Annotated in this window: 83 protein-coding genes and 1 riboswitch (2 of these 84 only partly in view); of the genes, 54 read left to right on the top strand and 29 right to left on the bottom strand. The window is 69.1% G+C overall.

Translation table 11 applies throughout. From position 1 onward, the window contains the following. The 3 genes from AC1D29_RS21115 to AC1D29_RS21105 all read right to left on the bottom strand — a co-directional run. Positions 1-39,332: the 5' portion of an Ig-like domain-containing protein gene (locus tag AC1D29_RS21115; RefSeq protein ID WP_477901066.1), read on the bottom strand. Its footprint begins 3,427 nt before the window's first position; the window shows 39,332 of its 42,759 coding nt (coding positions 1-39,332); its start codon is at positions 39,330-39,332; its stop codon lies beyond the left edge, outside the window. A 363-nt stretch (positions 39,333-39,695) separates the two neighbouring features. Beyond that, positions 39,696-40,634 carry a substrate binding domain-containing protein gene (locus tag AC1D29_RS21110; RefSeq protein WP_477901064.1) on the bottom strand — a complete coding sequence of 313 codons (939 nt, stop codon included), beginning with the start codon at positions 40,632-40,634 and terminating at the stop codon, positions 39,696-39,698. A 211-nt stretch (positions 40,635-40,845) separates the two neighbouring features. Beyond that, positions 40,846-41,721, bottom strand: a complete 876-nt coding sequence (locus AC1D29_RS21105; RefSeq protein WP_477901062.1) for an NAD(P)-dependent oxidoreductase — start codon at positions 41,719-41,721, stop codon at positions 40,846-40,848. A 138-nt stretch (positions 41,722-41,859) separates the two neighbouring features. Between AC1D29_RS21105 and AC1D29_RS21100 the strand changes: the two genes are divergently transcribed. The 6 genes from AC1D29_RS21100 (at position 41,860) to xth (ending at position 46,451) form a co-directional block, all read left to right on the top strand. Beyond that, on the top strand, positions 41,860-42,654 hold the full coding sequence (locus AC1D29_RS21100; RefSeq protein WP_477901060.1) for a helix-turn-helix domain-containing protein: 795 nt from the start codon (positions 41,860-41,862) through the stop codon (positions 42,652-42,654). Positions 42,655-42,824: 170 nt separating this feature from the next. Beyond that, positions 42,825-43,562 carry an SDR family NAD(P)-dependent oxidoreductase gene (locus tag AC1D29_RS21095; protein ID WP_477901058.1) on the top strand — a complete coding sequence of 246 codons (738 nt, stop codon included), beginning with the start codon at positions 42,825-42,827 and terminating at the stop codon, positions 43,560-43,562. 5 nt (positions 43,563-43,567) lie between these two features. After that, positions 43,568-43,933: a nuclear transport factor 2 family protein gene (locus AC1D29_RS21090; RefSeq protein WP_477901056.1), complete on the top strand. Its 366-nt coding sequence runs from the start codon at positions 43,568-43,570 to the stop codon at positions 43,931-43,933. Between the two features lie 10 nt (positions 43,934-43,943). After that, positions 43,944-44,156 carry a tautomerase family protein gene (locus AC1D29_RS21085; RefSeq protein ID WP_477901054.1) on the top strand — a complete coding sequence of 71 codons (213 nt, stop codon included), beginning with the start codon at positions 43,944-43,946 and terminating at the stop codon, positions 44,154-44,156. A gap of 90 nt (positions 44,157-44,246) precedes the next feature. Continuing rightward, positions 44,247-45,662, top strand: a complete 1,416-nt coding sequence (locus AC1D29_RS21080) for a dihydrolipoyl dehydrogenase (RefSeq protein WP_477901052.1) — start codon at positions 44,247-44,249, stop codon at positions 45,660-45,662. 18 nt (positions 45,663-45,680) lie between these two features. Beyond that, the gene (gene xth / locus AC1D29_RS21075) at positions 45,681-46,451 is read left to right on the top strand and encodes an exodeoxyribonuclease III (protein WP_477901050.1); all 771 of its coding nucleotides are present in this window, start codon (positions 45,681-45,683) and stop codon (positions 46,449-46,451) included. A 19-nt stretch (positions 46,452-46,470) separates the two neighbouring features. Here the strand turns inward: xth and AC1D29_RS21070 are convergent, their stop codons facing one another. Next, positions 46,471-46,680, bottom strand: coding sequence for a DUF4287 domain-containing protein (locus tag AC1D29_RS21070; RefSeq protein WP_477901049.1), 210 nt, complete (start codon positions 46,678-46,680; stop codon positions 46,471-46,473). Between the two features lie 82 nt (positions 46,681-46,762). Next, positions 46,763-47,296, bottom strand: a complete 534-nt coding sequence (locus tag AC1D29_RS21065) for a CGNR zinc finger domain-containing protein (protein ID WP_477901047.1) — start codon at positions 47,294-47,296, stop codon at positions 46,763-46,765. Between the two features lie 144 nt (positions 47,297-47,440). Between AC1D29_RS21065 and AC1D29_RS21060 the strand changes: the two genes are divergently transcribed. Both AC1D29_RS21060 and AC1D29_RS21055 read left to right on the top strand, forming a co-directional pair. Continuing rightward, a complete protein-coding gene (locus AC1D29_RS21060) occupies positions 47,441-47,818 on the top strand; it encodes a GNAT family N-acetyltransferase (RefSeq protein WP_477901045.1) in 378 nt (125 codons plus the stop codon). A 29-nt stretch (positions 47,819-47,847) separates the two neighbouring features. Beyond that, positions 47,848-48,753 (top strand): SDR family oxidoreductase, encoded by a 906-nt coding sequence (locus AC1D29_RS21055; RefSeq protein WP_477901043.1) that lies wholly within the window; start codon positions 47,848-47,850, stop codon positions 48,751-48,753. On the opposite strand, the gene AC1D29_RS21050 is transcribed toward AC1D29_RS21055, so the two are convergent. The 3 genes from AC1D29_RS21050 to AC1D29_RS21040 form a co-directional block, all read right to left on the bottom strand. Beyond that, positions 48,750-49,397, bottom strand: coding sequence for a CatA-like O-acetyltransferase (locus AC1D29_RS21050; protein ID WP_477901041.1), 648 nt, complete (start codon positions 49,395-49,397; stop codon positions 48,750-48,752). The genes AC1D29_RS21055 and AC1D29_RS21050 overlap by 4 nt on opposite strands. A 184-nt stretch (positions 49,398-49,581) precedes the next feature. After that, entirely contained in the window at positions 49,582-49,899 is a 318-nt protein-coding gene (locus AC1D29_RS21045) for a hypothetical protein (RefSeq protein WP_477901039.1), read from the bottom strand. A gap of 231 nt (positions 49,900-50,130) precedes the next feature. Next, on the bottom strand, positions 50,131-50,859 hold the full coding sequence (locus tag AC1D29_RS21040) for a helix-turn-helix transcriptional regulator (protein ID WP_477901037.1): 729 nt from the start codon (positions 50,857-50,859) through the stop codon (positions 50,131-50,133). 87 nt (positions 50,860-50,946) lie between these two features. On the opposite strand from AC1D29_RS21040, the gene AC1D29_RS21035 reads away from it, so the two are divergent. Together AC1D29_RS21035 and AC1D29_RS21030 are read left to right on the top strand one after the other, a co-directional pair. Continuing rightward, positions 50,947-51,363: a hypothetical protein gene (locus AC1D29_RS21035; protein ID WP_477901035.1), complete on the top strand. Its 417-nt coding sequence runs from the start codon at positions 50,947-50,949 to the stop codon at positions 51,361-51,363. A gap of 67 nt (positions 51,364-51,430) precedes the next feature. After that, positions 51,431-51,973: a PaaI family thioesterase gene (locus tag AC1D29_RS21030; protein WP_477901033.1), complete on the top strand. Its 543-nt coding sequence runs from the start codon at positions 51,431-51,433 to the stop codon at positions 51,971-51,973. Here the strand turns inward: AC1D29_RS21030 and AC1D29_RS21025 are convergent. The 3 genes from AC1D29_RS21025 to edd are packed head-to-tail and all read right to left on the bottom strand — an operon-like array spanning position 51,970 to position 54,975. Beyond that, positions 51,970-52,515 carry an MOSC domain-containing protein gene (locus AC1D29_RS21025; protein ID WP_477901031.1) on the bottom strand — a complete coding sequence of 182 codons (546 nt, stop codon included), beginning with the start codon at positions 52,513-52,515 and terminating at the stop codon, positions 51,970-51,972. The genes AC1D29_RS21030 and AC1D29_RS21025 overlap by 4 nt on opposite strands. Continuing rightward, positions 52,512-53,135, bottom strand: a complete 624-nt coding sequence (gene eda / locus AC1D29_RS21020) for a bifunctional 4-hydroxy-2-oxoglutarate aldolase/2-dehydro-3-deoxy-phosphogluconate aldolase (RefSeq protein ID WP_477901029.1) — start codon at positions 53,133-53,135, stop codon at positions 52,512-52,514. The genes AC1D29_RS21025 and eda overlap by 4 nt, the downstream gene beginning before the upstream one ends. 10 nt (positions 53,136-53,145) lie before the next feature. Further along, a complete protein-coding gene (gene edd / locus AC1D29_RS21015; protein WP_477901027.1) occupies positions 53,146-54,975 on the bottom strand; it encodes a phosphogluconate dehydratase in 1,830 nt (609 codons plus the stop codon). Positions 54,976-55,094: 119 nt separating this feature from the next. On the opposite strand from edd, the gene AC1D29_RS21010 reads away from it, so the two are divergent. Next, the gene (locus tag AC1D29_RS21010; RefSeq protein WP_477901025.1) at positions 55,095-55,718 is read left to right on the top strand and encodes a gamma-glutamylcyclotransferase; all 624 of its coding nucleotides are present in this window, start codon (positions 55,095-55,097) and stop codon (positions 55,716-55,718) included. Between the two features lie 10 nt (positions 55,719-55,728). Here AC1D29_RS21010 and AC1D29_RS21005 read toward each other — a convergent pair whose 3' ends face one another. After that, positions 55,729-56,337 (bottom strand): nucleotidyltransferase family protein, encoded by a 609-nt coding sequence (locus AC1D29_RS21005; RefSeq protein WP_477901023.1) that lies wholly within the window; start codon positions 56,335-56,337, stop codon positions 55,729-55,731. A 106-nt stretch (positions 56,338-56,443) separates the two neighbouring features. On the opposite strand from AC1D29_RS21005, the gene pdxH reads away from it, so the two are divergent. Continuing rightward, the gene (gene pdxH / locus AC1D29_RS21000; protein WP_477901021.1) at positions 56,444-57,079 is read left to right on the top strand and encodes a pyridoxamine 5'-phosphate oxidase; all 636 of its coding nucleotides are present in this window, start codon (positions 56,444-56,446) and stop codon (positions 57,077-57,079) included. Here the strand turns inward: pdxH and AC1D29_RS20995 are convergent. Then, positions 57,076-57,558, bottom strand: a complete 483-nt coding sequence (locus tag AC1D29_RS20995; protein ID WP_477901019.1) for a DUF3299 domain-containing protein — start codon at positions 57,556-57,558, stop codon at positions 57,076-57,078. The genes pdxH and AC1D29_RS20995 overlap by 4 nt on opposite strands. Before the next feature lie 296 nt (positions 57,559-57,854). On the opposite strand from AC1D29_RS20995, the gene AC1D29_RS20990 reads away from it, so the two are divergent. Together AC1D29_RS20990 and AC1D29_RS20985 are read left to right on the top strand one after the other, a co-directional pair. Further along, positions 57,855-59,525: a GH39 family glycosyl hydrolase gene (locus AC1D29_RS20990; protein ID WP_477901017.1), complete on the top strand. Its 1,671-nt coding sequence runs from the start codon at positions 57,855-57,857 to the stop codon at positions 59,523-59,525. Next, the gene (locus AC1D29_RS20985) at positions 59,525-60,970 is read left to right on the top strand and encodes a c-type cytochrome (RefSeq protein WP_477901015.1); all 1,446 of its coding nucleotides are present in this window, start codon (positions 59,525-59,527) and stop codon (positions 60,968-60,970) included. The genes AC1D29_RS20990 and AC1D29_RS20985 overlap by 1 nt, the downstream gene beginning before the upstream one ends. A gap of 40 nt (positions 60,971-61,010) precedes the next feature. Here AC1D29_RS20985 and AC1D29_RS20980 read toward each other — a convergent pair whose 3' ends face one another. From AC1D29_RS20980 to AC1D29_RS20965, 4 genes are read right to left on the bottom strand one after another with little or no spacing between them, the layout of a single operon-like run. After that, complete coding sequence (locus AC1D29_RS20980) at positions 61,011-62,198, bottom strand: FtsX-like permease family protein (RefSeq protein WP_477901013.1); 1,188 nt, start codon at positions 62,196-62,198, stop codon at positions 61,011-61,013. After that, entirely contained in the window at positions 62,195-62,836 is a 642-nt protein-coding gene (locus AC1D29_RS20975) for an ATP-binding cassette domain-containing protein (protein ID WP_477901011.1), read from the bottom strand. Before AC1D29_RS20975 ends, AC1D29_RS20980 begins: the two co-directional genes overlap by 4 nt. Beyond that, the gene (msrA, locus tag AC1D29_RS20970) at positions 62,836-63,372 is read right to left on the bottom strand and encodes a peptide-methionine (S)-S-oxide reductase MsrA (protein ID WP_477901009.1); all 537 of its coding nucleotides are present in this window, start codon (positions 63,370-63,372) and stop codon (positions 62,836-62,838) included. The genes AC1D29_RS20975 and msrA overlap by 1 nt, the downstream gene beginning before the upstream one ends. A gap of 10 nt (positions 63,373-63,382) precedes the next feature. Next, on the bottom strand, positions 63,383-66,877 hold the full coding sequence (locus tag AC1D29_RS20965) for a DUF748 domain-containing protein (protein ID WP_477901007.1): 3,495 nt from the start codon (positions 66,875-66,877) through the stop codon (positions 63,383-63,385). Positions 66,878-66,916: 39 nt separating this feature from the next. Between AC1D29_RS20965 and AC1D29_RS20960 the strand changes: the two genes are divergently transcribed. After that, the gene (locus tag AC1D29_RS20960; protein WP_477901005.1) at positions 66,917-67,708 is read left to right on the top strand and encodes a YdcF family protein; all 792 of its coding nucleotides are present in this window, start codon (positions 66,917-66,919) and stop codon (positions 67,706-67,708) included. 152 nt (positions 67,709-67,860) lie between these two features. Here the strand turns inward: AC1D29_RS20960 and ubiD are convergent, their stop codons facing one another. Next, complete coding sequence (gene ubiD / locus AC1D29_RS20955; protein ID WP_477901003.1) at positions 67,861-69,399, bottom strand: 4-hydroxy-3-polyprenylbenzoate decarboxylase; 1,539 nt, start codon at positions 69,397-69,399, stop codon at positions 67,861-67,863. A gap of 220 nt (positions 69,400-69,619) precedes the next feature. Between ubiD and AC1D29_RS20950 the strand changes: the two genes are divergently transcribed. The 18 genes from AC1D29_RS20950 (at position 69,620) to tolA (ending at position 84,345) form a co-directional block, all read left to right on the top strand. Further along, positions 69,620-70,465, top strand: a complete 846-nt coding sequence (locus tag AC1D29_RS20950) for a lytic transglycosylase domain-containing protein (RefSeq protein WP_477901001.1) — start codon at positions 69,620-69,622, stop codon at positions 70,463-70,465. Positions 70,466-70,473: 8 nt separating this feature from the next. Beyond that, positions 70,474-70,586: riboswitch (ZMP/ZTP riboswitch) on the top strand. A 59-nt stretch (positions 70,587-70,645) separates the two neighbouring features. Next, the gene (glyA, locus tag AC1D29_RS20945; RefSeq protein ID WP_477900999.1) at positions 70,646-71,899 is read left to right on the top strand and encodes a serine hydroxymethyltransferase; all 1,254 of its coding nucleotides are present in this window, start codon (positions 70,646-70,648) and stop codon (positions 71,897-71,899) included. Positions 71,900-71,908: 9 nt separating this feature from the next. Continuing rightward, positions 71,909-72,352 carry a transcriptional regulator NrdR gene (gene nrdR, locus AC1D29_RS20940; protein ID WP_477900997.1) on the top strand — a complete coding sequence of 148 codons (444 nt, stop codon included), beginning with the start codon at positions 71,909-71,911 and terminating at the stop codon, positions 72,350-72,352. Between the two features lie 146 nt (positions 72,353-72,498). Further along, positions 72,499-73,047, top strand: a complete 549-nt coding sequence (locus AC1D29_RS20935) for a GspH/FimT family pseudopilin (protein ID WP_477900995.1) — start codon at positions 72,499-72,501, stop codon at positions 73,045-73,047. A gap of 98 nt (positions 73,048-73,145) precedes the next feature. After that, positions 73,146-73,601, top strand: a complete 456-nt coding sequence (locus tag AC1D29_RS20930) for a type IV pilin protein (RefSeq protein ID WP_477900993.1) — start codon at positions 73,146-73,148, stop codon at positions 73,599-73,601. A gap of 2 nt (positions 73,602-73,603) precedes the next feature. Then, positions 73,604-74,224 carry a pilus assembly FimT family protein gene (locus tag AC1D29_RS20925; RefSeq protein WP_477900991.1) on the top strand — a complete coding sequence of 207 codons (621 nt, stop codon included), beginning with the start codon at positions 73,604-73,606 and terminating at the stop codon, positions 74,222-74,224. Then, positions 74,221-74,943: a PilW family protein gene (locus AC1D29_RS20920; RefSeq protein ID WP_477900989.1), complete on the top strand. Its 723-nt coding sequence runs from the start codon at positions 74,221-74,223 to the stop codon at positions 74,941-74,943. Before AC1D29_RS20925 ends, AC1D29_RS20920 begins: the two co-directional genes overlap by 4 nt. After that, on the top strand, positions 74,940-76,214 hold the full coding sequence (locus AC1D29_RS20915) for a pilus assembly PilX family protein (RefSeq protein WP_477900987.1): 1,275 nt from the start codon (positions 74,940-74,942) through the stop codon (positions 76,212-76,214). The genes AC1D29_RS20920 and AC1D29_RS20915 overlap by 4 nt, the downstream gene beginning before the upstream one ends. Positions 76,215-76,221: 7 nt before the next feature. Further along, positions 76,222-77,541, top strand: a complete 1,320-nt coding sequence (locus AC1D29_RS20910; RefSeq protein WP_477900985.1) for a prepilin-type N-terminal cleavage/methylation domain-containing protein — start codon at positions 76,222-76,224, stop codon at positions 77,539-77,541. 20 nt (positions 77,542-77,561) lie between these two features. Continuing rightward, on the top strand, positions 77,562-78,593 hold the full coding sequence (gene ribD, locus AC1D29_RS20905; RefSeq protein ID WP_477900983.1) for a bifunctional diaminohydroxyphosphoribosylaminopyrimidine deaminase/5-amino-6-(5-phosphoribosylamino)uracil reductase RibD: 1,032 nt from the start codon (positions 77,562-77,564) through the stop codon (positions 78,591-78,593). A gap of 24 nt (positions 78,594-78,617) precedes the next feature. Next, positions 78,618-79,715: a bifunctional 3,4-dihydroxy-2-butanone-4-phosphate synthase/GTP cyclohydrolase II gene (gene ribBA, locus AC1D29_RS20900; protein ID WP_477900981.1), complete on the top strand. Its 1,098-nt coding sequence runs from the start codon at positions 78,618-78,620 to the stop codon at positions 79,713-79,715. 15 nt (positions 79,716-79,730) lie between these two features. Next, positions 79,731-80,204, top strand: a complete 474-nt coding sequence (gene ribH, locus AC1D29_RS20895) for a 6,7-dimethyl-8-ribityllumazine synthase (RefSeq protein WP_477900979.1) — start codon at positions 79,731-79,733, stop codon at positions 80,202-80,204. Continuing rightward, entirely contained in the window at positions 80,201-80,701 is a 501-nt protein-coding gene (nusB, locus tag AC1D29_RS20890) for a transcription antitermination factor NusB (protein ID WP_477900977.1), read from the top strand. The genes ribH and nusB overlap by 4 nt, the downstream gene beginning before the upstream one ends. 7 nt (positions 80,702-80,708) lie before the next feature. Next, the gene (locus tag AC1D29_RS20885; RefSeq protein WP_477900975.1) at positions 80,709-81,887 is read left to right on the top strand and encodes a pyridoxal phosphate-dependent aminotransferase; all 1,179 of its coding nucleotides are present in this window, start codon (positions 80,709-80,711) and stop codon (positions 81,885-81,887) included. Continuing rightward, positions 81,884-82,360 carry a tol-pal system-associated acyl-CoA thioesterase gene (ybgC, locus tag AC1D29_RS20880; RefSeq protein WP_477900973.1) on the top strand — a complete coding sequence of 159 codons (477 nt, stop codon included), beginning with the start codon at positions 81,884-81,886 and terminating at the stop codon, positions 82,358-82,360. The genes AC1D29_RS20885 and ybgC overlap by 4 nt, the downstream gene beginning before the upstream one ends. Continuing rightward, positions 82,357-83,031, top strand: coding sequence for a protein TolQ (gene tolQ, locus AC1D29_RS20875; RefSeq protein ID WP_477900971.1), 675 nt, complete (start codon positions 82,357-82,359; stop codon positions 83,029-83,031). Before ybgC ends, tolQ begins: the two co-directional genes overlap by 4 nt. Further along, on the top strand, positions 83,031-83,465 hold the full coding sequence (tolR, locus tag AC1D29_RS20870) for a protein TolR (protein WP_477900969.1): 435 nt from the start codon (positions 83,031-83,033) through the stop codon (positions 83,463-83,465). The genes tolQ and tolR overlap by 1 nt, the downstream gene beginning before the upstream one ends. A 10-nt stretch (positions 83,466-83,475) precedes the next feature. Next, positions 83,476-84,345 carry a cell envelope integrity protein TolA gene (gene tolA, locus AC1D29_RS20865; RefSeq protein ID WP_477900967.1) on the top strand — a complete coding sequence of 290 codons (870 nt, stop codon included), beginning with the start codon at positions 83,476-83,478 and terminating at the stop codon, positions 84,343-84,345. Here the strand turns inward: tolA and AC1D29_RS20860 are convergent. From AC1D29_RS20860 to AC1D29_RS20845, 4 genes are read right to left on the bottom strand one after another with little or no spacing between them, the layout of a single operon-like run. Next, entirely contained in the window at positions 84,323-84,811 is a 489-nt protein-coding gene (locus tag AC1D29_RS20860) for a DoxX family protein (protein WP_477900965.1), read from the bottom strand. The genes tolA and AC1D29_RS20860 overlap by 23 nt on opposite strands. Next, complete coding sequence (locus AC1D29_RS20855) at positions 84,808-85,506, bottom strand: HvfC/BufC family peptide modification chaperone (protein WP_477900963.1); 699 nt, start codon at positions 85,504-85,506, stop codon at positions 84,808-84,810. Before AC1D29_RS20855 ends, AC1D29_RS20860 begins: the two co-directional genes overlap by 4 nt. After that, on the bottom strand, positions 85,503-86,354 hold the full coding sequence (gene bufB, locus AC1D29_RS20850; protein WP_477900961.1) for an MNIO family bufferin maturase: 852 nt from the start codon (positions 86,352-86,354) through the stop codon (positions 85,503-85,505). Before bufB ends, AC1D29_RS20855 begins: the two co-directional genes overlap by 4 nt. Positions 86,355-86,357: 3 nt before the next feature. Further along, complete coding sequence (locus AC1D29_RS20845; protein ID WP_477900959.1) at positions 86,358-86,636, bottom strand: BufA1 family periplasmic bufferin-type metallophore; 279 nt, start codon at positions 86,634-86,636, stop codon at positions 86,358-86,360. 100 nt (positions 86,637-86,736) lie between these two features. Here AC1D29_RS20845 and AC1D29_RS20840 point away from each other — a divergent pair, with 100 nt between their 5' ends. After that, on the top strand, positions 86,737-87,327 hold the full coding sequence (locus AC1D29_RS20840; protein ID WP_477900957.1) for a sigma-70 family RNA polymerase sigma factor: 591 nt from the start codon (positions 86,737-86,739) through the stop codon (positions 87,325-87,327). Continuing rightward, positions 87,324-87,518 (top strand): anti-sigma factor family protein, encoded by a 195-nt coding sequence (locus AC1D29_RS20835; protein WP_477900955.1) that lies wholly within the window; start codon positions 87,324-87,326, stop codon positions 87,516-87,518. Before AC1D29_RS20840 ends, AC1D29_RS20835 begins: the two co-directional genes overlap by 4 nt. On the opposite strand, the gene pcp is transcribed toward AC1D29_RS20835, so the two are convergent. Next, positions 87,519-88,172: a pyroglutamyl-peptidase I gene (gene pcp, locus AC1D29_RS20830; RefSeq protein ID WP_477900953.1), complete on the bottom strand. Its 654-nt coding sequence runs from the start codon at positions 88,170-88,172 to the stop codon at positions 87,519-87,521. A gap of 154 nt (positions 88,173-88,326) precedes the next feature. Between pcp and AC1D29_RS20825 the strand changes: the two genes are divergently transcribed. The 15 genes from AC1D29_RS20825 to AC1D29_RS20755 all read left to right on the top strand — a co-directional run bounded on the left by AC1D29_RS20825 (position 88,327) and on the right by AC1D29_RS20755 (position 105,216). Continuing rightward, on the top strand, positions 88,327-90,861 hold the full coding sequence (locus tag AC1D29_RS20825; protein WP_477900952.1) for a GspE/PulE family protein: 2,535 nt from the start codon (positions 88,327-88,329) through the stop codon (positions 90,859-90,861). Further along, positions 90,858-92,588 carry a GspE/PulE family protein gene (locus AC1D29_RS20820; RefSeq protein WP_477900951.1) on the top strand — a complete coding sequence of 577 codons (1,731 nt, stop codon included), beginning with the start codon at positions 90,858-90,860 and terminating at the stop codon, positions 92,586-92,588. The genes AC1D29_RS20825 and AC1D29_RS20820 overlap by 4 nt, the downstream gene beginning before the upstream one ends. Further along, on the top strand, positions 92,585-93,817 hold the full coding sequence (locus tag AC1D29_RS20815; RefSeq protein ID WP_477900949.1) for a type II secretion system F family protein: 1,233 nt from the start codon (positions 92,585-92,587) through the stop codon (positions 93,815-93,817). The genes AC1D29_RS20820 and AC1D29_RS20815 overlap by 4 nt, the downstream gene beginning before the upstream one ends. A gap of 157 nt (positions 93,818-93,974) precedes the next feature. Next, positions 93,975-94,382, top strand: coding sequence for a prepilin-type N-terminal cleavage/methylation domain-containing protein (locus AC1D29_RS20810; RefSeq protein ID WP_477900947.1), 408 nt, complete (start codon positions 93,975-93,977; stop codon positions 94,380-94,382). A gap of 4 nt (positions 94,383-94,386) precedes the next feature. Next, a complete protein-coding gene (locus AC1D29_RS20805; RefSeq protein WP_477900945.1) occupies positions 94,387-94,833 on the top strand; it encodes a pilus assembly FimT family protein in 447 nt (148 codons plus the stop codon). A gap of 37 nt (positions 94,834-94,870) precedes the next feature. After that, on the top strand, positions 94,871-95,443 hold the full coding sequence (locus tag AC1D29_RS20800; protein ID WP_477900943.1) for a type IV pilus modification PilV family protein: 573 nt from the start codon (positions 94,871-94,873) through the stop codon (positions 95,441-95,443). Between the two features lies 1 nt (position 95,444). Next, positions 95,445-96,248 carry a prepilin-type N-terminal cleavage/methylation domain-containing protein gene (locus tag AC1D29_RS20795; RefSeq protein WP_477900941.1) on the top strand — a complete coding sequence of 268 codons (804 nt, stop codon included), beginning with the start codon at positions 95,445-95,447 and terminating at the stop codon, positions 96,246-96,248. Next, positions 96,245-96,697, top strand: a complete 453-nt coding sequence (locus AC1D29_RS20790; protein WP_477900939.1) for an agglutinin biogenesis protein MshP — start codon at positions 96,245-96,247, stop codon at positions 96,695-96,697. The genes AC1D29_RS20795 and AC1D29_RS20790 overlap by 4 nt, the downstream gene beginning before the upstream one ends. Next, the gene (locus AC1D29_RS20785) at positions 96,694-100,260 is read left to right on the top strand and encodes a DUF6701 domain-containing protein (RefSeq protein ID WP_477900937.1); all 3,567 of its coding nucleotides are present in this window, start codon (positions 96,694-96,696) and stop codon (positions 100,258-100,260) included. Before AC1D29_RS20790 ends, AC1D29_RS20785 begins: the two co-directional genes overlap by 4 nt. Then, positions 100,260-101,243 carry a hypothetical protein gene (locus AC1D29_RS20780; RefSeq protein ID WP_477900935.1) on the top strand — a complete coding sequence of 328 codons (984 nt, stop codon included), beginning with the start codon at positions 100,260-100,262 and terminating at the stop codon, positions 101,241-101,243. Before AC1D29_RS20785 ends, AC1D29_RS20780 begins: the two co-directional genes overlap by 1 nt. Further along, entirely contained in the window at positions 101,243-101,932 is a 690-nt protein-coding gene (locus tag AC1D29_RS20775; protein ID WP_477900932.1) for a PilN domain-containing protein, read from the top strand. The genes AC1D29_RS20780 and AC1D29_RS20775 overlap by 1 nt, the downstream gene beginning before the upstream one ends. After that, positions 101,929-102,639, top strand: coding sequence for a hypothetical protein (locus tag AC1D29_RS20770; protein WP_477900923.1), 711 nt, complete (start codon positions 101,929-101,931; stop codon positions 102,637-102,639). The genes AC1D29_RS20775 and AC1D29_RS20770 overlap by 4 nt, the downstream gene beginning before the upstream one ends. Beyond that, positions 102,636-103,040, top strand: a complete 405-nt coding sequence (locus AC1D29_RS20765) for a hypothetical protein (RefSeq protein ID WP_477900922.1) — start codon at positions 102,636-102,638, stop codon at positions 103,038-103,040. Before AC1D29_RS20770 ends, AC1D29_RS20765 begins: the two co-directional genes overlap by 4 nt. Beyond that, positions 103,037-104,830, top strand: coding sequence for a secretin N-terminal domain-containing protein (locus AC1D29_RS20760; protein WP_477900921.1), 1,794 nt, complete (start codon positions 103,037-103,039; stop codon positions 104,828-104,830). Before AC1D29_RS20765 ends, AC1D29_RS20760 begins: the two co-directional genes overlap by 4 nt. 68 nt (positions 104,831-104,898) lie before the next feature. Continuing rightward, positions 104,899-105,216 carry a hypothetical protein gene (locus AC1D29_RS20755; RefSeq protein WP_477900920.1) on the top strand — a complete coding sequence of 106 codons (318 nt, stop codon included), beginning with the start codon at positions 104,899-104,901 and terminating at the stop codon, positions 105,214-105,216. A 15-nt stretch (positions 105,217-105,231) separates the two neighbouring features. On the opposite strand, the gene selD is transcribed toward AC1D29_RS20755, so the two are convergent. Both selD and senB read right to left on the bottom strand, forming a co-directional pair. Then, positions 105,232-106,305, bottom strand: coding sequence for a selenide, water dikinase SelD (gene selD, locus AC1D29_RS20750; protein WP_477900919.1), 1,074 nt, complete (start codon positions 106,303-106,305; stop codon positions 105,232-105,234). Beyond that, on the bottom strand, positions 106,302-107,273 hold the full coding sequence (senB, locus tag AC1D29_RS20745) for a selenoneine biosynthesis selenosugar synthase SenB (RefSeq protein WP_477900918.1): 972 nt from the start codon (positions 107,271-107,273) through the stop codon (positions 106,302-106,304). Before senB ends, selD begins: the two co-directional genes overlap by 4 nt. Here senB and senA point away from each other — a divergent pair. The 4 genes from senA to phnE are packed head-to-tail and all read left to right on the top strand — an operon-like array spanning position 107,268 to position 110,888. Continuing rightward, entirely contained in the window at positions 107,268-108,425 is a 1,158-nt protein-coding gene (gene senA / locus AC1D29_RS20740) for a selenoneine synthase SenA (RefSeq protein WP_477900917.1), read from the top strand. The genes senB and senA overlap by 6 nt on opposite strands. 10 nt (positions 108,426-108,435) lie before the next feature. Continuing rightward, a complete protein-coding gene (locus tag AC1D29_RS20735; RefSeq protein ID WP_477900916.1) occupies positions 108,436-109,263 on the top strand; it encodes a phosphonate ABC transporter ATP-binding protein in 828 nt (275 codons plus the stop codon). Further along, the gene (locus AC1D29_RS20730) at positions 109,254-110,081 is read left to right on the top strand and encodes a PhnE/PtxC family ABC transporter permease (protein WP_477900915.1); all 828 of its coding nucleotides are present in this window, start codon (positions 109,254-109,256) and stop codon (positions 110,079-110,081) included. Before AC1D29_RS20735 ends, AC1D29_RS20730 begins: the two co-directional genes overlap by 10 nt. A 3-nt stretch (positions 110,082-110,084) precedes the next feature. Next, complete coding sequence (phnE, locus tag AC1D29_RS20725; RefSeq protein WP_477900914.1) at positions 110,085-110,888, top strand: phosphonate ABC transporter, permease protein PhnE; 804 nt, start codon at positions 110,085-110,087, stop codon at positions 110,886-110,888. On the opposite strand, the gene AC1D29_RS20720 is transcribed toward phnE, so the two are convergent. The 4 genes from AC1D29_RS20720 to AC1D29_RS20705 form a co-directional block, all read right to left on the bottom strand. After that, entirely contained in the window at positions 110,885-112,729 is a 1,845-nt protein-coding gene (locus AC1D29_RS20720; RefSeq protein ID WP_477900913.1) for a right-handed parallel beta-helix repeat-containing protein, read from the bottom strand. The two genes, phnE and AC1D29_RS20720, sit on opposite strands and share 4 nt — an antisense overlap. A 101-nt stretch (positions 112,730-112,830) precedes the next feature. Then, entirely contained in the window at positions 112,831-113,712 is an 882-nt protein-coding gene (locus tag AC1D29_RS20715) for a DMT family transporter (RefSeq protein ID WP_477900912.1), read from the bottom strand. Further along, the gene (locus AC1D29_RS20710; protein ID WP_477900911.1) at positions 113,709-114,200 is read right to left on the bottom strand and encodes a methylated-DNA--[protein]-cysteine S-methyltransferase; all 492 of its coding nucleotides are present in this window, start codon (positions 114,198-114,200) and stop codon (positions 113,709-113,711) included. The genes AC1D29_RS20715 and AC1D29_RS20710 overlap by 4 nt, the downstream gene beginning before the upstream one ends. Continuing rightward, a protein-coding gene (locus AC1D29_RS20705) for a DNA-3-methyladenine glycosylase 2 family protein (protein ID WP_477900910.1) crosses the window boundary here: on the bottom strand, positions 114,197-115,343 show its 3' portion. It continues 308 nt past the right edge of the window; 1,147 of the gene's 1,455 nt are visible here — the last part of the coding sequence; its start codon lies beyond the right edge, outside the window — the gene reads right to left on this strand; the stop codon is at positions 114,197-114,199. Before AC1D29_RS20705 ends, AC1D29_RS20710 begins: the two co-directional genes overlap by 4 nt.

Below are 115,343 nucleotides of genomic sequence, written 5' to 3'. Positions count from 1 at the left end.
AGCAGCGACTGGTGCGTGGTCGGGTTGATCAGCGCCACCTCGAAGGCGTCCTGCGGGCCGCCGGCGGGGCTGTCGAAGGCGGCCTGCACGACGGTGAAGGTCAGCACCGTCGCACCGGTCGGCACCACAGTGAGGGTCTGCGTGAAGCGCGACGCGATGGTGGACGTCTCGGCGAGCACACCCTGGCCGTTCTGCACCGAGGCGGCGCCGCTGGCGGTCCAGCCGAAGCCGGCCGAGCCGGCGACGGCGTTGCCGAAGTCGCCGTTGGGCAGCAGGCCGGCCGCGCCGAGGTCGTGGGCCGAGCCGAGGTTGACCGACACCAGGGCACCCGACCCGGTGGCGGCGGCGCGCGCGGCCGTGATGATCTGCGCGTCCAGCGCTGACGGCAGGCGACGCTGGCCCAGGTTCAGGTGGCTGGCCATCAGGTCGCCGGCCGTGGCCGCGCCTTCCAGATGGGCGCCGTCCGAGGACAGCGTCACCGCGAAGTTGCCGGCGCTGAAGCGGTGGCTGCCGTCGGCCAGGCGGGTCAGGTTGCGGTCGAAGCCGGTGAAGCCGCTCATGAAGCCCAGCGCGTGGCCGACCTCGTGGCCCAGCACGGTCAGCAGGTCGTAGCGACCGACGGCTGCGCCGCCACTGCCGAACTCGGCGGCGTCCAACGGGGTCGTGTCGAAGAACCAGCCGTGGCCGTCCGCGTCCAGGTCCAGCACGATCCGGCCTTCGATGGGCACGCCGTTGGCGTCCAGCTGCGTGATGTAGGCCTCGCCCAGTTCACCGGCGGGCAGGTCGGCCAAGCTGATGCGCAGCTGCAGCGGCGTGGTCAGGCCCAGCTGAGCCTGCCACAGCGCCTGCACGTGGTCCAGCATGGCCAGGGCCGATGACAGGTCTAGCGTGGCGGCCGGCGCGGTGGCGCCGGTCGTTGCACCCAGCAGCGGCGTGCCGGGGCGGATCATGTCGGACGTGACCACACCACGCTGCTGCATCTCCTGCATCAGTGCGCGGACCTGGTCGTCCGTGCGCGGGCCCATCGTCAGCGCCGGCGCGAGCAGGTCCGGCCGGTTCGCGCCGATCAGCGGGAATTGCTGCTGCACCCAGGTCGGGTTGTAGTAGTGGTTGCCGGTGCGGGACAGCATGGCGCTGGGCATGCCGGTCGCCACCTCGTTGGCCATGCTGCGCAGGAAGATGCCCTTCTGCATGCGGTCGGCGTTGGCCAGGACCTGGTCGATCTCCGCCAGGCGCGTGGCCGTCAGCGGGTTCTCGACGACGTTGCGCACGGGCAGGGCCGTCTGGTGGCCGGCGTTGCTGGCGGAGATGTCCGTCCATTTCAGCGCCTGGTTGCGCGCATCCGCATAGCCCTGGGCGTTCTTCCAGTTGGCATCCCACAGGCTCGCGCCCTTCGTGCCCTGGACGACGTTCTGGTACTGCGCCGCGTTGCGTTCGCGCAGCAGCAGCTGGCCGGTGCCGTAGTCCATGCGGAACTGCGTGACGGTGCCTGGGCCGCCGATGAACTTGATCGTGTCCGCGTCCACGTAGCCGCCATGGGTCGGGTCCATGGTGGTGTGGGCGCCGTGCAGGAAGGAGGGCGTGTGGCCCTGCTGCGCCAGCGTCAGGTTCATGCGGTCGCCCATGGCCAGGATCTCGCTGTTGTTCAGCGAATAGGTCATGAGGCGGCCATCCTTGCCCGTGTAGGTCAGCGTGGCGCGGGCGATGTCCTGGTCGCCGCGGTAGAAGTTGCTGCGCATCCAGTTCTGGACCTTCTCGCCGACGCTGGCGCCGTCGTTGCCCATGACGGACTTGAAGAAGGACTTGATGTAGCCGCCTTCCGCGGCGATCTTGTCCTTCATCGGCACGATGCCGAAATAGGACTTCACGGTCTTCAGGTTCTCGGGCTTGGCCTCCAGGCCGAGCCTGGAGCCGATGCGGTTGCCCACGGCCGTCAGGTAGTCGGCCGAGCGCACGTCCACACGCAGCTTGCCCTGCACCGCGCCCACTTCGCTGGCGATGCTCATGCCCTCGCGGGCGGCGCGCTGGATCTCGGTCGCGACGGAGATCTTCTCGGCCTCCGACATCGCGCTGGTGGAGCCGATCTTCTTCAGGTTGTCCTTGACGAACTTGACGGACTTGTCCACCCAGGTGTCGGACATCTCCAGGGCTTTGGGCTCCTTCATGCCCAGCGCCTTGCGCACGGCCTTGGCCTCGCGATCGGACTGGTCGACGATGCGGGTCTCGGCCAGCTTGTCGATGAGCTGGCGGGCGCGGCCCTGGTTGGCTTCCAGGGCCTTGGCCGCGTCCTGGGCGGCGCGCGTCGCGTTGTCCGCCTTGCCCATGGCGGTGGTCGCGGCCGACTGGGCACGGGCCAGGTTGGCCTCGGCCTCGGTCTGGCGCACCAGGCCACGGCTGAGCTTCTCCATCTCGCTCATGCTCTGGCCCGAGGCCTCGGCCTTGCGGATGGCGGCCAGCTCGGCCTCGTTGGCCAGGCGGTTGAACTGGCCGGCTTCGCGCTGCAGACGCAGTTCGGCCATCTCGGCGCGGCTCGCCGACCCCAGCTTCTCCATGCTGCCGCCCAGCGTGCCCAGGCCCTTGGCCTTGCTCAGCACGCCCTGGGCGGCCATCGGGTCCAGGAAGATGCTGGCGATGTCGGTCGCGGTGCGCGCGGACTTGGCCGCGTTGCGGTAACCGGGCGACCACTGGTCGAACACGCCGTCTTCCCACTCGTTGAGCCGGGTGGTCAGGCCCTTGGACGGGGAGATCAGGCTGGGCAGGCTGACGATGGACTGCAGGAAGTCACCGCAGGGGCGGGTGAACTTGTCGACGATGGGGCCGACGGCCGCGTTGTAGAGCGCGTCGCCATCGCGCTGCATCTGCTGGTCGCCGATGAGGCGGCCGAAGTCGGATTGCAGCTTGCCGGCCAGGGCGGTGGCGCCCACGCCCAGCGCGTCGCCGGCGAACCAGGCCACGTCGGCCAGGCCGGTGCCGAAGGACACGAAGAAGTGCCCCACCGCGACGCCGCCGCCGACGATGCCCTGACCGATGGTGTCGGGGTTGACCATGTCCTTGGCGGTCTCGATGGCCGGGTTCAGGTACTCGTCCCAGAAGCTGGCGGACAGGCCGGTCGGGTCGAAGCGCGTGACGGGGTCGTTGGCGGCGTAGCGGTACAGGTTGGCGTCGCCACCGGCAAAGCCGGACGGGTCTTCGCTGATGAAGCGGCCGCCTTGCGGGTCGTACCAGCGGGCGCGCATGTCGTACAGGCCCAGCGCGGCGTTGAACTCGCGGCCGGTGTAGCTGTAGCGCGGCGCCGCGCCGGCGTTGCTCTGGCTGGTGATGGCGCCGAAGGCGTTGTAGCGCAGGTGGTCGACCAGGTTGCCGTTCGCGTCGGTGACGTCGCGCACCGTGCCCAGGTGGTCGGCCAGCGACCAGGTGAAGGTCGCGCCGTGGCGCTCCATCAGCACCTGGTCCATGGCGTCGCCCACCATGAAGGACTGCAGCACCGTGCCGGCGCCGTCCAGCACCAGGGCGACCTGGTTGCCGTCGTTGACCAGGTGCTGGGTGACGCCAGCGCCGGCGCTGTCGCCGTCGGCGTCAACCACATGCGCGATGCGACGGTCGAAGGCGTCGTAGCGGAAGCCCTCGCTGCGGACGACCGCGCCCTGCGCGGTGCTGATGATGGCGCTGACCAGGCGGTTGCGCTGGTCCCAGGTGTAGCGGGTGACCAGGCCGGTGCTGGTCTCGGTGCGCGTCAGGCGGTTGCCCTCGGCGTCGTAGGTGTAGCTGTAGCGGTCGTCACTGAGGACGCGGTTGGACGTGCCGATGGTGGCGCCGCCGCTGGTGGGGTTGCCGTTGGCGTCATAGCCGAAGGACTCGTCGGGCTGGAAGCTGAAGTCCGCGCCGGTGAGCTGGCCGCGGGCGTCATAGGCGTATTGCGTGCTGCCGTCGCTGCTGGTGGTGGCGACCAGGCGGCCGGCCACGTCCCAGCTGTGGACGATGTCGTTGATCGTGCCACCGGCATTGGCGTGCTTGATCTCCAGCACGCGGCCGGCGTCGTCCCAGGTGTAGCGCGTCGTCACGGCGGCGCTGGTGCTGGCGCCGACGAAGCGGTCCACGGCCAGCGTCTGGCCGATGGCGTCATAGCCCATGGTGACGCGCGCACCGGCGCCGGCGGCGCTGCCGGACTGGCTGACCTGGGTCAGGCGGCCCAGCGCGTCGTAGACGCGGCTGGTGCTGAGCACGGACTGGCCGTTGACCTGCTGGACCACGCTGGTCTGGCGGCCGGCGTCGTCGTAGCCGTACACCATGACTTCGTGCGGCTGGCCGCTGCTGCCGGCGTTGTCCTGGCTGAGCAGGCGGCCGGCGAGGTCGTAGCTGTAGGTGTAGGTCGCATCGGGGTCGCTGACGCTGGTCAGCTGGCTGGCGGCGTCATAGCTGCGCGTCGCGGTGCGCGCGACCTGGCCCTGGGCGTCCAGCCACTGCTCGCCGGTGCGGCGGTTCAGTGCGTCATAGCTGAACTGGGTCACCCGGTTGAGACGGTCCTTCTGCGTGACCAGGTTGCCCACGGCGTCATAGACGTGGCTGGTGACGGCGCCGAAGGCGTCCATCTCGACGACGCGGCGGTTCAGCGCGTCGTAGGCGTAGTCGGTGCGGTAGTTGTTGGCGTCGGTGAAGGACGCCAGGTTGCCGCGGCTGTCGTAGCTGTAGTGGGTGACGCCGTTGAGCGGGTCGGTCTGCGTCAGCAGGCGGTTCAGCGCGTCGTAGCTGCGCGTGGTCACCTGGTTCAGCGGATCGGTGCTGGTCAGCAGGTTGCCGGCCGCATCAAAGCTCCAGCGGGTCACGGCCGCAGCCTGGCCGTTGGCGCCGTCCGGATCGGGCTCGGTGTGCGCGATGCGGCGGTTCAGGTCGTCGTAGGCGTCGGTGCGCACATGGCCCAGCGCGTCAGTCGTCTTGACCAGGTTGCCCACCGCGTCATAGGCCATGCGGGTCACGCCATTGAGCGCGTCCGTGACCGTGACGGTGCGGTTCAGCGCGTCGTACGCGTAGTGCGTGACCTGGTTCAGCGGGTCGGTCGTCGCGATGACGTTGCCGACTGCGTCGTAGTCGCTGCGGGTGACGTGGTTCAGCGGGTCGGTGGTGCTGACGAGGCGGTCGAGGTTGTCGTAGGCGAACTTTGTCGTGCGGTTGAGCGCATCCGTGGCCGACGTGACGTTGCCGACGGCGTCGCGCTGGAAGCTGGTGACGCCGTTCAGTGCGTCGGTCAGGCTCTTGACGCGATTCAGCGCGTCGTAGGCGGTGGTCGTCGTGTGGTTCAGCGCATCGGTGACGCTGGTGCGGTTGCCATTGGCGTCGTAGCCGAAGCGGGTGACGGGCGCCGCCTGCGCGCCGGTGCTGCCGTCCGGGTCGGGCTGGGTGACGCTGACGACGCGGTAGAGCGCGTCGTAGCCATAGGTGGTGACCTGGCCGGCCTGGTCGATGCTGGCGACCAGGTTGCCGGCCTTGTCGTAGACGCTGCGCGTGACCTGGTTCAGCGCATCGGTCACGCTGGTGTTGCGGTCCAGCGCGTCGTAGCCGTACAGCGTGGTGTGGTTCAGCGGGTCGGTGACGCTGGTGACGTTGCCGACAGCGTCGTAGGTGACGACGCTGGCCGGCGCGGTCAGCGGGCCGTTTCCGTCCGGGTCCGGCTGCAGCACGCCGACGCGGCGGTTCATGCCGTCGTAGGCGTAGTGGGTCTTGCGACCCAGCGCGTCGGTCAGGGTGACCAGGTTGCCGACGGCGTCATAGGCCAGCGAGGTCACGCCGTTCAGCGCGTCCTTGACGCTCACGGTGCGGCCCAGCTTGTCGTACTCGGTGAAGCTGCTGCGGTTCAGCGCATCGATGCGCTCGATCTCGCGGCCGTTGGCGTCGTAGCGGTACTGCATCACCGGCGAGTCCAGCGGGCCGTTGGCGCCGTCCGGGTCGGGCGCCGTCATGCTGACCAGGCGGTCCAGCGCGTCGTAGCTGCGCAGCGTCACGCGGCCGGCAGCGTCGGTGCTGCGCGTCATGTTGCCGACGGCGTCGTAGGCGACGCTGCTGCTCTGGTTCAGCGCGTCCGTCGTCGTCAGGCGGCGGTTCAGCTCGTCGTAGCTGAAGGACGTGATGCCGTTCAGCGCGTCGGTGACCGACAGGATGTTGCCCACCGCGTCATAGCCGTAGCGGGTCACCGGCGCGGTCTGGCTGCCGCTGCCGTCCGGGTCGGGGCGCGTGGTGGTGAGCAGGCGGCCCAGCCTGTCGTAGGCGTAATGCGTCGCGTTGCGCAGCACGTCGGTGCTGACGGTCAGGCGGCCCACCTCGTCGTAGGCCAGCGTGGCGGTCTGGCCGGCCGCGTCGATGACCTCGATGCGGCGGTTCAGCGCGTCGTAGCCGTACTGCGTGGCATGGTCCAGCGCGTCGGTGCGGCGCACCAGGTTGCCGGCGGCGTCGTAGGCGAAGCGGGTCACCGAGGGGACCTGGCTGCCGCTGCCGTCCGGGTCGGGGGCGGTGACGCCGATGACGCGACCCAGGCGGTCGTAGGCCGTGGTCGTCACGCGGCCCAGCGCGTCGGTCACGGACGTCACGCGGCCCGCGGCGTCGTAGCCGGTCAGCATGACGCCGTTCAGCGCGTCGGTCATCTTCACGGCGCGGTTGCGCTCGTCATAGGCGTAGCGCGTGACGGCGCCGATGGCGTCGGTCATGGACAGCAGGTTGCCGACGTCGTCGTAGGTCAGGTAGCTGACCGGTGCAGCGAGGCTGCCGCCGCCGTCCGGGTCGGGCTGGTGCACCTCGATGGCGCGGTCCAGCGCGTCGTAGACGCTGATGGTCTGGCGGCCCAGCGCGTCGGTGGAGGCGACGATGTTGCCGACCTTGTCGTAGGCCAGCGTCCACTCGCCGTTGCGGGCGTCCGTCGTCTTGACCTCGCGGCCCAGCTTGTCGTACTCGTGCTTGGTGACGTGGTTGAGCGCGTCCGTGACGGTGAGCACGTTGCCCATCGCGTCGTAGGTGTAGGTCGTGACCGGCGCAGCCTGCTGGCCGCTCACGCCGTCGGGGTCGTCGTCGGTGATCTTCAGCACGCGGCCCTGGGCATCGACGGTGAACTTGGTGCTGCGCCCGGTCTCGTCGATGCTTTCGATGACGTTGCCGGCCGCGTCGTAATGCAGCGTGGACGTCTGGTTCAGCGCATCGATGCGGTTGGCGCGGCGGTTCAACGCGTCGTAGGTGAAGTGCGTCGTGTTGTTGCGCGGGTCGGTGGTGCTGAGCAGGTTGCCTTCGGCGTCGTAGGCCAGGCGCGTGATCGGCGCGGTCAGCGGGCCGCCGCCGTCCGGGTCGGCTTCGGTCAGCGTGACCAGGCGGCCCAGCAGGTCGTAGGCGCGCGTCGTCACGGCACCGGTCTCGTTGGTGCTGGTCAGCACGTGGCCCACGGCGTCGTAGGTCCTGGCAATGCTGCTGCCGTCGGCGAAGTGGGTGGCGGTCTGGCGGTTCAGCGCGTCGTGCTCGTACTCGGTGGTGTGGTCGAGTGCGTCGGTGACGGCGACCAGGTTGCCGGCCGCGTCGTAGCCGTAGGTCGTGACGGGGCCTGCGCCGCTGCCCCCAGCCGGGTTCGGCTGGGTGACCTGGATGCGGCGGTCCTGGTTGTCGTAGGCGTAGCTGGTCTTGCGGCCTTCCTCGTCCGTGGAGGCGACCAGGTTGCCCACCTTGTCGTAGGCCATGGTGGCCACGCCGTTCAGCGCGTCCTTGCGCGTGATCTGGCGGTTCAGGTCGTCATAGCTGTAGGCCGTGGCGTAGCCGCGCGCATCGACGATGGCGACGATGTTGCCGACCGCGTCGTAGACCGTCTCGGTCTTGGAGGCCGGCGAGCCGCCGGAGCCCGGCAGGTTTTCGCTGACGCGGCGGTTCAGCGCGTCGTACAGATAGGCGGTCTTGTGGCCCAGCGGGTCGGTGAGCGACTTCAGGTTGCCGACGTTGTCGTATTCCCAGCGCGTTTCGCCGTTCAGCGCGTCCGTCATCAGCACGCGGCGGCCCACGTTGTCGTAGCCGTAGGTGGTCTCGTGGTTCAGCGCGTCGGTCACCTTGACCAGGTTGCCGACCTTGTCGTAGCCGTACTTGCGGACCGGCGTGGCCTGCTGGCCATCGGTGCCGTCGGGGTCGGGCAGCGTCGTCTGGATGAGGCGGTTGAGCTTGTCGTAGACGTTGACCGTGGTCGCGCCCACGGCGTCGACCAGCTTCACGACATTGCCGTTCTCGTCGTAGCTGCGCGTGGTCGTGCCGTTCAGCGCGTCGATGGTCTTGACCAGCCGGCCCATCGCGTCGTACGCGTAGGTCGTCTTGTGGTTCAGCGCGTCGGTGGTGGAGACCAGCCGGCCGGCCGCGTCGTAGGCCATCGTCGTCACCGAGGGCAGCAGCGGGCCGTTGCCGTCGGGGTCGGGCAGCGTGATGCTGATGCGGCGGTTCAGGTTGTCGTGGCCGTACAGCGTCTCCCGGTTCAGCGCGTCGCTGGACTTGATCAGGTTGCCGGCCGCGTCGTAGGCCCAGGTCTTCACGCCGCCCAGGGCGTCGGTCTGGCGCACCGGGCGGTCACGCAGGTCGAAGTCGGTGACGGTCTTGTGGTGCAGCGCGTCGAAGCTCGCGATCAGGTTGCCGACCGGGTCGTAGACCGCCGCCGTGATGCCATGCAGCGCGTCTTCGGTCTCGAAGAGGCGGTTCATCGCGTCGTAGCGGTACTGGGTGACCTGGTTGTTCGCGTCGGTGCTGCTGGTGCGGTTGTTGGCCGCGTCGTAGGTGTAGGTGGTCTTCTTGTCGTTGGCGTCGGTCTCGATCAGCAGGCGGCCGCGGTCGTCGTAGGTGTAGCGGCTGGTGTGGCCTTCCTCGTCGGTGACGGCGCTGACCAGGTTGGCGCGCTGGTACTCGTAGGTCTTCTCACCCTGCAGCGCATCGGTCTGCTTGACGAGGCGGTTGCGCAAGTCGTAGCTGTACTCGGTCGTGTTGTGACGACCGTCGGTCAGCTTCTTCAGGTTGCCGCTGGCGTCGTATTCGCGGGTGGTGGTGTGGCCCTCACGGTCCACGGTGCTGGTCAGGCGGCCCAGCTGGTCGTAGGTCATCGTCGTGACTTGGTCCAGCTCGTCCGTCTGCGTGAGCATGTTGCCCGCCGCGTCGTAGGTGCTGCTGCGTGTGCTCGGCGTCAGCGGGCCGCCGCCGTCCGGGTCGGCCGTGCGCGTGGCCACCACGCGGTTCATCGCGTCGTAGCTGTACTCGGTGCGGTGGCTGTTCTCATCCACCATGGCCGAGATGTTGCCGGCCAGGTCGTACTCGTAGGTCTTGAAGCTGGTGTCCGGGTAGCGGACCTTGGCCAGCCGGCCCTGGGCGTCGTAGAAGTACGCGGTCTGGCGGCCCATCGCATCGGTCTGCGTGGCCAGCATGCCCTGGGGCAGGTAGGCGTACAGCGTCTGCGTGCCGTCGGCCCAGGTCGTGCCCAGGTTGTTGCCCTTGGCGTCGATCTGGTAGTGGGTCGTGTGGCCCGCGGCGTCGGTCGTGCTGGTCAGCCGGTTGAACTTGCCGTCGTAGGTGAACGTGGTCGTGCCGTAGGCATCGGTCAGCGTCAGGCGGTTGCCGCGGCTGTCGTAGGTGGACTCGGTGAAGCCGCCGCCGATGTTGCCGGTCTTGATGACGTTGCCGGCCGCGTCGCGCGTGTGGTTCAGGTACTCGCCCAGCGAGTCTTGCGCTCGCAGCGTGCGGCCCTGCTCGTCCATCGTCTCGATGCGGACGTTGCCGTTGGCGGACTTCATCGTCGCTGTGAAGGTGTCGATCTTCTTCGCCGACGCCTGGGCCGGGCTGGCCTTGTCGATGGTCAGCGCCGGGTCGGTCAGGCCATTGAGCTGCCAGGGCGTGACCTCGGTAGTCGAGCCGTCGGCGCGCTCTACCTTGATCAGGCGGCCGCTGACCTCGTCGTAGATGTGCAGGTCGGTGGCGCCCAGCTTGCTGGTGGACGTCGTCAGGTGGCCCTGCGCGTCGTAGCCGTAGCCGACGAAGGACTGGTCGGGGTCGATGACCTGGACCAGGTTGTCGCCGCTGTAGACCAGCTTGGTGACGCGGCCGGCCGGGTCGGTGATGCTGGTGACGTGCTTGCCGCTGTAGCCGAACTCGGTCTTCAGGCCGACCGGGTCGGTGATGCGCGTCAGGTTGCCCTTGGCGTCGTAGTCGTACTTCGTGGCGTTGCCGTAGCGGTCGGTCACCTTGACGAGGTGGCCGGGCAGGGTCTCGCCAGTGGCGGGGTCCTTGGTCGGCGCGGAGTAGGTGTAGACCGTGCCGTCTTCCAGCGTGCGCTCGAACTCGCCGTTGGCGTTCTTCTTCAGCGTGACCTGGTTGTCGTCGGCGCCGCGGTAGATGTCCTGCGTGCCCGTGACGCAGGTGGCGCTCTGCAGTTCCGGCGTCTCGATGTGGTTGTAGTGCTGCGCGTTGCCGTTGCCGTCGGTGACGGTGACGCCGCCTTCGGGGTCCACGTTCAGCGTCTGCAGGCCTTGCAGGCTCCAGCCGCGGCCGAAGGCGCTGTCGATGCCGTTGGTGTTCAGGCGGGTGCCGTTGCTGATGCGATCCTTGCCGCCCAGCTTGGCCGTCACCGTGTAGTGCACGTTGCCGGCCGCCAGGCTGCTGAAGTCCACCATCATGGCGGCCGTGATGACATCCTGGCCGGGGTTGATTTTCCAGTACTGGGTGGCCGTCGTGACGCTCTTGCCGTCCTCGCCGGTGGCGGTGATCTGCACCGCCATGATGAGCTTGCCGTCCGGGCTGAGCTCGTCGGCGCGGGCATGCGGGCGGTAGGCGTCCAGCTCGGCGGCCAGGCCTTCGAAGCTGAAGTTGATGATCTGGTTCGGGTCGGCGGCCAGCGAGTCGTAGTTCAGCATCAGCTGCTGGGTCTGGCCCAGCGACTGGTAGGACACCAGCGCATGCGTCTCGTTGACGATGCCGCTGTCCATCTGAACCGTGGAGCCGACCTGGTCGGGCGGGCAGTTCTGCGGGTCGCCGACGATGGCGTCCAGCAAGTCCTTGACGCCCATGTCGTTGCGGTCGTTCAGCGCGCTGCTGCGGCCGAAGTCGAACTGGTTGACGATGCGCGGGCCGGGTGCCACCTCGGTCGGGTGCGAGGACAGGCCTTGCGCGGCGCCACCGGTGGCGAACGGTGCGTTGGGCGAGATCTGCACGCCCGGCGGCACACCCTGGGTGTAGGGCACCTTGGCGGTGATGTTGTTGTTGGCGTCGAAGGTGACGATGTACCAGTTGCCCTTGGGATCGCGCCAGTAGGGCAGCACGTTGTTCTGCGCGTCGATGTAGTGGCCGAAGCCGTCCATCACATAGGGCACGCCGAAGCTGTACTCGCCGCGGGCGAAGCTGGCGCCGATGACGCGGTAGTCGGCCTTGATGTCGATGGCCGTGTTGTAGCCCTGCAGGTCTTCCTGCAGCGGCAGCAGCTCGGCGTTGTCGGTCAGCTGCTCGATGGGGAAGCGCGACATGCGCAGCTTCTGCGCGGGGGTGAGGCTGCTGTTGTTGTAGATGGCCTCGACCTGGCCGATCAGGTTGACCAGGTTGTAGGCCATCACGGCGCCGGTGCTGCGGCGCACGCCGCCAGGCACGCTGGGGTCGGGGATGACCACGTCCACGCCGCGGAAGGCCGCGAACAGGTAGTTGTAGCCCGAGGCCAGCGTCATGTTGTCCAGCACGCCGATGGGGATGGGCGTGGTGGCCGCCAGCAGCTCGCCGTTGCGCACGATGCCGATGTTGCTGCCGCTGGGCTGGCCGCTGCCGGGCGAAGTCAGCGCGTAGTCGGGGTCGGACGACGGGATGCCCTGCTGGTAGCGGTTGTAGCCGGCCACCAGCATGTACTCAGGGTGCGAGTGGCCCAGCACGCTCTTGAACGCATCGGCCGGGATGACGATGACGTCGCCCGCGTTGTTGACGTCGAAGCTGTTGTTGGTGCCGCCCAGCGTCAGGCCGTCACCGCTCAGCAGTGCATGGGCCGTGCCGAACTGCGAGGCAGTCAGGTCCTTGACGTCGATGTAACTGACCGCGTCCTCGTTGTCGAAGTAGCGGTTGGTGAACAGGATGCGGTTGGGGTCGCCCGAGTTGCGCAGCGCATAGGTCTCGTCGCCGGTCGGCACGGCGCCTAGCACTTCCCAGTAGTGCTTGGGGTTGTGGTTGGGCGTCGCGCTCGCGGGCCGGTCGGCCGCGTCGACGTTGATGACGTAGATGGCGCTCTTCTGGAAGGCGAGCAGCGGCTTCTCGTAGCCGGTGCGGTTGGGCGCGGCCACGTACAGGCGCTTGCCGTCTTCGCTGACGACCAGCTCGCGCAGGCCGAAGGGCGCCACGCCGACGTCGATGGTCTTGATGTACTGGTTGAAGGTGGGCGAGTTGGGGTCGATGTCGACCACGTAGATCAGCCCGTGTCCCAGCGCGCCGCCACCCTGCTTGTCTTCCTCGGCGATGTAGGCGTAGTGGTTGGCCGGGTCCAGCGTCACCCAGGACGGGCGGGCACCGGCGGGCAGCTTGATGATGGTGCTGGCGGGGTCGCTCGCATCCTTGATCTTGACCTGCTGCATGGCGACCATGTCCACCAGGGCCAGGCCGTTGCGGCCGTCGGGGTTGCCCGAGACGGTGACGTAGGCGCGCGTGTGGTCGGCGGTCAGCGCCGTGTCGCGCGGGTAGTAGCCCACCGGCACGGTGGCCACCAGCTGCAGCGCGGCCGTCTGGCCGGCCAGGCTGCCGGCGGCCGGGTTGCCCTGGGTGTAGATGCCCACCTGGCCCAGCGTGCGCAGCGCCGAGACGACATAGCTGCCGGGTGCGGGCACCTGCTCGGGCGCGCTGATGTAGGCCTGGTCCAGCGGCTTGATGGTGCCGGTGCACTCGTCCCACTGCGGCACCTTGTCGATGCGCGCCACCGAGACCTTGGCCAGGCCCAGGATGACGGATTGCGGCACCTTGACCGCGATGGTCTCGATGCCGTTGGCATCGGTCGTCACACTGCCGGCGAGCTCGCCGATCTCGGTGACGCCGTTCTGCTGGAACATCACCTTGAGCGCGGAGCTCAGCGTGCCCGCGGGGCCGCTGGCGAAATGCACGCCCGACAGCAGCAGCACCGGCTGCACCTGGCCGTTGACGTTGCGGAACTCGAAGCCGCGCGACAGGATGATGGGCGCGGCCGGCACGGCGGCCACGGGCTGGTTGACGACGGCGTTGAAGGTCGTCGTGGCACCCGGGTTCAGGTGCACGCCCACCGTCGTGACGATGGGCAAGCCTTGCACGGGGATGGCGACGATGTGCAGCTGGCTGACGTTGAAGCTGACCGCGATGGTCGGCGCATAGGTGGCGATGCCGCCCACGCCCGGCGCCGCGATGAAGGGGATCATGCCGACGGGCACGTTCACCGTCAGCGTGCCCTGGACCAGGCTGATGTTGTCGCTGGGCTTGCCCAGCATCCAGATGCCGGAATTGAGCACGCCGGGCCACGGCGGCGAGCTGGTGCGGGCGATGTGGTCGGCGCCGACGACGGCGACCTCATTCTGGAACCACTTGCCTTCCATCTCGCCCTGCGCGTTCGGCAGGGCGCCGGCACGGAACAGGTACAGCCGCGTGCCGACCGCGACGCTGTCGGGCACCTTGACGGCGAACTGCGCCGGGTTGTCCAGCGTCTGGCCGCCCAGGTCGATGTTGAAGGCGCTCAGGAACTCGAAGTCCTGCGGTACCGGCATCGGCAGGGCGGACTGCTGCACCCGCTCGATGGAGACGGTGCGCGGCTCTTCCATCGAGTCGGGCGCGACGGTCAGGATGGCGCCGTCCGGCGTCGCCACGGCGCCGCCCTGGGCGCCCATGGTGGTGCTGCCGATGTCGGGCGCGCGCACGTGGATGGGCACGCGGAACTCGGCACCGTTGTAGACGATGGTGACCTCGGTGTCGCCCTCGGCCAGGCCGCGCACCATGCCGGCGGCGTCCACGCTGACGACCTGGTTGTTGCCCGCCACATAGGTGGTCTGGGCCGTCACGGTGTCGCCGCCCTCGACCTTGACCGTCAGCGGCTTGTAGCCGGTGCCGGGCACAAGCGTGATGGCATGCGGGTAGACGTCCAGGCCGCTGAAGATCTGCAGGTTCTCGAACGGGTTGGGCTGGCCCAGCACCAGGGCCGTGGCCGTGGCGATGCTGCCGCGCTGGGCGGTCAGCGTGGAGAAGCCCTGGGCCGTGGAAATGATGGCCTGGTTGGCCACCAGGCGGGTGGTCGTGGCGTTGCTGACCGAAAGCGTGATGTAGCTGCTGTCCAGCACCACGTCCTGCTGGTCGGCGAAGTCGCCCACCACGGCGGGCAGGTAGCGGCTGCCCAGCGCCAGGGTCGGGTTGCGCTGCAGGAAGTCCAGGTGCAGCAGCGGGGCGTCGCTGACATGCACGGTGATGTTGCCGGCCGCGGACTGCGTGAAGCCGTCGTCGGCGATGACCGTGAAGCTGGCGTCGCCGGCAAAGCCGGCCTCGGGGCGGAACAGCACCCGCGTGCCGTCGCCCGACAGCGTGGCCGTGCCGTGCGTGGCCGAGACGATGCGGAAGCTCAGCGCGTCGCCCTCGGGGTCGCTGAGGAAGGAAGAAACCGGCACCTGCGTCAGCAGGTCCACGTGCGTGAAGCCGGAGCCCGCGCCGATGCTGGGGCCCTGGTTGGGTGCGAAGCCCAGGTTGGCGAACAGCAACTGGGCGTCGGAGGTGTTGACCTGACCGTCGCGGTTGATGTCGGCCGCGGCCAGGAAGGCCGCCTGGCCAGCGCTGCTGCCGCGCGCGGCCATCAGGGCCGCGGCGTCCGTGCCGTCCACGCGGCTGTCGCCGTTGACGTCGCCGGCGGCGAACAGGTGCAGCTTGTAGTCCCCCGCGCCGCTGCCGGCCATGCCCGCGATATGCAGCGTCTTCAGGCCTTCGGCCGTGATGCGGAAGATGGCGAAGCTGCCTTCGGCGTCGCTGCCGGAGACGATGGCCTGCGCGCCTTCGATGACGGGCAGGGCGGGGGCCAGCGTGCCACTGGTGGCCTGCACGCGCACGCCCAGCAGGAAGCTGCCGCCCTGGGGCAGCTGCACCTCACTGGGCCGCACGGCCAGCGAGTACAGCGCCTGGCCGCCCGCGGCCAGCGTGCCGGTGGTGTCGTGGGCCAGGTAGCCCAGCGCGGCGCCCAGGTCGCCGTCCAGCGTGCGCACGCTCACCGTCTGTCCATAAGTGATGGCCTGGCCGCCGCCGCCCGGCGCGGTGGCCAGCGTCAGCAGGTGGCTCGCCGGGTCGGCATAGCCGTAGCGCTGCGAAGTGCCGGCGGCCATGTCGCGCGCCGAGACCAGGTTGCCCAGCGCGTCGTAGGCGTAAGTGAACATGCGACCGTCGGGCGTCGTGACGCGTGTCAGCCGGCCCTGCGTGTCGTTGCTGAAGACGATGCCGTCGCCGCCGGTGGCGGTCACGCCGCTGCCGTTCACGTCCAGGTGCACGCCGTCGGCATAGGTGATGCCGGTGACGCCCCGGCCGGCCTGGATGTCCCAGCGCGTGCCGTCGGCGCCGACCAGTGTGTACTGGGCGCGCTCGCCGGCGAGGGCCGCGGGGTTGTAGGCGCTGCCGTTGTCCAGCGAGTAGAACTTGCCGGAGGCCTGCTGCAGCGGCAGGCTGGCGGACTGCAGCTGCCAGGTCACGCCCGCATCGGCCACCCAGCGCGGCTCGTAATAGGTGAAGCCCTGGCCCACGACGGCCACTGGCTGGAAGCTGAAGCCGGCGCGGCCGCCGTCCGGCGTGTCCACGAAGACGCGCGTGCCCCAGCGCAGTGGGTTGTAGACGCCGCTGGCCTCGGAGCCCGTCGCGGGCACGTCAGCCGTGACGCCCAGGTCACGCCAGGCCAGGCGCCAGCCGGCGCCGAAGCTGCCGGCCTGGTCGGCCGTGAAGGAGTCGTAGCGGCGCGTGAAGTCCAGCGTGTGGCCGGCCAGCGTGGCCGTGAAGTCGGTGCTGCTGCGCGTGTAGCGGCCGGCGTCGTTGGCGGCGTCCAGCTCCAGCGCGGTGCGCACCTCGGCGCTGCGGCCGGCGATGTCGGTGGCGGTCAGGCGCAGCTGGTAGAAGCCGCGCGCAAAGCGGGCCGGGTCCAGCGTCGCGAGCGCGCCCGTGACGGGGCCGGTGCCGCTGGCCAGCGTCGTGAAGCTGTCGATGCCGGTGCGGGCGATGGCCAGCGTCCAACCCTCCAGGTTGCTGTCGACGATGCTGCCGGTGATGGCGAGGGGCGCGGTGACATGGGCACCGCCCAGGGCCGTGTCCAGCGACACGACCGGTGCGCTGTGGTCCAGCGGGTCGCGCACGCGCAGCAGCGTGGTGCTGCTGGCCGTGTAGCCGTCCAGGTCGGTGGCGGTGGCGGTCAGCTGGTACAGGCCGCTGGCCGGCGCCGTGAAGACGGCGTGGCCGTTGGCGTCCAGCGCCAGCGGCGCACCATTGACCGTGAGGGTGCGCGAGGCGACGGCCGAGAAGGCGTCGGCCAGCACGTCCATGGCCACCGGCTGCCCCGGCACGGCGGGGAAGCTGGGCGTCAGCACGATGCTGGGCACGGGGCCGGCCGGCTGGGCCGTGACGCGCAGCGCCAGGCCGCGCTCGACGGTGGTGATGCCGTCGGTGACGCCCACGACCGCGAGGAAGTCGCCCACCTGGCCGGCCGTGGGGGTCCACAGGATCTGGCCCGTGGTGGCGTTGAAGTCCACGCCGTCGGGCAGGCCGCGGGCCGTGAAGTGCAGCGGGCTGCCGACGTCCAGGTCGGTGGCGACCAGCTTGAACTGCATCGTGTCGCCCAGCGCCACCTGGTGGTGGGTGAACGACAGCACCGGCGCGCGGTTGACGTCGGCCACTTCCACGTGCACGGTCATCGCGTCCTGCAGGCCCAGCGGGTCGCGCACGGCGAATTGCAGGTCGTAGCTGCCGGCCTGGTCGTAGCCGGGTTGCCATGTGAACACGCCGGTGGCGCGGTCGAACTCGGCGCCTTGCGGCAGCGCGGCCAGCGGCGCATAGGTCAGCACGTCGCCGTCCGGGTCGGCCCCGGTCAGCGTGAAGGTCAGCACGCGCTGCTCCTGCGTGCCCAGCGGCGGGATGCGGACGATGACCGGCGCCTGGTTGGTCGGCGTGACGGTGATGTCGAACTTCTCGCTGCTGCCGGTGGCGCCGTCAGAGACGGTGACCAGCACGTCGCGGTAGATGCCGGCGGCAAAGTAGTCGGTGGCCCAGCGCAGGCGGCCGGCGACCGGGTCGAAGACTGCGCCGGGCGGCGCATTGGCGATGCTGTAGGTCAGCGTGTCGCCGTTGGCGTCGGTGGCGGCGAACTGCAGGTCCAGCAGCTGGCCTTCGGCGACGCTGCGGTTGCCGATGGGCTGCAGGATGGGCGCGGCGTTGCTGTTGCGCACCGTGATCGCCACGGTCTGCGCGTCGCTGTTGCCGGCGCTGTCGGTGACGACGAAGGTGACGGACGTCGTGCCTGCGTCGGCGGCGGTCGGCGTCCAGGTGAACACGGCGCTGCCGTATTGCGCGCCGGTCACCAGCGTGGCGCTGGCCGGCTTGCCGTTGACGGTGAAGGTCAGCGCGTCCTGGTCGAGGTCGGTGGCCTTGACGGTGAACTGCAGCGGCTGGCCCACCAGGGCCACCTTGGGGCCGATGGTGGCGAGCAGCGGCGGCTCGGCGGCTGAGGCCACCTTGACGACGAAGGTGGTCGAGGCCGACAGCGCGGCGGAGGCGCCGCCGCCGTCGCCGTTGTCCGTGGCGGTCAGCGTGACGATGTAGTCGCCGCGGTCGCGGTCGCCCGGCGTGATGCGCAGGAAGCCGGTGCCGTTGCCGGTGGAGACGAAGTTGAACAGCGGCGTGCCGCCGCCGTCACGCGTGGGCTGGCCGTTGACGGACACCGCGTAGGGCAGGCCTTTCAGCGTGACCGTGAAGACGACGTTCAGCGGGTTGCCGTCGGCGTCGGTCACGGTGACCGGCACGTCGATGGGCTGGCCCTTCTCGACCTGCAGGTTGGCCTGCGGCGTCACCTCGGGCGGGCGGTTGGCGTTCACGACCTGCAGCGGCACGGTCATGCTGGTGGACAGCGGTGTGCCGGTGCCGTCGCCGTTGTCGGTGGCAGTGACGACGACGTTGTAGCTGCCGGCCTGGCCGTAGCCGGGTGTCCAGCGCAGCGTGCCGGTGACGCTGTCGAACGTGGCGCCGGTGGGCAGGCCGGTGACGCTGTAGGTCACCGTGGGCAGCGTCGTCTCGGGCGCGGACAGCGTGCCGTCGGCCAGGCGCACCTGGGGCACGTAGCGGGGGTTGTCGGGGTCGATGGCGCTCAGCAGCAGCGTCAGCGTCTGGCCTTCCAGCACGGCGGCGTTGACGACCGGTGCGAACACCGGCGCGGCGTTGACGTTCAGCACCGTGAAGTGCACGGCGCGCTCGACGATGGTCTCGCCATCGGTCACGCGGAAGCGCAGCGTGTACTCGGGCGCGCTGTCCAGCGGCGGCACCCAGTTGAAGACGCCGGTGTTGGGGTCCAGCGTGGCGCCGGGCAGCAGCAGTTCGGCGGAGAAGCGCAGGGTCTGGCTGTCGATGTCGATCGCGCGCAGCGTGAACTGCACCGGGTCGCCCTGGCGCACCGTGCGGTCGGGGATGCCCAGCAGCACCGGCGGCGCGTTGGCCTGGTCGACGATGACGGTCAGCGAGCGCGTGACGGTGTTGATGCCGTCGCTGACGGTGAAGCTGAGGTTGCGGTACTCGCCGGCCGCATCAAAGCCGGGCGTCCATTCGAAGACGGCGCGCTGGCTGTCGAAGCGCGCACCGGGCGGCAGGCCGTTGGCGGCGTAGCTGAGCAGCCGGCCCTCGGGGTCGGCGGCGGTGATGGGCAGCGTGAAGCTCTGGCCTTCCAGCAGGCGCACGCTGGGTGGCAGCTCCAGCACCGGCGCGCGGTTGGCGCCGGCCGTCTCGATGACGAAGGCCTGCGTGGCGTAGGCGCCGCGCGTGTCGTAGACGCGCAGCACGACGGACGCCTTCTCCGGGCTGTCGGTCGTGGGCGTCCAGCTGAGCCGCCCGGTGGCGGCGTCCAGCGTGGCGCCTTGCGGGCCTTGCAGCATGACCCAGGTCAGCGTGCTGTGCTCGGGGTCGCCGGCCTTGGCGTCGTAGACATAGGGCGTGCCGGCCGTGGCGCTGGTCAACGGCGCCTGGTTGAACAGCGGCGTCTGGTTGGGGTAGGGCAGGGCGTAGACGCCCGCGCCGATCTCGACCCGCTGGCCTTGCGGGTTGTTCAGCTTGATGGTGGTCAGTTGCGTGGACGCGCCGCGCGCGAACACGCCGCCGGGCAGGCCGGCGCCCAGGTCCAGCAGCCACAGGCCGTTGGCGCCGACGGTGGCGCCGGCGGCCGAGCCCTGGAAGTAGCGCGACGGGTCCAGCACCAGCAGCAGCGGCACCTTGAGGTCGTACTCGCTCTTGTTGGTGACCTTGACGTCGAAGGACAGCGTGCCGGTGGCGCGGTCGGAGCGCGTGGCGACGAACTGGATGTCCAGCAGCGTGGAGAAGTCGGACACGGCCGTGAAGGCCACCGTGTGCGCGACGGCCATCTCCAGGCCGGCGGCCGAGCGGATGCGCTTGGCGACGGTCAGCGTGTAGTTGCCGCCGTCCGGCGACTCGAAGCGCAGCGTGGCGGTGCGGCTGGCGGCGTCGTAGCTGAGCGCACTGATGGCCACGGCCTTGCCGGTGCTGTCGACCAGCGTGTAGTTGGCGACGTTGCTGACGGAGGCGAGGTCGCCCGCGCTGCCCACGCGCATGTCGTGGTCGAAGGTCACCGTCATGCTGCTGATGGGCAGCGCGACGATGGCGCCGGCCGCCGGGCTGGTGCGCAGCACCGCCGGCGCTACCAGCGGCGCCAGCACGTCGACCTGGGCGCCGTTGGCGATCAGCAGGCGTCCGTCGGACGTGGCCAGCAACTGCTCGGCGCTGGGGCCGCCGGTGGCGACCTGCAGCCAGTTCATCGTCGCCAGGTCCACCATGTACAGGCTGGCCTTGTCGGTGCTGCCCGAGGCGATGCGGGACGACACGAACAGCAGGCCCTGCAGCGCAGTGCCGGGCTGGCCGAAGGTCAGCGAGTCCAGTTCGGCGGCGATGTCCAGCTGCGCCTGCGCGCGGCCCTGGGCGTCGAAGCGGATGACCTGGCCGCGCTTGGGCCAGGCGGTGGCCCACAGGCTGCCGTCCGGCGCGATGGCGAGGTCGTCGACGCGGACGTTGCTGAAGTGCGTGAACGTGCGCGTCGTCGGGTTGAAGGCCTCGACGCCGTTGCCCGACGACACGTAGAACAGGCCCTTGACGCGGTCGAAGGCCAGCGACTGCGTGATGCTGTCGCCGTAGCGGTTGATGATCTCCAGCGTCTGCGGGTCCAGCTCCAGCAGCTGGCCGCCGCCGCTGGTGGCCCACAGGCCGCCGCTGGCGTCGTAGGCCAGGTCGTAGACGGGGCTGTCCAGCTGCACGGCCGGCGTCAGCGCCTTGCCGCCGGTGGGGTCGAACAGGTACAGCGCGCCGCGGTTGCCGCCGCCGCTGACGATGAAGCGCCCGTCGGGCCGCTCCAGGATGGCCAGGGGGCCGATGCCCGAGAAGCTCTGCGTGATGCCGGTGCCGAAGGCCTCGCCGCTGAACGGCGCCAGCACGCTCTGGAACAGCGAGGGCCGCGACGAGACGGCGCCAGGCAGGTTCTGCTGCGCCTTCAGGAACAGCTCGTTGGTGCTGGTGGCGTTGCTGGGCGCCGGTGCCGGCGCGATGTCCTGCGTCGTGCGGCCGACCTGCGGCGTGCCACCCACGTCGACGACGCTGCCGTCGCCGGGCAGGTCGCCGCTGGGAGCCAGCTCACGGTTGCCCGCGTTGTCGATGGACAAGGCCAGGAACTGATAGCTGTGGCCGGGGCGGCCGCTGTAGACGCCTTGCTTGTCGGTAGTCTGCTGCTTCCACAGCGTCCAGGCGCCGCCGTCCTCGCGCACATAGACGCTGGTGCTGCGCACGCCGGAGCCGGTGTTGCCGTCCACGGCCTGCCATTGCACGGCGTAGTCGGCGCTGCCGGCCTGCACGGGCGCGGCGGTGAGGGTGGTCTTGGGCGGCGTGACGTCCAGCGTGCTGGTGACCTTGCCGGTCTCCATGGGCGCGCGGCTGTCCAGCTCGACGCGGGCCTGCGCCGTGATGGTGGCGCCGTCCTGCGCCTCGAAGGCGGCCTGCACCGTGTAGCTGACGAAGGCCTGGCCGCGGCCCTGCGCGTCGTCGGGTTGCAGCAGGCCGCGCGTGGCGTCCTGCAGCACCTCGCCGGTGTCGGGGTCGATGGCCTGCAGCAGCCAGGTGGCCGTGTGGGTCTCGGGGTCGACGCCGGCGCTGACGCGCACGATGAAGCCCAGCGAGTTGCGCAGGTCGAAGTCGCCCTGGAAGTTGGCGCGGTCCTGCGGCACGTGGATGGTGACGCCGCCGATCTTGATGTCGCCCAGGCGGAACGAGCGCACGGACAGGTCGCTGTCCAGCACGGTCGAGATGCGCGCCTGGTTGGCGGCGCTGCCGGCGCCGGCCGGGTTGGCGAACTTGATCGTGTAGGGCAGCGGCGTGTTGGCGGGCAGGTATTGCGCGTCGCCGTAGCCGTTGGGGCCGATCAGCGAGGCGCCGTCGTTGGTGCTCTGCGCGATCTGCTCGAACAGGCGCTGCAGGTCCAGCAGCGTCAGCGTGTTGCTGCTGGCCAGCGACGAGAAGCCGGGGTCGGTGGACGTGACCGACGAGCTGCTGCTGAAGGGCGAGAAGATGTTGATCGACTGGAAGTAGGTCGAGTGCGACAGCGCCAGGTTGTAGTCGCCGTAGTTGCCCGACACCGGCACGGGGATGCCGTACTCGCCGCATTCCTGCGACTCGCGGATGTCGTACCCGATCAGGTCGGTCAGCGTGCCCGGCATGTCGCCGTACCAGGTGTGCATCTGGTCGAAGAAGGCGCTCAGCGTGGCGGGACCGCTGATCTGCTGGCCCACGGGGCCGACCAGGATGCCGCTGGCCAGCGTGGCCATCAGGCTGATGACCTTCTCGTCGCTGCGGATGGGCGGGGCCTCGTCGGCCGGGCGCAGCAGGCCGCTTTCCTCCAGCGCGCCCAGGTAGGCGTTGACCCAGGTGTCGTGGTCGGCCGCCAGGTTCACCAGCGCCGCGTTGGCCTTGGTGTCGGCCAGCACGGCGGTGCGCAGGCGCTCGGCCTCCTTGGTCTGCAGCCCCACGAACTCGTCGCGCGTCAGCGGCGTGGCCGCGGCGTTCACGTTGAACAGGAAGGGCGCGAACAGGCCGATGCAGTCGTTGATCTTGGCGTTGGGGTTCTTGAACCACTCTCCCAGCCAGCTGCCCAGCGAGCCGACGCCGTCCTTGAGCACGTCGGCCTTGGCCAGGTCGGGTCGCGCCTCGTAGACGGCGCGCTTGTAGGCCTCGAAGTTGCGGTCGAAGATGGCCTGCAGGCCGGGGTAGGTCGTGACCGAGAAGTTCATGCCGACGTAGCCGCCGGACTCGACGTCCAGCGCGTAGCCGGGCGCCAGCATGGTGCCGAAGCTGTTGACCTCGCTGTCCAGGCTGGCCCAGCCGACGTCGCTGCGCAGGCCGCCGTCCGGCTTGCCGGACACGTTGGAGCTGAAGCTGGTGTACGGCAGGCCGTAGACCTTGGCGTTGTCGCCCAGCTCGGTGACGCCGAAGCTGAAGTAGACGTAGGGCGTGTCGACGTTGGTCAGGCTTTGCAGCGAGATGCTGTACAGCCCCGTCTGGCCCGACGGCACGACGCGCGGGCCGCCCAGGCCGATGGTCACGTCGATGGGCAGGGCCGTTTCAACGAGGTAGCGGTAGGGCAGCGTGGCCATCGCACCGTTAGGGTTGATGACGGCCACGTCGTACAAGCCATGCGGCACGTTGGTCAGGTCGAAGATCGCCTTGATGGTGGTGGCGTCGATGACCTCGTAGCGCACCGGCGCCACTTCCAGCAGACCCGGGCGCACCAGCTTGACCACGGCGCCGTCCTTGAAGCCGGCGCCGGTGATGGTGGCGCTGACCCACTTGCCGTCGCCACCCTGGTCCTGCGAGATGTCGGTGATGCTGAAGGGCAGGGTCTTGGCGGTCAGCGTGACCGGGCTGGCCGCGCCGATGCCGGGGCGGCCCTGGATCAGCACGTAATAGTCGCCGGCCTGGGTCGTGGGCACGAGCGTGCTCGGGTCGGCCGACAGCACCTGCAGCGCACCGAAGTCGAACGCCGACGGGCTGGCCGCGTCGCCGTAGCGCACGTAGAGCTCGTTGCTGGTCAGGTCGGCGCCGTCCAGCGCGACCTGCAGCGTCTCGTTGGCGCCGACGGTGACGCGGAACAGGCGCTGCTCGCCGGGCGCCAGCGTGGTCTGCAGCGGCACGCCCAGCGCCAGCGTGGGCACGGTGACGGCCAGGGCGGCGGCGCTGCTGGTGGTGTTGTTGCGTTCGCCGATGCTGGCGCTGGCGCCTTCGTTGACCTCGTTGTAGATGTCGCTGCGGACGATGATGCGGTAGCTGCCCGCCTTGGCCGGCGGCAGCTTGGCGGTCAGCTCGGAGATGTAGCTGTCGCCGACGATCACCGTGCCGGTGTGCAGCACCTTGCCCAGCAGGATGTCCTGCAGGCCCCAGGCGCTGTCGACGGACAGGTAGACGGAGTCGGTCCACGAACCCTCGGCGGCGGCGCCGGTCGCGTTGCTGACGGTGAACTTGATCTTGACGGTGTCGCCCGTCATCGCTGTGGGCGGCACGACGATGTCGCCCACGACCAGGTCGGCCGGCGGCGGCAGCTCGATGAGCAGCGGCGTGGCCCGGGCGGTCGCGTTGTTGTCCTCGTGCGTGGCCTCGAAGACCTTGCCTCGTGGCTCGCTGGAGGCGCTGGTGATCGGGTCGGTGACGACAAAGACGTAGTAGGAGCCGGTCACGCCGGCCGGCAGCTTGAAGGTGCCGGTGCCGTCGTAGGTGCCGCCGTTGCCGGCGACCACGCCCTTGTGCTCGATGTCGCCCAGGTAGCGGTCGGCGCGCGGGTCCAGCACCGGGTCGACGGACAGGTAGACCTGGTCGCGCCAGGTGACGTTCGCCGGCGTGGCGGCGCCGCCCTGGTTGACGACGGTGTAGTTGACGGTGATGTTCTGGCCGCGGATGGCGTGATCGACCGTGTCGATGGCGACGACGCGCAGGTCGGCCGCGGGGGCCTGCGTGACCTGCACCGGCAGGACGACCACGTTGTTGCCCTCGTCGCGGAACTCGGGCACGGCGTCGCGGTTCTGGAACACCTGCTTGACGCCCACGTTGGCGGCGCCATTGGGCTCGGTGCCGATCACGTTGGCATCGGTGAATGCGATCAGGTAGAACGGCCCGTCGGCGTCGGCGGGGATCTGCAGGTTGGCGTTGACCGTGTAGCTGCCGCCTTTGGCCAGGCCGCCCAGGTGCGTGAAGCTGGCGAGCTGCAGGTCGCTGCTGTCCAGCGACGGGTCGCGGGACAGGTAGATGCGGTCCGCCCAGCCCCATTCGCGCGTGTCGCGGGTGCCCTGGTTGGTGACGGTGAAGCTGACCGCGACCGACTGGCCCGACGTCAGCGCGCCGGGGACGTTGATCTGCGAGATCTTCAGGTCGGGCTCGCGGTAGGTGACGTTGATGTCGCCGCGGGTCAGGTTGTTGGTGGACGCGGCGCCCTCGTAGACGGAGCCGCCATAGAAGGCGCGCGAGTCGGCGTTCTTGCCGGCGCTGGCCTCGGTGGAGTTGGGGTCGGGCGCGGCATCGGTGGCCACGTAGACGTAGTACGGCCCGTCCCAGCCGGCCGGCACGGTGATGTCGCCCGTGGTGGTGTAGCTCTGGCCGTTGGCCAGGCCGCCGCCCGCGGCGTGCACGAAGCTGCCCACCTGCACGGCGCGGTTGCCGAAGGTCGGGTCCGGCGACAGGTAGACGCGGTCGGTCCAGAAGTGCGTGCCGCTCCAGACGGCGCCGCCGTCGTTGCGCACGGTCCAGGTGACTTGCGTCTTCTCGCCCGAGTAGTTGACGGGCAGCGAGCTGACCGACACGACCTTGAGGTCGGCCGGGCGCGCGACGACGGGCGCCTCGACGGTCTTGTGGTTGTTGGTCTCGTTGCTCTCGATGACGAAGGGCGCGATCGGGTTGGCGTCGGCGATCACCGACACGTACATGCCCTTGAGCGCCGGCGACAGGTCGAAGCTGCGCGTCTGCGTGTAGCTCTTCAGCGGGTCCAGTGAGTTGGCGCGCTCGAAGGCGCCCAGGAACCAGATCTTGGCGTTGGGGTCGGTGATGTCGGCCGTGTCGTGCGCGAAGACGTAGTCGTACCAGGTGTTGCCGACACCGATGGCCTGGCCCTCGCCGATGTTGCGCACGGTCCAGGTGACGGACAGCGGCCCGTCCACGGAACCCGGCTGGGCGGCGCTGGTGTTGGTCGTGATGTCGGTGACGATGAGGTCGGGCAGCGGCGGCGTGGGCGTGCCGATGATGTCGATGGCGCGCGCCTTGTAGTTGCTGCTGTCGGCCTCGTTGGGGTCGTCGGGGTTGACGTTGCTGGCGAGCTGGTCCTCGTAGACCGCGTCGTAGGCGTCGCTCCAGGGGGTGATGTAGTAGGTGCCGGAGGCGATCTGCTGCGGGATGCGCACCTTGACTGTCTGCGTGTAGGTCTCGCCCACGGCCAGCACGCCGCTGTGGCCGAAGGCGCCCAGCTGCACCGCGTCGTTGCCGGGGATGACGATGGGCGAGCCGTCGTGCGACAGCACCGAGCGCGCGCCGGGGCTGGGGCGGGTCTTGTCCTTGGTCAGCCAGATGGTGTCGGTCCAGCCACTGATGCTGGTGGGGGCCGAGCCCTTGTTGGTGACCGTGTAGGTGACGGTGACCTCGCCGCCGTAGACGCCTTGCGTCGGCGCGACGACGGCCGACATGACCAGGTCGGCCAGCGGCTGCGGCGTGATGTTGACGGCCTTGACGGCGTAGTTGTTGCTTTCGTTGACGCTGGGGTACTCGTCCACCGCGCCGTCGGCGTCGGCGATGACGATGAAGTAGCCCGGGCCGCGCAGCCGCTCGGGCAGCACGAAGCTGGCCGCCGTGCTGGGGTACTGGCCGCCATTGGCGTCCAGCGCCGAGCCGTTGGGCACGGTGGCCAGCAGGATGTCGTCGGCGCTGGGGGTGTTGTTGTTCGAGAAGTAGACCTTGTCGAACCAGCGCGGCGTGCTGGTGGGCACCGAGCCGCGGTTGACGACCACGAAACTGACGGACGCACTGCTGCCCGCGGTCACCGTGGCGGGTGCGTCGACGTTCTCGACCTGCAAGTCGGGCCGCGCCAGCAGCGACAGCGTCGTCACCGCGTTGTTGACGAGGGTGTTGTTGTCCACCTCGACCGCGCCCTCGTACACCGTGTTGCCGGTGTCGGTGGCGACGACCACCTGCCAGCCGCCCTCGATGCGGGCCGGCAGCTTGATGCGCTCGGTGCGGGTGTAGGTCAGGCCAGCGCCCAGCGGGCCGCTGCTGGTGAAGCTGCCCAGGATGATGGGCCGCGGCGAGGCCGGGTTGCTCGGGTCCACGCCGGTCTTGCGCAGCGACACCACATCGGTCCAGCTGCCGTTGGCAACGGCCGTGCTGTCGTTGTGAACCGTCCAGGTGATGTCGACCGTGGCGCCCTCGTTGGCGGCGGTCGGCGCGCTGATGGCCGTGACCTTGAGGTCGGGCGCAGGCGACTGGGACACCTGCACGGGGCCTGCGCTGCGCGCGTTGCCGGCGTCGTTGTGAATGAACTCGAAGGCCTGCTGGCCGGCGTTGGTGCGCACGGTCACGTAGACCGGGCCGGACAGCGTCAGCGGCAGCGTGATCTCGCCGGTGCGGCTGTAGCCGCCGCCCGCGCCGACGGCGCCGAGGTGGTCGAAGCCGACGTTCAGGAAGGGCTGGCTGCCGTCCGGGTTCAGCGACAGGCTGACGACGTCGCTCCAGCCGTTGGTGCTGGTGACGGCGATGCCCTGGTTGGCCACCGTCCAGCTCACCGACAGCTTGCCGCCCGACTGGGCCGTGGGCGCGACGCTGAGGTCGGTCAGCACCAGGTCGGCGTAGGGGATGGGCATCAGGTCCAGCGGCGTGGCGGCGCTGTCCCGGTTGTTGGCCTCGGATCCGTTCTCGAACACCTGGCCGGCGGAGTCGGTGATGACGAAGACCTTGTAGCGGTCCGGCCGGTAGGACGCCGGCGCGAAGATGGTCTCGTTGCGGGTGTAGCTCTGGTCCTTGCCCAGGCCGCCCTCATGGGCGAAGCTGCCCAGCACCAGGTCGTCGGCGTTGCCGAGGATGTCGTCGGTGGACAGCACGACCTTGTCGGTCCAGCTGCCGGTCAGGCCGGCGCCGGTGCCGGCGTTGGTGACGGTCCAGCCCACGGTCACGCGGGCCGGGTCGGCGATGACGCGCTGCGGCGCGGTGACGTTGCCCACCACCAGGTCGGCATAGGGCGCCAGCGTCACGTCGATGGCACGGGCCACCAGGTTGTCGGTCTCGCTGCCGACCTCCTTGATCTCGGCCTTGGCATCGGTGACGGCCACCAGGTACCAGCGGCCCTGCACGTCGACCGGCAGGTTGACGTCGAACGCGACCTGGTAGCCGCCGCCGGCGACCAGCACCTGGCTGGTCACCTTGGCGTCCAGCAGCCGCGACGCATTCGTCAGCGTGGGCGTCTGGGACAGGTACAGGCGATCGGTCCAGCTGCCGTTCAGGCCGGCGCTGCCGGACTGGGCGACGTTGAGCACGACGTGGACGGGGTCGCCGGACGCCGCGGTGGTGGGTGCATCCAGGCCGGCGGCCGCCAGGTTGACGTGGCGCAGCGCCGTGGGCTGGGCCGCGGCGGCCTGGTTGTTGGCCTCGCGCTGCGACTCGTAGACGTGGTGGCTGGCGTCCGTCACGACCAGGATCTGCGCCGTGTCGGTGTCGGCCCATTCGGGCAGCTGCACCTGCAGCGATGCGTCGTAGTGGGCGCCCTTGGCCAGCGCCTCGTTGCGCGTGCGCGTGCCCAGCAGCGTGGCGCCGGCCAGCAGGCCGTTGCTGCTGAGGTAGACGTAGTCCGTCCAGGGGCCGAGCGCATCGGCCTCGCCGGCGTTGGCGACGCTCCAGGTGACGGTGGCGGCGGCGCCGCTGAGGGCCTGGGTCGGGGCGATTACGTCGCCGGCGACCAGGTCGGCGGACGGCGCGGGCGCCACGGCCAGCGGTGCCGGCGCCATGCCCAGGTTGTTGCCCAGGCGCGGGCCTTCATAGACGCTGCCGTCGATGTCGCTCTTGACCAGCACGGTCCAGTTGCCGGTCTGGTCCATCGGCAGCGTGACCAGCTGGCGCACCGTGTAGGCGTCCAGCACCGCCAGCGGGCCGTTGTGCAGCACGGTGGCGAGCAGGATGTCGTCGCCGTTGCCGAACACGCCGTCCTGCGACAGCACGACGCGGTCCTTCCAGCTGCCGGTGGCGGGTGTGTCGCCCGCGTTGCGCACGCGCCAGGCGATCTCCACCTGCGTGCCGGCCACGGCCGCGGTGGGCGCGCTGACGACCTCCACGTTGAGGTCGGAGAAGGGCGCCGCGATGCTGATGGGCGTGGCCGCCGAGGTGTTGTTGGCGCGCGTGTCGGGTTCTGGCACGGCATTGCCGGCGTCGGTGCGCACGAGCCAGTTCAGCGTGCCGTCGAACTGCAGCGGCAACGTGATCTGAGCCGTGGCCGTGTAGGAGGCGCCGGCTGCCAGCGGGCCCTGGTGGGCCACGTCGGCGCTGGCACGCGTGTCGCTGCCGCCATAGGTGGTGTCGACCGACAGTTCCAGGTGGTCGACCCAGCTGCCGGTCGCCGGCACGCTGCCGATGTTGGTGACCGTCCAGCTGACGGTGACGGTGTCGCCGCCCTTCGCATTGGCCGGCGCGACGGGCGCGCCGACGGACAGGTTGGGATAGGCCGCCACGGCCGACGTGACGTTGAAGCTGGCCTGGTTGTTGGACTCGGCGGTGTCGGAGGGATTGGCCTCGATCAGCGCGTTGTCGACGTCGCTGGTGACGGTGATGGTCAGGTTGCCGGCGCCGGCCAAGCCGTCGGGCAGCGTGAAGCTCAGCTGGCGCTGGCGCTGGCCCTCGGGCGCGATGGCGCCGTCGGTGACGGCGTCGTAGAGCACGACCTGGCTCAGCAGCGTCTGGTGGGTGGTGTTGTTGAACACCGTGACGCGTTCGGCAAAGCCGGCGCGGACGGTGGCGTTGCCTTCGTTGTTCAGCGTCCAGCGCAGCGTCAGCGGGGCGCCGCTCTGCACCGGGCCGGGGTCCAGCGCGAGATCGCTGGGCCGCACGTCGGCCGCAGACTGCACCGTGAGGACCGCGGTGTTGTTGCTCTCGCCCGTGCCGTCCTTGTTCAACTCGGTGATCAGGCCACCGGCATCGGCGACGACGGTGATGGAGAAACGGCCCTGCGAGGTCGCGCCGGCGGGCCAGGGCAGGACGATGCTGCGGTTCAGGCCGCTGCGTGACGCCAGCACGCTGCCGTCGTGGGTCAGGCCGCCGCTGTAGACGACCTGGTTGGTGACGAGGTTGCGGATGACCACGGTCTCCTGCCACGGGCCGCTGGCGGCGCGGTCGCCGGCATTGCGGACGGACCACCGCACGGTGACCTCGTCGCCGGGCTTCCAGTCGGCTTCGCCGGGCTGCACGTCCAGCTGCTCGACCAGCAGGTCGGCATAGGTCGGCAGCGTGGCCGTGACCTGCGTGGTGGCGGTGTTGTTGGTCTCGGCCGTGCCGGCCGGGTTGCGCTCGTCGAGCTTGTTCTCCACGTCGGCCGTGACGGCCACGCGCAGCAGCCCGGCGCCGCGGGTGCCGTCGGGCAGGGTGAGGTGCACGGACCGCGCGACCTGGCTGCCGGCGGCCAGCGGACCGTCGCTGCCGGCGTTGTAGGGCAGGGGGACGGTGGCCAGCACCTCGCCGGTGTCGGCGCGGCTGACGACGACGCGGTCGGTCCAGCTGCCGCTGGTGGGCAGCATGCCGTCGTTGCGCTCGGTCCAGGAGACGGTGATGCCGCTGCCGGACTCGATGCTGCCGCTGTCGCCCACGACCTGCAGGCCATGCACGGTCAGGTCGGCGGAGGGCTGGTATTCCAACCCGGTGATGCGCACCGGCGCGACGTCGGGCAGCGGCTGCACCAGCATGCGCAAGGCATTCGCCGTTGCGCTGTTGTAGCGGCCCTCGACGGCCAGTGTGTAGGTGCCGCCGTCGCGCAGCGTCTGCACGTCCAGGTCGGCCAGGTAGTCGACGCGGGCCAGCAGGTTGCCGCCCGGGCCGTACAGACGCCAGTCGGCGTTGTTGTTGGTGAACTGCTGGGCGTCGAAGAAGAACTTGTCGCCGGCGTTGGCCGTGAAGCTGTAGAGCTGCGTCTCGGTGCCGCTGGGCAGCGTGGCCGTGAAGGGCAGGCCCAGCGTGATGGGCGTGGCGACGGCCATGTCCAGCAGGCGGAAGGCGAAGGCGCCGGTGTCGTCGCCAGAGGCATCGATGGTCAGCGTGTAGCTGCCGGGCACCAGGTCCAGGCTGGGGTCGTTGCCGATGTGCCAGGCGTCGCTGGCGCGCAGGCCACGCGCGTTGACGACGGTGCCCAGCGGCCCGGTCAGCGTCCAGCTGAAGTCGGCGTTGTTCAGCGTGTCCATCAGCACCTGCTTGCGCTCGCTCAGCGTGAAGCTGTAGCGCGCCTGCTGGCCGGCCTGCGTGAAGCTGTCGGCGATGCGCGCGCCCAAGCTCAGCGGCGCGACGATGTCGGTCACCTTCTGCACGTTGAAGCGGTAGGCGTTGGTGATGCCCGCCTGGTAGCGGCGCCCCTCCAGCATCAGCGTCCAGGTGCCGGTCTGGTCCAGCGCGCTGGTGTCGATGTCGGTGCCCAGGCCGGTGATCCAGCGCTGCTGGCCGTTGGGCGCAATCAGGCGCCAGGTGCTGTCGGCGTTGCTGGCCTGCTGGGCATCGAAGAAGAAGCGGTCACCGGCCGTGGCCGTGAAGCGGTACAGCTCGGTGCTGTTGCCGGGGCTGAGCGCGGCGGACTGCGGCGTGCCGGGTGTGACGGCGGTGGCCGTGGCCAGGTCCAGCAGCCGGAAGCCATACAAGCCCGTGCCGCTGCCTCCCACGCTGAGCGTGTAGGTGCCCGGCGTCAGCGTCATGACCGGGTTGGCCTGGTAGTCCCAGCTGCGCGCCTGGAAGGTCTGGCTGTTGAAGGTGCCGCGCTCGCCGCTCAGCGTCCACTGCAGGCCGCTGTTGTCGGCGCGTGGGTCCATGACCACCTGCGTGGTCTGCGCGATGGTGAAGGTGTAGAGATCGCGCTGCGTGTTGACCGTGCGGTTGCCGGTCTTCAGCTCACCCAGGCTGACGGCTTGCGCGGCCGCGGGCGTGGTGCTGATGCGGGCCCAGTCCACGGCCACTTCGGACGGGTGGGCGGCGCCGCCGATGCTGTCGAACTGGTAGACGCTGAAGCGCATGCCGTCGGGGAAGTCGTCGGTCGTGGCGCCCAGGTCGCGGCTGGCCAGCTCGGTGCCGGTGTCGCTGAGCAGCACGGCGCGCAGGTTGCCGTTGGCCGGCGCCTCCAGGCGCAGGCGATACCAGGTGTTGTCGGCAAAGGCGAAGGCGGGGTTGTTGAAGCTGACGCCGCCAATGTTGTTGGTGCCGCTGCGGAACTGGCGGTTGCCGCTGGCGTCGCTGAACAGGTTGACCCAGGCGTTCTTGCTGCTGTCCGCCGGGTTCATCAGGTACAGGCCGATGAACTCGTCGGTGCTGATGCCGGCGCCTTGCACCAGCGTGTTGAAGCGCACCTCGTAGTTGACGCCCTGGCCGGCCACGTTGCCAACGCTTTGCAGCTGGTTGCTGGTCTGGTAGGTCGTCTGGCTGGTGCGCAGCCGCACGACGGAGGCGCCGTCGACGGTGTCGGGGGTCAGCGTCATGTTGCTGCCCTGCACCGTCCAGCTGGCGCCCGGCGCGACGTCGAAGCTGTCGTCCAGGCCGGCAATGCGCTCCGCCAGCGTGTTGCCCTGGCGCGTGATCTGGAACCCCAGCGAATTGGGGTTGCTGTTGTTGCGGTAGCCCTCCAGCAGCAGCGTGTAGGTGCCGCCCTGCAGGTAGGTCCGCGTGGCGATGTCGCCGTTGAAGCCGCTGCTCCAGAGCTGGTCGCCCGCGGGCGAGATCAGCCGCCAGCGCAGGTTGGCCGTGCTGGTGGCCAGTTGGTCGAAGAACAGGCGGTCGCCCGCCGTGACGGTGAAGCTGACCGCCTGCGTCGAGTGGCCGGGCTGCAGCGTCAGGTTGATGGGCGTGTTCAGGCTCACCGGCGTGGCGGTGGCCAGGTCGACGAGGCGGAACGCGAAGTCGCCGATGTCGTCGTTGGGCGCGTCGATGGTCAGCGTGTACTGGCCCTGGCGCAGCGCGTAGACGACGCGGTTGGTGTCCGCCGGGTTGGCGAGCACGCCGTCCGTGCCGCTCTTGTCGTTGGAGTCGCTGGCCTGGAAGCTGCGCGCGTTCACCAACGTGCCGTCGGGACCAGTGAGGCTCCAGTTGAAATTCGTGTCCTTCAGCGCATCGAAGACGACGCGTTTGGCGGCGTCGACGTTGAGGGTGTAGACGACTTGCTGGCCTGGCGTCGTGATGCGGCCGCGCACGGTGTCGGGCAAGGTGTCGAACAACCCGACCAGGCTGCCGTTGCGCCCCTGGGCGCTGCGGTCGGGCAGGGCGGTGCCGCTGGTCTGGTCCAGCGCGTAGTTCAGCACCAGACCTGCGCTGTCGGGCGCGGGCGGCGTGGTGGTGCTGGCGGCGATGTCGGCGTTGCTGCGGGCCACGCTCCATAGCTGCACGTCGCGCATCTGACCGCGGTAGACCGAGACGTCGCTGCTCAGTTCCTGGCGGGCCTGGCCCAGCGTCAGTGGCGCGCTGGAGGCGACCGCATCACCACCTGCCAGGGCGACCTTGGCCTGCTCCACGCCGTTGACGAGGATGCGCAGCTGCTTGCCGTCGCGGTCGATGACGGCGGCGACATGCTGCCACTGCCCCCACTGCACAACGCCGGCCGCGGTGGTCACGCTGCGGTTGCTGCCGTCGCCGGTGGACAGGTGCAGGCTGCCGTTGCGGTTCAGCCAGAGGCTGTAGGTGCGCTGGTTGCTGTTGCCGTCTCCCTTGTAGAACAGCGTCGTCCAGCTCTGGGCTGGCTGCTCTGGCGAGATCCAGGCCGCCATCGTCACGTTGTGCGTCAGGTTCAGCGCGGGGTCGGCCGGCACCTGCAGCCATTGCGTGCCGTCCAGCGCCAAGCCGTTGCCGCCCTGCCAGGCCGGGTCGAACGGCTGGCCCTGACCCAACACCAGCGGGCTCTGCGTGTTGACCACCGGTTGCAGGTTGAAGCTGTAGGCGCTGGGCAGGCCGGTGTTGCCGCGCCGGCCTTCGACCAGCAGCGTGTAGTCGCCGCTGACGGGCAGCGTGAAGGTGTCGATGTCGTTGCCCAGGCTGGTGGTCCACACCTCGGTGCCGTAGGGCGAGATGAGGCGCACGCGGCCGTCGGTCGTGCTGAAGGCCTTGGCGTCGAAGTAATAGGTCGCGCCGGCCTGTCCCTGGAAGCGCCAGCCGTCCGTGCGGCTGCCGGGCGTCAGCGTGCCGCTGATGTCGGTGCCCGGCGTCATGGCCGGCAGCGCTGCCAGCGGCAGCAGCCGCAACGCGTAGGGAGCCGTGTTGTCGCTGCTGGCGTCGAAGGTCAGCGTGTAGCTGCCGGCGAGCAGGTCCAGCACCGGGTAGGCGTCGCTGGCATCGGTGCCGGCGAGATTGCGCGTGATGTCCAGACCGCCGGGGCCGGTCAGGTGCCAGCTGATGACGCTGTTGGCATTCAGCAGCGCGTCGGCCAGTACGCTGGTGCGCTGGTTCAGCGTGAAGGTGTAGGTGTCGGTCTGGCCGGGCTGCGACAGCGTGCCGGCGATGACGCCGTTCAGCGCGCCGAAGCTGTTGACCACCTGCGCCGAGCTGGCCGCGCCCAGCACGGGCGTGCTGCCGTCCGCAGCCACGCTGTCCAGCGGCAGGTAGACCGACAGGCCCGCCTCATTGCCGGCCAGCGGGGTGTTCATCCCCGTCTGCAGCTGGGCGCCGGTGCGTGCCACCGACCACAGCCTGACCTCGTCGATGAGGCCGTCGAAGGAGAAGGTGGAGGTGTCGGCGAACCAGGCGTTGCCGACCTCCAGCGCACCGGTGGTGTCGATGGCCGGGGCGCTGCGCAAGGCGCCGCCGGAGGAGAGCGCCGTCTCGACGCCGTTGACGAACAGCCGGATGCGCGGCGTGGCGGCGCTGCGGTCGATGACCATGGCCACATGGGTCCAGGTGTCGGTCGGCACGAGGCCGGCCACGCTGCGGGCGCCCTGCAGGCCCGTGGCGTCGCGCGTGTCGCCGTACAGCGAGCCGTCGGCGTTGACCCACAGCGTGTAGGCGCGCTGGTTGGCATCGTCCTTGGCGACGATGGGCATCCAGCTGTTGAAGAAGCGCGTCGGGTTGATCCAGGCTTCGACGGTGAGGTCATTGCGCAGGTCGGTCGCCGGGCCGTCGGGCACCTGCACCGAGTTGACCTCGTTGGCCACCAGCGCATTGCCGATGCGGCCAGGCGCGGTCTGCGGCGTGACGCCCACCGATGTGCCCAGCGTGATGGGCGTCACGCTGTCCTGGCGCGGCAGCAGCCGGAAGCTGAACGTGTTCTGGCGCTGCGCGTTGCGGCGGCCTTCGACCAGCAGCGTGTACGTGCCCGTCATCGGCGCGGTGAAGGTGTCGACGTCGTTGGCCAGGCCGGTCGACCAGACCTGCTGGCCGTTGGGCGCGACGAGGCGGTAGATGCCATCACCACCTCCCGAGCTCAGCTCGTCGAAGAAGAACTTCTGGCCGGCCGTGGCCTGGAACTTGTAGGCCAGCGTCTCGGAGGCCGGCGCCAGCGTGCCGCTGACGATGTCGCCCAGCGGCAGCGCGGCGGCCTGGCCCAGGTCAAGCAGGCGCAGCGCATAGGGCGCCGTGGCGTCACCGTTGGCGTCCATCGTCAGCACATAGACGCCGGGCTGCAACTGGTAGACGGGATAGCCGTCCTGGGCGTCCGACTGCGCCAGGTTGGCGCTGTCCACCACGCCCTGCGGGCCGCTGAGGCTCCAGCGGACGGCGCTGTAGCTGTTGGTCAGCGCATCCAGCGCGATCCAGGTCGGCTGCGTCACCGTGAAGCGGTAGCGGTCGGTCTGGCCGGGCTTGCTCAGCGTGCCCTGGATGGCGCCGGGCACGCCAGTGAAGTCGTTGAGCACGGGGATGCTCAGCGCCTGCGGGCCGCTGTCGGCAACGCTGTTGCCGCTGCCTTCGTCCATGCCCAGCCGCAGCGACAGGCCAGGCTGCGAGCCGCTCAGTGTCTTGCTGAAGTTGTCGCTGATCTGCTGGCCGCTGCGGGCCACGCTCCACAGCCGCACTTCATCGATGGCGCCGTCGAAGTCGCCATAGGCGCTGTTGTCTTCGACCGTGGAGCCGATCCGCAGCGGCGCCGTGTTGGCGACGGCGGGCAGGCTGCGGATGTTGTCCTTCTGGCCCGCCAGCACGCCGTTGACGTACAGGCGCAGCTGGCCGCTCGTGCGGTCGATGACGGCGGCCACGTGCGTCCACGCACCCAGCTGAATGGAGCCGTTGGCGCTGGCCAGCCATTGCTCGCCGGTGCTGTCGTAGGTGGACAGGTGGATGTAGCCGTTGTTGTTCAGCCAGAGCGAGTAGGTGCGCTTGCCGTCGGTGTCACTCTTGATGGCGATGGGCTGCCAGGTATTGGCATAGCGCTCCGGCTTGATCCAGGCTTCGAACGTGACGTCGTTGCGCAGGTCCGTGGCCGTGCCGTTGGGCACCACCAGGTCGCGCCGCGTGTCCAGCGTCAGCGCGTTGCCAACCAGCGCCGGCGCGCCGGGCACCCACAGCGGGCCGCTGTCGACGCCCTGCGCCAGCGTGATGTCGACCGTGCGATCGCCGGTGTCGCCCACGCGGAAGGCGAAGGGCTGCGGCGCCGGGTGGCTGTTGTAGCCGTTGAGCACCAGCGTGTAGCGGCCCGATTGGGTGAGGTTGATCTCCTGGTCCACCCAGGCCGACGTCGAGAAGACCTGGTCGCCGGACGGGCCGACCAGTCGCCAGTCGCCATCCAGGTAGAGGCGGGTGTCGAAGAAAAAGCGCTGGCCGGCCGTGGCGTCGAAGCGCCACGTCTGCACGCCGTAGCCTGGGGTCAGCTCACCGGTGACCAGCTGGTCCAGCGGCAGGGCAGGGGCCGCAGCCAGGTCCACCAGCCGGAAACCGTAGGTGCCGGTCGTGTTGCCGTCGATGCGCAGCGTGTAGTTGCCAGCCTTCAACGGCAGCGTGGGCCAGTCGAACCAGTTGCCGCTGGCGACGACGCCGCGGTCGTCCATCAGCGTCCAGTGCGTGGCGGTGCTGTTCTCGCGCGTGTCCAGCAGCACCTGCGTGGGTTGGCCGAGGCTGAAGCTGTAGACGTCGCGTTGCGTCGTGACGCTGCGGTTGCCGGTGGTCAGCTGGCCCAGCGTCAGCGGCTGCAGGGCAGGGGGCGTGGTGCTCAGGCGCGCCCAGTCGACGGCCACGTCGTGCAGCGCCGTGCCGCCTGTCGACGTGTTGGACTGGTAGACGCCAAAGCGCGCGCCGCCGGCAAAGGCGTCGGTCGTGACGCCCAGATCCAGCGTCATCAGCTCCGCGCCGACATCGCTCAACAAGGTGGCCTTGATGGTGCTGTCCGTCGCGGCCCACAGGCGCAACCGGTACCAGGTGTTGTCAGTGAAGTCGTAGCCGGGCGTCTGGAAACCCGTGCCGCCCACGCCGCGGCTGTCCACGCGCAGCGTGCGGCCTGCACCGGTGGTGTTGCTGCTCAGCGCGGTGGCCACCCAGCGGGTGGTGTCGGTCACGTCCATCATGGACAGGCCGATCAGCTCGTCGAAGCCGGTGGCCGCCGATTGCACCAGCGTGTTGAAGCGCACCTCGTAGTTGAAGCCCTGGCCCACCGCGTTGGTGGCGGTCGTGAAGCCGGTGCCGCGGTATTGGTTGGTGATGGCACTGTTCAGCCGGATGACGCTGGCGCCGTCGACCGTGCCGAAGCTGTAGCTGGGCGCGCCGGCAAAGCCGAGGGTGCTGGGCACGCCGCCCGGTTGCCAGACTGGGTCGAGGCTGGTGCCGTTGAAGTCTTGATCGAAGCCGGTGACGCGCTCGGCCAGCGTGTTGCCGGTCTTGCTGACCTTGAAGCTGAGGGTGTTGGGGGCGAGGGCGGTGCGGCGGCCCTCGACCAGCAGCGTGTAGCTGCCCGCCTGGGTGTAGGTGCGCTCGGCGATGTCGGTGCCGAAATAGCTGTTCCACAGCTGCTCGCCGGTGGGCGACACCAGGCGCCACTGCATGTCCATGTTGCTGGCGGCCTGATGCTCGAAAGCCAGCCGGTCGCCCGCGGCGACGTTGAACGACCAGGCCTGCGTCATGCTGCCCAGGGGCAGGGTGGTGGTCGTGGTCGAGCCGACGGTCAGCGGCACGGCCGCGGCCAGGTCAAGCAGGCGGAAGGCGAACTCGCCCGTCGTGTCGCCCGTGGCGTCCACGGTGAGTGTGTAATGGCCGGGGCCGAGGTCGTAGACGACGCGGTTGTAGTCGGCCGGGTTGAAGTTGACGCCGTCCACACCGCCGCGGTCGCGCGAATCGCTGCCGTCAAAGCCGCGCGCGCTGACCAGCTCGCCGCGCGGGCCGGTCAGGCTCCAGTTCAAGGGGCTGTCGCGCAGCGCATCGAAGACGACGCGGCGGTTGTCGGTCAGGTCCAACGTGTAGATCGCGCGCTGCCCGGCCGTGGCAATGCGCCCGGCGATGGCGCCGTCGACCCCGGTCAGGGCGTTGACGACGATACCGGCCAGGCCCAACGGGCCGCTGTCCTGCACGGCGGTGCCGCTGCCTTCGTTGAAGCGGTAGTTCAGCACCAGGCCGGCCTTTGCACCGCTCAGCTCGGCGGCCATGTCGGCGGCGATGTCGGTGCCGCTGCGCGCGATCTTCCAGATGCGCAGGTCGTCGATGCTGCCGGCGAAGGGGCTGAAACCGCCGTAGGGTTCGTCGGTGCGGCCGATGAACAGCGGCTGCGACGCGCTGGAGAACGCGTTGGTGTTGGTTGCCACGGCGCCGCTGGCCACCTCCACGCCGTTGACGTAGAGTTTCATCAAGCCGCTGTCGCGGTCGATGGACGCGGCCACGTGGGTGCGTTGGCCGAGCTTGATCAGGCTGCCGCTGCTGAACAGGTATTGCTCGCCGCCGTTGCCGGTACTGAGCAGCAGGTCACCGCCGCTGGTCACGAAGAGGGCGTAGGTACGGTGGCCGCCCAGCGAGCTGTCGGCGCCGCCCTTGTAGACGACGGGCATGTAGCTGTTGGTGAAGCGGTCGACCGTCACCCAGGCTTCCATCGTCACGTTGCGCGTCAGGTCGAGCTCGGACGACACCGGCGCCTGCACCGAGGTGACGGCGCCCAGCTGCAGCGCCCCACCCAGGGGGCTGGGCAGCCAGCCCGCGCCGGCGATCTGCGACTGACCCAGTTGCAAGGCGGTGACGGTGTCCTGCACCGGCTGCACGTTGAACGCGAAGTTGCGCGTGCCGGTGCTGCCGACCCGGCCTTCTACCAGCAAGGTGTAGGCACCGGTCTGTGTCAGCAGCTGGTTCTCGACGTCGGTGACGGCGTTGGTAGGGCCGAACACGGTCTTGCCGTCCGGGCCGATCAAGCGCCAATCGGTGCCGCTGGGGTTGGACAGCGCGTCGAAGTAGAAGGTCTGGCCCGCCGTCGCATTGAAGCTGTAGGCCGCGGTCTCGTTGGCCGGCGTCAGCGCGCCTTGCACCGTCTGGCCCGGCGTGATTGCCGTGGCCCGGCTCAGGTCGATGAGACGGAAGCTGTAGTCCGCGACATGGTCGCCCACGCCGTCGATCTGCAGCGTGTAGGTGCCGGCCTGCAGGTTCAGCGCGGTGTTGCCGCCCTGGGTGTTGGCATCGGTCGAGTCCAGCGCCCGCGGCGCGGTGACCTGGCCTTGCGGCCCCTGCAGCGACCACTGCAACTGGCTGTCCGGCGTCAGCGAGTCGAAGACGATCTTGACGTCGCTGGGCAGCGTGAAGACGTAGCGGTCGACTTCGCCGGGCACGTCGATGCGGCCATCGACCTGCGGCACGACGCCGTCGCCGGACATCAGCACGCGCGGCTCGAAAGAATCGAATTGCAGGCGAGGTGCTGCTGGCCGGTGCGGCGCGGTGGTCGCCGCGAGCGCCTGGCGCACGCCGTCAGACAACGCTTTCAGCCGCGGTGTACCGGTCGAACCGTTACGCCCCTCGGCCACAGCATTACGTGAAGTCCAGCCCCGATTCGTCTTGCGCATCATTTCTCAGCCTGTCCCGGCGTTTCGTTTGTGAAGTCAGCGCACCCGCAAAGGCATCGCTCGAACGCGAGACGGCCCTCAATTCGCATCAATGCTCTGGCGGCGGAAATGGTGCCATGGGGGTTCTCCCAAGCCAGTGGTTCCCGTCCTCAAAAGCGGGGACCGTCCCACCCCCTCAGGAGAGTGGGAGCGGATGTCCGGTTTTTTGATCAGAGGCCGCGTTCGGGGGGATTGGGCTTCGGGGCCAACGCCAGGCTATGGGGCGCGGTCATTTTGTTATTTAACATAATGCACATTGTCGACAATGCTTGAACTGCGCGCCAACAGGAAATCGACAAACGTCCTCACCCGCAACGGCACGAAGCGCTGGTGCGGATACAGCAGGTTGAACGGCCGCGAGCGTCCGCCGAATTCGCGCAGCAGCTCCACCAGCCGGCCCTGGCGGATGTCGTCCTCGACCGTGAAGCGATAGGCCTGGAAGATCCCGGCGCCGTGGCGGGCCAGCGTGGCGCCGGCCAGCACGTCGTCCGAGCAGCTGTAGCCACCGGCAGTGGGCAGCTCCAGGTCCTTGCCGTCATGGCGGAACAGCCACGGGATGGTGCGGCCACTGCTGGGCAGCTCAAACTGGATGCAGTCGTGGCCGCGCAGCTCGTCCAGCGTCTGCGGCTCGCCGCGGTGGCGCAGGTACTCGGGTGCGGCGACCAGCACCAGCTCAGCGTCCTCCAGGTGGCGGGCGATCAGCGTCGAATCGGCCGGCGCGCGCACCCGCACGGCCAGGTCATAGCCCTCGGCCGCGAAGTCGATGTTGCGGTTGCTGACATGCACGTCGACGCGGATGTCGGGATAGTGCACGCGGAATTCCGGCAGCAAAGGCAGCAGCCGGTGGTGGCCGTAGGTCGTCGGCACGCTGATGCGCAGCAGCCCGCTGGGCAGTGCCTGCTGGCCGCTGACTTCGCGCTCGGCTTCCATCAGCTGGTTCAGCACCTGGCGACATTGCTCGTAATAAGCCTGGCCGGCCTCGCTGAGGCGGATCTGTCGCGTCGTGCGCACGAAGAGCCTCACCCCCAGCCGCTCCTCCAGCCGGGCCACCGTGCGGCTGACCGCCGCCGGCGTCACGCCCGCGGCCGTGGCCGCGGCGGTGAAACCGCCCTGCTCCGCCGCCGCGCAGAACAGTTCCAGGCTGCCCAGCATCAGGTCGTCGAATTGCCGGTTCATGCCGCTACATCGTGTAATCAATGATGGTTGCGATGGTAGCGATTGATCGAAACACTGGCGTGGCGTTTCATGACACGAAATCCAACGAGCCGTCTGAAGCCAACGTGAACTGACGGCGAGGCACGTGCGGGGAGCACCCGCGGCCGCTTGCAGATCAGCGCAGCAGCGCCGGCGGTTGCCAAGCGCGATGCTGCCGGCTGGGCGCGACCCCTCAACGGCGCAGCACCTTGATCAATGCCGCCACTTCCTCGCCCTCCAGGCCACGCGCCGACGCCTGCGCGAGCCAGCTGTCCACGAGGGTGGGCAGCTCGGTGTTGATGCCCAGGCGGCGGGACGTGTCGAGGATGCGGCGCACGGCGGGTACCGAGATGCGCAGCGGGCTCTCGGTGACGCGGAAGTCACCGCTGGCGATCACGCCGCCCTGCTGTTCGAAGAAGGCGCCGAAGCTCGGGGCGATCGCGTTGACGAGCCGGCCGTAGGCGGCAGGGTCGATGCCGGTCACCTCGGCAATGTGCGCGCCATGCAGGAAGCCGGCATAGGCGCCATAGACATAGGACAGCGTCGCCAGGTCCATGAACGCGGCGGCGTCGATGGCCTCGCCCAGGTGCAGCAGATGGCCCGCAAGAATGCGCAGCAGCGGCTCGGCGTCAGCGAAGGCGGCCTGGGGGCCGGCGACGAACAGCGGCGTGTCGGGTCGGCCCATCTGACTGGGGGCGGCCTGGATGGCGCCGTCCAGATAGCGGGCGCCGTGGCGACCCATCCAGGCATCGACGGTGCGCGTGTCGTCGGGGCCCTTGGTGCCGAGGTTCACGACGAGCCGGCCGCGCACGGCGTCGGTCACGCCAGGCTGCGTGATGATGGCATCGAGCGCGGCGTGGTCGAGCACGCAGACGAGGGTCACCGGGCTGGCGGCGATCGCCGCGGCCGGCGTGCCGGCGAGGGCCGCGCCGCGCTCGACGAGCGCCGCGGCCTTCTCCGCGCTGCGGTTCCACAGGGTGACGGTGCGTCCCGCCTTCAGCAGCAGGTCGGCGAGGACGGCGCCCATGGGGCCCAGGCCGATGACGGTGACGTCGGTGGTGTGGTTCAAACGTTTCTCCAGGGTCTGCAAGCCATATGGCGCGGCCATGGTCGTGAACGGGCTGAGGGCGATCAATTACCTTGCTGTTCAGTCCGGGTTTGGCGGCAGCGCCCGGCCGGGTGGAGGCTCGGTGCCCAGAATCGCGCGATGAACCATCAGCAACCCCTTGCCGAGATGATGAAAACGGCACGCGAAGCGAGCCGCATGAGCCAGATGGCGCTGGCGCTGAGGCTCGGCGTGTCGCAGCGACACGTGAACTTCATCGAGCGCGGGCGTTCGCGGCCAAGCCGTGTGCTGCTGCTGGACTGGCTCACCCACACGGCCCGGCCGCCGTCGATGTTCAACGCCGCGCTGCGCCTGGCCGGCTTCTCGGCGCTCGATGGGCAGGACCACGTCCATCCCTGCACGGACCCCTGCGACCAGGCCGCGCGCCGTGCGATCCAGCTGCACATGCCCAACCCGGCCCTGCTGTTCGATGCGGACTGGTTTCTCGTCGACGCCAACCCGGCCGCCAGGGCGGTGCTGTTGCCGGCCGGTGGCGAGATCTTCGCCGGTGAGCCGCCGCTGGATCTGATCGCGGCGCTGGCCAGCGCGCAAGGCTGGCTGGCCCTGGCCCGCCAACCCGCGGTGGTGGCCGGTGCGCTGCTGGGGCAGTTGCGTGCCGAGCAATGGAACCGGCCGTCGCTGCAGCCGCGGGTCGACCGTTTTGAGGCCGCCATGGTCGCGGCACACGGCGCCCTCGTGCGCGACGCGATGCGTGACCCGTGTTCGACCTTTGTGGACGTGGTGCTGGACGCCGCCGACGGCCCCTTGGCGTTCTCGGCAGTGCAAAGCTGGATGGGATTGCCGCTGGACCAGGATGCGGGTTCCGTGCGGGCTGAGCTGTGGTTTGCGGCGGACGGGGTGACGGCGCGGGCCATGCGGGCGCGGTTCCAGCGCTGAAGACTCAAGCGGCGCCAGCAAGAGGCCGCGCGGCGCTGACGACCTCGCGCCCAACCAGCTGTGCAAGCATTTCCTGCACATCATGTAATTACTGAAGTGGCTTGGATCGTATTTATTGATTCCAACGTAGCCAATAAATTGGAGACACCCCATCCAAACGGAGCTTCTCCATGAGCCACTCTCCCCGCACCGTCATCGTCACTGGCGCCTCCAGCGGCATCGGCCTGGCCATTGCCGCCGCCTTCCTGAAGCGCGGTGACCACGTTGTCGGCAACGGCCGCAGCGCCGAGCGCCTGCAGCAGGCGGCCGCCACGCTGGGCTCGCCTGACAACTTCCTGGCCGTGGCCGGCGATGTGGCCGACCCCGCCGTCGGCGAGCTGCTGGTACAGCGCGCGGTGGACCGCTTCGGCCACGTCGATGTGCTGGTCAACAACGCCGGCATCTTCAATGCCAAGCCCTTTGTCGACTACACGCCGGCCGAGCTGGACGCGCTGGTGGACACCAACCTGAAAGGCTTTGTCTACCCGTCGCAGGCGGCCGCGCGCCACATGGTGGCCCGCCGCGCTGGCCACATCATCAGCATCACGGCCAGCATTGCCTCGCAGCCCATCCAGGGCGTGCCCGCCGTGTTGCCGGTGTTGATCAAGGGTGGCATCAACCAGGCCACCAAGGCGCTGGCGCTGGAGCTGGCACCGCACAACGTGCAGGTCGCCGCCGTCGCGCCCGGCATCGTCGACACGCCGATGTACACAGCCGACCTGCATGGCTTCCTGAACACGCTGCAGCCGGCCGGCCGCATCGCCAGCGTGCAGGAGATCGCCGAGGCCGTGCTCTATCTGGCCGGCGCCGGCTTCACGACCGGCGTGGTGCTGCCCGTCGACGGCGGCATGAGCGCGGGCAAGTGGTGAGCGCCATGAAGGACCGCGAGGCATTGCTGGCGCTGCTGCAGCGCTATTTCGACGGCATGTACCGTGGCGATGTGACGCTGTTGCGCGGCGTCTTCCACCCGCAGGCCCGCCTGTTCGGCGAGGTCAGGGGCCAGGTGTTGCTGCGCGAACTGGAGCCCTATCTGCAGGTCGTGGCCGGGCGCGCCAGCCCGCAGCACAACGGCGAGGCCCAGCAGATGGCCGTGGTGGCGCTGCGCATCGATGGCGCCATCGCGCTGGCCACCGTGCGCTGCGACATGCTGGGCTTCAACTACCTGGACCAGCTCAGCCTGCTGAAAGAAGACGGCCACTGGGCCATCGTCAACAAGCTCTACACCCACGTCGACGCCTGAGGAGGCCGCCATGCCCTACATCCGCATCGAGATCACCCGCGAAGGCGCCACGCTGGCGCAGAAGAAGCAGCTCATCGCCGAGGCCACCGACATGATGGTGCGCGTGCTGAACAAGGACCCGGCGACGACCTTCGTCGTCATCGACGAGATCGACACCGACCATTGGGGCGTTGCGGGGCGCACCGTGACGGAGCTGCGCCAGCAGGAGGCCGCGCAGCGTTGAGGCCGGCAGCCGCCATGCACCCTACCCCGGGCGCTTCGGCGGCTATCCTTGCGCGGCCCCTCGGCCGTTTCAAAGAAAGGCGCCCCGCTCATGACCCATTCCTGCGACGTGGCCATCATCGGCGCCGGCACCGCCGGCATGGCGGCCTACCGCGCCGCGCGCGTGCACACCGACAAGGTGTTGCTGATTGAGGCGGCCCACTACGGCACGACCTGCGCGCGCGTGGGCTGCATGCCCAGCAAGCTGTTGATCGCCGCGGCCGACGCCGCCCAGGCCGTGCGTGAGGCGCATCGCTTCGGCGTGCAGGCTGAGCCGCCGCGCATCGACGGCCGCGCCGTCATGCAGCGCGTGCGCAGCGAGCGCGACCGCTTTGTCGGCTTCGTGCTGGACACCGTCCATGGCTGGCCCGAGGCCACGCGGCTGTTCGGCCGCGCGCGCTTCATCGGCGCCAGCACCCTGGACGTCGACGGCCAGCGCATCGAGGCCAGGACCGTCGTCATTGCGACCGGCTCGAGGCCGCGCATCCCGCCCGGCTGGCGCGAGCGGTTGGGCGCCAAGCTCATCGTCAACGACGACGTCTTCGACTGGGACGACCTGCCGCGCTCGCTGGCCGTCGTCGGTGCCGGCGTCATCGGCCTGGAGCTGGCCCTGGCGCTGCACAAGCTGGGCGTGCGCGTGCGCCTGTTTGCGCGCAGTGCCCGCGTCGGGCCGCTGACCGACCCGGCGCTGCAAGCCCTCGCCCAGACCCTTTTCGCGGAGGAGGTGCCGCTGACCTTGAACGCCGCCGCGCTGGAGCCGGTGCTCGATGGCGACCAGGTGCTGATGGACGGCGAGCGCTTCGACGCCCTGCTCTGCGCGGCCGGCCGCGAACCCAACCTCGATGGCCTCGGCCTGGAGGCGATGGCCCTGCCGCGCGACGAGGCGGGCCACCCCTGCATCGATCGCCACACGGGCCAATGGGGCCATGTCTTCATCGCCGGCGACGTGACCAACGACCGGCCGCTGCTGCACGAGGCCGCCGACGCCGGCCGCATTGCCGGCGACAACGCGGCGCGCTGGCCCGACGTGCACCGCCGCCCGCGCCGCGCGCCGCTGGCCGTCGTGTTCAGCGACCCGCAGATCGCGCTGGCCGGCGCCAGCCATGCCGAGCTGACGGCCTCAGGCCGCGCCTTCGACACCGGCCGCGTCAGCTTTGCCGACCAAGGCCGCAGCCGCGTCATGCTCGTCAACCGCGGTGCGCTGCATGTCTACGCGGAGCCAGGCAGCGGCCGGCTGCTGGGCGCCGAGATGATCGGCCCGGCGGCCGAGCACCTGGGCCATCTGCTGGCCTGGAGCGTGCAGCGCGGCGACACCGTGCAGCAGATGCTGAACTGCCCCTTCTATCACCCGGTCGTCGAGGAGGGCCTGCGCACCGCGCTGCGCCAGCTGCACAACGACCAGCACCTGCCCGACCCACCCATCGAAGACTGCCTGGACTGCGACACCTCGGCGGAAGTCGGGGCTTGAGAAAGTTAGGATGGCACGATGAAGAAGTTTGCCACCTGGAACGTCAACTCCCTCGCCATCCGCCTGCCGCAGGTGCTTGACTGGCTGGCCGCCCACCCCGTCGATGCGCTGGTGCTGCAGGAGACCAAGCTCACCGACGACAAGTTCCCAACGATGGAGATTGGCGAGGCCGGGTACCAGGTGCAGTGGTTCGGCCAGAAGACCTACAACGGCGTCGCGCTGATCAGCCGCACGACGTCCACCGACGTGGTCAAGAACATCACCGGCTTTGCCGACGAGCAGGCCCGCGTCATCGCCGGCACCGTTGACGGCGTGCGCGTCATCGGTGGCTACTTTCCCAACGGCCAGGCGCCGGACAGCGACAAGTTCACCTACAAGATGAACTGGCTGACCGGTCTGCGCAGCTGGCTGATCGAGGAGCTGAAACAGCACGAGCAGCTTGTGCTGATGGGCGACTTCAACATCGCGCCCGAAGACCGCGACGTCTACGACCCCATCGCCTGGGCCGGCCAGATCCACTGCACGCCGCAGGAGCGCGAGCATTTCCAGCAGCTCATCGGCCTGGGCCTGACGGACGCCTTCCGTCTCTTCGAGCAGCCGCCCAAGAGCTGGAGCTGGTGGGACTACCGCAACCTGGCCTTCCGCAAGAACCAGGGCCTGCGCATCGATCACATCCTTGTTAGCGAAGCCCTGAAGGGCCGCGTGACGGCCTGCGAGATCGACAAGCTGCCGCGCAAGAACGAGCGGCCCAGCGACCACGCACCGGTCATCGTGACGATTGACGGCTGAGCCGCCGTCGACCGCCGCGCTACTTCTTCGCCAGCACCCAGGCCACCAGCGCATTCGCGTGGCCGTGGCCCAGACCGTGCTCGGCCTTCAGGTGGTTGACCAGCTCCATGTGCTTGAGCGGGCCGGCCTTGGCGATGACTTGCTCCCAGTGGGCGATGGGCTGCCCGTAGGTCTTCTCGATGGACGGGAAGTAGGACGCGGGACCTTTGACCTTGTCTTGCGTTGCCATGCTGGTTTCCTGTTGAGTGGCGTGCCCGCCGAGGGGTGGGCATCTTCCTGACGACGTTCGAGCCCGCCCCGGATCGACAAGCCTAGCCCTGGCGTTGGCGGAGCCGGAACGAGGCGGCCTTGACGCGGTTCTGGCAGGCCAGCGAACAGAAGCGCCGGCTGGCATTCTTGGACACGTCCACGAATACGCGGCCGCAGCCCGGGCGCTCGCAGCTGCCCAGCCGCTGGGCGCTGGGCAGGCCGATGACGCGCGCCAGGCCTTCGGCGCAGATGGCCGTCCACATCGGCACCAGCGGTGCGTCGTGTGGGTGGTGGTGCAGCCGCCAGACGCCCTCTTCCTTGGCCAGATGCGGCTGCGCCGGGTGCTGCGCCAGCAACTCGTTCAGCCCTTGCGCGGCGGCGTCCACGTCGCCAGCCGCCAGGCCGGCAAACACGGCGTGCAGCCGCCGGGCCAGCCGCAGCAGTTCGGGCACATGCGCTGCCTTGACGCCCGCGACCGAGGGCGGGTCGACGGCAAAAATGCGCTTCAGCACCGCGACCGCGTCCCTGTCGGGCAGCGGCGGGCCATCGGCCTGGGCCACGACCAACTCGTTGACGAGGTCCACCGAGACGAGCACTCCGGCGTCTCTGTAACTATCTAAATCACCTTGACCAGTCACTTTTGTCGACCTAGAGTGTCACTGTCTAAAAACTTTACATCAGTTATGAACGTCCGTCTTCCCTCTTGCGGACTGGTTTGCGCGCACGAACCCGGGCTGGCCGTGGCCGAGTTCCGCCGCGTGCTGCTGGACTCCGGCCTGGGCGCCATCCGCCCGCTGGACGACACCGCACGCCTGCGGGCGATGCTGGCCGCGGCGGACGTGGTCATGACGGCCAGAACCGACGATGCCGCGCGCCGGCTGGTGGGTGTCGCGCGCTGCATCAGCGATTTTTCATGGTGTGCCTACCTGTCGGACCTGGCGGTCTGCCGCTCGGCCCAGGGGCTGGGCGTCGGGCACGCCTTGCTGGGCGCGCTGCGCCAGCACCTCGGGCCGCGCGTGACGCTGGCGCTGCAATCGGTGCCCGCGGCCGTCGGCTTTTACGAGCGTGCCGGCATGGCGCGCATGGCGGACGGCTTCTGCTATCGGCGCGAGCAGTGACGCGCCGCGAACTCTTGAAGGAGCGAGACATGAACAAGCCCTTGGCAGGCAAGGTGGCCCTGGTGGCCGGCGCGACGCGTGGCGCAGGCCGCGGCATCGCCGTGGCGCTGGGTGAAGCCGGCGCGACGGTCTATTGCACTGGCCGCAGCACGCAGGCGGGACGCTCGGAGATGGACCGGCCCGAAACCATCGAGGAAACGGCCGCCCTGGTCGACGCCGCGGGCGGGCGCGGCATCGCCCAGCGAGTGGACCACCTCGTGCCGGACGAGGTGCGCGATCTGGTCGCTCGCATCGAGCGCGAGCAGGGTGCGCTGCACATCCTCGTCAACGACATCTTCGGCGCGACCCGGATCGAATGGGGCAAGACGGTTTGGGAATCGGATCTCGATTTCGGCCTGCACAGCCTGCGCCTGGCCATCGACACCCACGCCATCACCAGCCATTTCGCGATCCCACTGCTGCTGAAGACGCCGGGTGGCCTGGTCGTCGAGGTCACCGATGGCACCCAGGACTACAACGGCACGCGCTATCGCAATTCCTTCTTCTACGACCTGACCAAAGCGGTCGTGCTGCGCATGGGGTTCGCGCTGGGGCACGAGCTGAAGTCGCGTGGCGCCACGGCGCTGTCGCTGACACCGGGCTGGCTGCGCTCCGAGGCCATGCTGGACGCCTTTGGCGTCAGCGAAGCCAACTGGCGCGATGCGATCCAGCGCGTGCCCGGCTTTGCGATTGCCGAGAGCCCCAGGTTCGTCGGCCGCGCGGTGGCCGCGCTGGCCGCGGACCCGGACGTGTCGCGCTGGAATGGCCAGGCCCTGTCCAGCGGCCAGTTGGCGCGCGTCTACGGCTTCACCGATCTCGACGGCAGCCAGCCCGACGCGTGGCGCCACATGCTGGACGCCGAATCGCGCGACGTCGACGTGACCGACTACCGCTAGATCGCGTCCAGGTTGGCCTGGAACTGTTCGAAGAAGCGGCCCACGTGCACGCCGTCGCACAGCGCATGGTGCACGTCGACGGCGACCGGCATCAGCAGCCGGTCGCCCTGCGCCGTGAAGCGGCCGAAGGCCACTTTGGGGCGGTCGTCACCGCGGCCGCGTGCGTGCGTGAAGGCCGTGAAGGCCAGCCAGGGCAGCGCGGTCATGTGCACCAGCGTTTCTTCCCGCACGTCGCCGGGCTCGTCGGCGGCGAACAGGCTGCCGCTGGCTTGGCGCACGCGCGCAATGCCGGGTTTGGCACGGGCCGCGAAGGCCGCCAGTGAAGGCTCGCGTGGCAGCGTCAGGAAGCCGAAGCTGCCGTCGTCGCGCAGCACCGTCGTGCTGGCGTGGATGACGGCGAACTCGCGCACCGCGGTGCCGTCGGCGGCCATCGTCTGGCGCATCGCATCGATGTCGTTGGCCGCCTCCAGCGCGGCGTGGTGATAGGCCAGCCAGGGGGTGGCGCCATGGCCGGCGGCGCGCTCGCGCAGGCCGGTCACGTCAACCGGCACGGTGACGCAGAAGGCCGGCTGGGCCATGCTGCGGAAATGTTCCAGGGCCGCACGGCGCGGCCAGATGTTGAGGGGGATGTCGCGGTCTTGCATGGTCGGCGGGGCGCGGCCGCGGTGGGCCTGCGCGAGATCAAGGGCCAAAGTGGCCCGACCCGCATGCTCGCATGCCGCGCCAATCGGCTGGCTCCGCATCGCCAGGGCGCGGCTCTGGCTGGACAGCGCCCGCTGCAGCCTCACGGCCGAGACGCTGCCTGATTGAATTGACTCGCGTCGTCGGTCAGGCCGGCGCGTCGTCGCCCGAGTCCTGCTGCCGCAGGCCGAACACGAACAGTGCGCGCAGCAGCTCGTCCGCATGTTCGACGCCGAAATCAGCCACCAGCCGGTTGGCCGACGTGGTGCGGACCTGGCCGATCTGGTTGTAGCCCAGGGTCTTGGCCCTGGCCAGTGTGCGCGGTGCCAGCGGCAGGCCATCCAGCGGCGCCTGGTCGGCCAAGCTCAGCAGGCCGGCGTAGGCGCTGGCAGACACGACGAGCTTGGCCTCGACGGCCGGCAGCGCGCCATCGGCCACACGCCGGCTGCCGGCGAGCGGCTTCACCGCCGGTAGGCCGTCGTGCCGGTGAGATTCAGGCAATCGACTCGCCGCTGCGTGCATGGTGGTCTGTTCAGCCCCCGAGCTTGGGCAAGCCGAGGAGTTCGCAAACGAAGTCGATTAGTTTCATGGGGGCTCCTGGGGGGCTGAGGGGCGGAAATTCGCTAGCCCGAACTGTCCCTGTTTTCACCCCCCTAGAAACCTAGCAAACCTTCTAGGTTTTGCGCCCGCGACGCATCAAAGCAGGCCGGCGGCGACGCATTTCAGAACCGCCTGGTGCTTGGACGTCACACCCAGCTTGCGCATCGCGTTGCCGAGATGGAAGTTCACCGTCTTCTCGCTCATGCCCAGGATGACGCTGACCTCCCAGGCCGTCTTGCCCTGGGCCGTCCAGCTCAGCACGTCCAGCTCGCGCTTGGTCATCTTGGGCAGATCACTCTTGCTGAGCTTGGGTGCCAGCAGGCGGTCGGCCGCGGTCATCGCATGAGCGGCCAGCAGCTGCAGGCCGGCGATCATCTGCATCAGCTGCGCGCCCGGTTCGGGCAGCGCTTCGTCGCGGTCCATGCCAAGCAGGAAATGCTTGTCGCCGGGCAGGTGCAGCTTGACCGCGATGCCCGTCTTGTAGCCATAGGGCGCCTGCGCTTCCCAGACCTCGCCCGCGCCGGCCGCGGCATAGGTCTTCTGGTCGTAGACGATGGGCACGGACTGCGTCATTAGCTTGGCCATCACCGGGTCGCGGCGCGCCTCTCCCAGGTCCTTGGCAACGTCGAGGTAACCCGCGGGCGTGTTGCCCAGCGACGTGATCTGCACGTCGGCGTCCTGCAGCAGGCCACGCATCAGCACGCCCGAGATGATCGGAAAGCCCAGCGCATCCGCCGTCGCCACGAGACGGCGCTCGAAGCTGGTGAAGTCTTCGCTGAGGCCGACGTCGATCAGCTGCTGGTAGTTCATTTCGGGCTTGCCCATACCTGCCAAGTCTGCCAGCTTGTTGCTGACCGACCGTGACCGGAGACTGCGCTCCCGTTCGAATCACACGTCCGCGAGGTGTTGTCCATGTCCACCCTGATCCAGCTGCCCGAGGGCAGCGTCTGCTGGCCCGTCGCGGCGTTGTCGAGCGCCGCCCAGGATGTCCGGCACGTGCAGACCAGCGTCCATCGCCCGCGCGGCAGCGACCGTGGCGTCGGCGGCAGCACGCGCTGGGAGCGCCGCTACGCCGACGTCAGTGCCTGGGTCGAGTGGGACTGGGTCGAGATCGGCGACGGCACCGTCGTGCAGGTCGACCCGCTCAACGTCCGCTCCAACGTGCTGCTGCTGGACGACCACCGCCGGCCGCTGCTGTCTTCGCGCCGCAAGGCGACGCTGGCTACGCTGGTCTACCTGCTGCCCTGGCAAGGCCCGGTGCTGGACAAGCTGCGCCTGGTCGAGCCGCAGCGCCGCAGCGCCAGCCCGCAGCATCGCCTGGCCGCCTGAACCCACGCGACAGCGCGTGGCGGCGCGATTGCGCAGAATCGGCGGCTCATCCATTGCCGCCGCTGCCATGAGCCCAACCTCCCCCGACGACATCCTCGCCCAGTGGCAAGCCGACGAGGCCGCGCTGCGGGCGCGCCAGCAGCTGGAAACCGGCCTGGCGTCACGCGCGATGCTGGCCGGCAAGACCGGCCTGCAGCAGATGCAGGCCATGCTGGACGGCCTGGCGCCGCGGCCGCCGATCAGCGAGACGCTGGACTTCGCGCTGATCTCCGTCACCGACGGCGAGGCCGTGTTCCAGGGGCGGCCGCAGTTCAAGCACTACAACCCGCTGGGCAGCGTGCACGGCGGCTGGTTTGCGACGCTGCTGGACTCGGCGCTGGGTTGCGCGGTGCATACGACGCTGCCCGTGGGCCGGGCCTACACGACGCTGGAATTCAAGGTCAACCTCGTGCGTGCGCTGAGCGACAAGGTGCCGCTGGTGCGCGCCATCGGCCGCGTCGTGCATCGCGGGCGGCAGGTGACGACGGCCGAGGCCGAACTGGTGGGCCATGACGGCAAGCTGTACGCGCACGCCAGCACGACCTGCCTGCTGTTCGACCTGCCCGCCTAGACGCGTTCGAGCTTCTCGTGAGGCCGCGGTGGCAGCGTCACGGCGATGCCGTCGCCCGGTTTCACGACGCCGCCGGCCAGCACGATGCTCATGACGCCGGCCTTGCGCACGACTTGTCCATCAGCGTCATGACCGACGACCGCCTTCAGCAGGCCGGTCTCGAAGTTCTCGATCTGTGGGCAGGGGTTGCGCAGACCGGTCACACGCAGCACGACGTCGGCGCCGATGCGCAGCTCGGTGTCGCGCGGCAAAGCCAGCAAATCGATGCCGCGCGTGGTCAGGTTCTCGCCCAGCTGGCCCGGCTGCACGCCAAAGCCCTGGGCGGCGAGTTCGTCGAAAAGCTCGGCCTGGATCAGGTGCACCTGGCGCAGGTTGGGCTGGGTCGGGTCGCGGGCAACGCGCGAGCGGTGCTTGACCGTGACGCCGCAGTGGGCGTCACCCGAGACGCCCTGCCCTTCGACGATCGTCAGCTCGGCCTGCGCGAACTTGGAGAAGCTGTGCGTCGCGCTGGACCAGACCGACGCGACGACCGCCGCCGTCATGCGCGCAGCGCGGCGGCCTCGGCGGCCAGCTGGGTGATGCGTGCCCAGTCCTTGGCGTCGACGGCGTCCTGGGGCGTCAGCCACGAGCCGCCGCAGACCTTGACGTTGGGCAGCTTCAGGAACTGCGGCGCCGTCTCCAGCGAGATGCCGCCGGTGGGGCAGAAGGCCACGTCCGGGAACGGGCCACCCAGCGCCTTCAGCAGGTTCACGCCGCCGACGGCGACGGCCGGAAACAGCTTCAGGAAGCCGAAGCCGGCCGCGTTGGCCTGCATGACTTCGGAAGCCGTCGACACGCCGGGCAGCAGCGGCAGGCCCTCGGCCTGGCAGGCGGAGGCCAACGCGTCGGTGTAGCCGGGGCTGACGCCGAACTGGCAACCGGCGTTCTTCGCGTTGATCACGTCCTGCGGGCTGCGCAGCGTGCCGGCGCCGACGATGGCGCCGGGCACCTTGGCCATGGCTTCCATGGCCTGCAGCGCAACGGGGGTGCGCAGCGTCACTTCGAGCACGCGCACGCCGCCGGCGACCAGCGCCTCGGCCAGCGGCACGGCGTCTTCCAGGCGCTGGATGACGATGACGGGAATGACGGGGCCGTGGCTGGCCAGGCTCAGGGTTTCAAGCATTTCTAAATTCTCACAACCAGGTGATGGCGCCTTCTTCGGCGCTCAGGACGTTGCGGCGCATGCCGGCGAACAGTTCGCGGCCCAGTCCGTGAGCGTTGACCTGGGCTTCGTCGGGGTCCAGCGTCGCCACGTCGCGCGCGGCCCAGTCGGCCTCGCTGACGAGGGCTTGCAGCGTGCCGGTCAGCGCGCAGACACGCACGACGTCGCCGTCGCGCAGCCGTGCCAGCGGACCGCCGGCCAGCGCCTCGGGGCTGACGTGGATGGCCGCGGGCACCTTGCCGGAGGCGCCGCTCATGCGGCCGTCGGTGACGAGCGCAACCTTGAAGCCCTTGCCCTGCAGCACGGCCAGTGGCGGCGTCAGCTTGTGCAGCTCGGGCATGCCGTTGGCATGCGGGCCCTGGAAGCGCACGACGACGATGACGTCGCGTTCCAGCTCACCGTTCTTGAACGCGGCCAGCATGGCCTCCTGCGTCGTGAAGATGCGGCAAGGCGCTTCGACGGTGTGCCGGTCCTCGGGCACGGCGGAGACCTTGATGACGGCGCGGCCCAGGTTGCCGGCCAGCAGCTTCAGGCCGCCGGTGGCGCTGAACGGCGCGGCGGCCGTGCGCACGACGCCTTCGTCACCGCTGGCGGCCGCGAGCGCGTTGCGCTGCACCTCGCCGCCCTGCCCCACCGCGGCAGGCACGAAGGTGTAGGGGCGCAGGCTGTCGCCGGCGACGCTGAGGACGTCCTCGTGCATCAGGCCGGCGTCCAGCAGCTCGCGGATGACGAAGCCGGGGCCGCCGGCGGCCTGGAACTGGTTCACGTCGGCGCTGCCGTTCGGGTAGACGCGGGCCAGCAGCGGCACGACGGCGGACAGGTCCGAGAAATCGGTCCAGTCGATCAGGATGCCGGCCGAGCGCGCGACGGCGACCCAGTGGATCAGGTGGTTGGTCGAGCCGCCGGTGGCCAGCAGTGCGGCCATCGCGTTGACGATGCTGCGCTCGTCCACCAACTGGCCGATGGGCTTGGCCGCGTGGCCAGGCAGGCGGCCGCTGATGTTCAGCGCCGTGGCGACGGCCTCGCGCGTCAGCGCCGTGCGCAGGTCGTCGTGCGGGTGCACGAAGGCGCTGCCGGGCACATGCAGGCCCATGGCCTCCAGCAGCATCTGGTTGCTGTTGGCCGTGCCGTAGAAGGTGCAGGTGCCGGCGCCGTGGTAGGCGGCGGATTCGCTCTTCAGCAGCTCGTCGCGGCCGACCTTGCCCTGCGCGTACAGCTCGCGCACCTTGGCCTTGTCGCTGTTGGTGATGCCCGAGCTCATGGGCCCGGCCGGCACGAAGACGCAGGGCAGATGGCCGAAATGCAGCGCGCCGATCAAGAGGCCCGGCACGATCTTGTCGCAGATGCCCAGCAGCAGCGCCGCGTCGAACACATCGTGCGTCAGCGCGATGGCCGTGCTCATCGCGATGGTGTCGCGCGAGAACAGGCTCAGCTCCATGCCCGGCAAGCCTTGCGTGACGCCGTCGCACATGGCCGGCACGCCACCGGCCACCTGCACCGTGGCACCCAGGCGGTGCGCCTCGACGCGGATCTGCTCGGGATAGCTCTCGTAGGGTTGATGGGCCGACAGCATGTCGTTGTAGGCCGTGACGACACCCAGGTGCGGCGCCTTCTCAGCGACGATGCGCAGCTTGTCATTGGCCGGCATGGCCGCCACCGCGTGGGCAACGTTGGCACAACCCATACGCTCGAAGCCGCGCTGGCGGTCATTGAGCTGGGCGATGCGGGCCAGGTAGTCGCCGCGCAGCTTGGCGCTGCGCTCGCGGATGCGTTGGGTAACTTCGGTCAGTGCGGCATTCATAGCAAGTCTCCTGGGCGGCATCGACGTAACCGACCCTTGCGAATTTAGGTAACCATATTACTTGCCCGTTGGCGCGTGCGGGTTACGGCCTGGGTACCGACGTGACAAGATTCGGGCCGATGTCGTCACGCGCAGTCAACATTCCCCACGGCCCGGCACGCAGCGAGCATCTGCTGCAGCGAACGACCGCCGAGTGGCGGGCCGGCGGCGACGACCTGCTGCTGTTCGCCTACGGCTCGCTGATCTGGCGGCCGGAGTTCGAGTATGCCGAGGCGTTGCCGGCCAAGGTGCTGGGCTTTCATCGCGTGCTGCGCATGCGCTCGCGCGTGAACCGCGGCTCGCCGCAGCAGCCCGGGCTGGTGCTGGCGCTGATCTCGGGCGGCAGCTGCCGCGGCCTGGTCTATCGCATCCCGCGCGCCATCGGCGAAGAAGTGCTGCCGCGGCTGTGGGCGCGTGAGATGCCCAACGGCGTCTATGAACCGCGCTGGCTGAACTGCGACACGCCCGCCGGCCGTCTGCGTGCGCTGGGCTTCACGCTGTCACGCCAGAGCCCGAACTGGACCGGGCCGCTGCACGAGCCGGAGCTGCTGCACATCTTCCAGCACGCGAGTGGCCGCTACGGCACGACGCTGGACTATCTGCTGCGCACCGTACAGGGTTTGCGCGAGCACGGTATCCGTGACATGGAGTTGGAGCGCCAGACCCATCTGGCCGCGCAACACGGGCTTTGCGCGCCGCTTTGACGCAACAGGTCTAGCCGCGCAGGCGCGCGAGGTCTTCCGCCGTGTCGACGTCGATGTGCACGCCGGGGTCGTCGACCGTGATGGGCTGGGCCGCGTAGCGCGCCACGATGCGCCTTGCGCCCTCGTCGCCCTGCAGCACCATCAGCTCCGAATACAGCTCGGTGCCAAAGCCCACCGGGTGGCCCTGGATGCCGCGGTACTGCGCGTAGCAGACGGGGTAACGCTCCAGCCCTTGGGCCACGGCCATGATGGTGGCGGGCTGCACCAGCGGCATGTCGGCCGGCAGGATGAGCCAGCCGTCGGCGTCACCCGTGGCGCTGACGCCAGCGACGATGGAATGCCCCATGCCGATGGGCTGCGGGCGGCCCTGGGCGTCATGCTCGGGCAGCGTCACGACATCGCGCGCCGCGACCAGCTTGTGCACGGCCGGCGCGAGCGCCGGTGTCGTCACGACGACGACGGGCAGTTGTGTCGCGATCGCATGGCGCAGCGTGCGCGCCAGCAAGGTGTCTGCGCCGGGAGTGCTGCCCAGGTGCTGCTCCAGCTTGTGGCCCGAGCCGCGAAACCGTGAGCCGCGTCCTGCGGCCAGCACGACGACGGCGGGACGTCGTTTGATCATCAGGGGGGCCTGTTCAACCATTTGCTGCAGTGCCACAAGCATGCCCAGTGCCCCTGCACTTGAAACTGGGGCGTTCACTTAAGGGAAGGTCTGCATACTTCAGTCCATGAGCAAACTGAGCGACTTCCGAAAGAGCTACGAACTAGGGGAGCTGGATGAGGCCGAGGCCACGCAAGGGCCGCTGCCGCTGTTCCAGCGCTGGATGGACGAAGCCATTGCGCACGATGTCTCCGAGCCGACTGCGATGACCGTCGCCACCGTCGGCCCCAACGGCCGGCCATCGACCCGCGTGGTGCTGCTGAAAGACTGCGACTCTCGCGGCATGGTCTGGTTCACGAATTACGAAAGCCGTAAAGGTGAAGAGTTAGCACTGAACCCTTACGCCGCGTTGCAATTCCATTGGGTGGAGATGGAGCGGGTCGTGCGCATCGAGGGCCGCGTGGAAAAAACCTCCGCGCAGGAATCCGACGACTACTACAAGACCCGCCCGCTCGACTCGCGACTGGGCGCCTGGGCGTCGCCGCAGAGCCGCGTCATCAGTTCGCGCGCGGTGCTGGTGGCCAATGCCGCCAAGGCCGCCGTTCAGCATGGGCTGAACCCGTCCAGGCCGCCGCACTGGGGCGGCTACCGCCTGGTGCCGGAACGCTTCGAGTTCTGGCAGGGGCGCCGGTCACGCCTGCATGACCGGCTCTGCTTCCGGCTCGACGCCGGCGCGTGGCTGCAGGAGCGGCTCGCGCCTTAATTGACGGCGTTGCCGTCTTCGACGCGGTAGTAGAGGCCGTAGGGGTCGTCGTTCAGCACGGCCAGCACGCCTTCGACGACGACCGGCTCCAACGTGTAGCGCACCGGCTTCTTGGTACGCACCTCGACCAGGCCCTCTGGGCCGGCCGGCACGCAGAACGAGCAGGTTGTCGGCACGGACGACAGCAGGAAATGCTGCTGCTTGTCGCCCGCCTCCAGCGGCATCATGAAGCCCTGCACCTTGATGGTCTTGCGGTCCAGCGCCTGCACGGCAGCCGGGAAGGTCGGCACGATCTTCTTTTTCTCCGCCTTGGCCGTGACCTGCGACAGCAGCTTCCACGACACGATGTCGGCGCGCTCCTCCAGCGGCTTGAAGGGGCTGCGTGGGTCGTGATAGCCGGGGCCTTGGCCGATACCGGGCGGGGTCTGCGCGAACGCGGCAGCGGCGGCCCACAGGGCGACGGCAACAAGGGATTTCATGGCAATGGCGGACCGCGTCGAGACAGGAGCCGCCATTTTGCCGCTGCAGCGTGTCAGGTCTCTTGACCCTGACGGGCGCGGGCTTCATCCGCGGGGCCCAGGCGCGTGTCCGCAGCCATCCCCCGCCAAAACCCTCGATACCAATTTCGGCATCGAGGTGCTTGGAAATGTGACTGGCTTTTTTGCCGCTTCCGCGTCTATCGTCGCCGCCCATTGTTGCAATTGATTTGCATCGATATTCGCGCGCCTTGGAGCCATCCCGGCAGCGTTCACCCAAGCCCAACTACAAACGAGACATGAAAAGCCTGATTATTTCGGTTTGCCTGTTACTGGCTTCACCGCTGTGTTTGTCACAGGCCGTGCCTGTCAATTTGCGGGTCGACCTGAACGAGGACAAGGGGCCGCTCAAGCCCATGTGGGCCTGGTTCGGTTACGACGAGCCGAACTACACCTACATGAAAGACGGCAAGAAACTGCTGTCCGAGCTGGCGGCCCTCAGCCCCGTGCCGGTCTATGTCCGCGCCCACAATTTGATGACCTCGGGCGATGGCAGCCCGGCGCTGAAATGGGGTTCGACCGGCATGTACAGCGAAGACCAGAACGGCAAACCGATCTACAACTGGACCATCGTCGACCGGATCTTCGATACCTATGTGGAACGCGGCATGAAGCCACTCGCACAGATTGGTTTCATGCCCGAAGCACTCTCCGTCCGTCCCCAGCCTTATCAACACCGCTGGGCGCCGGGCACCCCCTATCCGGAAATCATGACCGGCTGGGCTTATCCGCCCAACGATTACAAGAAATGGGCCGAGCTGATCTACCAGTGGGTCAGGCACAGCGTGGAGCGCTACGGGCAAGCGGAAGTGGAAAGCTGGTATTGGGAACTCTGGAATGAACCGGACGGTTTCTATCTGATCGCGCCGAATGTCGAACAAGAATATTTCAAGATGTACGACTATGCCGCCGACGCCGTGAAACGCGCGCTGCCGACCGCGCGCATGGGGGGGCCGCACACGGCCCATGGCAACAAGTTCTTCGATCATTTCATTCAGCACTGCCTGAACGACACCAACCACGCCACGGGCGAGAAAGGTGCGCCGATCGATTTCCTGGCCTATCACGCCAAAGGTCGACCCACAGTGGTCAACGGCGTGGTTCAGATGAGCATGAAGACGCATTTCAAGAACATTGACGATGGCCTGGCCATCGTGGCGTCCTACCCGCAACTGAAAGGCATTCCGGTCATCATTGGTGAATCCGACCCAGAGGGTTGCGCGGCCTGCGGCATGGCGACGAACCCGGAGAATGCGTATCGCAACGGCACCATGTATGCCAGCTATACGGCGGCATCGATTGCGCGCGAATATGACCTGGCTGCGGCACGCGGGGTCAACCTGGTCGGCGTGGTCAACTGGTCATTCGAATTCGAAGACCAACCCTGGTTTGCCGGTTTCCGTGACCTGGCCACCAATGGCGTGGACAAGCCGGTGCTGAACGTATTTCGCATGCTCGGCATGATGACCGGCAACCGCGTCGGCGTGGCCAGCGAAGGTGGTCATGACGCCGCCTCCATACTCAAGGCCGGCGTTCTCGGGGAACGCACCGATATCAATGCCTTGGCCGCCAAAAGTACCCGTGGCGCCACTGTCTTGCTCTGGAATTACCATGACACCGACATCATTGACGATGGATCGCCGGTCAGTGTCACGATCAAGGGCATACCCGCCAAGAAAGTGGTGATGACGCATTACCGGATCGATCAGGAACACAGCAATTCCTACGCGGCGTGGAAGAAGATGGGCTCACCGGCCAACCCCACCCGGGCTCAGATCGCGACGTTGGAAAAAGTCAGCAAACTGGCGACCATCGGCAAGCCCAAAACGCTGCAGGTTCAGGAGCAGCAACTGGTCGTCAATATGCAATTGCCGCGCCAGGCGGTTTCATTCATCAAACTGAGCTATTGATGATGAACGCGAGACGGAACTCAGGCGGGGGCTGCCTGATCGGGCTGATCAGCGCATTGCTGCCGTTGGCCTTGCTGGGCCCCCTGCCCGCCCGGGCCGCCGAAGGGGCGAACATTTACGCCCAGAACTGCATGCAGTGCCACGGCGCGAACCGGGAAGGCGGCATAGGCCCCAATCTGACGGGCGCGCAGTGGAGCAAGGTCCAGCCCCGGAAGGACAGCCTGGCGAAGTTCATTGCCCAGGGCTCAAGCGACGGGCGCATGCCAGGCTGGAGCAAGCGCCTGACGCCCAAACAGATCGGCGCGGTCGCTGAATATCTGCTGGTGCCACCGCCACGACCGAAGGGCGGTGAGCCGCCTGCTGGCAACGCGGCCGACGCCCGTCCGGACTTGAAGACTCTGCGCCTGCCGGTCGGCTTCTCGATTGCCGTCTACAGCGACAAGGTGCCGAACGCGCGTGGCATGGCGGTGGCGGATTCCGGCATCGTCTACGTCGCTTCAAGAACCGAAGGCAAGGTATTCGCGTTGATCGACAGTGGCGGCAAAGATGTTGCCGACAAGGTCGTCACGGTCGCCAGCGGGCTGGATTCTCCGATTGGCCTGACGCTCCTGAATGGCGCACTCTTTGTGTCCGAGCGATTCCGCGTGGTTCGCTTCGACGACATTGCGAACACCTACGACAAGACGCCGCCGCTGCACATCGTCAAGGACGACTTCCCCAGGGATGCCTGGCATGGGGAAAAAATCATCAAGGCCGGCCCTGATGGAAAACTCTATGTTCCGATCGGCGCGCCGTGCAACAGCTGCGACCGGGAGCAGCAGCCTCATGCAAAGATCCACCGGATGAACCCGGACGGCACGCAGTTTGAGGTCTACGCGCGCGGCGTCAGGAATTCGGTCGGCTTTGGCTGGCATCCGCTGACCCGGGAGTTCTGGTTCACCGACAACGGCCGGGATCAATTGGGCGACAACATGCCGTCCGACAAGCTCAACCATGCGCCTCGGCCCGGCATGCACTTTGGGTTTCCCTACTGCCAGGGTGGCGTGGTGCCGGATCCAGAGTTCCACGCCGGCCGGCAGTGCAGCGAGTTCACCGAACCAGCGGCCAAACTGGGCCCGCATGTCGCGTCGCTCGGCCTTCACTTCTACACAGGCAAGCAGTTCCCGGACGCCTACAGAAACCAGCTCTTCATCGCCGAGCACGGTTCATGGAACCGCAGCCAGAAGATCGGCTACCGGGTGGTGCTGGTCACCTTGTATGGCGACAAGGTCGTCAGCGAAACCGTTTTCGTCGACGGTTTCCTGCAGAACGAGAAGGTGCTCGGCCGGCCGGTGGACATCGCGCAACTGCCCGACGGCTCCCTGCTGATTTCCGACGACTTTGGCGGGCGCATCTATCGGGTCAGCTACTCGGCGCCCCCGGCGGCTGCCGGGGAGAAGAAATAGCCTGCCGGGACGAGGTTCGGTGTGGGCTGCTGCCTGGGCGTCACCGCGGCGCCTGCAGCAGGGTCGTGACGTCCAGCCGGTAGGCGCGCCAAGCCGGCCAAGCGGCCGACAGCAGCGCCAGGCCGCCGGCCAGCAGTGGCACCAGCCACTCGGCGTCGCTCAGCCCCAGCGTGCCCAGGCGCAGCGACTGGCGCTCGGCCAGCAGCCGCTCCAGCAACGCGACGAGGCCGTGGCCCGCGGCAAGGCCCAGCACCGTGGCCAGGCCGGCCAGCAGCAGGGCCTCCAGCGCAATCAACGCAGCGACGCGGCGGGCCGGTGCGCCCAGCATGCGCAGCATGGCCAGGTCGCCCTGGCGCGCGCGCACCGCATGCAGCAGCGCGACCCAGACCGACAGGCCGGCAGCGACGAGCAGTACGATGCCGAAGCCGCGCAGCACCTCGGTGCCGGCGCCCACCAGCCGCATCAGTCGCGCCGTCTCCAGCGCCGGTGCAGCGGACTGCAAACCATCTTGTGCGTTGACCCAGCGCGGCAGCATCACGGCCGCAAGCGGGCTGCGGTAGCGCACCAGGGCCAGCGTGATCTCCTTCTTGTCATCGTCCTCGGCGTGGGGAGCGGCGTGGTCTTCGTGCACCTCCCAGACCGAGGCCAGGTCGGTCAGCACGAGGCGGTCCAGCACACTGCCCGATTCGGCCAGCACGCCGATGACCTCGAACTGGTGCTCGCCATGGGCGCCACCGCCTTCGGCGAGGCCGTGGCTGCCGGCGAAATGGTCGCCGGGCTTCAGCCCGCTCGTGCGCGCGACCTCGGCGCCCAGCACCGCCTGCATGGGTTTGGTCCACAACGCGCCCTGCCCCAGCTTGCCGCCGTAAAGGTCGATGTAGTCCGGCGTCGTGCCGGCAATGCGATAGCCGTGGAAGGAGTCGCCCAGCGACAGCGGGACGGCCTGCGCGACCAGCGGCTGCTGCTTCAGCAGATCCAGCGTCGCGAGCGGGATGTTGCCGGTCGGCGCATCGAGGTGGAACACGCCGGCCAGCATGATCTGCATCGGGCTGCCCTTGGCGCCGACGACGAGGTCGATGCTGGCGAGGTCGCGCTTCAGGCCGGCCTCGACCTGGGCGCTGGCGCGCAGCACGAAGGTGACGGCCGACAGGCCCAAGGTCAGCAACAGCAGGTTCAGCGCGGTGGTCAGCGGGCTGGACCACAGGTAACGCCAGGCGAGGCGGATCACAACACCACCTCCGCGACGTCACCGCGCTCGCTGAGCGCCTCCACGACGCGCGCGTCATGGCTGGCGATGACCAGCGTGCAGCCTTCGCGCTCCGCCGCGTCCAGCAGCAGCGCCAGCATGTGCAGCGTGTGCTCGTCGTCGAGGTTGGCGCTGGGTTCATCGGCCAGCAGCAGGCGCGGCCGGCGCATCAGCGTGCGGGCCAGAGCCACACGCTGGGCCTGGCCGACGCTGAGCTGATGCGGTCGACGGGCCGACAGCTCTGCGATGTCCAGCGCGGCCAGCAGTTGCGCCGCGCGGGCCGGGTCGGCGCCCTGCCCCGCGGCCAGCGCCGGCAGCGCGAGGTTCTCCGCGACGCTCAGCGCTTCGCTCAGGTGCAGGCGCTGTGGCACGACACCCAGCGTCGCGCCGCGCCACGCATCCAATGCGCGCGGGCTCATGCCGTTGAGCGTCGCGCCCGCCACTTCCAGTTCACCGTGCTGCACGCGCAGCAAGCCCGCCAGCAGCGCCAGCAGCGTCGACTTGCCGGAGCCTGACGCGCCGCGCAGCAGCAGGTGCCGCCCGGCGGGCAGCGCGAAATCGGCATAAGCGATCTCGGCGCCGCCGCCATAGCGGTGGCGCAGGCCGCTCCAGCCCAGCATCACTTGACCAGGCGCTTGAAGCTGGCCAGGAACTTGTCCACCTTGCCCGCGACGACGAAGGCGCAATAGCCCTGCTCGGGGTTGCGGGCGTAGTAGTGCTGGTGATAGGCCTCGGCCGGGTGGTAGTTGGCCTCGGGCAGCAGCTCGGTGACGACCCGGCCCACGTGGTGGTCGTTGGCCTCCTTGAGCACCTCGGCGGCGAGCAGGCGCTGGGCCTCGGAGTGCCAATAGATGGCCGAGCGGTACTGCGTGCCGACGTCGGCGCCCTGGCGGTTCAGCGTCGTCGGGTCGTGGATGGTGAAGAACACCTCCAGCAGTTCGCGCAACGACACCTCGGCCGGGTCGAAGTCGATGCGCACGACCTCGGCATAGCCGGTGTTGCCGCTACAGACGGCCTCGTAGCTCGGCTTGGGGCCCTGGCCGTTGCTGTAGCCGTTCTCGACGTGGTGCACGCCGCGCACGCGCTCGTAGACGGCTTCCAGGCACCAGAAGCAGCCGCCGGCCAGGGTGATGCGTTCGAGGTGGGTAGCAGGCATGGGATGACTTTCAATGTGCGCCGAGGGACAGCTCGACATGGGGGCGCCAGACCTCGTCGCAAGCCCCGTCGCAGACTTTGGGAGCGGCGAGGAAGACTCGGGCATTGGGTGCGCCGCGGGCCAGCAACGCGTCGCGCACGGCGGTGGCGCGGGCCACGGCCAGCTGGCGCAGCGTTTCGTCGTCGACCGCATAACTGTTCAACAGCAGGCCGCGCATCTGCTCGGGTGGCAAGTCCTTGGCCAGACCGACCAGGTTCTTGGGCTTGTTGGGCAGCTGGGTGACTTGGTACAGGCGCTTCAGCGCGGCGTCGGGCGTGGCGGCGTTCTCGCCCTTCAGCGCCGCGGCCAGCCGCTGCTCGCGGATCGCCTGGCCTTCGGCCGCGATGCCGGCCATGCCGGTCAGCGTCAGCTGCACGCCGGGCTTGTCGACCAGCAGCTTGGCGATGCGGTCCAGCTTGTCGACGGCGACCAGCTCGGCGCTGCCGGGCGCGAAGGCGACCTGCGCTTCCTCCGGCGCATCGCTGCCGCTGAACAGCGCGAACGGCGAGGTCAGCGCCTTGCCGATCAGGTTCAGCAGCAGCTTCCAGACCAGGCCGCCGACGCTGAACTCGGGGTCGTTCAGCGAGCCGCTGACGGGCAGGTTCACATCGATGACGCCGTTGCCGTCCTTCAGCAGCGCGACGGCAAAACGCACCGGCAGCGAAGTCGCATTGGGGCTGTCGACGCGCTCACCGAAAGTCAGCTGGTTGAGGATGATCTGGTTGCTGGCGGACAGCTGGCCGCCGGGCTCGACCTTGTAGCGCAGCTTGGTGGACAGCTTGCCTCGCTCTATCGCGTAGCCGGCGTACTTGGCGGCATAGGGCGACAGCGGTGCGAGTTCGATGTCCGTCGCGTTGGCGGCCACATCCATCGCCAGCGGCGCACCGGGCTTGAGCTGGCCGTCGATCTCCAGCAGGCCGGTGCCCGCGACCTTGCCACGCACGGTCAGCGGCGCCATCGCAGGGCTGGTCGAGGAGAACGCGCCCAGCGTGCCCTGCAGCTCGCTCAGGCGGGCGCTGTAGTTGGGGCGCACGAAGCGGTCGTTGAAATCGACCAGGCCGCGGTTGACGCGGATGCGCTCGACAGCGAATTCGGCTGCCGGTGCTGACGCCGGCGCGGAGGCGGACGCGGACGCGGAGGCTGCCAAAGCCGCGGCATCGGCCTTGGCCGCCGCCTCGGCCGGGCCGATGTCGCGCAGGTTGAAGCGGCCTTGTTCGTTGACGATGAGGCGGGCATACGCGTCGTCCAGCAGCGCATCCTGCACGGCCAGGCGCGCCGGCGCGCCTGGCGCCAGCGCGAGCTTGAGGCCGTCCAGCTGCAGCACCTGCCAGCTCAACAGGTCTTCGCCGACGACGCGCTGGCCGTCCACGACGCGGGCCTGCATCAGCGCCAGCGGGCCCACACGCACCTCGCCACTGGCGCTGGCTGCCCAGGCCCCGCCCGCCTGCTGCGTGGCCGTGACATCCGTCTTCAGCCCCAGCTCGGCGCGCTGCAGATGCAGGCCCCAGGCGGGGTCGAGGTAGGCGTTGAAGAGCTGCAGCGGCAAGGCCTTGGCTTGCAGGTTGCCGACCGCCGACAGCGGTGCCAGGCCGATGCGGCCCGTCCATTGCAGGCTGCCGCCGCTGGCGCTGACGGGCTGGTCGTTGGCGCCCAGCGCGGCCAGCTGCGTCGTCAGCTGCGTCTGGATGGGCGCCGTCAGCGGCCAGGCGAGCGGCCCCAGCTGCAGCCGCAGGGGCTCCACTGCAACGGCGACGGGCGCCACGCCGTCGGGCACGGCAGCGTCGCGCCAGCGCAGTGCGCCGCGCTCGACGGCCAGGCTGGCCAGCTGCAGCTTCCAGGCCGGCGCGGCGGGCGCTGAAGCCGCGCTGTCAGGCGGCAGCAGGGCCGCGATATTGAGCCGGCCATCGAGTTCGCGGGCGAGCTGGGCGCGCGGCGCGTCCAGCGTCAGCTTGCCCAGGCGGATGGCGTGGGCCGCCGGGTCGATCTCGCCCTGGTCCAGCTGCGCGCCGGCCAGCGTGAAGAGCGGCTTGCCCTGCAGACCCAGGCGCGCATCGGCCACGCGCAGCTCGGTCAACGTCAGTTTGGCGCGGTCGGCGGCGCCATCGGCCAGCGGGTCCTTGACGCGCAGCGCGACCTTGGTGGACACGCCGGCCGCAAGCTTGGTGCCCGCAGGCAGCGGCAGCCAGGCGGCCAGGCGTTCCAGTGCGAGGCCGTTCAGCTCGGCATCGGCCTCCAGCGCCTCGGGCGACAACCTCGCCTGGGTGCTCAGCGTGGCCTGGTCCAGGCGCAGGCTGGCGTCGAGCTGGGTGGGGGCTTTCAGCGGCCAGGCAGCAGCGCCGAGCTTGAGCTGGATCGCGTCCAGCGCCAGGTCGCGCGCCGTGAAGCGGCCATCCTTGACCTCCACGCCGGCGACGCTGACCTGCCAGGGCTGTGAGGCAGTTGATGCTGTACCGGCCGGCCCGGCCGGGCTGGCAGGCAGTGGCCGCAACCAGCCGGTGGGCGATTCGAGCAGTATCTGGCCGAAGCCCAGCTGGCGGCGCAGCGGCTGCACGTCGGCCAGCGGCAGGCTCAGCCGCTGCCAGCCGACCAGTGGTTGGCCGTCCGGCAGCGTCAACGCCAGGTCATGCAATTGCACGCCGCCGCTGAGCTTGATGCCTGGTGCTTGCTTGGGGTGCTCGGCAAAGTCCAGCGCCAGGTCGACGTCCAGCTTGCCGGTGCTCAGGCGCACGGGCGCGCTGGCCGGCAGGTAGGCGGCCAGCGGCGCGAGATCCAGGCCGGCCAGCTTGAGGGACAGCCGGGCGCTCGCCTCGTCGGCAAAGGGCAGCGCCTCGGCGCGGCTGTCGAAGGCGACGCCGTCGAGCTTGCCGCTCAGCTGCGGCTGCACCTTGACCTTGACGTCGGTCTCCAGCGTCGACAGGAAAGGCAACGCCAGGCGCAGCCCGGCCAGCTCATGCTTGCGCTGCACGGGACGGTCGTCGAACAGGATGCTGCCGTCGGCCAGCTCGATGTTGTAGACGGCGAACTCGGGGTCCGGCGCCTCCGGCGCACCGGGTTTGGCGGCAAAACGCTGGATCAGGTCGTCGATGTCGTAGTGGCCCTCGGCCGTGCGGGCCAGGCGCAGCTCGGGCTGGGCCAGCGCCAGCGACTCGACGACCAAACGGCCGCGCAGCAGCGAGCGCAGCGACAGCGCGGCATCGAGCCTGGCGAGCGTGAACAGTGGCGGCTGGCTGGCGTTGGGGCCGGCGACGCGCAAACCCTCGGCCACGACGGCAAGGCGCCAGGGCTGGAAATGGGCCTGCTCGATCTGGACGGGCCGACCCAGCGCTTCGCTGGCCAGCGCCGCACCGCGGCCGGTGACCCAGCCGGGCAGTGCCAGCGTCACGATCAACAGGAGCAGAGTGCCCAGGGCCGCGAGCGCGGTGAGTGTCCAGAGGGCAATGCGAACGGGGGAGCGGGGAGTGGTCATCACGGCGGACGCATTATTGATGTCGGCGATGATGCCGCCGTGAGCTTGCACCTCGACTATTCCGGCTTCAAGACCCTGCTGCTGGCGGCCGCGATGCCACCGGCGCCGATGTTGATGCTGGCCGCATGGGGTGGTTGGCGGCTGCGGCGAGGCCGGCGGGGAGGTGGCTGGATGCTGGGCGTGGCGCTGTTGCTGGCGTGGCTGTCAGCCACCGAGGCCGCCGGAGAGCTGCTGAGCCGCGCGCTCGGTCAACCCGTGCTGTTGCAGCCCGCCCAGGTCGACGCCTTGCGCGGTCAGGCCGGTGGCGCCGTGCTGGTGCTGGGCGGCGGCGTGCGCCGCCACGCGCCCGAGTTCGGCGCTGGCGCACCCGGAGAAATCACGGCCGAGCGCTTGGCCTATGGCGTCTGGATCGCCCGGCGCAGTGGCTGGCCGCTGGCGTTCTCAGGCGGCATTGGCTGGACGGCGACCGAATTGCAGGAGCCCGAGGCCGCCATCATCGCCCGCGTGGCGGCTCAGGACTACGGTCTGCCCCTTCGCTGGGCCGAGGGCAGCTCGCGCGACACGCGCGAGAACGCCACCCATACGCTGCCGTTGCTGGCCAAGGCCGGCGTGAAGCAGGTCGTGCTGGTCACCCACGAGGCACACATGCGCCGCGCGCTGCGCGCCTTCGAGGCGGAGGCGGCACCGCTGGGCCTGCGCGTGTTGCCGGCACCGGTGGGTTTGCAGGACGACGCGCTGAGCGGCTTCAGCGACTGGTGCCCATCCCCGGCGGGATTTGCGCGCGTGCGCTATTTGGTCTATGAGACGCTGGCCTGGTGGGCCGGACGCTAGAAATAGAAACCCCGCCGGGCTTGGAGGCCGGGCGGGGTGGGTGGCTATGCCACCTTGGGGCTCCACGGCGATTTGCCGAAGGGCTCCTGGCGCGCAAGGGATTGCGCCAGAGGTTGCGCCTGAAAAGGCACTCCAACAGTAGGCGAGCGCTGTCAGGCCTTCAAGAAGAGTTGCCCGAATAGCGCTTCGGCACGCGCCGTGACCTCGGGCGGCAAGGTGATGCCGCGGCCCCATTCGCGGTCGGTCTCGCCGGGCCATTTGTTGGTCGCGTCCAGCCCCATCTTGCCGCCCAGGCCGCTGACGGGCGACGCGAAGTCGAGGTAGTCGATGGGCGTGTTGTCGACCAGCGTCGTGTCGCGCACCGGATCCATGCGCGTCGTGATGGCCCAAATCACTTCCTGCCAGGTGCGCGTATCGATGTCGTCATCCACCACCACGATGAACTTCGTGTACATGAACTGGCGCAGGAAGCTCCAGATGCCGAACATCAGTCGCTTGGCGTGGCCGGGGTAGGACTTCTTGATGGAGACCACAGCCATCCGGTAGCTGCAGCCCTCGGGCGGCAGGTAGAAGTCGACGATCTCCGGGAACTGCTTCTGCAGGATGGGCACGAACACCTCGTTGAGCGCGACGCCCAGGATGGCGGGCTCGTCGGGCGGCTTGCCGGTGTAGGTGGAGTGGTAGATCGGGTTCTTGCGCTGGGTCTGGCGCGTGATCTCGAAGACCGGAAACCAGTCCTGCTCGTTGTAATAGCCGGTGTGGTCGCCGAACGGGCCCTCCAGTGCGTGCAGATAGCCGCCCTTCTCTTTCAACGGCACGCCGCGCTCGCTGACGCCGGTGAAGCCAGGCGCAGCGGGCGAGATGTGACCTTCCAGCACGATTTCGGCCGAAGCCGGCGCCTGCAGCGGTTGACCGGTGCCGACGCCGGTGTTGACCAGCTCGGTGCGCGAGCCGCGCAGCAGGCCGGCGAACTGGTACTCGGACAGGCTGTCCGGCACGGGCGTGACAGCGCCCAGGATGGTGGCCGGGTCGGCACCCAGCGCGACGGCGATGGGAAAAGGCTCACCCGGGTGGGCCAGCGCGTGGTCGCGGAAATCCAGCGCACCGCCGCGGTGCGCCAGCCAGCGCATGATGACTTGACGGGGCCCAATCAGCTGCTGGCGGTAGATGCCGAGGTTCTGCCGGTTCCGGTTGGGCCCCCGCGTAATGACCAGACCCCACGTGATCAGGGGGGCTGCGTCGTCCGGCCAGCATTTCTGGATGGGCAGGCGGCCGAGGTCGATGTCGCTGCCTTCGAAGACCTCTTCCTGGCAGGGCGCGCGCCGCTGCACGGCGGGCTTCATGTCCCACAGCGCCTTGACCATCTGCAGCAGCTTGCCCGCGTCCTTCAAACCCTTGGGCGGGTCGGGTTCCTTGAGGCTGGCCAGCACCCGGCCCACGTCCCTCAAATCGGCCAGAGACTCAGCGCCCATGCCGAGTGCGACGCGGCGCGTTGTCCCGAAAAGATTGGTCAAGGCAGGGGTGGCGTGACCGGTCGGCGCCTCGAACAAAAGCGCCGGCCCGCCCGCCCTTAGCACGCGGTCGCTGAGGGCCGTCATCTCCAGCACGGGTGAGACTTTTTCACGCACGCGCTTGAGCTCACCAAGGCCCTCAAGGCCGGCCATGAAGTCCCGCAGGTCGCTGTATTTCATAACTAAAAGTAGTTTTGACAAGGCAAAACAGCCTTGACGGGTTATCTTCGACCCGTAAAATCTGCCGCTTCGGGTTTGTACTGAAGCCCAACCCGGCCGGGTCCACCGGGCACATGAGTGCCACAGGCCCTGAACGATGGCCGGGAAATTATCACCGTCGCCCCACCCAGACCGCCGTACACGCCGGCAGCCTGAGGTGGGCTGCGACACAAGGAGTCGAATGACGACACGTCAAGACCTCATCACCTTCGCTGCCCTCGTGCGGGATTCGGCGTCGCTGTTCGTCAAGGACATCGGCAACGGCCTGCTCGTCGTCAGCCACAACACGCTGGCCCTGGTCGGGCTGGCCGTCGTGTCGGTGCTGCTGGTGTTCACGAGCCAAGCAGGTCTGCGGGAGAAAGTGGAGTCCGCCACGCTGGGCTGGCTGAACGCCCGCCACGAGGCCCGCGCCGAGGCGGACGGCAACACGCTGCTGGCCGCCGCCGAGCCGGACGCCATCGCCCGCGCCACCGCCACCGACCCGCGCGAACTGAGCCGCCAGCAGGCCGCCGTCGCCCACTGGCTGGCGCGCCGCTACAGCGTCGCACCCGAGCCCATCAGCCGCCTCGTGCAGGAGGCATGGGCCGTGGGCAACCGCGCCAAGGTCGAGCCGACGCTCATCCTGGCCATCATGGCCATCGAGTCACGCTTCAACCCGTTCGCGCAAAGTTCCGTCGGCGCCCAGGGCCTGATGCAGGTCATGACCCGCGTCCACGACGACAAGTACGAGGCCTTCGGCGGCACGCTGGCGGCTTTCGACCCGGTGACCAACCTGCGAGTCGGCGTGCAGGTGCTCAAGGAATGCATCCAACGCGCCGGCGGCCTCGAGGAAGGCCTGCGCTACTACGTCGGCGCCGCCAATCTGGCCGACGACACGGGTTACGCCGCCCGCGTGCTGGCCGAACACGACCTGCTGAAGTCCGTCGCCACCGGCCGAACGGTGCCGGCAAACACGACGGTGCGTCCGCTGCGCGAAGCCGCGTCTGCGCCGACCGGCGAATCCGCCCAGGTCGCCCTGCTTCGCTGAACTACACTGGCCGCTCACGCGACTGGCGATCAGGGTCACAAGCTGACCTGAGGTGGGCCACCACCGGGGAGCGTGAGGCGGTTGTCGCAACCGCTATCAGCCGTTCGCCTGGGCAGCCTTGGCCTCACGCACGCTCGTTGAGCGCCTGGGATTCACCGCCTGACCTTCGGAAACACTGCCATGTTTGACCGCAAAACCTCCACCCTCGCCCTGGTTGACCCCGATCTCTGGACCGCCGTCCAGAACGAGAACCGCCGCCAGGAAGACCACATCGAGCTGATCGCCAGCGAGAACTACACCTCGCCGGCCGTCATGCAGGCCCAGGGCAGCCAACTGACCAACAAGTACGCCGAAGGCTACCCCGGCAAGCGTTACTACGGCGGCTGCGAATACGTCGACGTCGTCGAGCAACTGGCCATCGACCGCGTGAAGCAGCTGTTCGGCGCCGAGTTCGCGAACGTGCAGCCCAATTCAGGCTCGCAGGCCAACCAGGGCGTGTTCTTCGCGCTGCTGCAGCCCGGCGACACCATCATGGGCATGAGCCTGGCCGAAGGCGGCCACCTGACCCACGGCATGGCGCTGAACATGAGCGGCAAGTGGTTCAACGTCATCAGCTACGGCCTGGACGCGAACGAAGCCATCGATTACGACGCGATGGAAGCCCTGGCCCGCGAGAAGAAGCCCAAGCTCATCATTGCCGGCGCGTCCGCTTACTCGCTGCGCATCGACTTCGAGCGCTTCGGCAAGATCGCCAAGGAGATTGGCGCCTACTTCATGGTCGACATGGCCCACTACGCCGGCCTGATCGCCGCGGGCGTGTACCCCAACCCGATGCCGCATGCGGACGTCGTCACGTCCACCACGCACAAGAGCCTGCGCGGCCCGCGCGGCGGCATCATCCTGATGAACGACGAGGCGATCGCCAAGAAGATCAACTCGGCCATCTTCCCCGGCATCCAGGGCGGCCCGCTGATGCACGTCATCGCCGGCAAGGCCGTTGCCTTCAAGGAAGCGCTGACGCCCGAGTTCAAGGCTTACCAGGAACAGGTCGTCAAGAATGCCAAGGTGCTGGCCGAGACGCTGATCGAGCGCGGCCTGCGCATCGTCTCCGGCGGCACGGAAAGCCACGTCATGCTGGTGGACCTGCGCCCCAAGAACCTGACCGGCAAGGAAGCCGAGGCCATCCTGGGCGCCGCCCACATGACCTGCAACAAGAACGGCATCCCCAACGACCCGCAAAAGCCCATGGTCACCAGCGGCATCCGCCTGGGTACGCCGGCCATGACGACGCGCGGCTTCAAGGAGGAGCAGGTGCGTGCCACGGCCCACCTGATCGCCGACGTGCTGGACAAGCCGCACGACGAGGCCAACCTGGCCGCCGTGCGCGAGAAGGTTGCCAAGCTGACGGCCGCCTTCCCGGTCTACCGCGGTTAATCGATCCCCATGCGCTGTCCGTTCTGCTCTCACACCGAAACCCAGGTCGCCGAAACCCGGGAGTCGGACGAGGGCGACGTCGTCCGGCGCCGGCGCCGCTGCCTGTCCTGCGACAAGCGCTTCACGACCTATGAACGGGCCGACATCGCCCTGCCCTCGGTCGTCAAGAAGGACGGCCGCCGCGCCGACTTCGACGCCGGCAAGATGCGGGCATCCATGCAGCTGGCGCTGCGCAAGCGGCCGGTCAGCGTCGACCAGATCGACGCAGCCATCAACCGCATCGAGGAAAAGCTGCTTGCCAGTGGTGCGCGTGAGATCGCGTCCACCCGGCTGGGCGAATTCGTCATGCGTGAACTGAAGCGCATCGACAAGGTCGCCTACGTACGCTTCGCGTCGGTCTACCGCAGCTTCGAGGACGTCGACGAGTTCCGTCAGCTGATCCGCGAGATCTGACCCGGGTTTTCACTATCACCCGTCAGGGGGAGGCGTGGGGGATACACCCCCACCCTCCCCCTCTTCATTCCGCCTTTGGAGGGAAGGACGCCGCGCGGCCCGCTTCCTAAAGTTCGTTTCATCAACAACGAACCGAGGGAAACGCCATGAACCGCACCACCAGCACCCGCCGCAACAGCCGTGGCTTCACCCTCGTGGAACTGTGCGCCGGCATCGGCATCTGTGCCGCGCTGCTGGGCCAAGCTGTGCCGGCCATGACCAAGATGCAGCAAGAGCAAAACCTCCGGGCGAGCGCGGAGACCTTGGCTGCCGACCTGCGTTTTGCCCGTAGCGAGGCGGCCCGACTGAACGATTCGGTCTACTTCCGTGTCAGCGGCAAGGGCGCCAACGCCTGTTATGTGCTTTACACCGGCGTCCGCAACGACTGCGACTGCGCGGGCGGACAAGCCATCTGCAAAACGACCGGTAGCGCGGTCATCAAGACCGCGTGGCTGCCAAGCAACCAGCCCGTGAGCCTGCGCAGCAACGCCGAAACGCTGGAGTTCCAGCATCGCCAAGGCTTGGTTACGCAAACGGGCAGCATTGAGATGAGCCTGAGCAATGGCACAGGCATTCGCCAAGTCATTGCCATCACCGGACGGGTGCGGCACTGCTACACCGGCACAAAGATCGCTGGCATGACCAAATGCGCCTAGTCCCCCGTTCGTGGTGGATGCCGACCAGCGGCGCTCCAGTCCGGACGGACGGCAACTACCGCGGGACTCGTTTGCGGCAGGTTGCCGAAAATCGGGCCATGCGTCCGTCCCTGCGCCCGCGGCATCGCGGTTTCACCTTGATCGAGCTGATGGTCGCGGTGGCCATCGTCGGCATCCTGGCAGCGGTTGCGTATCCTTCCTACACGTCGTTCATCCAGCGCAGCAGACGTGCCGACGCTGCTGCACTGCTCACCGTTGTGGTGCAGGCCCAGGAGCGCTATCGGTCCAACCGCAGCACCTATGCATCCGACCTTAGTGATTTGGGCCTGGAACCTTCCAAGCTTGCCCCGCTCGAAAAATATTACACGCTCGACGTGTCGGGGGCTGGTGCTTCCGGATACCAAGTCACTGCAACCGTTAAGGATACCGGTGCGCAGGCCAATGACGCGGAATGCTGGACGATTGCCGTTAAGCTTGACGGGGCAACGCTGAGCTATCTTGCCGGAGACAAATCGGCGACCAAGGACAAGTCGACCGTCTGCTGGTCGCGCTGATTATGGAATCTGATTTCCTGATTCGTTCACGCCGCCACGGTCTAACGCTGATCGAAATCTTGGTGGCAGTCGCCATTGTCGGCGTTGTGCTTGCGGTGGCTACGCCCTCGCTCAGTGATCTCCTGGAGCGCAGGCGAGTAATTGCGGCAGCAAATGAAGTGGCAGACGTCATCCATTTCGCCCGTTCGCAGCCTAATGTCACGGCCGACAGGGTGACGCTCCATTTTGACAGGGATCCGGGTAACGAAAATAGTGACAAAACGAGTTGCGTGGCGGTGGTAACGCAATCCGGCAACGACAAGTGCAAGTGCTACGAAACGCCGGTCTGCTCAAACGCGTTGTCAGTACTCTTGCGCTTGTATCAATTGCCAAACGAGCGGGGTGTATCCTTCGAGGCCGGTGCGAAATCGTGGGGCACCAGCAGCAAGAAGAATACCCTGCAGTTTTCACGCAGCCAGGTTGTGACCGACGGTAGCGACATTCAGGTTACCGTGAAAGGCAGTAGATCTGGAGCGTTGCTTCGTCTGGAAATTAATAGTCTGGGTCGCGTTAGGATTTGCTCGCCGAACGATTCGATCAGTGGATACGGAAAATGCACCAATCCAATCGAGCCTTCATCATGAATCGACGTTCACAGCGCGGTCTCGGCCTTGTCGAGCTGATGGTGGGCATCACCGTCGGCCTCATCGTCACGGCAGGCGCGTCCATGGTGGCGGTGAATCAGATCAATGAACACCGTCGACTGATGCTTGAAACGCAAATCCAGCAGGATTTGCGTACGGCTGCTGATTTGATCCAGCAAGATATACGGCGCGCCGGTTTTCGCGGCATGACAGGCCTCGGCGTGTGGGCGCCAGCGAGCGGCGTCGGCACAGCCCAGGAAGTTCAGGCCTTGGCGCCAAATGTGAATACGTACAGCCCGATTGTTATTGGCGACGATGAGCACAGCATCACCTACAGCTATGCTCGGACTTTGAATAGCAGCAACAAAGATGCGCCGTTGAGCAATGAATATTTCGGCGTTCAGTTTGCAAGGCAAACGTTATATCTACAAGTAGGCATGGTTGATGATAAGCCCAATTGGCAACCCATTACCGATCCCGACACGATTGAAATACTGAGCTTCAAGATTCACCCGGTCACGCAGTTGGTGGATCTCGCGGATTTCTGCGACAAGGTTTGCACAGGGACTGGGTGCGCGGCAGGCCCTCAGCAGGAGGTGCGGCGGGTGGAAATCACGCTGCAAGGGCGCGCCACGCATGACAAGAAGAACGTCGTGCGGACGATTTCAGTGTCCGAAAGGCTGCGGGCGGACAATGTCACCGGGGCTTGTCCGTCATGAGCAGCCGAGCCCGCCAGTGGCAGAAGCAGCAAGGTGCCGCAACGCTGGTTGTCGTGATGGTGTTGTTCATCGTCATGGCCCTGCTGGCAGCCTACGCCAACCGCAGCTTGATGTTCGAGCAGCGCATTGCCAGCAGCTATGCGCGAGGCACTCTGGCGCAGGAAGTGGCTGAGGCCAGCGTCGAGTGGACCGTGGCCATGCTGAATGGCCCTGCTGTCGACGGCGACTGCAAGCCGGCGGATGCGCCCGATGGCCAGCGATTCCTTGATCGCTATCTCAAGGTCAACGCTATTGACCGCGGCACTGAGCCCGTGAGCAGCGTGGTTGGCTACCAAGTGGATTGCACCCGCACCAGCGAAGGCTGGATCTGTCGCTGTCCGGCGGCAGGCACTCGCAAGCCGCCCGTAGAGTCGAGTGGTGATGGGCTGGTGCCCAGCTTTGGTGTGTCCTTCGCGACTCTGACGGGGTATCGCGCCGGCACGATCCGGTTGGATACGGTTGGCTGCACGGACAGCGTTGTTGACAACTGCAAGAGCAAAGTCGACAACAGCCGCAATCAGCTCGGAGTGAGCCGGCCCAGGGCATTGCTTGCACTGGCCAGTGCCGTCCGCACTCCCCCGGCTGCGCCGCTGGTTGCAAAGAGCGGCCTGATGGTTTCGGGGGGCGGCCTGGGCTTGCACAACACCGACCCACAGACGGCCGGCCTCCTCTACACGCTCGGCGGTGTTGCCACCGGCCTGAACGACACTCGCCTGGAAAGCGTGCCTGGAACCCCGCCTGCCTTGGCGCGCATAGAGAGCGACAACAGCCTCAGCGGTGCTGACGTGTTTCGGACATTCATGGGGATGAGTGCCAGTCGCTATGTCAACCATCCGGCGCTGCACGTCGTCACCTGCAGCAACGACTGCGCGGCCGAACTGCTGGCGGCCTACACGGCCGGTCGACGCATGCTCTGGGTGAAGGGGCCGATGCGCTTGGCCAGCAATCTAACGATCGGTTCCGAAGCTGACCCGCTCATCGTCGTTGCGACTGGCAATGTGACGCTCACCGGGCCGTTCCAGTTCACTGGGCTGCTGGTGTCACAGGGCACGCTGACGTGGACGAACACGGCGGCCATGCCGTCGCTCATCACCGGTGCGCTGCTGGTCGAAGGGGCTATGCAGACGACCGGCACGATGGACATCTACTACCGGCAGGACGTGACGAACCAGCTGCGCAACCGGCTTGGTAGCTATGTGCGCGTGTCCGGTGGCTGGAGCGACGCGGATTGAGGATGCCATGTTGAATTTCAAGCCTCTGCCGCCCGATCGCGCTCAGCGCCAGCGCGGCGTCACGCTCATCGAAGCACTTGTGGCGCTGCTGGTGATGAGCTTCGGCATGATGGCCTTGGTGGGTTTGATGGGCAATCTGCGTCGCGGTGCGGACCTGGCCAAGCAACGCGGCGAGGCGGTACGCCTGGCGCAGACCGATCTGGAAACGCTGCGTTCCTACTCGGAGCTTCCGACCAGTACCGATCCAAAGAAGGTGACCTTCGATGGCACCATTGTGACGAACACGCGCACCGTCACGCCCGCTGACTCGAACGCGAGTTTCACCGTCTCGCGCTTCGTCAGCCCCATCAAGATGGGCGACGATGTGGTCGCCAAAGCGGTCCGGGTCATGGTGACCTGGACCGACCGAGCCGGTGAATCGGGGTCGACGGGTCAGCCGAGTGCGCCCCAGTCGGTCACTCTCGACACGGTGATTGCCCGTGTCGATCCTGGCTTCTCCGGCTCTCTGGAGGTTCAGCCGCCCCCAGGCGGCATTCGCCAACCGGCGGGGCGCCACCCGGTGATCCCCGTGACCGCCAAGGATCTGGGCAACAAGCAAAGCGCTTTCCGGCCAAGTGCCCTGGGCAGCGTCGTCTGGGTATTCAACAACGTCACGGGCGCGATTGTCAGCAAGTGCTCAATCGAGGCTGGCACGCCTGTGTCCACCCTGACGGCTGCGGACGTGGAGTCCTGCGACAACAGCACGATTGGCTATCTGCTGAACGGCACCGTCCGGTTTTCGAACACTGATCCGGCCAATCCGGCCATACCGGAGGCCAGCGCGATACCCTTAGACCTCGCTATCGTGGGCGGTACCTACATGACGCCCTTGCTGGGCCCGGACGGGCGGCCCGTGAAAGATGGTAGCGGCAATGTGATCATGACCACCGTCACTGTGACGCCGCCCTCGTACCAGTGCTTCAACGATTCACCAAGCATTACCCCAAGCACGCAGCCTTTCGTCAACTACAACTGCATCGTCTATCCGACCGATGGCGTCTGGTCAGGCAAGGTGACGCTCAGCGGGTTCAGCATCGGTACCACGGCCGTCGACTACCGTGTCTGCCGCTACAGCGCGGACTACAACGGCAACGGCAGTCCCAACGTCACAAACACCACGTCCCTGGACAACTACGAACACCCTGAGCTTTATGTGAAGGTGGCCGGTTCACTGGCACGCCAGAACTTCCTGGTCGTGCGAGGCACCCGGACATGCCCCACTGCCCCCGCAGTCAACCCGACGAGCGGCATCTTCGTCGACTACTCCACCATCCAACTGCAGCCCTGAGCCCTGGCTAGACTGGCCGGATGCTCTCTGAAGAAATCCGCCAGGCTCTGGCTCACGCACTCGGCCTGGCCGAGCAAGCCATCGGCCTGAGCGACCCAAACCCACGCGTCGGCTGCGTGATCCTTTCGGGCGACGGTCGGCAACTGGGTGCGGGCCACACGCAAGCCGCCGGCCAGGCCCATGCCGAAGTCATGGCGTTGCGCGACGCAGCCACACGTGGCGAGGATGTGCGTGGCGCGACGGCTGTCGTCACGCTGGAGCCCTGCTCTCATCACGGCCGCACGCCACCTTGCTGCGATGCGCTGATCGCCGCCGGCATCGCGCGCGTTGTCGTGGCCATCGAGGACCCCAATCCTCAAGTCGCAGGGCAGGGCCTGGCGCGGCTGCAGGCGGCCGGCATTCAGGTGGAGTTGGCCGACGCGGCCATTGCCGACACCGCGCGCGAGCTCAACATCGGCTTCTTCTCGCGCATGCAGCGCAGCCGGCCCTTCGTGCGGCTGAAGTCCGCCATCTCGCTGGATGGCCGGACGGCCCTCCCAGACGGGCGCAGCCAGTGGATCACCGGCGAGGCCGCGCGTGCCGATGGCCATGCCTGGCGCAAGCGGGCTGGCGCCCTGCTGACCGGCATAGGCACCGTGCTGGCCGATGACCCCAGGCTGGACGTGCGCCTGGTTCCAACGGCGCGGCAGCCGCTGCGCTTGGTGCTCGACCCGCAAGGTCGCATGCCCGCGGCTGCCCGCATCCTGCAGCCGCCCGGAGATGTTCGCGCCATCGGCCCTGGTCGCGCCGATCTGCCGGTGCTACTGGCCGAGCTTGGCCGGCAAGGCATCAACGAACTCCATGTCGAGGCCGGACCGACGCTGTCGGGCGCCTTCCTGGACGCCGGCCTGGTCGACGAACTGCTCGTCTACCAGGCGCCCATGCTCATCGGCGACGGTCGGCCACTGGCAGCCCTCACACCGCTGGCGGCGCTCGGCGACGCACAACGCTGGCGGCTGATCGAAGCCACACCCATCGGCCAGGATCTGCGCTTGAGGCTGCGTCCGACCTAGGGTCGCCACCTACAATCGCCGGCTATGCCCATCTCCCCCATCCCTGAGCTGGTTGCCGAGCTGGCCGCTGGCCGCATGGTCATCCTCGTTGACGAGGAAGACCGCGAAAACGAGGGCGATCTCGTCCTGGCCGCCGACCTGGTCACGCCCGAGGCGATCAACTTCATGGCCCGCTACGGCCGCGGCCTGATCTGCCTGACGCTGCCCCGCGAGCACTGCGAGCGCCTGCAACTACCGCCGATGACGCGCCGCAACGGCACGCAGCACGGCACCGCCTTCACCGTCTCCATCGAAGCTGCCACCGGCGTCACGACCGGCATCTCGGCGGCCGACCGCGCCCGCACCGTGCAGGCCGCCGTCGCGCCCAACGCTGCCGCGAGCGACCTGGTCCAGCCGGGCCACATCTTCCCGCTGCAGGCCCAGGACGGCGGCGTGCTGATGCGCGCCGGCCATACCGAGGCCGGCTGCGATCTCGCCCGCATGGCCGGCCTGTCGGCCACGTCGGTCATCTGCGAGATCATGAAGGACGACGGCACGATGGCCCGGCTGCCGGACCTGGAGATCTTCGCCGCCGAGCATGGCCTGAAGATCGGCACCATCGCCGACCTCATCGAATATCGCAGCCGCAACGAGAGCCTGATCACGCGCGTCGCCGAGCGCCGCCTGAACACCGCGCAAGGCGAGTTTGGCTGCCAGGTCTTCACCGACCGCACCGGCGGCACCCACCTGGCCCTCACCCAAGGCCAGTGGACGTCCGACGACGAGGTGCTGGTGCGCGTGCACGAGCCGCTGTCGGTGCTGGACCTGCTCGAAGCCGGCTCCTGCGGCCACTCCTGGGGCCTGCCCGCTGCGCTGGCGGCGCTGAAGGCCAGCAAGGCCGGCGTCGCGGTGTTGTTGAACTGCGGTGAAGACGCCGCCGGCGTGCTGGCGCGCGTGCAGTCCGAGACCGCCACGCCCGCGCCCAAGGGCGCGATGGACCTGCGCACCTACGGCGTCGGCGCCCAGATCCTGAAGGCGCTGGGCGTGCACCGCATGCGCCTGCTCGGCAGCCCGCGCCGCATGCCCAGCATGACCGGCTATGGTCTCGAAGTGACCGGCTTTATCGCCCCACCCAACTGCTGACCCGAAAGGCCCGCGATGCAAGATTCAGAACCCGGCCTGCCCAGCTTCGAGGGTGCCCTCGATGGCAGCGAGCTGACCATCGCCATCGTCCAGGCGCGCTTCAATGACGCCATCACGTCGTCGCTGGCCAGCGCCTGCCTGGCGGAGCTGTCGGTGCTGGGCGTGCCGACCGAAGCCATCCGCCACGTGACCGTGCCCGGTGCGCTGGAGGTGCCGCTGGCGCTGCAGGCGCTGGCCGAGAGCAATGACTTTGACGCGCTGATCGCGCTGGGCTGCATCATCCGCGGCGAGACCTACCACTTCGAGCTGGTCGCCAACGAAAGCGGCGCGGCCGTGACCCGCGTCGGCCTGGACCACGGCATTCCGATTGCGAATGCCATCCTGACCGTCGAGAACGAAGCCCAGGCCTGGGCCCGTGCCGAGCCCAAGGGCCGCGATGCCGCCCGCGTCGCGGTCGAGATGGCCAATCTGCTGAAAGAGATCGAGTGAACGCGACGACGCCCTCCCCCAAGCCTGCCGCCAAGACGCCTTCCAAGGCGCCGGCCAAGCGCGCCACCGTCAAGTCGGCCCGCCGCCGTTCGCGCGAGGCCGCCGTGCAAGGCCTCTATCAATGGCTGCTGACCGGCGAAGACCTGGGCGCCATCGTCGCGTTGGGCCGTGAGCAGGACGGCTACGCCAAGCTCGACGTCAAGCATTACGACGCGCTGCTGGCCGGCTGCGTGGCTGAGGCCGCCGACCTGGACGCCATCCTGTCCCGCCACGTGGACCGCAAGACCACCGAGCTGTCGCCCATCGAGCACGCCATCCTGATGATCGGCGCGTACGAGCTCAAGCATTTCGTCGACATCCCCTACCGGGTCGCCATCAACGAGGCGGTCGAGCTGGCCAAGTCCTTCGGCGGCACCGATGGCCACAAGTACGTCAACGGCGTGCTGGACCGTGCGGCCGGCGACCTGCGCCCCGTCGAGGTCGCAGCAAAGCGCTGACGCCGCCGTGAAACTGGCCGCGCGGCTCGACCGCATCGAGCCCTTCTATGTGATGGAGCTGGCCAAGGCCGCGGCCCGGGTCGCGGCCGGGCCGCTGTGCGCCCCTGCCCAGGGCGGTCGGCGCATGATCCGGCTCAACGTCGGCGAACCCGACTTCGGCGCCGCGCCGGCCGTGCGCGAGGCCGTGACCAGAGTCGCCCAAGGGCCCACGCCATATACCGACGCGCTGGGCCTGCCGGCGCTGCGCGAAGCGGTGTCGCGCTGGTACATGCAGCGTTTCGGTCTGGACATCTCGCCCGAGCGCATCGCCATCACGGCCGGCGCTTCCGCCGGCCTGCAACTCGCCTGCCTCGCACTCTTCGAGCGTGGCGACGAGGTGCTGATGCCCGACCCCTGCTACCCCTGCAACCGTCATTTCGTGACGGCGGCGGACGCCACGCCGCGGCTGCTGCCCACCGGCGCGGCCGAGCGCTTCCAGCTGGGTGCCAGCCAAGTCCGCGACGCCTGGACGCCGGCCACGCGCGGCGTGCTGCTGGCCTCGCCCAGCAACCCCACGGGCACGTCCATCGCGCCCGACGTGCTGGCCGACATGGTGGGCTTCGTGCGCGAGCGCGGTGGCGTCACCGTCGTCGACGAGATCTACCTGCCGCTGAGCTACGACGAGACCTTCAGCCACTCCGCGCTCTCGCTGGGCGAGGACATCGTCTCGGTCAACAGCTTCTCCAAGTACTTCGGCATGACCGGCTGGCGGCTGGGCTGGCTGGTGCTGCCCCCTGCCCTCGTGCCGGCCATCGAGCGGCTGGCGCAGAACCTCTACATCTGCCCATCGACGCTGGCACAGATGGCGGCGCTGGCCGGTTTCGAGCCCGCGTCCATCAGCGAGTTCGAGCGCCGCCGCGCCACGCTGCGCGAGCGCCGCGACTACATCGTGCCGGCCCTGAATGCGCTGGGCCTGACCGTGCCCGTCGCGCCCGACGGCGCCTTCTACGCGTGGATGGACGTCAGCCGCCATCACGCGGACAGCTGGGCCTTCGCCCACGAGCTGCTGCAGAGCGCCCAGGTCGCGTTGACGCCCGGCCGCGACTTCGGCTTGGCCGACCCGCAGCGCTGGATGCGCCTGTCGTTCGCGTCGTCGATGGACGACCTGCAGGAAGCCGTGCGCCGCCTGCGCGGGGTCCTCGCATGACCATGGTGCCCCCACGTTCACTTCGCTCTCTGCCCCCCGAGGGGGCTCCGGCGCCTTCGGGCGGCCGTGCGGCGCCGGGCTTCCAGTTCCCCGTCCGCGTCTACTGGGAAGACACCGACGCCGGCGGCATCGTCTTCTACGCCAACTACCTGAAGTTCTTCGAGCGCGCCCGCACCGAGTGGCTGCGCGCGGCCGGTGTCGAGCAGCACCAGCTGCGCGAGGACACCGGCGTCATGTTCGTCGTCGCCGCCACCAGCCTGCGCTACGCCGCGCCGGCGCGGCTCGATGATCTGCTGACCATCACCGTCGAACCGCAACCCGCCGGCCGCGCCAGCCTCGTCGTGCGCCAGCGCGCGCTGCGTGGCGACACGCTGCTGGCCGAGGGCGAGATCCGCATCGGCTGCGTGCGCGCCGACGACCTGAAACCCCAACGCCTGCCCGACGCCGTCGTTGCAGCGATCACCTCCGCATGAACCAAGACCTGTCCATCGTCTCCCTGATCCTGCACGCCAGCTTCGCGGTGCAGCTTGTCATCGCGGGCCTGCTGCTGGTGTCGCTGGCGAGCTGGAGCGTCATCTTCGGCAAGCTGATCGGCTTGGGCCAGATCAAGCGCCGCAATGACGCCTTCGAGGCCGAGTTCTGGAGCGGCAAGAACCTCAACGACCTCTACCAGGCCGTGGGCAACCGCACCGATGGCGCGCCGCTGGAGCGCATCTTCGCGTCCGGCATGCGCGAGTTCCTGAAGCTGCGCGAGAAGCGCGTGACCGATGGCGGCGCGCTGCTGGACGCGGCCCGCCGCGCGATGCGGGCGAGCTTCCACCGCGAGCTGGACGCGATGGAGAGCAACCTGTCCTTCCTCGCCTCGGTTGGCTCGGTGTCGCCCTACGTGGGCCTGTTCGGCACCATCTGGGGGATCATGCACGCCTTCGTGGGCCTGTCCAACCTGACGCAGGTGACGCTGGCCACCGTCGCGCCCGGCATCGCCGAAGCGCTGGTCGCCACGGCCATCGGCCTGTTTGCCGCCATCCCTGCCGTGCTGGCCTACAACCGCTTCGCGCGCCAGATCGACCGCAGCGCGATCACGCTGGAGACCTTCATCGAAGAGTTCTCCAACATCCTGCAACGCAACGCCTCGCAACACTGATGGCCTCGGTCTCCGCCCGCGGCGGCCGCCGGCGCCGCACGATGAACGAGATCAACATGGTCCCGTTCATCGACGTGATGCTGGTGCTGCTCATCATCTTCATGGTCAGCGCGCCGCTGATCACGACCGGCCTTGTCGACCTGCCGAGCATCGGCAAGAGCCGCCAGCAGCCCGATCACGTCATCCAGGTCATCGTCGGCACGGACGAGAAGCTCAAGATCAAGGTCGACCAGCTGGAGCCCGAGTCCATCCCGGTGAACCGGCTGGCCGAGCGCGTCAAGAAGGCGCAGGGCAAGGACGCGACCAGCCCCGTCGTCATCTCGGCCGACAAGGCCGTCAAGTACGAGGCCGTCGTGCAGGTGATGGACGTGCTGCAGCGCGCCGGCATCCAGCGCGTGGGCCTGGCCGTGAAGAGCGGCGCCTCCTCCAAGTGACCGCAGTGACATGACGGCTGCCACGCTGCGTCCCCCGGAGGCCGCCGGCATCGGCCGCGGCCTGGCGCTGGCGCTGTTCGCGCACGGCCTGCTGATCGTGGCGCTGAGCTACGGCCTGCACTGGCGCAGCGACGCCACGCCCGCCTTCGAGGCGGAGCTGTGGTCCGCCGTGCCGCAGGTCGCCGCGCCGCGCGAAGAGGCGCCGCCCGAGCCCGAACCCGAGGCGCCCAAGCCCGACCTGAAGGCGCAGCAGCGCGCCGCCGAGGAAGCCGCCGCGGAGCAGCGCGAGGCCGAGATCGCCATCGCCAAGGCGAAGAAGGTCAAGGAAGAGAAGGCCCGCGAGGAAGCCGCGAAGCTGGAACGCGAGAAGGCGGCCAAGGAAAAGGACGCCAAGGACAAGGACGCCAAGGACAAGGCTGCGAAGGAGAAAGCGGCCAAGGAAGAGCAGGAGCGCAAGAAGACCAAGGATGCGCAGGCTGCCAAGGACGCGAAAGACACCAAGGAGGCTGACGCCCGCCGCGAGGCGCAGCGCCAGGAGAACCTGCGTCGCATCCAGGGCATGGCCGGCGGCACGCCCGGGTCAACGGGAGCCGCAGCTCAGAACTCGGCGCCTTCGGCCGGCTGGGCCGGCCGCGTCAAGGCACGCATCAAGCCGCTGATCATCTATTCCGACGACGGCGTCGCCAACCCGACCATCACCGTGCAACTGGCGCTGGGTCCTGACGGCCGCATTCTGGGCACCAAGGTGCTCAAGGCCAGCGGCGATGCCGACTGGGACCGGGCCGTCATGCGTGCCATCGAGAAGGCTGAGACGCTGCCGCGCGATGTCGACGGCCGCGTGCCGCCGGTCATCGTCCTCAATCTCTACCCACGCGAATGAAGCGGTCGGCCGACCAGCGGCCTGAACCCCACAGCGCGATCGCGACGGCCAGCACGCCCCACAGCACGTGTTGAGCCAGGCCTGCGGGCGACAAGTCCTCGGGCGGCAGTGACAGCGCGGCCATCAGGTTGACGACAAACAGGCCCAGGCCGGCGAAGCGGCCCGCCAGGCCCAGCACCAGCAACACCGGGATCACCAGCTCGCCGGCCGTGCCCATGTAGGCGGCCAGCACGGGCGGCAGCAGCGGCACCTGGTAGTAGTCGTTGAACAGTGCCAACGTTGACGACCAGTCGCGCAACTTGGTCAGGCCGGACATGAAGAAGACCTGCGCGACGTACAGCCGCACCGCCAGCAGCGCCAGCGACTGCAGGTGGCCGACCAGCGTGTCTACCGGCGCCGGCAAACGGGTGGGTGTGAGGCCCGGGTCGGTGAACGTGCGCAGCGCGGTGGAGATCAGAGCTTTCATGGTGTCGTCGTCCTGGAGGTGGGTGTGGCCCTGACCCCTTGCAGCCAGGCGTTCTGCAGCGCGGCTTGCAGCCACGTGCCGAAGTCGAAGTCGGGCTCAAGCGACGAACCTTTCACTTCGACGCTCGAAAGCGCGTCGGCAAGATTCACACCGTCCAGCAGCGCTTGCACGAACGCCGCTTCGGCGAGTGAGAGGGGTTGCGACCGGCCGCGCCAGTCCTGCCGCCAGACCAACATCGGGCCGTCCTGCTGCGCCAGCAGCCCGACGCCGGGACGCAACTGCAGCCACAGGCTCTCGGGCGGCGTGCTGCCCAGCAGCGCCAGCGAGTCGGCGTCCAGCTCGGCGTCCGCGGCGCGCTCGGCCAGGTGCACCGCCCAGTCCAGCCGCGCCAGATCGGGCAGGCCGGAGTCGGCGCCGGCACGCGCCAGCAAAAAGCCTTCGAGCGCCCCGCCCCATTGCGCCAGGTCACCCCGCTCGGGCGGGTGCGCGCGCCAGAAGCTCCAGGCCAGCGTCGCGAACTCTTCGTCGCCCAGCCCCTCACGCAGTTGCACGAAGGGCACCGCCAGGGCCTGGGTCGACAGCGCCTTCAGGTTGTTCCGATAGGCCGCGAGGCCGCGTTCGCCACCGGTCACGCCGGCAGGCGCGTCGCCGCGGCCCAGCAGCGCATCGACCAAGGCCTGCTGCTGCGCCTTCATGGCTGCAACGCCCTCGCCCGCTGGGCTTCAGCCAGCAGCACGTCCAGTTCAGGCACGGCGGTGTCCCATTCGACCAGCGTCGGCGTGGGCCCCAGCCGCTGGACCGCGTGGGCATAGACCCGCCAGACCTCGTCGCGCACGCGGCTGCCGTGGTCGTCGATGACCAGGCCCTCGGCCAGCTCGCAATGCCCGGCGAGGTGGATCTCGCCGACGCTGCCCGGCCGGACCGCATCGACCCAGCGCATGGCCTCGCACGCTGCGTCATCTGGCGTCATGCCGGCGTTGCGCGCGTTGACGACCAGGTTGTTGACGTCCAGCAGCAGGCCGCAGCCGCTGCGCCGCGTCAGCTCGTTGAAGAACTCGGGCTCGGCCAGCGTGTCACCGGCCCAGCCGACATAGGCGCTGATGTTCTCGACCAGCATGCGCCGGCCCAGGCGCTGCTGCACCTGGTCGACGTGCCGAACCAGCAGCGCGAGGGATTCGTCGTTGAACGGGATGGGCAGCAAGTCTGCCGCATGCAGTCCAGCGACACGCGCAAAGCAGGCGTGGTCGGACACCCAGTCCGGCTGCACGCGCTCGACCAGCCGCGCCAGGCGCTCCAGGTGCCAGGCATCCAGCCCGGCCGCCGAGCCCAGCGCCAGCCCCACGCCGTGCAGGCTGACGCGGTAGGCCGCGCGGCCGGCGTCCAGCACGGCCAGTGTGGCGCCGCCGTCGGCGAAGAAGTTCTCGGAGTGGACCTCGATGAAACCGAGGTCGGGGCGCTGCGCCAGCAGCGCCTCGTAATGCGGCTGGCGCCAGCCGATCCCGATGGGAGCGGCCGGCGCCTTCAAGTCGGAAGCAGCCGGCAAGGCTTACTTCTTCATCTTGGCCTTGGCCTCGTCGGCCGTCGTGCCGCCGGCGCTCTTGCACGTGCCCTTGGCCACGTACTTCCATTCATCGACGCCGTTGTCCGCCTTGGACTGGCCAGCGCAGGAATGGCTGCCGCTCAAGTTGGCGCAATCGTTCTGGCCGGCCTTGGCGATGCCGAAGCACTTCTCCTTGGCGGCCTTGTCGTCGGCTTGTGCCTGGGCAACGAGGCCCAGCGACAGGGCGGCGGCGAGGGCGGAGGACACGAGGGTTCGGCTCTTCATGGGACAGGTCTCCAAAAGGTTGGGGGGTGGAAGGCGGCCGATGATGCGGCGGCGAGAACGAAGTCGCAAGACAGCGCCGACTCCTTACACTGCCGCCGCCATGAATGCCTCTCCGGACAACACGGACTACTGCCGCCAGATCGAAGCGCTGCGCCCCGCCCTGCTGAAGTACGCGAGGCTGCAACTGCGCAACCCCGCCTGGGCCGAGGACGCCGTGTCCGAGACGCTGCTCGCGGCGCTGGAAAAGCCGCAGGCCTTCGCTGGTGCCAGTCAGCTCAAGACCTGGCTCATCGGCATCCTCAAGCACAAGCTCATCGACCAGATCCGCAAGAACAGCCGCGAGATGTCGACGACGGCAGGCAACGACGATGGCGAAGACCTGGACGACCTGCTGTTCGCCAGCGACGGCCATTGGCGCGAGGCCCAGCACGACTGGGGCAACCCGGAGGACGTGCTGCGCCAGCTGGACTTCATGAAGGTGCTGGAGGCTTGTGTGGAGAAGCTGCCCGGCCAGCAGGGACGCCTCTTCATGATGCGGGAGTGGCTGGAGCTGGAGTCCGACGAGATCTGTAAGGAACTGGCCATCACGCCGACCAATCTGTGGGTCATGCTGCACCGGGCCCGGCTCAGGCTCAGGGAATGCCTGCAGGCCGGATGGTTCCAGGCAGCGCCCGCTGGAGGAGCGCCTTGATCAAGCTGAAGATCACCTGCCGGGAGGCCACGCAGATCACGCTGCAGGGCGAGGATAGACGGGTGCCACTGGCCGAGAGGCTGTCTCTGCGCCTGCACCACCGCATCTGCAGCAACTGCCGCCGCTTCTTCCGCCAGGTTCACCTGATGCGCCAAGCCAGCGCGCGCTGGCGCCAGTACACCGAGGAATGATCAGCTGACGGGGCCACCCTCGTCGGTCGCCGCCGCCACCAGCGCAGCATCACCCGACAGCGCAATCGCGATCGCCAGCTTGATCGCGTCCAGCTGGGCGGCCAGGCCCATGCTCGGCACGGTCGGCTGCGTGCGCGCGGCCTGCTCGGGCAAGGCCGGCAGATGGATGAAACCGCTGCTCACGCCGCGGTCGGCGAGCTGGTGCTGCAGCTCGAAGAACACCTGGTTGCAAACGAAGGCCCCGGCTGACAAAGACAGCCCCGCCGGGTGGCCGGCCGCGCGCAGGCCGTCGCGCATGGCCTTCACCGGCAGCGTCGAGAAATAGGCGGCGGGTGAGTTGACGCGCACCGGTTGGTCCAGCGGGCGTTGACCGGCGTTGTCGGCGATGCGCGCGTCGATCAGGTTGACGGCCACGCGCTCGATGGAGATCTCGCTGCGGCCGCTGGCCTGGCCCAGCGCGATGGCCAGCCGCGGTCGCAGCACCGCCAGCGCCTCGCCCAGCGCGCGCGGTGCGCCTGCGAACGTGGTCGGCAGGCAGCGCGCATGCACGGTCGCGCCCGCAATGACCTGGCCGTGCAGCGACCGGGCGACCTCCCAGGACGGGTTGATGGCCTCGCCGCCGAAGGGCTCGAAACCGGTGAGCAGGATGTTCATGCCGGCCATTCTCCCGAAGTGCGAACCGCGCTGCCACGCCGCGGTTGAAACACCTGTGCGCGACACCCATCAGCCCCGTCTCCCCGGTGTTATTCGGGGCCAGTGGTCCGGCGTACGGCCTCCATAATCGGTCGCAGCTCCCACACGCTCACCCATGAACGATCCGTCCCAGCCCTTGCAATGGCCTCATGGCGGCGCCGACGCCCCCGCCGCAGGGCCGAGCGCCGTGACTGCAGGTTTCTACTGGCCCACCCCGCCCTACGCCGCCTACCCGCAGCCCGAGGTGCAGAAAGGCCAGGAGGCCTGTGAGATCCTAGGCTTGAACAACAGCCGCAGCGCCGGCCAGCTGCTGCAGCTGGATGCCAGCGAGCGGCTGGTGCAGATCAATGTGCCGCCGGCGCGCAACAGCATGCCGCTGAAGTTCAGCCAGTTCCGCGCCATCAAGCTGATGCGGGCGATCGCCGTGCCGCCGCGTGATGCCGGCGACGTGAACGCCTTGCTCAGCGTCGACCAGCGGCCCCGCAGCGACTTTCGCATCGTCTTCAACGGCGGCGACGAGCTCAAGGGCGTGACCATCGGCCACCAGCACGACAAGCTGGGCCTGTTCCTGTTCCCGCCGCTGTCCGACAGCGACGACTCGGTGCGCCGCGTCTTCGTGCCGCGCGAGGTGCTGGCGCATTTCGAGATCGGCGAACGCATCGGCGACCTGTTGCTGAAGGACGCGCTCGTCACGCAGGAGCAGCTCGCGGCCGCGGCCGTCGAGCAGACAGGCCTGCGCCAGAAGCGCGTCGGCGACATCCTGGTCGAGCAGCAGATCGTCACGGCGGACCAACTGCTGCAGGCCATCGAGCAGCAGGCCAAGATGCCCATGGTGCGCATCGGCGAGGCGCTGCTGGCGCTGGACCTCGTCACGCCAGACCAGCTGGAAGTGGCCCTGGTGCAGCAGCGCGACGACCGCTCCGTGCCGCTGGGCGAACTGCTGGTGCGCAAGGGCGTCATCAGCCGCGCGCAGCTGCAGTCGGCGCTGGCGCGCAAGATGGGCTACCCCGTCGTCGACGTGGAGAACTTCGCCATCGAGCCCGACGCGGTGCGCAAGCTGCCGCATGCGGTGGCCAAGCGCCTGGAGGTGCTGCCGCTGGTGCTGCGCGACGGCCGCCTGATCGTCGCGATGGAAGACCCGACACGGCGCGACGCGATCGACGAGGTGGAGTTCATCACCCAGCTCAAGGTCGTGCCCACGCTGACCAAGCTGGGCACGCTGCAGTTCGCCATCCCCAGCACTTTCGACCGCTTCGGCGCCGAGGCGCTGCCGCGCAACAGCATCGACCCGCTGCCGGACTTCACGCCCGACTTCGCACTGGAAAGCTCCAACAAGCTGATCGAAAGCCTGGAGCGCGACAGCAGCGAGCGCGCCAGCAAGGAAGACGAGTCGCCCATCGAGCAGAGCGACAACTCGCTGGTGCGGCTGATCAATTCGATGATCATCGAGGCGCACAACCAGGGCGTGTCCGACATCCACATCGAGACCTACCCGGGCCGCGACAAGCTCAAGATCCGCTTCCGCCGCGACGGCGTGCTGCAGCCCTACCTGGAGCTGCCGCACACCTACCGCAACGCGATGATCGCGCGCATCAAGATCATGTGCGACCTCGACATCTCCGAGCGCCGCAAGCCGCAGGACGGCAAGATCAACTTCGCGCGTTTCTCGTCGCAGCACAGGCTGGAGCTGCGCGTCGCAACCATCCCGACCAACAACGGCCTGGAAGACGTGGTCATGCGCCTGCTGGCCAGCAGCCGGCCTATCCCGCTGGACCGCATCGGCCTCACGCCGGCCAACCTGGACGCGCTGCGCGCGGCCGTGCAGCGGCCCTACGGCATGGTGCTGTGCGTGGGCCCGACCGGCTCGGGCAAGACCACCACGCTGCATTCGGCGCTCAGCCACATCAACACGGCCGAGCGCAAGATCTGGACCGCCGAGGACCCGATCGAAATCACCCAGGCCGGCCTGCGCCAGGTGCAGGTCAATCCAAAGATCGACTGGACCTTCGCCAAGGCCCTGCGCGCCTTCCTGCGCGCCGACCCCGACGTCATCATGGTCGGCGAGATCCGCGACGAGGAGACGGCCGAGATCGCTGTCGAGGCGTCGCTGACCGGCCACCTCGTGCTGTCCACGCTGCACACCAACAGCGCGCCCGAGACCATCACGCGGCTGCTGGACATGGGCATGGACCCGTTCAACTTCGCTGACTCGCTGCTGGCCGTGCTGGCCCAGCGCCTGGTGCGGCGCTCCTGCACGGCCTGCCAGACGGCCGAGCCGCTCGGCGAGGCCGAACTCGGCGAGTTGCTGGACAACTATCTGCACGTGTTCCCCGCCGACGCGCGGCCCAGCCGCCTCACGCTGATGGCCGACTGGGTCAAGAACCACGGCAAGGATGGGCGGCTGATGAAGTTCACCAGCCCCGGCTGCCCGGCCTGTGGCCACAGCGGCTTCAAGGGCCGCGCCGGCCTGCACGAGCTGCTGACCGTGTCCAAGGACATCCGCCGCATGATCCAGACCGGCGCCCGCGCCGAGGAACTGCTGCACGCCGCACTCGCCGAAGGGATGCGCTCGCTGCGCCAGGACGGTATCGTCAAGGTGCTGCAAGGCCTGACCACCCTTTCAGAGGTCCACGCGACCAGCAACGCATGACCGAACCCGCCGAGACCGCTGCCGCGCCACGCCCCAAGCTGCGCCTGGGGGATGTGCTCGTCGAGCAGCAGCTGATCTCGGCCGAACAGCTGGGCCAGGCGCTGGAGCTGCAGCGCGCCACCGGCAAGAAGCTGGGTCGCATCCTCATCGAGGCCAACCTCATCACCGAGGAGGCCCTGGCCCATGTGCTGGCCCGCCAGCTGCGCGCCCCCTTCGTCAACCTGAAGACCTTCCCGCTCAAGACCGACCTCGTGCGCCTGCTGCCCGAGACGCCGGCACGGCGCTTCCGCGCGCTGGTGCTGGAGGAGCGCGGCGACACGCTGCTGGTGGCGATGGCCGACCCGCTGGACCTGTTCGGCTTCGACGAGCTGGCCAAGATCCTGAAGCGCCGCCTGGCGATGGCCGTCGTCGCCGACAGCCAGCTCGCGGCCGTCTACGACAAGCACTACCGTCGTAGCGACGAGATCTCCGGACTGGCCAAGGCGCTGGAGAAGGACATCGGCGACGCGGTCGACTTCGGCGCGCTGCAGGCCAGCGTGGGCCAGGAAGGCGCGCCGGTCGTGCGGCTGCTGCAGAGCGTGTTCGAGGACGCAACCCGCGCCGGTGCGTCGGACGTGCACATCGAGCCGCAGGAAGGCGAGCTGCTGATCCGCAATCGCGTGGACGGCATCCTGCAAACGCTGACACAGGCCGACAAGCGCATCGCGCCCGCGCTGGCGCAGCGGCTCAAGCTGATGGCGGGCCTCGACATCTCCGAGAAGCGCCTGCCACAGGATGGCCGCTTCACGCTGCGCCTGTCCGACCGCACGCTGGACGTGCGCCTGTCGACCATGCCCAGCCAGTACGGCGAGTCCGTCGTCATGCGCCTGCTGGGCCAGGGCTCGGCTTTGCGCCGACTGGCCGACATCGGCATGCCGGAGGACATGCTCAAGCGTTTCCGCGAGCTGCTGGGGCGTGACTCCGGCATGATCCTCGTCACCGGCCCGACCGGCTCCGGCAAGACCTCGACGCTGTACGCCGCGCTGGCCGAGATCGACGCCGAACAGCAGAAGATCATCACTGTCGAGGACCCGGTCGAGTACCGGCTGCCTGGCCTGACGCAGGTGCAGGTCAATGACAAGATCGAGCTGGACTTCGCCCGCGTGCTGCGGGCCGCGCTGCGTCAGGACCCTGACGTCATCCTCGTCGGCGAGATGCGCGACGCCGAGACTGCCGAGATCGGCCTGCGCGCCGCCATCACGGGCCACTTGCTGCTGTCCACGCTGCACACCAAGGACACGGTCTCCACGCCCTTCCGGCTGCTGGACATGGGCGCCCCGCCCTTCATGGTGGCCACGTCGCTGCAGGCCGTGCTGGCGCAGCGGCTGTTGCGCGGCGTCTGCAAGCATTGCGCCGAGCCGCACCTGGCCACGCCGCAGGAGCAGGCCTGGGTCAATGAAGTCCAGGCCATGAATGGCGAGCCGCCCAGCCCCGTGCAGAGCGTCAAGGGCCGTGGCTGCTCGGAGTGCAACGGCACCGGCACGCAGGGCCGGCGCGGCATCTACGAGATGCTGGAGCTGGACCCCGACATGGCGCTGGCCATCCAGAAGAGCGACGCGGGCGCTTTCCTGACCGCAGCGCGCCGCTCGTTGAAGGGCCGCACGCTCGCCGACCGCAGCCTGGCGCTGGTGCGCGACGGCAAGACCTCGCTGGCCGAGGCGGTGCGCATCAGCGTGGACCCTGAATGAGCAACTTCGCGTTCAAGGGGCGCAACGGCCGCGGCGAGCTGGTCGAGGGCATCGTCGACGCGGTCAACAGCGATGCGGTCGCGTCGCAGCTGATGGCCGGTGGCGTCGTGCCCGTCAGCATCGAGGCCACCAGCGAGGCGGTCAGCGTCGCCGGCGGCAGCAACTGGCTGGAAGCCCTGCTCGCCAAGCCCATCACGATGGAAGACGCCCTGGTGCTGACGCGCCAGATGTACACGCTGCAGAAGGCCGGCGTGCCCATCCTGCGCTCGCTGGCCGGCCTGGAGGCGTCGACCACCCATGCCGGCATCGTCAGCCTGCTGCAGGACGTGCGCGCCAGCCTGGACCAGGGCCGCGAGCTGGCCACCGCCTTTGCGCGCCACCCGGCCGTGTTCAGCCCCTTCTTCATCGCGATGACGCGCGTGGGCGAGCTGACCGGGCGGCTGACCGAGGTCTTCCAGCGCCTGGCCGAGCACCTGGAGTTCGAACTCGACATCCGCGCCCGCATCAAGCAGGCGCTGCGCTACCCGGCCATGGTCATCATCGCGATGGCCATCGCGCTGGTCGTCATCAACGTCTTCGTGCTGCCCAAGTTCGCCGACGTCTTCGCCCATTTCAAGACCGAACTGCCGCTGATGACGCGCATCCTGCTCGGCTTCTCGGCCTGGACGCTGCGCTGGTGGCCTCTGGTGCTGGCCGGCGGCATCGGCGCGGGCCTGGCCTGGCGCAACTGGATCGCCACGCCCGGCGGCCGCTACACCTGGGACCGTTTCAAGCTGCGCCTGCCCATCGCGGGCAACATCGTGCTGAAGGCGACGCTGGCCCGCTTCGCGCGCAGCTTCGCACTGGCCAGCAGCTCGGGCGTGCCCATCAGCCAGGCCATGACCGTCGTAGCCCAGACCGTGGACAACGCCTACATCGGCGCCCGCATCGAGCAGATGCGGGACGGCGTCGAGCGCGGCGAGAGCATCTCGCGTTGCGCAACCGCCACCGGCGTGTTCACACCCATCGTGCTGCAAATGATTGCAGTGGGCGAGGAGACTGGCCAGCTGGACACGCTGATGACCGAGATCGCGCAGATGTACGAGCGCGAGACCGACTACGCCATCAAGGGCCTGTCCGCTGCCATCGAGCCCATCTTGCTGGCCATCATTGGCGCGCTGGTGCTGGTGTTGGCACTGGGCGTGTTCCTGCCGCTGTGGAACCTGGGGCAGGCGGCGCAAGGCCGCTGACGCGGCCGCCGCGGGTGTTTCCCGTGAAGCCTGCAACGGTTTGCAGGCGCAGTTTCATCTGCGCCAAAAGCCGTGCGCTATTCACTTTCCTCTGCGCCCGAGGTGGCCGATAGTCTTGGCACTCCCGGACCACAGCGCCCTGCGCAGGAAGGCATCCATGAACAAGTCTCAGCAAGCCGGCTTCACCTTGATCGAGCTGGTGATGGTCATCGTCATCCTCGGCGTGCTGGCCGCGGTCGCGCTGCCCAAGTTTGTCGGCGTTGACGACGACGCCAAGCAGGCGGCCGTCAACGGCATCGCGGGCGCTTTGAGCTCCGCCTCTGCCATCAACTACGCCAGCCGCAAGGCCAAGGGCGAAACGGGCTCCGCCGCGACCAACAAGACCGTCGCCGTCGCCAAGTGCTCGGACGTTGTTGCCGCGCTGCAAGGCGGCGTCCTGCCGTCTGGCTACTCGATCACGACCGATTCGGCGGCCGGCAACGACGTGACGGTTTCGACCTGTGTCCTGACCGGCCTCGGCACGCCGGCCAAGACGGCGACCTTCACCGTCACCGGCATCACCTGACCCCATGCCACGCTGCGTGCGTGGCTTCACCTTGATCGAGCTCATCCTCGTCATCGTGATCACAGCCGCCCTGGCGGTGTTCGCCCTTCCCAAGGTGGTGGACACGACGCTGTGGCGGCTGCGTGCTTTTGGCGACGACTTCAGGGCCCGACACCAGGCCATGCTGCGGCTGGCGCTGCAGCAACGCCGGCCCATCGTCGAGACCATCACGGGCACCGGCGTCAGCTGGGCCTATGGCAGCGGTGCTGCCATCGCGTCCCTGCCCTGCCCCGCGACCGAGAGCCCCTGCATCGCCGAGGGCGGCAGCCGCACGGTGACCTTCAACAGCGGCAACAGTGGCGCCACGGCCACCAGCGCCGGCGCTGCGATGACCGTCACCGTCGCCTACGGCAGCTTCAGCCAGGCCTACCGCATCGAGTCGGATACGGGGCTGATTTACCCCACGCCTTGAGGCTTGAGCGATGAGGCGCTGGGCTAGCATCCTCCGCATGCCGGCCTTGCATCCCGGGCAGCGCCAGCACGGCCTGACCCTGATCGAACTGCTGCTCTTCGTCGTCGTCGTCGGCATCGCCTTGAGCGCGATGCTGAAGGTCTTCGTGACCGCGACGGCCGCCAGCGCCGACCCCATGATCCGCCGCCAGCAGCTCGCCATTGCGGAGGCGCTGCTGCGCGAGGTGGAACTGCAGCCCTTCACCTGGTGCGAGCCCAATGACCCGAATGCCGCGACAGCCGCCAACGCCGCCGGCTGCACCCAGGCCGAGGCCATGGGGCCGACGAGCAGCGAGAACCGCACCGGCCCGACCTACTTCGACAACGTCAACGACTACAACGGCTTCTCGATGGTTGGCATCAGCGACATCACCGGCGCAGCGGTTGCGGGCCTGAGCGGCTACTCGGCTTCAGTGGCGGTGGAGGTCGCCAGCCTGGACAACGTCACGGGCGGTGAGGCGCTCAAGATCACTGTCACCGTTGTCGGCCCCGGGGATACGCTGGTCAAGCTGGCCAATCCGCTCCGCCTGCAAGGCTGGCGCACCCGCTATGCACCCAATGCTGCGGACTGACATGCGTTTGCAGCGCGGCTTCACGCTGATCGAGGCCGTGATGGTCATCGCCATCACCGGCGTGGTCATCGCCGTCGTGGCCCTCTTCATCGTGCCGGCGACGACGGCCTATTTCGCCAGTGCCGCGCGTGCCCAGCTCTCGGACCAGGCCGACACCGCCCTGCGCCGCATCGCTCGCGACCTGTCGCTGGCCCTGCCCAACAGCGCTCGCGTGTCGCCCAGCGGCCAGAGTCTGGAGCTGATTCCCGTCAGCGGCGCTGCGCGCTATGCCAGCGAGACCGGCGTCCCGCCGGTGTATGGCGTCAACGCGCCGGCCTTCACGGTCCTCGGGCCGCCGCTCACGCTCAGCCATGCCAGCCAGCAGCTGGCTTGGTACAACCTCGGCCCCGACACGCCCGACGCCAATGCCTACAACCTGAGCAACGTGCGTACGGCCACCAGCGCGGCGGGCAATGCCGCCGTGGTCAATTTCGCCGGTGCGTCGCTGCCGCCATCGCTGATCGCACCACCCTACCGCGTCTACGCGATCGAGTCGCCGGTGACCTACCGCTGCGACACCAGCAGCATGCCCACCGCCACCGGTACGCTGACGCGCTACAGCGGCTACAACGTCAGCGCCGCCCAGCCCGATCCGCCGTCCAGCGGCGGCAGCGTGCTGGCGCGCAATGTGTCGGCCTGCAGCTTCAGCTTCGACCCCGCCGCCGTCGCGGCGCGCTATGCGCTGGTGACGCTGCGCATCAGCCTGCAGAGCCAGGGCGAGACCGTCACTCTCTACCAGACCGTCCACGTGGACAACCTGCCATGAACCGGCTGCGCGGCTTCACGATGATGTCCATGCTCTTCATCCTGGTGGCGCTGGCCGCGCTGGGTGTCGCGCTGACGTCGTTGAGCCAGCGCCAGCAGTTCGGCTCGGCCGGCGAGCTGGCCGCGTCCAAGGCCTACCAAGCTGCGCTGGCCGGGCTGGATTGGGGCAGCTACCAGGTGCTGCGCGCCGGTGGGCAGCCGGCCTGCTTCGCGACCAAGAGCATCGCGCTGCCCGACCAACTCGCCGACTTCACCGTCACCGTCAGCTGTGTACGCACGCCGGCTGCGGGCACCGTCAACGACGGCGCGACGACGCTGGCGTTCTATGTCGTCGTCGCGAATGCCTGCAACCTCACCAACAGCGGCGTTTGCCCCAACGGCGCGACGACCCAGCCCACCTACGCCGAACGCCAGCTGAGCCGCAGCCTCAGCATCCCCATCACGCCATGAAGACGCTGCGCCTCGCCCTCGCCTTCCTGCTGCTCGCCGTGCTGGGCGGCCTGGCTCAGGCGGCGTCCAGCTACACCTTCCGCAGCGACAGCTATGCCTGGGAGACGGCCGCCAACACGCTGACCTGGGACCGCACCTGCACCAGCTATCCCGGTGACGACGACAAGGCGACGATCAGCCTCACCGGCAACTTCAAGTTCAAGTTCGCCGGCACCGACTACACCGCGGTGCGGGTGCTGGCCAACGGCGGCCTGCAGTTCGGCACGGACACCGGCTTTCACCGCACCTTCACCAACACGGCACTGCCGGCCGGCACCGCCAGCGTCAGCAACAGCGGCTGCGCCGCGGCGGCCACGACCAACGTCATCCTGGCCTACTGGACCGACCTGAATCCCAGCCAGAACGGCAGCGGCGGCGTGACCTGGGAGCAGAAAGGCACGTCGCCCAACCGCTATCTCGTCGTGTCATGGAACGGCGTCTACCAGTACAACACCAGCACGCCCTACACCTTCCAGATCATCCTGTACGAGAACGGCGAGTTCAAATTCCAGTACGGCAACGCCAACGCAAGCGGCTCCAACGCCACCATCGGCGTGCAGGTCGACGGCAACGACTTCACGCAGTACTCGTACAACAGCGGCTACAACGCCAACGGCAGCGCGATCCGCTGGTTCGTGCCCAGCGGCACGCCGACGCGCCGCGCCGAGTACCGGTTCGACGAGTGGAACTACAGCGGTCGCGTCGGTGAGGTGGCCGACAGCAGCGGCAACAGCAACAACGGCGTGCGCGTGGGCAACGCGACGACGTCGGCCACGTCCAAGGTCTGCCGCTCGCTCAGCATCCCAGCCGACACGACGGCCACCAGCCATGCGGTCGATACGCTGCTCGACGTCAATTCCGGCATCGGCGACAAGGGCGCGGTGACGTTCTGGTACCAGGCCAACACCGCCTGGAACAACTCCGCGGCGATGCTGCTCGATGCCACGACGTCGACGGGCAAGCCCTTCTTCCTCGTGCGCCAGGCCGACGGTTCGCTGCGGGCGACCGTCACCGACAGCAACGGCGTGCTGCTGACGACCGTCACGCCGGTGCAGTCCGTCGCCGCAGCCACGTGGCGGCACATCGCCGTCACCTGGAAACTGGCCTCAGGCACGAACCAGAGCATCCTGCGCATCTACATCAACGGCAGCCAGGTCGGCGCCACGACGCTGACGACAAGCGGGACGCTGGACAACACCATCGGCACCCTCTTTGTCGGCGACAACCGCAGCGGCACGGCGCCTACCAACGCCACGCTGAACTCCGCCAACGGCCTCATCGACGAGATGCGGGTCTACAACTACGAGATCAGCGCGCTGGAACTCACGGCCGACATGGCGACGGTGTCGCGCATCTGCCTGCCGCCGCTGGACCACTACGAGCTGTCGGTGCCGACCTCCAGCCTGACCTGCACGCCGACCACAGTCACCGTCAGGGCCTGCTCCTCCAACGCCAGTTCCTGCAGCGTCGAAACCTCCATCAACGGCACCGCCGTATTGACCACGACGGCTGGAACGCTGAGCAACAGCGTCGTCAGCTTCAACAACGGCGTCGCGACCGCCACGCTCAGCCTGCCGGGAGGGGCCGATGGCGCGAACGCTGCCGTGTCGCTGAGCGCCGAGTCGACGTCGGCGTCCAATCCCCGGCGCTGCTGCCCCGACGGCGTCAACTGCGCAGCGGCGAACAGCTGTTCGACGACCTTCAATCGGGCGGGCTTCATCATTGCGGCCATCGCGTCGTCGGCCACCTCCGCCGGTGGGGCCGCGGTCGCCCTGCCGCCGCAGACCGCCGGCACGGCGTCGAACGGCTACTACCTGCGCGCGGTGCGCAGCAACACCAGCACGCAGGCCTGCGAAGCGGCGGTGACCGGCAGCAGGAACGTCAACTGGGCCTACCGCTGCAACGATCCGGCGACCTGCTCGGGCAGCAACCTGATGACCGTGACCACCAGCACGCCCACGGTCATCCAGCGCAACAACGCCAGCGCGTCGGCCAGCTACACCGCCGTGCCCATGGTCTTCGACGCCTATGGCAACGCGCCGTTCAGCTTCACGTTTGCCGATGTCGGTCAGGTCACGCTGCTGACCAGCCTGGGCGTCAGCGTCGGCAGCGCCGGCACCGACACGCTGACCGGCAGCAGCGGCGTCTTCGTCACCAAGCCGGCCGGCTTCACCGTCACCACTTCGGCGAGCTCCGGTGCCTTCGCGAAAGCCGGCGCGCCCTTCGCCGCCCGCATCACCGCCGTCACTTCCAGCGGCGCGACCACGCCCAACTTCGGCAAGGAGGCAGCGCCCGAAGGCGTGTTGTTGAAGGCCACGCTGGTGGCGCCCATCCCCGCCGCTCCGGCCAGCAGCGTCACCGGCACCGTCGGCAACGCCACCGTGGCCGGCGGCGCCTTCACGAACGGCGTCGCCAACGTCAACAACCTCAGTTACAGCGAGGTCGGCATCATGAAGCTCACCGGGTCGGTGGCCGACGCCGACTACCTCGGCGGCGGCGACACCTCCGGCGCGGCCAGCGCCGACATCGGCCGCTTCACCCCCTTCGGTTTCACCGCCACGCTGCCGGCGCCCGTGCAGCGCGTGGACCGGGGCTGCCCGGCAGCGTCCCCGTCCGCCTTCACCTATCTGGACGAGAACTTCCAGCTCAAGTTCACGCTCAGCGCCGTCAATGCACAAGGCAACGTCACCCGGAACTACGCCGGCGCGTTCGCCAACCTCGCCCTGGGCGTGCCCGCCAACTTCAACCTTGCCGGCGTGGACACCGCGACGGGCACACGCTTCACGGGCGCCCGGCTCGGGGCCGTCGTCAGTGCTGGCGCGTGGCCGGTCGTCGGCGACGCGGCCGCCGGCACCGCGGTTGTGACGCTCAACGTCGCGGCGATGCGCGGCGCCGCACCGGACGGCCCCTTCACCGGGCGCTTCGGCATCGCGGCGCTGGACACGGACAACGTGGGCATGTTCGCCTTCGATCTCGATACCGACCCGGCCGTCGCCGGCAGCGACCGCTCACTGGTCGGGCAAATCCCCCTGCGCTATGGTCGGCTGCGCCTACAGAATGGCATGGCGGCCATCAATCGCCCCCTTACCCTGCCGCTGACCGCCCAGTACTGGGACAGCGGCACCAACACCTTCAAGACCAACAATTTGGATTCCTGCACCAGCATCACGGCGAGCAACCTGAGCTTCGGCAACTTCCGCAAGACGCTGGTCAATGCCGACGCAGCGATGACGGCCACCACCTCGCTCGCGGCGGGCAGCGGTGTCATCACGCTGGCGGCACCAGGCAACGGGCACCTGGGCAGCATGGACATCGCCATCGCACTGGACACCGCAACGCCGCCGGTCGACCAGTCCTGCCTGGCCGCCACGGGCTGGGCACCGCCCAAGCCCGCGACGCAGGGTGCCAAGCTGACGGGCCTGCGCGGCGGCTGGTGTGCGGCCAACAACGACCCCAGCGCCCGCGCGACCTGGGGGCTGTACCGCGGCAGCGACGGCGTCGTCTTCCAGCGGGAGAACTATTGATGCGTTGGCCCTGGTCACCCCGCCGCAGCGGACAGCGACTGTTGCTGCGCCGCGCCGGCGAGCAGTTCGCCTTCGTGCTGACCGACGGCGCGCCCACCGACGAGCCGGCGCGGTTGCTGCGCTGGGGCCTGCTGGACGACGCCAAGGCGGTGTCCAGCGTCGACGCCATCGCGCTGCTGGACCCGGCCGACTACCAGATCCTCAAGGTCGACACGCCCAACGTGCCGCAGGAGGAGTTGAAGGCCGCGGCGCGCTGGCAGGTCAAGGAACTGGTTGATGTCGATGTGGCCGACCTGACGCTGGACGTCATGCATGTCGGCGGCGACGTCGAACGTGCGCAGCGCCAGCTGTTCGTTGTCGCGGCGCGCAATGCGGCCATCAAGGCGCTGACAGACGGCACCGCCGGCCTGGCCGGGCAGGTCTCCATCGTCGACATCTGGGAGACGGCGCTGCGCAACCTGCTCTGCGCCCGCGCCCGTGTCGATGATCTTGCCGCACGCGCCTGTGCCGCCGTGCTGATCGACGCGCGCCACTGTCTGCTGGTCGTCTGCGCCGGCGACGAGCTGTTCTACACGCGCCGCCTCGAAGGCGACCCCGGCCTGCTGGCGCGGGCCCGCGGCGAGCAGCCGGAGACCGCCGCCGCCGACCTGCCGCTGGGCTTCGAATACCAACCCGGTGGTGCCTTCGACGCCCCGGGCGCGCAGGAGTCGCCGCTGGTCGTCGAGCTGCAACGCTCCATCGACGTCTGGGAGCGCAGCTGGCCCGACCTGCCGCTGGCCCGGCTCTACGTCGCCACGGCCCAGCATGGGCCGGAAGTCGCCACGCTGATCCAGCGCGAGCTGGGCCAGCGCACCGTCGCGCTGGACGCCCTGGCCGCCTTTGCGCCCGGCGCGCCGGCGCCCGAGGGCGATGCCGCCCAGGCGCTCGCCGCCTGCCTGCCGCTGCTGGGCGCCGCCCTGCGCACCGAGACTCGCCAACTCTGATGCCGCAGCAAATCAACCTGCTCACGCCCATCCTGCTGACGCCCAAGCGCGTCTTCTCGGCGTTGACGCTGCTGCAGGCCAGCGGCCTGATGCTCGTCGTCGGCCTGCTGGCCACGCTGTGGCTGCAGGCCCAGGACCGGCGAAGCGAGGCGCGCCACCGGGAACTGCTGACCCAGCTCGCCACCGAACGCCAATCCCTCACCGTGGCCCGCGCCGCCCTGCCCGCGCCGCTCGATGCCTCCGCGCTGCAGCAGCAACTGCAGGCCGTGGAGAGCGGCAACGTCGAGCGCCGCCTGCTGCTGCAGACGCTGGGCACGGATGGCAGCGGCATCGCCGGCCGGCGCCATTCCGACTTGCTCGCGCTGGTCGCGCGCAGCCTGCCCGAGTCGGCCTGGCTCAACGAGCTGCGCTATGCACCGGGCCGGCTGGAGCTGACAGGCGGCACGCTGGACACGGCGCAGCTGCGGCCCTGGCTGGCCCGGCTGGCCGCCCACCCGCTGCTGGCGGGGCAGGACCTGGCGGCGCTGCGCGTGGAGCGCCCCGGCGCGCCGGGCAATGACACCGGCAGCACCTCGCTGCTGGCGCGCGGCGGCGCCCCGCTGGCCACGGGCGCGCTGCCGGTCTGGACCTTCCGCGTCGTCAGCGCACCCGCGCAAGCGGCCAGCACCGCCTCGGGAGCTGCACGATGAACGCCGGCACGCAGATCGACCTCGCCATGCTGCGCCGCCGCGTTGCGCCGCTGCTGGCCGGCTGGCAGCGCCAGGCCAAGCGCATCGACGCGCTCAGCCTGCGCGAGCGGGCCATCCTGTTCCTGTGCCTGGTCGCCGTGCTGGCAGCCGTCTTCGACGCCCTCGTGCTGACGCCGCTGTCCGCGCGCGCCAAGCAACGCAGCGAGCAGCAGGCCCAGCAGGCCGCCGAGCTGAGCCAGCTGCGCGAGCAGTTCATCGCCGCCAGCCGCGCGGGCATGGCCGACCCCGCCGCGCAACTGCGGCTGCGCCTGGAAGCGGCACAGGCCGAGCGCCAGCGCCTGGAGCGCGAGCTGCGCCAGGGCGGCGGCGTCGGCGAGACCGAAGGGCTGTCCGCCGTGCTGCAGCGGCTGCTGGCCCAGCAGCCAGGCCTGCTGCTGGAGCGCCTGACGTTGCTGGAGGACGCACCCGTCACGGTGCCGGCGCCATCGCAAGGCAGCACGGCGCGGCCGACCGCCATGGCCGGCATGAGCTGGCAGGGCGTGGAGCTGCAGCTGCAGGGCAGCTACCGCGACACGCAGCGCTACCTGCAGACGCTGGAGCGCGAGCTGCCCGGCCTGCGCTGGGGCGAGATCCGCCTGAGCACGGCCGCGCCCAACGAGGCGCCGCGGCTGGTGGCCCAGCTCTTCCTGCTGAAGGTGCAGCCATGAAAAGCTTCATCACCCTGCTGCTGCTGGCCTCGTTGGCCGCCCGTGCCGAGGAGCCCCAGCGCGACCCGATGGCCTGGCCGCCGGCACTGCGCAGTGCCATCGCCGCGGCCCAGGCCGCGTCCGCGGCATCCGCCGCCGGTGGCGCCGAGGTGCCCGACAACGCGATCCGCCAGGTTGTCTTCAGCAATGGCCGCGGCTATGTCGTCGTGCGCGGCCGCCGCTACGGCGTCGGCGAGCAGCTGGACGGCGCGCGCATCGAGCGCGTCACCGAACAAGCCGTCTGGATGCGCGAAGCCGGCCAGGTCCGCCGCGAGCCGCTGTACGGCGGCGTCGAGAAGCGCGCCCCCGCGCTGCCGGCCAAGGCCGCCTCCGGCCCCAGGAATTCCAAGGAGAAGCCATGAAGGCCCCCGCACCCCGTGTTCTGCTGTTGGGCGCCATCGCCGCGCTGCTGGCAGGCTGCGCCGACAAACCGCTGCGCGTGGCCCAGCCCAGCCAGGCGCTGCGCGAGGAACTGCAGGCGCAGCGCGGCATGCCTCCTGCCCCGGCCGCGTCCACCGCTGCGCGCGTGCCCGAGACCACGCCCGTGCCGCTGCCCGCCCCGGCCCCCGCGTTGCCGCCCGAGCCGCGCTTTGACCTCATCGTCAACGGCGCGCCGGCGCGCGATGTCTTCCTGTCCCTGGTCAGCGACACGCGCTACAGCATGCTGGTGCACCCAGCCGTGTCGGGCACGCTGTCGGTCACGCTCAAGGGCGTCACGCTGCGCGAGTCGCTGGACGCGATCCGCGACGTCTACGGTTTCGACTACGCCATCGAGGGTCGCCGCATCACCGTCTTCCCGCCCACGCTGCAGACCCGCGTCTTCACCATCAACGCACTGGCCCACCAGCGCAGCGGCCGCAGCGAGGTGCGCGTCAGCTCGGGCGCCGCGCCGGCCGGCAACCAGAACGGCAGCGGCAATGGCAGCAGCGGCACGCCAACGAGCGGCAACGGCGGCACGAGCACCGTGCAGCAGCAGGAAAGCAGCCAGCTCAGCACCAAGGTCTCGAGCGACTTCTGGGGCGAGACGGCCACGGCGCTGAAGGCGCTGGTCGGCAACGGCGAGGGCCGCACCGTCATCACCAGCCCGCAGACCGGCACCGTCGCCGTGCGCGCCATGCCCGAGGAGCTGCGCCATGTCGACGCCTGGCTGAAGGCGACGCGCATTTCCGTCGAACGCCAGGTCATGCTGGAAGCCAAGATCGTCGAGGTCGAGCTGCGCGAGGGCTACCAGAGCGGCATCGACTGGTCGCGCGTGGGCGACCGCGGCGCCATCGGCCAGACCAGCGTGAACCCGTCCATCCCCAGCGGCGTCAACAGCATCATCAACCCGCTGGTCAGCAACACGCGCGGCCTGCCGACGCTGTCCAGCGGCACGCAAAGTCCGTCCTGGCCGGACCTGATCCCGCTGCCCTCGGCCGGCGGCGGCACGCTGGGGCTGGCGCTGGCGCGCGGCGGCTTCCAGGCGCTGCTGAGCTTCATCGAGAGCCACGGTGACACGCAGATCCTGTCCAGCCCGCGCATCGCGACGCTGAACAATCAGAAGGCCGTGCTGAAGGTCGGCACCGACGACTACTTCATCACCGGCATCAGCGGCAGCAACAGTGGCACCAACACCGGCAGCACCGGCTCCAACAGCACGACCAACCAGATCCCGACGCTGACGCTGACGCCCTTCTTCAGCGGCATCGCGCTGGACGTGACGCCGCAGATCGACGCCGCCGACATGATCACGCTGCACGTGCACCCGTCGGTGTCCAACGTCATCGAGAAGGTCAAGCAGGTCGACCTGGGCTCGGTGGGCAATTTCCGCCTGCCGCTGGCCAGCGCCAGCGTCAACGAGACCGACACCGTCGTGCGCATCCCCGATGGCCACATCGTTGCCATCGGCGGCCTGATGCAGATGGAGGCGACGCGGCGCGGCTCCGGCGTGCCCGGCGCCGACAGCAACCCGCTGACGTCCATGCTGTTCGGCAACCGCGCCAACAACGGCCGCAAGCGCGAGCTGGTCGTGCTCATCAAGCCCAGCATCATCCGCAGCGCCGAAGACTGGGAGCAGCACAACCGGCTCGTCAGCGAGTCGCTGACCGACACCGAGAGCCGCTCGCACCGCGTGATCCGGCTGGATGGAACGACCACGTCACCGCCGAAATGATCCGCCGGTCGAGATCCCGTCGCGCCGCAGGCCTCGGCGCGAGGCTGGCAGGCGCGGTGATCGCGGGCATGCTGGCACCGATGCCGGGGCATGCCGTGCCGCAGGAATCGCTTGCCGACGGTGCCACCCGCCTCGATGCCCTGGATTTGCGTCTGCCGCCCTCAGCAGGTCGGCCCGCTCATGCCGCAGCGACGGCCATCCCGCGCCAGCGACACCCGACGCTGCGGCTGGAACCGCGTAAATCGTTCATTGAGCAGGGCGTGGAAGGCAGCCGGGAGGCGTTGATCGCCTGCCAGCGAGGCGCCTACCCCGGCGCGACGGTCGCGGCGTCCAGCGTGCAGACGCCAGGGGGCGATGCGCAGCCGGACCACTGCTACCGGTTCTGACCGGCGCCCGAGGCGTCAGCTCTGGACCTGCAGCGGCCGGCTCGCGGCCGCCACGACGCGCCCCACCACGGCCGCGGCTTCAAAGCCATGGCTGGCGAACAGCGCCAGCACCGCGTCGACCGCGCCGGGCTCGCAGGACACCAGCAGGCCGCCGCTGGTCTGCGGGTCGGTCAGCAGCGCGCGGTCCTCCGAGGCGAAGTCGGCCGGCAGCAGGATGTCGTCGCCATAGCCCGTCCAGTTGCGACCCGAGGCGCCCGTGACGAAGCCGCGCTGCGCCAGCTCGCGCACGCCCGGCAGCAGCGGCACCGCGCGCCAATCCAGCTCCACCGTGCAACCGGCGCCGCGTGCCAGCTCCAGCGCATGGCCGGCCAAGCCGAAGCCGGTCACGTCGGTCAGCGCATGCACGCCGGGCAGCGCGGCGAGGTCAGGCCCTGGCGTGTTGAGCTTGGTCGTCGTGTCGATCATGCGGGCATAGCCTTCGGCGCCCAGCTGCTCTTTCTTCAGCGCCGCACTCATGACGCCCACGCCCAGCGGCTTGCCCAGCACCAGCACATCGCCCGCGCGCGCATCGGCATTGCGCTTGACCCGCTTGGGGTGCACCAGGCCCAGCGCGACCAGGCCGTAGATCGCCTCCACCGAGTCGATGGTGTGGCCGCCGGCGATGGGGATGCCGGCCGTGCGGCAGACCGAGGCGCCGCCTTCCAGCACGCGGCCTATGGTCTGCGTGGACAGCACGTTGATCGGCATGCCCACCAGGGCCAGCGCGAGGATGGGCCGGCCGCCCATCGCGTAGACGTCGCTGATCGCGTTGGTCGCGGCGATGCGCCCGAAGTCGAAGGGGTCGTCGACGATGGGCATGAAGAAGTCCGTCGTCGCGATCAGCGCCTGCTCGTCGTTGAGCTGGTAGACGGCGGCGTCGTCGGCCGTCTCTATGCCCACCAGCAGCTCCTTCGGGATGGGCATGGCCGCCGTGCCCTTCAGGATCTCGGACAGCACGCCCGGCGCGATCTTGCAGCCGCAGCCGCCGCCGTGCGACAGCGACGTGAGACGAGGTTCGGCCGACGGGACGGGACAGGTGGGTGCGTTCATGGCTGAGTGCGGCGCGCCAGCAGCGTGCCGACGAGTTGGTGGAGCGCCGCCTGCTCGGCCGCGGGTGCGAACAAGGCTGCGCGCGGGGCCAGCTGGGCGGTCAGGCGGGCAAGCATATCGACATCGTCGCGGGCCTGCGTCAGCAGGGCTGCCAGCCCGGCGTCATCCCCAGGCTGGAACACGCCCTCGTAGCCCTCGCCCAGCAGGCCGACATTGCCGTCGATGCGCGACGCCAGCACGGGCGTGCCGCTGCGGATGGCCTCGATGATGACGTGGGCACCGCCTTCCATGCGACTGGCGTGCACCAGTACATGGGCCGCCTGGATGCGCCGTCGCACCGCGGCATGGGGCAGGCCGTCGAGCCAGCGAAAGCCCGGCAGCGCCGCGGCGACCGCGGCCGCCTCCTCGCCCAGCGCCGGGGTCAGGGGCTCGCCGATGTGGTCCAAGCGGATGTCGGGCCTGCCGGCCAGGCGACGGGCGGCGCGCCAGTAGGTGCGCGGGTCCTTCTCGTCGCGCAGATGACCCACCATGAGCGCGCGCAGGTGCTGCGTGGGCTTCGGCAGCGGCTTGCGCGCGGCGCAGGACTGCAGCACGACATGGGCCTTGCTGCGCAGCGCCGCGGGCAGCTGACGCGCGCCAAGCTCGTTGAGCACGACCAGCGCGTCCGCCAGCGCCAGCGAGCGCCGGGCACTCGCATCGGTGGCGATGTCGCGGTAGAGGTCGGTGCCGGTCAGGATGAGCACGACGGGCCGCGCCGGATGCGCCGCGCGCCAGGCCTCGATGTCCACGGCCGAGCGGCGCGCATGCAGGGCGATCAGCAGCGCGTCGTTGCCCCCGCCCCAGTGCCCGGCGATGCGGACGCGATAAGCTGGCCGCAGCAGCTGCGCCCAGCGCCGGGCAGTCTGCCAATTGCCGTTGTTGGCCTGGGCCAGGGCCGGCGTCACGATGACCAGGGATTCACGATGCACGATGCGAGCCTAGCGCGCGCGGCTCACGAGGCCCGTCGGGGTACGCCCGAAGCGCTGGCCGAGGCGCTAGCAGCCAGCCGCGCCGACACGCTGGCCACCTTCGCCGCCTACGAGCAGGCCTTGCCGGGCCTGGCGGTGCCGCTGCGTGCCGACGTCAACCCGCCGCTGTGGGAGCTGGGTCACATCGGCTGGTTCCAGGCCTTCTGGATCGCCCGCAACCCGGAGCGTGGCCTCGGCCTGCGGGCCAACCCGCTGGCGCCGCGGTTGCGGCCCGGGGGTGACGCGCTGTACGACTCCAGCCAAGTGCCGCATGACAGTCGCTGGCAGCTGCCTCTGCCCGACGCGGCCGCCACGCGCGCCGAGCTGGCTGCCCAGTTGCAGGAGACGCTGGCACTGTTGCGCGACGCCGGCGGCGACGATGACGCGCTGTATTTCTTCAGACTCGCGCTGCTGCACGAGGACATGCACCACGAGGCTGCGCTCTACATGGCGCGCGGTCTGGGCCTGCCCATCGCCGACACGCGCTGGCAGCCGCGCCCGTTGCTCGCGCCGCCTGCGCCGCTTCAAGTCGACGCCCGCCACTGGCGGCTGGGCAGCCCCCACAGCGCCGGCTTTGCGTTCGACAACGAAATGCCAGCCATGGACGTGCCCTTGCAGCCCTTCGGTATCGACGCGCAGGCCGTGCGCTGGGCGGAGTACCTGCCCTTCGTCGAAGCCGGCGGCCAGGCCGCGCCGCGCTACCTGCGCCGTGACGGCGGCAGCTGGCTGGCATGGCAGAGCGGCGAATGGCGGCCGCTGGACCTCACCCTCGCGGCCTGCCACCTGACGTGGCACGAGGCCGACGCCTGGTGCCGATGGGCGGGCCGGCGCCTGCCGACGGAGGCCGAGTGGGAGTGCGCCGCCTGCACGCGGCCCGAGGCCTTGCGCTGGGGCGACGTGTGGGAATGGACGGCCAGCCCGTTCGCACCCTTCCCCGGCTTCGCGCCCCACCCCTACCGCGACTACTCCGCGCCCTGGTTCGACGGCCGCCCGGTGCTGCGCGGCGCCTCGCACTGCACGCAGCCGCGCATGCGCCACCCGCGCTACCGCAATTTCTTCCCGGCCGCGCGCAGCGATGTGCCGGCGGGCTTTCGCAGCTGCGCCGCCGGCTAGAGTGCGCCCGGTGAAACTCTCGCTGAACGACCTGGCCGCGCGCCACCCCACTGCCAGCCGCGGCGCCAGCGATGCGCTGACCGGCCTGAGCCTGGACGTGGCCGAAGGCGAGCAGCTCGCCGTCATCGGCCCCTCGGGTGCCGGCAAGACGACGCTGCTCGAAGTGCTGGCCTGCGCGCGCCCACCCTCGGCCGGCAGCCTGACCGTGGACGGCACCGCGCCGTGGCGACTGCCGCGGCGCGCGTTGCAGCGGCTGCGCGGCCGGCTCATCCTGGTGCCGCAGGTGCCGCCGCTGCCGCCGCGCCAGCGCGTCGTGACGGCCGTGCTGGCCGGCCGGCTGCCGTCGTGGAGCCTGTGGACGGCGCTGCGCTCGCTGTTCTACCCGGTCGACATCCCGGCGGCGGACGAAGCGCTCGACGCCTTCGAGCTGGGCGACAAGCTGTTCGAGCGCGTCGACCGGCTGTCCGGCGGCGAGCGTCAGCGCGTGGGGCTGGCGCGCGCGCTGGTGGCGCCCGCGCGGCTGTGGCTGGTGGACGAGCCGCTGTCGGCGCTGGACCCCGCCCGTGCCCAACGCGCCATCGCGGCGCTGGTGCGCGAGGCCGGCGCGCGCGGCGTGACGCTTGTCGCCACGCTGCACCAGGTGGACGCGGCGCTGGCGCACTTCCCGCGCATCGTGGGCCTGCGCGACGGTCGGTTGATGTTCGACCTGCCCGCCGCGGCCGTCACGCCGGCGCTGCTGGCCCGGCTCTACGCCCAGCACGAGGAGGAACTGCTGGGCGCCGCCCCCGCCGCGCCGCACGACGCGCCCACGCCGCCGGTGTTGATGCAATGCCGCTGAGCCCCCCCGCGCGCCGCGATCCCGCCTGGCTGGGGCGCGTCAGCCTCATGGCCTTCGCCGCCGTGCTGCTGTGGCCGCTGCTGGTCGCCACCGAGTTCAAGCCCTGGCTGCTGCTGGAGGCCGACACGCTGCGCCTCACCGGCCGCTTCGTCGGCAGCTTCCTGCCGCCGGCCTTCAGCGGCGAGTTCCTTGGGATGCTGGCCCGCGAGACCTGGCGCACCGTGGCGATCGCCACGGCGGGCGTCACGCTCGCGCTGCTGCTGGCGGTGCCGCTGACGCTGGCGGCCACGCGGGCGCTGTCGGTGTCGGCGCTGGCCGGCCGCATGGCCGCCCTGCCCTACGCCGTGCGCCAGGCCGTGCGCGTGCTGCTCATCGTGCTGCGCAGCATGCCCGAGCTGGTCTGGGCGCTGGTGTTCGTGCGCGTCGTGGGCCTGGGGCCGGCCGCCGGCGTGCTGGCCATCGCGCTGACCTACGGCGGCATGCTGGGCAAGGTCTATGCCGAGATCCTGGAGAGCGGCGACGCGCAGGTCACGCAGACGCTGCTGCGCAACGGCGCGGGCCGCTTGCAGGCCTTTGCCTACGGCCTGCTGCCACAGAACGCCGCCGAGCTGACGAGCTACACGGTCTACCGCTGGGAATGCGCCATCCGCAGCTCGGTCGTGCTCGGCTTCGTCGGCGCCGGGGGCCTGGGCCAGCAGATGGACAGCTCGATGAAGATGTTCGCCGGCGGCGAGGTGGCCACCATGCTGCTGGTGTTCGTCGCGCTGGTCGCGCTGGCCGACCGCTTGAGCGCCGCGCTGCGGCGCGCGCTGGGCTGAGCGATGACGCCGCAACGCGCCCGCCGCCTGCCGCCGCCGCTGTTCAGCGCCCGCTGCCGCGCCTGCTGGCTGGTGGCCGGCGTGCTGGCCCTGGTCGTGGCCAGCTTCCTGTCGCTGGACCTGCACCTGGCGGCCTTCGCGTCGGGCGACGCGCTGGCCGGCATGGCGCGTTTCCTGCGCGAGTTCTTTCCGCCGGACCTGAGTGCGCCCTTCGTCGCCCGCGTCGCGGCCGGCGCCTGGGAAACGCTGGCCATGTCCGCGCTGGGCACGCTGCTGGCGGCCGGGCTGGGCGTGCTGATGGCCTTGCCCGCCAGCCGACTGCACGGTGGCGTCCGCGCCGCCACGCGCCTGCTGCTGAACGCGCTGCGCTCGGTGCCCGAGCTGGTCTGGGCCGCCATGCTGCTGATCAGCGCGGGCCTGGGTCCCTTTGCCGGCACGCTGGCGCTGGCCATCCACACCAGTGGTGTGCTGGGGCGCCTGTTTGCCGAGGCCATAGAGAACGCGCCGCCCGGGCCTGGCGCGGCGCTGCGCGCCCAGGGTGCCGGCACGGCGCGCGTGTTCCTGTACGCGACGCTGCCCCAGGTCATCCCGCAGCTGATGAGCTACACGCTCTACCGCTGGGAGAACAACATCCGCGCGGCGGCCGTGCTGGGCGTGGTTGGCGCCGGCGGCCTTGGCCAGCTGCTGAGCTTCCACATGGGCTTGTTCCAGATGGACAAGACGGCCACGGTGCTGCTGGCCATGCTGGTCCTGGTCGCGCTGGTGGACGCCGCGAGCTTCGGGCTGCGGCGGTGGTTGATGCGTTAGCGCAGCGCCCCGGGGACGTGACTGCCCTCGGTCCAGCCCAGCAGCTTGCGCACCTCGGCCGGCACAGGCAGCGGCTCGACACCCTCCGGCACACGCGCCAGCTCGTAGCGGCTCAGCGCCGGGCTGCGGAACACGGCGCCCTCGTAGGCCAGCAACGCCTTGCCCTTGGCCTCCACGCCGGGTACGGCCTGGCGGAAGGTGTCGAGGCTGGCGAAGCTCGTCTGGCAGGGTGACGCTGCCACCGGCGCCCAGCTGATCAGCGGCTGGCCGCTGCCGGCGCGCACATAGAGGTTGCCGTCGACGCGGGCCGTCATCGGCTGCGTGACCTTGCCGCAGGTGACCGGCGCCTGCTCCAGGCGCAGCAGCGGCCCCTTGACGCTGGCGTCGGCCACCAACAGGTTGCCCTCGAAGACATGGCCCACGCGCTCGTTGACGTCCGGCCCGGTCTGCGGATGCCAGCCGAAATGGTCGCCCTGCGCGCTGCGCTCGTTGCGGTCGATCAGCACCGGCGAGTTGACGAAGGTGTTGTGGTGCACCTTGGCGCCCGAGCTGTTCAGGATGCGCACGCCCTGCTGGTTGTTGACGAACACGTTGCCGGCCACGGTGATGCCCTTGCTGATCTCGAAGAACAGGCCGGCCTGCGCACCCTCCACGTGGTTGTTGACGAAGACGCCGTCGACATTGCCCACGTCGTACCAGACGCCGTTGGAGTTGGGCTGCTCGAGGATGAGGTTGTCGCGCACGACGACGCGGTTGGACTGGTTGAAGATCTTCAACGCGGCCGGGAAGTAGCCGGTCAGCTTCTCCACGTTGTTGCGCCGGATGATGTTGCGCTCCAGCAGCACGTCCGACGAGCCGATCACGTAGATGCCCTCGGTGCTGGTGTCGCTGACCAGCGAGTTGCGGATGACCAGCTTGTCGCCACGGAAATAGCCGGCCACGCGCGAGCAGTGGCTGATGGTGACGTTCTCCAGCAGCGTGCCCACCACCTCCTTGCCATGCTCGGCCTCCGGCGTCGGCCCCACCGGGTCGTCGGTGGGTTCCTCGGACACCGGCGTTGCGGGCTTCTTGCCCTCGATGTCGATGGCCCGGTAGGCGTACTGCGTGAAGGTGATGCCGCGCAGCGTCGGCCCTTTGCGGTCGGACGCCTTGCCGTGCACGGGCCGCGAGGGACGATGCAGCGCGACGTCGTGCGCCGTGATCTCCACGGTGCGGCCGGCCGGGTTCACGCCGATGTAGACATGGCCCTTGCCGTAGTCGATGAAGAAGCCCTTGGCGCCGACCTCGCCTGGCCAGCCCGCGGACTGCAGCGGCTCGCCGTCGATGAACACCATGTCGTTGTTGAAGCGGTGCAACGGCGTCTGCATGCCCTCGCGCTCGGCGCGCCACCAGCCCAGCGGCTGCGCAGGGAACAACGTGGCCCATTTGGTGCGCCAGACGTTGTGGCCCAGGTCTTCCCACTCGGTGGCGACGCGCGTGCCCTTCAGCACGGGGATCTCGTCCAGGTAGGGCTGGATCGTGATGCCCTGGTTCAGCTGCAGCCCACCCGTTCGGTAGGTGCCGCCGCGCATGACGATGGCGTCATTCGTCACCACGCGGGCCATGGCCGCCTCGATGGACGTGGGCTCGCCGACCGACGCGCCGCTGGCCTCGGCCTTGCCGTCGGGTGCGACGAAATAAACGTGGGGCGCCTTGGGCACGGCGTAGCGCTGCGGGATGGGGCCGTAGGGGCCGCCCGAGGGCTGGGCCATGGCCACCAGCTGTGCGGCCAGCAGGCCGAGCGCGACCGTGCCGTGGCGCAGCCTGGCCAGGGCAGTTCGGGAGGGGAACGGGGGTGTCATGCGGTCTCCGTGCGCCACAAAGGTAGCGCTACCAATTGTTGGAGGCCGCACGCTACCACCGTTTGCGCTGCCGCTCCAGCGCGCCGTGATCGCGCTCGCGCTCAGCGTGCCTTGGGGCCCACCAAGCCCAGCGCCAACGCGATGCCGACCAGCACGATGGCGCCACCGGCCACCATCTGCGCCGTGATGACCTCGCCCAGGAAGAGCGCGCCCCACAGGATGGCGAACAGCGGGATCAGGAAGGTCACCGACACCGCATTCGTCGGCCCGACGCGGCTCATCAGCCGGAAGTACAGGATGTAGGCCAGCGCCGTGCATAGCGCCGCCAGGCCCAGCGCACTGCCCCAGGCGACGGCACCCGGCATCGCGGCGGGCCACAGCCAGGCCGCGGGCAGCGCCAGCAGCAGCGTCGCGGCGAACTGGCTGCCCGTGGCGACGGCCAGCGGCGAGGCACCCGTGAGGTAGCGCTTGGTGGCGTTCGCCGCCAGGCCGTAGCACAGCGTCGCACCCAGGCAGGCCACCATGGCCCAGAAGCCGGAGTGGTCGGCGCCGGGCTTGAAGCTGGCCTTGTCCCAGGCCAGGAAGGCCACGCCGGCAAAGCCGATGACGAGGCCCAGCACGCGCCAGCGCGTGAGCCCCTGGCGCAGCCAGACGAAGGCGACGACGGCCGTCCACAGCGGTGTCGTCGCATTGACGATGCTGGACAGGCCCGCCGTGATGGACAGCGCCGCGAACGAGAACAGCGCGAACGGGATGGCGCTGTTCAGCGCGCCGACGAGCAACATGCCCTTCCAGTGCTGGCGCAGGCTGGCGAGCTGCCCGCGCGAGGCCAGCAGCGGGATCAGCATCGCGCTGGCCAGGCCCACGCGCACGGCCGCGAGGACGACCGGACCGAACTCGTGAACACCCAGGCGCATGAACAGGAAGGAAGCGCCCCACAGCGCCGCGAGCAGGACCAGCTCGCCGATGTCGAAAGCCTTCATGCGGTGGCACTTTCCAGGTTGAGCAAGGCCTTCTTGCGATCGAGACCACCGGCATAGCCGGTCAAGGAACCATCGGCGCCGACGACGCGGTGGCAGGGCACCAGCACCGAGATCGGGTTGCGGCCCACGGCCGCGCCCAGCGCCCGTGCGGCACTGGCACGCCCCAGCCGCTCGGCCAGCGCGCCATAGGTCGACGGCTGCCCCGGCTCTATGGCCAGCAGCGCCTGCCAGACTTCGCGCTGGAAGGCCGTGCCGGCCGGGTCCAGCGGCGGCATGTCGAACGGGTTGCCGCTGAAGTAGGCGGTCAGCGCCGCCTCGGTGGCCGACAGCACGGCGTCGCTGCCGTCGTCCTCGGGCACGGCGAGCGCGCCGGGATGGTGCTTCTGACCGTCGAACCACAGGCCCGACAGGCCCGCGGCACTGCGCGCGGCCGTCAACGGGCCCAGGGGCGTCGCGATGCGGCGCTGCAGGATGTGGTGGTTGCTCATGAATGTCTCCAGAGGTGAAGGACGGCGTAGCTGCGATAGGGCCGATAGGGCTCGGCCGCTTCGAGATAGGCCTTGGGCGACAGCAAGGGGCCTTGGGCGTCGACCTTGGCGCTGAGGGCTTTGCGCAGCACGACGTCGCCGGGCGGGAAGGCATCGGGCCAGCTCCAGCCGCGCATCAACATGTAGCCGGCCGTCCAGGGGCCGATGCCGGGGACGGCGGTCAGCTCCTCGGCCGCGGCTTCGGGCGTGCCGTCGCGGCGGGCGAAGGCCAGCGTCGGCCAGGCCTGCGCCAGCGCGATGACGCTGTCGGCGCGGCGGCCGATGATGCCCAGCGACGCGATGTCGTCGCGCGTCGCGCTGGCAATGCGTTCGGGCGTCGGGAACAGCCGGCCGCAGCCTTCGGGCGCATCCGGCAGCTCCTCACCAAAGCGCTCGACAAAGCGGCCCGCCAGCGTGCGCGCGGCGGCCACGGTGACCTGCTGGCCCAGCACGGCGCGCACCGTCAATTCGAAGCGGTCCAGGCAGCCCGGCAGACGCTGGCCCGGCACGGCGCCCTGCCCCAGCGCGTTGGCGATGGCCTCGGGTTCGGCGTCCAGGTCCAGCCAGCGGCGCAGCAGCGGCAGCAACGAACCGACGGCCGGCCACAGCGTGGGCGACAGCTCGACGCCCACCTCGCCGGGCTTGTCGAAGCTGGCGCGCAGCCAGCCGGCGTGGCGCTGGCCTGCGTGCGTCAATGCCAGCGAGCGCGTGATGCCGCGCTCGTCGACCCGTTCGACGCCGGCCACGGCGCGCGGCGCGAGGAAGGCCAGCACGCCGGCCACGTCGTAGGGCTCGCGGTAGCTCAGCCGCAGCCGCGATGCCGGCCCCGTGCCGCCGCCCTCGCGGCGCAGGGCCGTCGGCTGCAGCCGGTAGTGCTCGATGAACGCGGCGTTGAAGCGGCGCAGGCTGGCAAAGCCGGCCGCGTACGCCACCTCTTGCACGGGCAGCGTGCTGTCGGTCAGCAAGGCCTTGGCGAGCAGCAGGCGGCGTGTCTGCAGGTATTGCAGCGGCGATACGCCGTGCTCGGTCTGGAAGATGCGGCGCAGGTGCCGGCTCGTGATGCCCAGGTGACTGGCCAGGTCCTCGACGCTGGCCTCGGCGTCG

This window comes from Roseateles sp. P1_C6 (assembly GCF_056406315.1).
The sequence above is the reverse complement of the archived record's forward strand: the minus strand, read 5'-3'. Positions and strand labels throughout refer to the sequence as shown.

What these genes read in the sequence shown, in the direction of transcription:
- AC1D29_RS21110 (WP_477901064.1), bottom strand. Translation starts at nt 40,634, where the DNA reads ATGAACCGGCAATTCGACGACCTGATGCTGGGCAGCCTGGAACTGTTC.
- AC1D29_RS21100 (WP_477901060.1), top strand. Translation starts at nt 41,860, where the DNA reads ATGAACCATCAGCAACCCCTTGCCGAGATGATGAAAACGGCACGCGAA.
- AC1D29_RS21095 (WP_477901058.1), top strand. Translation starts at nt 42,825, where the DNA reads ATGAGCCACTCTCCCCGCACCGTCATCGTCACTGGCGCCTCCAGCGGC.
- AC1D29_RS21090 (WP_477901056.1), top strand. Translation starts at nt 43,568, where the DNA reads ATGAAGGACCGCGAGGCATTGCTGGCGCTGCTGCAGCGCTATTTCGAC.
- AC1D29_RS21085 (WP_477901054.1), top strand. Translation starts at nt 43,944, where the DNA reads ATGCCCTACATCCGCATCGAGATCACCCGCGAAGGCGCCACGCTGGCG.
- AC1D29_RS21080 (WP_477901052.1), top strand. Translation starts at nt 44,247, where the DNA reads ATGACCCATTCCTGCGACGTGGCCATCATCGGCGCCGGCACCGCCGGC.
- xth (WP_477901050.1), top strand. Translation starts at nt 45,681, where the DNA reads ATGAAGAAGTTTGCCACCTGGAACGTCAACTCCCTCGCCATCCGCCTG.
- AC1D29_RS21070 (WP_477901049.1), bottom strand. Translation starts at nt 46,680, where the DNA reads ATGGCAACGCAAGACAAGGTCAAAGGTCCCGCGTCCTACTTCCCGTCC.
- AC1D29_RS21055 (WP_477901043.1), top strand. Translation starts at nt 47,848, where the DNA reads ATGAACAAGCCCTTGGCAGGCAAGGTGGCCCTGGTGGCCGGCGCGACG.
- AC1D29_RS21050 (WP_477901041.1), bottom strand. Translation starts at nt 49,397, where the DNA reads ATGCAAGACCGCGACATCCCCCTCAACATCTGGCCGCGCCGTGCGGCC.
- AC1D29_RS21040 (WP_477901037.1), bottom strand. Translation starts at nt 50,859, where the DNA reads ATGGGCAAGCCCGAAATGAACTACCAGCAGCTGATCGACGTCGGCCTC.
- AC1D29_RS21035 (WP_477901035.1), top strand. Translation starts at nt 50,947, where the DNA reads ATGTCCACCCTGATCCAGCTGCCCGAGGGCAGCGTCTGCTGGCCCGTC.
- AC1D29_RS21030 (WP_477901033.1), top strand. Translation starts at nt 51,431, where the DNA reads ATGAGCCCAACCTCCCCCGACGACATCCTCGCCCAGTGGCAAGCCGAC.
- AC1D29_RS21025 (WP_477901031.1), bottom strand. Translation starts at nt 52,515, where the DNA reads ATGACGGCGGCGGTCGTCGCGTCGGTCTGGTCCAGCGCGACGCACAGC.
- eda (WP_477901029.1), bottom strand. Translation starts at nt 53,135, where the DNA reads ATGCTTGAAACCCTGAGCCTGGCCAGCCACGGCCCCGTCATTCCCGTC.
- edd (WP_477901027.1), bottom strand. Translation starts at nt 54,975, where the DNA reads ATGAATGCCGCACTGACCGAAGTTACCCAACGCATCCGCGAGCGCAGC.
- AC1D29_RS21010 (WP_477901025.1), top strand. Translation starts at nt 55,095, where the DNA reads ATGTCGTCACGCGCAGTCAACATTCCCCACGGCCCGGCACGCAGCGAG.
- AC1D29_RS21005 (WP_477901023.1), bottom strand. Translation starts at nt 56,337, where the DNA reads ATGATCAAACGACGTCCCGCCGTCGTCGTGCTGGCCGCAGGACGCGGC.
- pdxH (WP_477901021.1), top strand. Translation starts at nt 56,444, where the DNA reads ATGAGCAAACTGAGCGACTTCCGAAAGAGCTACGAACTAGGGGAGCTG.
- AC1D29_RS20995 (WP_477901019.1), bottom strand. Translation starts at nt 57,558, where the DNA reads ATGAAATCCCTTGTTGCCGTCGCCCTGTGGGCCGCCGCTGCCGCGTTC.
- AC1D29_RS20990 (WP_477901017.1), top strand. Translation starts at nt 57,855, where the DNA reads ATGAAAAGCCTGATTATTTCGGTTTGCCTGTTACTGGCTTCACCGCTG.
- AC1D29_RS20985 (WP_477901015.1), top strand. Translation starts at nt 59,525, where the DNA reads ATGATGAACGCGAGACGGAACTCAGGCGGGGGCTGCCTGATCGGGCTG.
- AC1D29_RS20975 (WP_477901011.1), bottom strand. Translation starts at nt 62,836, where the DNA reads ATGCTGGGCTGGAGCGGCCTGCGCCACCGCTATGGCGGCGGCGCCGAG.
- msrA (WP_477901009.1), bottom strand. Translation starts at nt 63,372, where the DNA reads ATGCCTGCTACCCACCTCGAACGCATCACCCTGGCCGGCGGCTGCTTC.
- AC1D29_RS20965 (WP_477901007.1), bottom strand. Translation starts at nt 66,877, where the DNA reads ATGACCACTCCCCGCTCCCCCGTTCGCATTGCCCTCTGGACACTCACC.
- ubiD (WP_477901003.1), bottom strand. Translation starts at nt 69,399, where the DNA reads ATGAAATACAGCGACCTGCGGGACTTCATGGCCGGCCTTGAGGGCCTT.
- AC1D29_RS20950 (WP_477901001.1), top strand. Translation starts at nt 69,620, where the DNA reads ATGACGACACGTCAAGACCTCATCACCTTCGCTGCCCTCGTGCGGGAT.
- glyA (WP_477900999.1), top strand. Translation starts at nt 70,646, where the DNA reads ATGTTTGACCGCAAAACCTCCACCCTCGCCCTGGTTGACCCCGATCTC.
- nrdR (WP_477900997.1), top strand. Translation starts at nt 71,909, where the DNA reads ATGCGCTGTCCGTTCTGCTCTCACACCGAAACCCAGGTCGCCGAAACC.
- AC1D29_RS20935 (WP_477900995.1), top strand. Translation starts at nt 72,499, where the DNA reads ATGAACCGCACCACCAGCACCCGCCGCAACAGCCGTGGCTTCACCCTC.
- AC1D29_RS20930 (WP_477900993.1), top strand. Translation starts at nt 73,146, where the DNA reads ATGCGTCCGTCCCTGCGCCCGCGGCATCGCGGTTTCACCTTGATCGAG.
- AC1D29_RS20925 (WP_477900991.1), top strand. Translation starts at nt 73,604, where the DNA reads ATGGAATCTGATTTCCTGATTCGTTCACGCCGCCACGGTCTAACGCTG.
- AC1D29_RS20920 (WP_477900989.1), top strand. Translation starts at nt 74,221, where the DNA reads ATGAATCGACGTTCACAGCGCGGTCTCGGCCTTGTCGAGCTGATGGTG.
- AC1D29_RS20915 (WP_477900987.1), top strand. Translation starts at nt 74,940, where the DNA reads ATGAGCAGCCGAGCCCGCCAGTGGCAGAAGCAGCAAGGTGCCGCAACG.
- AC1D29_RS20910 (WP_477900985.1), top strand. Translation starts at nt 76,222, where the DNA reads ATGTTGAATTTCAAGCCTCTGCCGCCCGATCGCGCTCAGCGCCAGCGC.
- ribD (WP_477900983.1), top strand. Translation starts at nt 77,562, where the DNA reads ATGCTCTCTGAAGAAATCCGCCAGGCTCTGGCTCACGCACTCGGCCTG.
- ribBA (WP_477900981.1), top strand. Translation starts at nt 78,618, where the DNA reads ATGCCCATCTCCCCCATCCCTGAGCTGGTTGCCGAGCTGGCCGCTGGC.
- ribH (WP_477900979.1), top strand. Translation starts at nt 79,731, where the DNA reads ATGCAAGATTCAGAACCCGGCCTGCCCAGCTTCGAGGGTGCCCTCGAT.
- ybgC (WP_477900973.1), top strand. Translation starts at nt 81,884, where the DNA reads ATGACCATGGTGCCCCCACGTTCACTTCGCTCTCTGCCCCCCGAGGGG.
- tolQ (WP_477900971.1), top strand. Translation starts at nt 82,357, where the DNA reads ATGAACCAAGACCTGTCCATCGTCTCCCTGATCCTGCACGCCAGCTTC.
- tolR (WP_477900969.1), top strand. Translation starts at nt 83,031, where the DNA reads ATGGCCTCGGTCTCCGCCCGCGGCGGCCGCCGGCGCCGCACGATGAAC.
- tolA (WP_477900967.1), top strand. Translation starts at nt 83,476, where the DNA reads ATGACGGCTGCCACGCTGCGTCCCCCGGAGGCCGCCGGCATCGGCCGC.
- AC1D29_RS20860 (WP_477900965.1), bottom strand. Translation starts at nt 84,811, where the DNA reads ATGAAAGCTCTGATCTCCACCGCGCTGCGCACGTTCACCGACCCGGGC.
- AC1D29_RS20855 (WP_477900963.1), bottom strand. Translation starts at nt 85,506, where the DNA reads ATGAAGGCGCAGCAGCAGGCCTTGGTCGATGCGCTGCTGGGCCGCGGC.
- AC1D29_RS20845 (WP_477900959.1), bottom strand. Translation starts at nt 86,636, where the DNA reads ATGAAGAGCCGAACCCTCGTGTCCTCCGCCCTCGCCGCCGCCCTGTCG.
- AC1D29_RS20840 (WP_477900957.1), top strand. Translation starts at nt 86,737, where the DNA reads ATGAATGCCTCTCCGGACAACACGGACTACTGCCGCCAGATCGAAGCG.
- pcp (WP_477900953.1), bottom strand. Translation starts at nt 88,172, where the DNA reads ATGAACATCCTGCTCACCGGTTTCGAGCCCTTCGGCGGCGAGGCCATC.
- AC1D29_RS20825 (WP_477900952.1), top strand. Translation starts at nt 88,327, where the DNA reads ATGAACGATCCGTCCCAGCCCTTGCAATGGCCTCATGGCGGCGCCGAC.
- AC1D29_RS20820 (WP_477900951.1), top strand. Translation starts at nt 90,858, where the DNA reads ATGACCGAACCCGCCGAGACCGCTGCCGCGCCACGCCCCAAGCTGCGC.
- AC1D29_RS20815 (WP_477900949.1), top strand. Translation starts at nt 92,585, where the DNA reads ATGAGCAACTTCGCGTTCAAGGGGCGCAACGGCCGCGGCGAGCTGGTC.
- AC1D29_RS20810 (WP_477900947.1), top strand. Translation starts at nt 93,975, where the DNA reads ATGAACAAGTCTCAGCAAGCCGGCTTCACCTTGATCGAGCTGGTGATG.
- AC1D29_RS20805 (WP_477900945.1), top strand. Translation starts at nt 94,387, where the DNA reads ATGCCACGCTGCGTGCGTGGCTTCACCTTGATCGAGCTCATCCTCGTC.
- AC1D29_RS20800 (WP_477900943.1), top strand. Translation starts at nt 94,871, where the DNA reads ATGCCGGCCTTGCATCCCGGGCAGCGCCAGCACGGCCTGACCCTGATC.
- AC1D29_RS20795 (WP_477900941.1), top strand. Translation starts at nt 95,445, where the DNA reads ATGCGTTTGCAGCGCGGCTTCACGCTGATCGAGGCCGTGATGGTCATC.
- AC1D29_RS20790 (WP_477900939.1), top strand. Translation starts at nt 96,245, where the DNA reads ATGAACCGGCTGCGCGGCTTCACGATGATGTCCATGCTCTTCATCCTG.
- AC1D29_RS20785 (WP_477900937.1), top strand. Translation starts at nt 96,694, where the DNA reads ATGAAGACGCTGCGCCTCGCCCTCGCCTTCCTGCTGCTCGCCGTGCTG.
- AC1D29_RS20780 (WP_477900935.1), top strand. Translation starts at nt 100,260, where the DNA reads ATGCGTTGGCCCTGGTCACCCCGCCGCAGCGGACAGCGACTGTTGCTG.
- AC1D29_RS20775 (WP_477900932.1), top strand. Translation starts at nt 101,243, where the DNA reads ATGCCGCAGCAAATCAACCTGCTCACGCCCATCCTGCTGACGCCCAAG.
- AC1D29_RS20770 (WP_477900923.1), top strand. Translation starts at nt 101,929, where the DNA reads ATGAACGCCGGCACGCAGATCGACCTCGCCATGCTGCGCCGCCGCGTT.
- AC1D29_RS20765 (WP_477900922.1), top strand. Translation starts at nt 102,636, where the DNA reads ATGAAAAGCTTCATCACCCTGCTGCTGCTGGCCTCGTTGGCCGCCCGT.
- AC1D29_RS20760 (WP_477900921.1), top strand. Translation starts at nt 103,037, where the DNA reads ATGAAGGCCCCCGCACCCCGTGTTCTGCTGTTGGGCGCCATCGCCGCG.
- AC1D29_RS20755 (WP_477900920.1), top strand. Translation starts at nt 104,899, where the DNA reads ATGCTGGCACCGATGCCGGGGCATGCCGTGCCGCAGGAATCGCTTGCC.
- selD (WP_477900919.1), bottom strand. Translation starts at nt 106,305, where the DNA reads ATGAACGCACCCACCTGTCCCGTCCCGTCGGCCGAACCTCGTCTCACG.
- senA (WP_477900917.1), top strand. Translation starts at nt 107,268, where the DNA reads ATGCACGATGCGAGCCTAGCGCGCGCGGCTCACGAGGCCCGTCGGGGT.
- AC1D29_RS20730 (WP_477900915.1), top strand. Translation starts at nt 109,254, where the DNA reads ATGCCGCTGAGCCCCCCCGCGCGCCGCGATCCCGCCTGGCTGGGGCGC.
- phnE (WP_477900914.1), top strand. Translation starts at nt 110,085, where the DNA reads ATGACGCCGCAACGCGCCCGCCGCCTGCCGCCGCCGCTGTTCAGCGCC.
- AC1D29_RS20720 (WP_477900913.1), bottom strand. Translation starts at nt 112,729, where the DNA reads ATGACACCCCCGTTCCCCTCCCGAACTGCCCTGGCCAGGCTGCGCCAC.
- AC1D29_RS20715 (WP_477900912.1), bottom strand. Translation starts at nt 113,712, where the DNA reads ATGAAGGCTTTCGACATCGGCGAGCTGGTCCTGCTCGCGGCGCTGTGG.
- AC1D29_RS20710 (WP_477900911.1), bottom strand. Translation starts at nt 114,200, where the DNA reads ATGAGCAACCACCACATCCTGCAGCGCCGCATCGCGACGCCCCTGGGC.